Annotated in this window: 102 protein-coding genes and 1 pseudogene (1 of these 103 running past the window's edge); 45 read left to right on the forward strand and 58 right to left on the reverse strand. The window is 72.4% G+C overall.

Annotated elements, in window-relative coordinates:
- Positions 1-221: 221 nt before the first annotated feature.
- From ACFPOE_RS17505 to ACFPOE_RS17540, 8 genes and pseudogenes are all read right to left on the reverse strand, one after another.
- Positions 222-437 (reverse strand): hypothetical protein, encoded by a 216-nt coding sequence (locus tag ACFPOE_RS17505; RefSeq protein WP_376851572.1) that lies wholly within the window; start codon positions 435-437, stop codon positions 222-224.
- Positions 421-807, reverse strand: a complete 387-nt coding sequence (locus ACFPOE_RS17510) for a response regulator (RefSeq protein WP_376851573.1) — start codon at positions 805-807, stop codon at positions 421-423. The genes ACFPOE_RS17505 and ACFPOE_RS17510 overlap by 17 nt, the downstream gene beginning before the upstream one ends.
- Before the next feature lie 63 nt (positions 808-870).
- Positions 871-1,104 (reverse strand): hypothetical protein, encoded by a 234-nt coding sequence (locus tag ACFPOE_RS17515; RefSeq protein WP_376851574.1) that lies wholly within the window; start codon positions 1,102-1,104, stop codon positions 871-873.
- Positions 1,105-1,120: 16 nt separating this feature from the next.
- Positions 1,121-1,315 carry a KGG domain-containing protein gene (locus ACFPOE_RS17520; protein WP_376851575.1) on the reverse strand — a complete coding sequence of 65 codons (195 nt, stop codon included), beginning with the start codon at positions 1,313-1,315 and terminating at the stop codon, positions 1,121-1,123.
- A 211-nt stretch (positions 1,316-1,526) separates the two neighbouring features.
- Positions 1,527-2,699 (reverse strand): CMD domain-containing protein, encoded by a 1,173-nt coding sequence (locus tag ACFPOE_RS17525; protein ID WP_376851576.1) that lies wholly within the window; start codon positions 2,697-2,699, stop codon positions 1,527-1,529.
- Positions 2,700-2,722: 23 nt separating this feature from the next.
- Positions 2,723-4,195, reverse strand: coding sequence for a SidA/IucD/PvdA family monooxygenase (locus ACFPOE_RS17530; RefSeq protein WP_376851922.1), 1,473 nt, complete (start codon positions 4,193-4,195; stop codon positions 2,723-2,725).
- Positions 4,196-4,261: 66 nt separating this feature from the next.
- Positions 4,262-5,365: pseudogene (locus tag ACFPOE_RS17535) on the reverse strand (CoA transferase); the annotation flags it as partial.
- Positions 5,366-5,378: 13 nt separating this feature from the next.
- Positions 5,379-6,251 (reverse strand): HpcH/HpaI aldolase/citrate lyase family protein, encoded by an 873-nt coding sequence (locus ACFPOE_RS17540; protein WP_376851577.1) that lies wholly within the window; start codon positions 6,249-6,251, stop codon positions 5,379-5,381.
- A 334-nt stretch (positions 6,252-6,585) separates the two neighbouring features.
- On the opposite strand from ACFPOE_RS17540, the gene ACFPOE_RS17545 reads away from it, so the two are divergent.
- Together ACFPOE_RS17545 and ACFPOE_RS17550 are read left to right on the forward strand one after the other, a co-directional pair.
- Positions 6,586-8,121, forward strand: a complete 1,536-nt coding sequence (locus tag ACFPOE_RS17545; protein ID WP_376851578.1) for a sensor histidine kinase — start codon at positions 6,586-6,588, stop codon at positions 8,119-8,121.
- Between the two features lie 10 nt (positions 8,122-8,131).
- Positions 8,132-9,097, forward strand: a complete 966-nt coding sequence (locus ACFPOE_RS17550; RefSeq protein ID WP_376851579.1) for an acetyltransferase — start codon at positions 8,132-8,134, stop codon at positions 9,095-9,097.
- Between the two features lie 23 nt (positions 9,098-9,120).
- On the opposite strand, the gene ACFPOE_RS17555 is transcribed toward ACFPOE_RS17550, so the two are convergent.
- Positions 9,121-9,741: a nitroreductase family protein gene (locus ACFPOE_RS17555; protein WP_376851580.1), complete on the reverse strand. Its 621-nt coding sequence runs from the start codon at positions 9,739-9,741 to the stop codon at positions 9,121-9,123.
- A 184-nt stretch (positions 9,742-9,925) separates the two neighbouring features.
- Between ACFPOE_RS17555 and glgP the strand changes: the two genes are divergently transcribed.
- On the forward strand, positions 9,926-11,614 hold the full coding sequence (gene glgP / locus ACFPOE_RS17560) for an alpha-glucan family phosphorylase (protein WP_376851581.1): 1,689 nt from the start codon (positions 9,926-9,928) through the stop codon (positions 11,612-11,614).
- Here glgP and ACFPOE_RS17565 read toward each other — a convergent pair.
- The 3 genes from ACFPOE_RS17565 to ACFPOE_RS17575 all read right to left on the reverse strand — a co-directional run bounded on the left by ACFPOE_RS17565 (position 11,611) and on the right by ACFPOE_RS17575 (position 14,531).
- Complete coding sequence (locus ACFPOE_RS17565) at positions 11,611-13,740, reverse strand: xanthine dehydrogenase family protein molybdopterin-binding subunit (RefSeq protein WP_376851582.1); 2,130 nt, start codon at positions 13,738-13,740, stop codon at positions 11,611-11,613. The genes glgP and ACFPOE_RS17565 overlap by 4 nt on opposite strands.
- Complete coding sequence (locus ACFPOE_RS17570; RefSeq protein WP_376851583.1) at positions 13,737-14,213, reverse strand: (2Fe-2S)-binding protein; 477 nt, start codon at positions 14,211-14,213, stop codon at positions 13,737-13,739. Before ACFPOE_RS17570 ends, ACFPOE_RS17565 begins: the two co-directional genes overlap by 4 nt.
- 96 nt (positions 14,214-14,309) lie before the next feature.
- Entirely contained in the window at positions 14,310-14,531 is a 222-nt protein-coding gene (locus ACFPOE_RS17575) for a DUF2188 domain-containing protein (RefSeq protein WP_376851584.1), read from the reverse strand.
- 160 nt (positions 14,532-14,691) lie between these two features.
- Between ACFPOE_RS17575 and ACFPOE_RS17580 the strand changes: the two genes are divergently transcribed.
- Genes ACFPOE_RS17580 through ftsH form a run of 4 tightly spaced genes read left to right on the forward strand, consistent with a single transcriptional unit; the run spans position 14,692 to position 19,274 of the window.
- Complete coding sequence (locus tag ACFPOE_RS17580; RefSeq protein WP_376851585.1) at positions 14,692-15,360, forward strand: phosphoribosyltransferase; 669 nt, start codon at positions 14,692-14,694, stop codon at positions 15,358-15,360.
- A 24-nt stretch (positions 15,361-15,384) separates the two neighbouring features.
- The gene (locus ACFPOE_RS17585) at positions 15,385-15,771 is read left to right on the forward strand and encodes a chaperone modulator CbpM (RefSeq protein ID WP_376851586.1); all 387 of its coding nucleotides are present in this window, start codon (positions 15,385-15,387) and stop codon (positions 15,769-15,771) included.
- A gap of 25 nt (positions 15,772-15,796) precedes the next feature.
- Positions 15,797-17,425 carry a chaperonin GroEL gene (gene groL, locus ACFPOE_RS17590; protein ID WP_376851587.1) on the forward strand — a complete coding sequence of 543 codons (1,629 nt, stop codon included), beginning with the start codon at positions 15,797-15,799 and terminating at the stop codon, positions 17,423-17,425.
- Between the two features lie 10 nt (positions 17,426-17,435).
- Positions 17,436-19,274 (forward strand): ATP-dependent zinc metalloprotease FtsH, encoded by a 1,839-nt coding sequence (ftsH, locus tag ACFPOE_RS17595; RefSeq protein ID WP_376851588.1) that lies wholly within the window; start codon positions 17,436-17,438, stop codon positions 19,272-19,274.
- Between the two features lie 24 nt (positions 19,275-19,298).
- Here ftsH and ACFPOE_RS17600 read toward each other — a convergent pair whose 3' ends face one another.
- On the reverse strand, positions 19,299-20,240 hold the full coding sequence (locus ACFPOE_RS17600) for a 1-phosphofructokinase family hexose kinase (protein ID WP_376851589.1): 942 nt from the start codon (positions 20,238-20,240) through the stop codon (positions 19,299-19,301).
- A 145-nt stretch (positions 20,241-20,385) separates the two neighbouring features.
- Here ACFPOE_RS17600 and ACFPOE_RS17605 point away from each other — a divergent pair, with 145 nt between their 5' ends.
- Together ACFPOE_RS17605 and ppsA are read left to right on the forward strand one after the other, a co-directional pair.
- Positions 20,386-20,907: a flavodoxin gene (locus ACFPOE_RS17605; RefSeq protein WP_376851590.1), complete on the forward strand. Its 522-nt coding sequence runs from the start codon at positions 20,386-20,388 to the stop codon at positions 20,905-20,907.
- Between the two features lie 15 nt (positions 20,908-20,922).
- Positions 20,923-23,346 carry a phosphoenolpyruvate synthase gene (gene ppsA, locus ACFPOE_RS17610; protein ID WP_376851591.1) on the forward strand — a complete coding sequence of 808 codons (2,424 nt, stop codon included), beginning with the start codon at positions 20,923-20,925 and terminating at the stop codon, positions 23,344-23,346.
- 18 nt (positions 23,347-23,364) lie between these two features.
- On the opposite strand, the gene ACFPOE_RS17615 is transcribed toward ppsA, so the two are convergent.
- Together ACFPOE_RS17615 and ACFPOE_RS17620 are read right to left on the reverse strand one after the other, a co-directional pair.
- Positions 23,365-25,782, reverse strand: a complete 2,418-nt coding sequence (locus ACFPOE_RS17615; protein ID WP_376851592.1) for an EAL domain-containing protein — start codon at positions 25,780-25,782, stop codon at positions 23,365-23,367.
- A gap of 180 nt (positions 25,783-25,962) precedes the next feature.
- Entirely contained in the window at positions 25,963-26,454 is a 492-nt protein-coding gene (locus ACFPOE_RS17620; protein ID WP_376851593.1) for a DUF3761 domain-containing protein, read from the reverse strand.
- A gap of 295 nt (positions 26,455-26,749) precedes the next feature.
- Here ACFPOE_RS17620 and ACFPOE_RS17625 point away from each other — a divergent pair, with 295 nt between their 5' ends.
- A complete protein-coding gene (locus ACFPOE_RS17625) occupies positions 26,750-29,797 on the forward strand; it encodes a two-partner secretion domain-containing protein (RefSeq protein WP_376851594.1) in 3,048 nt (1,015 codons plus the stop codon).
- Positions 29,798-29,813: 16 nt separating this feature from the next.
- Here the strand turns inward: ACFPOE_RS17625 and ACFPOE_RS17630 are convergent, their stop codons facing one another.
- Positions 29,814-30,311 (reverse strand): hypothetical protein, encoded by a 498-nt coding sequence (locus ACFPOE_RS17630; RefSeq protein WP_376851595.1) that lies wholly within the window; start codon positions 30,309-30,311, stop codon positions 29,814-29,816.
- Between the two features lie 199 nt (positions 30,312-30,510).
- On the opposite strand from ACFPOE_RS17630, the gene ACFPOE_RS17635 reads away from it, so the two are divergent.
- From ACFPOE_RS17635 to ACFPOE_RS17645, 3 genes are all read left to right on the forward strand, one after another.
- Positions 30,511-31,482 carry an alpha/beta hydrolase family protein gene (locus ACFPOE_RS17635; protein ID WP_376851596.1) on the forward strand — a complete coding sequence of 324 codons (972 nt, stop codon included), beginning with the start codon at positions 30,511-30,513 and terminating at the stop codon, positions 31,480-31,482.
- 118 nt (positions 31,483-31,600) lie between these two features.
- Positions 31,601-32,725: a WD40/YVTN/BNR-like repeat-containing protein gene (locus ACFPOE_RS17640; RefSeq protein ID WP_376851597.1), complete on the forward strand. Its 1,125-nt coding sequence runs from the start codon at positions 31,601-31,603 to the stop codon at positions 32,723-32,725.
- A gap of 318 nt (positions 32,726-33,043) precedes the next feature.
- The gene (locus tag ACFPOE_RS17645; protein ID WP_376851923.1) at positions 33,044-33,871 is read left to right on the forward strand and encodes a class I SAM-dependent methyltransferase; all 828 of its coding nucleotides are present in this window, start codon (positions 33,044-33,046) and stop codon (positions 33,869-33,871) included.
- Positions 33,872-33,875: 4 nt separating this feature from the next.
- Here ACFPOE_RS17645 and ACFPOE_RS17650 read toward each other — a convergent pair whose 3' ends face one another.
- A complete protein-coding gene (locus tag ACFPOE_RS17650; RefSeq protein ID WP_376851598.1) occupies positions 33,876-34,175 on the reverse strand; it encodes an ElaB/YgaM/YqjD family protein in 300 nt (99 codons plus the stop codon).
- Between the two features lie 114 nt (positions 34,176-34,289).
- Between ACFPOE_RS17650 and ACFPOE_RS17655 the strand changes: the two genes are divergently transcribed.
- From ACFPOE_RS17655 to ACFPOE_RS17665, 3 genes are all read left to right on the forward strand, one after another.
- Positions 34,290-34,862, forward strand: a complete 573-nt coding sequence (locus ACFPOE_RS17655; RefSeq protein WP_376851599.1) for a hypothetical protein — start codon at positions 34,290-34,292, stop codon at positions 34,860-34,862.
- An 88-nt stretch (positions 34,863-34,950) separates the two neighbouring features.
- On the forward strand, positions 34,951-36,399 hold the full coding sequence (locus ACFPOE_RS17660) for a PAS domain-containing sensor histidine kinase (protein ID WP_376851600.1): 1,449 nt from the start codon (positions 34,951-34,953) through the stop codon (positions 36,397-36,399).
- Positions 36,396-37,046 (forward strand): response regulator, encoded by a 651-nt coding sequence (locus ACFPOE_RS17665; protein ID WP_376851601.1) that lies wholly within the window; start codon positions 36,396-36,398, stop codon positions 37,044-37,046. Before ACFPOE_RS17660 ends, ACFPOE_RS17665 begins: the two co-directional genes overlap by 4 nt.
- A 9-nt stretch (positions 37,047-37,055) precedes the next feature.
- On the opposite strand, the gene ACFPOE_RS17670 is transcribed toward ACFPOE_RS17665, so the two are convergent.
- Positions 37,056-37,499, reverse strand: a complete 444-nt coding sequence (locus ACFPOE_RS17670) for a universal stress protein (RefSeq protein ID WP_376851602.1) — start codon at positions 37,497-37,499, stop codon at positions 37,056-37,058.
- A 144-nt stretch (positions 37,500-37,643) separates the two neighbouring features.
- On the opposite strand from ACFPOE_RS17670, the gene ACFPOE_RS17675 reads away from it, so the two are divergent.
- Positions 37,644-38,507, forward strand: coding sequence for a universal stress protein (locus tag ACFPOE_RS17675; RefSeq protein WP_376851603.1), 864 nt, complete (start codon positions 37,644-37,646; stop codon positions 38,505-38,507).
- Entirely contained in the window at positions 38,504-41,053 is a 2,550-nt protein-coding gene (locus ACFPOE_RS17680; RefSeq protein WP_376851604.1) for a cation-translocating P-type ATPase, read from the forward strand. The genes ACFPOE_RS17675 and ACFPOE_RS17680 overlap by 4 nt, the downstream gene beginning before the upstream one ends.
- Here ACFPOE_RS17680 and ACFPOE_RS17685 read toward each other — a convergent pair.
- Positions 41,013-41,438 (reverse strand): universal stress protein, encoded by a 426-nt coding sequence (locus ACFPOE_RS17685; protein WP_376851605.1) that lies wholly within the window; start codon positions 41,436-41,438, stop codon positions 41,013-41,015. The genes ACFPOE_RS17680 and ACFPOE_RS17685 overlap by 41 nt on opposite strands.
- Before the next feature lie 104 nt (positions 41,439-41,542).
- Here ACFPOE_RS17685 and mgtA point away from each other — a divergent pair, with 104 nt between their 5' ends.
- The 5 genes from mgtA to ACFPOE_RS17710 all read left to right on the forward strand — a co-directional run bounded on the left by mgtA (position 41,543) and on the right by ACFPOE_RS17710 (position 47,290).
- Complete coding sequence (gene mgtA, locus ACFPOE_RS17690) at positions 41,543-44,152, forward strand: magnesium-translocating P-type ATPase (protein ID WP_376851606.1); 2,610 nt, start codon at positions 41,543-41,545, stop codon at positions 44,150-44,152.
- A gap of 73 nt (positions 44,153-44,225) precedes the next feature.
- The gene (locus ACFPOE_RS17695; protein WP_376851607.1) at positions 44,226-44,621 is read left to right on the forward strand and encodes a response regulator; all 396 of its coding nucleotides are present in this window, start codon (positions 44,226-44,228) and stop codon (positions 44,619-44,621) included.
- A gap of 10 nt (positions 44,622-44,631) precedes the next feature.
- Positions 44,632-45,420 (forward strand): fumarate/nitrate reduction transcriptional regulator Fnr, encoded by a 789-nt coding sequence (fnr, locus tag ACFPOE_RS17700; protein ID WP_376851608.1) that lies wholly within the window; start codon positions 44,632-44,634, stop codon positions 45,418-45,420.
- A 15-nt stretch (positions 45,421-45,435) separates the two neighbouring features.
- Complete coding sequence (locus ACFPOE_RS17705) at positions 45,436-45,906, forward strand: universal stress protein (RefSeq protein ID WP_376851609.1); 471 nt, start codon at positions 45,436-45,438, stop codon at positions 45,904-45,906.
- A 10-nt stretch (positions 45,907-45,916) separates the two neighbouring features.
- Positions 45,917-47,290, forward strand: coding sequence for an MBL fold metallo-hydrolase RNA specificity domain-containing protein (locus ACFPOE_RS17710; protein WP_376851610.1), 1,374 nt, complete (start codon positions 45,917-45,919; stop codon positions 47,288-47,290).
- A gap of 7 nt (positions 47,291-47,297) precedes the next feature.
- Here the strand turns inward: ACFPOE_RS17710 and ACFPOE_RS17715 are convergent, their stop codons facing one another.
- From ACFPOE_RS17715 to ACFPOE_RS17730, 4 genes are all read right to left on the reverse strand, one after another.
- A complete protein-coding gene (locus ACFPOE_RS17715) occupies positions 47,298-47,471 on the reverse strand; it encodes a YgaP family membrane protein (protein WP_376851611.1) in 174 nt (57 codons plus the stop codon).
- 17 nt (positions 47,472-47,488) lie between these two features.
- Entirely contained in the window at positions 47,489-48,055 is a 567-nt protein-coding gene (locus ACFPOE_RS17720) for a hypothetical protein (protein ID WP_376851612.1), read from the reverse strand.
- Positions 48,056-48,130: 75 nt separating this feature from the next.
- Entirely contained in the window at positions 48,131-49,033 is a 903-nt protein-coding gene (locus ACFPOE_RS17725; RefSeq protein WP_376851613.1) for a ribose-phosphate pyrophosphokinase, read from the reverse strand.
- Entirely contained in the window at positions 49,030-50,559 is a 1,530-nt protein-coding gene (locus ACFPOE_RS17730; RefSeq protein WP_376851614.1) for a thymidine phosphorylase family protein, read from the reverse strand. Before ACFPOE_RS17730 ends, ACFPOE_RS17725 begins: the two co-directional genes overlap by 4 nt.
- A gap of 168 nt (positions 50,560-50,727) precedes the next feature.
- On the opposite strand from ACFPOE_RS17730, the gene ACFPOE_RS17735 reads away from it, so the two are divergent.
- Genes ACFPOE_RS17735 through ACFPOE_RS17750 form a run of 4 tightly spaced genes read left to right on the forward strand, consistent with a single transcriptional unit; the run spans position 50,728 to position 54,088 of the window.
- Positions 50,728-51,051, forward strand: coding sequence for a cytochrome C (locus tag ACFPOE_RS17735; RefSeq protein WP_376851615.1), 324 nt, complete (start codon positions 50,728-50,730; stop codon positions 51,049-51,051).
- Positions 51,052-51,106: 55 nt separating this feature from the next.
- Positions 51,107-51,541 (forward strand): host attachment protein, encoded by a 435-nt coding sequence (locus ACFPOE_RS17740; protein WP_376851616.1) that lies wholly within the window; start codon positions 51,107-51,109, stop codon positions 51,539-51,541.
- An 8-nt stretch (positions 51,542-51,549) separates the two neighbouring features.
- Positions 51,550-52,773, forward strand: a complete 1,224-nt coding sequence (locus ACFPOE_RS17745) for a class I SAM-dependent methyltransferase (RefSeq protein WP_376851617.1) — start codon at positions 51,550-51,552, stop codon at positions 52,771-52,773.
- Positions 52,751-54,088 carry an FAD-binding protein gene (locus tag ACFPOE_RS17750; RefSeq protein WP_376851618.1) on the forward strand — a complete coding sequence of 446 codons (1,338 nt, stop codon included), beginning with the start codon at positions 52,751-52,753 and terminating at the stop codon, positions 54,086-54,088. Before ACFPOE_RS17745 ends, ACFPOE_RS17750 begins: the two co-directional genes overlap by 23 nt.
- A gap of 21 nt (positions 54,089-54,109) precedes the next feature.
- Here the strand turns inward: ACFPOE_RS17750 and ACFPOE_RS17755 are convergent, their stop codons facing one another.
- Entirely contained in the window at positions 54,110-54,424 is a 315-nt protein-coding gene (locus ACFPOE_RS17755; protein WP_376851619.1) for a PspC domain-containing protein, read from the reverse strand.
- Between the two features lie 10 nt (positions 54,425-54,434).
- Positions 54,435-55,436, reverse strand: coding sequence for a S1C family serine protease (locus ACFPOE_RS17760; protein WP_376851620.1), 1,002 nt, complete (start codon positions 55,434-55,436; stop codon positions 54,435-54,437).
- 111 nt (positions 55,437-55,547) lie between these two features.
- Between ACFPOE_RS17760 and ACFPOE_RS17765 the strand changes: the two genes are divergently transcribed.
- Positions 55,548-57,071, forward strand: a complete 1,524-nt coding sequence (locus ACFPOE_RS17765) for a phytoene desaturase family protein (RefSeq protein WP_376851621.1) — start codon at positions 55,548-55,550, stop codon at positions 57,069-57,071.
- A 22-nt stretch (positions 57,072-57,093) separates the two neighbouring features.
- Here ACFPOE_RS17765 and ACFPOE_RS17770 read toward each other — a convergent pair whose 3' ends face one another.
- The 4 genes from ACFPOE_RS17770 to ACFPOE_RS17785 are packed head-to-tail and all read right to left on the reverse strand — an operon-like array spanning position 57,094 to position 60,454.
- Positions 57,094-57,846 carry a sensor histidine kinase gene (locus ACFPOE_RS17770; protein ID WP_376851622.1) on the reverse strand — a complete coding sequence of 251 codons (753 nt, stop codon included), beginning with the start codon at positions 57,844-57,846 and terminating at the stop codon, positions 57,094-57,096.
- 31 nt (positions 57,847-57,877) lie between these two features.
- Positions 57,878-59,356, reverse strand: a complete 1,479-nt coding sequence (locus tag ACFPOE_RS17775; RefSeq protein ID WP_376851623.1) for a bifunctional aminoglycoside phosphotransferase/ATP-binding protein — start codon at positions 59,354-59,356, stop codon at positions 57,878-57,880.
- Positions 59,356-60,000: a DUF6629 family protein gene (locus tag ACFPOE_RS17780; RefSeq protein WP_376851624.1), complete on the reverse strand. Its 645-nt coding sequence runs from the start codon at positions 59,998-60,000 to the stop codon at positions 59,356-59,358. The genes ACFPOE_RS17775 and ACFPOE_RS17780 overlap by 1 nt, the downstream gene beginning before the upstream one ends.
- 13 nt (positions 60,001-60,013) lie before the next feature.
- Complete coding sequence (locus ACFPOE_RS17785; RefSeq protein ID WP_376851625.1) at positions 60,014-60,454, reverse strand: universal stress protein; 441 nt, start codon at positions 60,452-60,454, stop codon at positions 60,014-60,016.
- 105 nt (positions 60,455-60,559) lie between these two features.
- Here ACFPOE_RS17785 and ACFPOE_RS17790 point away from each other — a divergent pair, with 105 nt between their 5' ends.
- The 4 genes from ACFPOE_RS17790 to ACFPOE_RS17805 are packed head-to-tail and all read left to right on the forward strand — an operon-like array spanning position 60,560 to position 64,257.
- Positions 60,560-61,816, forward strand: a complete 1,257-nt coding sequence (locus ACFPOE_RS17790; RefSeq protein ID WP_376851626.1) for an efflux RND transporter periplasmic adaptor subunit — start codon at positions 60,560-60,562, stop codon at positions 61,814-61,816.
- Entirely contained in the window at positions 61,813-63,051 is a 1,239-nt protein-coding gene (locus tag ACFPOE_RS17795) for an ABC transporter permease (protein WP_376851627.1), read from the forward strand. The genes ACFPOE_RS17790 and ACFPOE_RS17795 overlap by 4 nt, the downstream gene beginning before the upstream one ends.
- Positions 63,044-63,739, forward strand: coding sequence for an ABC transporter ATP-binding protein (locus ACFPOE_RS17800; protein WP_376851628.1), 696 nt, complete (start codon positions 63,044-63,046; stop codon positions 63,737-63,739). Before ACFPOE_RS17795 ends, ACFPOE_RS17800 begins: the two co-directional genes overlap by 8 nt.
- Positions 63,736-64,257, forward strand: coding sequence for a DUF4124 domain-containing protein (locus ACFPOE_RS17805; RefSeq protein ID WP_376851629.1), 522 nt, complete (start codon positions 63,736-63,738; stop codon positions 64,255-64,257). Before ACFPOE_RS17800 ends, ACFPOE_RS17805 begins: the two co-directional genes overlap by 4 nt.
- A gap of 40 nt (positions 64,258-64,297) precedes the next feature.
- On the opposite strand, the gene ACFPOE_RS17810 is transcribed toward ACFPOE_RS17805, so the two are convergent.
- The 7 genes from ACFPOE_RS17810 to ACFPOE_RS17840 form a co-directional block, all read right to left on the reverse strand.
- Entirely contained in the window at positions 64,298-64,948 is a 651-nt protein-coding gene (locus ACFPOE_RS17810) for a SagB/ThcOx family dehydrogenase (RefSeq protein WP_376851630.1), read from the reverse strand.
- 109 nt (positions 64,949-65,057) lie between these two features.
- Positions 65,058-66,464: a phospholipase D-like domain-containing protein gene (locus ACFPOE_RS17815; RefSeq protein WP_376851631.1), complete on the reverse strand. Its 1,407-nt coding sequence runs from the start codon at positions 66,462-66,464 to the stop codon at positions 65,058-65,060.
- 60 nt (positions 66,465-66,524) lie between these two features.
- Positions 66,525-67,718, reverse strand: coding sequence for an efflux RND transporter periplasmic adaptor subunit (locus tag ACFPOE_RS17820; protein ID WP_376851632.1), 1,194 nt, complete (start codon positions 67,716-67,718; stop codon positions 66,525-66,527).
- A 3-nt stretch (positions 67,719-67,721) separates the two neighbouring features.
- Positions 67,722-70,088, reverse strand: coding sequence for an ABC transporter permease (locus tag ACFPOE_RS17825; protein WP_376851633.1), 2,367 nt, complete (start codon positions 70,086-70,088; stop codon positions 67,722-67,724).
- Between the two features lie 4 nt (positions 70,089-70,092).
- On the reverse strand, positions 70,093-70,824 hold the full coding sequence (locus tag ACFPOE_RS17830) for an ABC transporter ATP-binding protein (protein WP_376851634.1): 732 nt from the start codon (positions 70,822-70,824) through the stop codon (positions 70,093-70,095).
- Positions 70,825-70,833: 9 nt separating this feature from the next.
- On the reverse strand, positions 70,834-71,262 hold the full coding sequence (locus ACFPOE_RS17835; RefSeq protein WP_376851635.1) for an Hsp20/alpha crystallin family protein: 429 nt from the start codon (positions 71,260-71,262) through the stop codon (positions 70,834-70,836).
- Positions 71,263-71,309: 47 nt separating this feature from the next.
- Complete coding sequence (locus ACFPOE_RS17840) at positions 71,310-71,963, reverse strand: BON domain-containing protein (protein WP_376851636.1); 654 nt, start codon at positions 71,961-71,963, stop codon at positions 71,310-71,312.
- A gap of 150 nt (positions 71,964-72,113) precedes the next feature.
- Here ACFPOE_RS17840 and ACFPOE_RS17845 point away from each other — a divergent pair, with 150 nt between their 5' ends.
- The gene (locus ACFPOE_RS17845) at positions 72,114-72,938 is read left to right on the forward strand and encodes a L,D-transpeptidase (RefSeq protein WP_376851637.1); all 825 of its coding nucleotides are present in this window, start codon (positions 72,114-72,116) and stop codon (positions 72,936-72,938) included.
- A 3-nt stretch (positions 72,939-72,941) separates the two neighbouring features.
- Here the strand turns inward: ACFPOE_RS17845 and ACFPOE_RS17850 are convergent, their stop codons facing one another.
- Positions 72,942-73,943, reverse strand: coding sequence for a zinc-dependent alcohol dehydrogenase family protein (locus ACFPOE_RS17850; protein WP_376851924.1), 1,002 nt, complete (start codon positions 73,941-73,943; stop codon positions 72,942-72,944).
- Positions 73,944-74,048: 105 nt separating this feature from the next.
- Between ACFPOE_RS17850 and ACFPOE_RS17855 the strand changes: the two genes are divergently transcribed.
- A complete protein-coding gene (locus ACFPOE_RS17855) occupies positions 74,049-75,800 on the forward strand; it encodes a PHA/PHB synthase family protein (protein WP_376851638.1) in 1,752 nt (583 codons plus the stop codon).
- An 11-nt stretch (positions 75,801-75,811) separates the two neighbouring features.
- Here the strand turns inward: ACFPOE_RS17855 and ACFPOE_RS17860 are convergent, their stop codons facing one another.
- Positions 75,812-76,186 carry a TraR/DksA family transcriptional regulator gene (locus ACFPOE_RS17860; RefSeq protein WP_376851639.1) on the reverse strand — a complete coding sequence of 125 codons (375 nt, stop codon included), beginning with the start codon at positions 76,184-76,186 and terminating at the stop codon, positions 75,812-75,814.
- Positions 76,187-76,315: 129 nt separating this feature from the next.
- On the opposite strand from ACFPOE_RS17860, the gene ACFPOE_RS17865 reads away from it, so the two are divergent.
- Positions 76,316-78,985 (forward strand): bifunctional acetate--CoA ligase family protein/GNAT family N-acetyltransferase, encoded by a 2,670-nt coding sequence (locus ACFPOE_RS17865; RefSeq protein WP_376851640.1) that lies wholly within the window; start codon positions 76,316-76,318, stop codon positions 78,983-78,985.
- A gap of 4 nt (positions 78,986-78,989) precedes the next feature.
- Here ACFPOE_RS17865 and ACFPOE_RS17870 read toward each other — a convergent pair whose 3' ends face one another.
- Entirely contained in the window at positions 78,990-79,748 is a 759-nt protein-coding gene (locus ACFPOE_RS17870) for a helix-turn-helix domain-containing protein (RefSeq protein ID WP_376851641.1), read from the reverse strand.
- A gap of 124 nt (positions 79,749-79,872) precedes the next feature.
- On the opposite strand from ACFPOE_RS17870, the gene hemN reads away from it, so the two are divergent.
- Positions 79,873-81,255, forward strand: coding sequence for an oxygen-independent coproporphyrinogen III oxidase (gene hemN, locus ACFPOE_RS17875; protein ID WP_376851642.1), 1,383 nt, complete (start codon positions 79,873-79,875; stop codon positions 81,253-81,255).
- A gap of 7 nt (positions 81,256-81,262) precedes the next feature.
- Here the strand turns inward: hemN and ACFPOE_RS17880 are convergent, their stop codons facing one another.
- Both ACFPOE_RS17880 and ACFPOE_RS17885 read right to left on the reverse strand, forming a co-directional pair.
- On the reverse strand, positions 81,263-81,601 hold the full coding sequence (locus ACFPOE_RS17880) for a hypothetical protein (RefSeq protein ID WP_376851643.1): 339 nt from the start codon (positions 81,599-81,601) through the stop codon (positions 81,263-81,265).
- 36 nt (positions 81,602-81,637) lie between these two features.
- Positions 81,638-81,814, reverse strand: coding sequence for a CsbD family protein (locus ACFPOE_RS17885; protein WP_376851644.1), 177 nt, complete (start codon positions 81,812-81,814; stop codon positions 81,638-81,640).
- 156 nt (positions 81,815-81,970) lie between these two features.
- On the opposite strand from ACFPOE_RS17885, the gene ACFPOE_RS17890 reads away from it, so the two are divergent.
- On the forward strand, positions 81,971-83,557 hold the full coding sequence (locus tag ACFPOE_RS17890; protein WP_376851645.1) for a sulfatase-like hydrolase/transferase: 1,587 nt from the start codon (positions 81,971-81,973) through the stop codon (positions 83,555-83,557).
- A 27-nt stretch (positions 83,558-83,584) separates the two neighbouring features.
- Here the strand turns inward: ACFPOE_RS17890 and ACFPOE_RS17895 are convergent, their stop codons facing one another.
- The 3 genes from ACFPOE_RS17895 to ACFPOE_RS17905 form a co-directional block, all read right to left on the reverse strand.
- Positions 83,585-83,920, reverse strand: a complete 336-nt coding sequence (locus tag ACFPOE_RS17895; protein WP_376851646.1) for a hypothetical protein — start codon at positions 83,918-83,920, stop codon at positions 83,585-83,587.
- Positions 83,917-84,387, reverse strand: a complete 471-nt coding sequence (locus tag ACFPOE_RS17900; RefSeq protein WP_376851647.1) for a hypothetical protein — start codon at positions 84,385-84,387, stop codon at positions 83,917-83,919. Before ACFPOE_RS17900 ends, ACFPOE_RS17895 begins: the two co-directional genes overlap by 4 nt.
- A gap of 132 nt (positions 84,388-84,519) precedes the next feature.
- Complete coding sequence (locus ACFPOE_RS17905) at positions 84,520-86,595, reverse strand: sensor histidine kinase (RefSeq protein ID WP_376851648.1); 2,076 nt, start codon at positions 86,593-86,595, stop codon at positions 84,520-84,522.
- A 121-nt stretch (positions 86,596-86,716) separates the two neighbouring features.
- Here ACFPOE_RS17905 and ACFPOE_RS17910 point away from each other — a divergent pair, with 121 nt between their 5' ends.
- Positions 86,717-87,472, forward strand: a complete 756-nt coding sequence (locus ACFPOE_RS17910) for a response regulator (protein WP_376851649.1) — start codon at positions 86,717-86,719, stop codon at positions 87,470-87,472.
- A 30-nt stretch (positions 87,473-87,502) separates the two neighbouring features.
- On the opposite strand, the gene ACFPOE_RS17915 is transcribed toward ACFPOE_RS17910, so the two are convergent.
- The 4 genes from ACFPOE_RS17915 to ACFPOE_RS17930 form a co-directional block, all read right to left on the reverse strand.
- On the reverse strand, positions 87,503-88,759 hold the full coding sequence (locus ACFPOE_RS17915) for a DUF3443 family protein (protein WP_376851650.1): 1,257 nt from the start codon (positions 88,757-88,759) through the stop codon (positions 87,503-87,505).
- Positions 88,756-89,226, reverse strand: coding sequence for a DUF2844 domain-containing protein (locus ACFPOE_RS17920; protein WP_376851651.1), 471 nt, complete (start codon positions 89,224-89,226; stop codon positions 88,756-88,758). The genes ACFPOE_RS17915 and ACFPOE_RS17920 overlap by 4 nt, the downstream gene beginning before the upstream one ends.
- A gap of 83 nt (positions 89,227-89,309) precedes the next feature.
- Entirely contained in the window at positions 89,310-89,537 is a 228-nt protein-coding gene (locus ACFPOE_RS17925) for a hypothetical protein (RefSeq protein WP_376851652.1), read from the reverse strand.
- 320 nt (positions 89,538-89,857) lie between these two features.
- A complete protein-coding gene (locus ACFPOE_RS17930) occupies positions 89,858-90,169 on the reverse strand; it encodes a hypothetical protein (RefSeq protein ID WP_376851653.1) in 312 nt (103 codons plus the stop codon).
- A 183-nt stretch (positions 90,170-90,352) separates the two neighbouring features.
- Between ACFPOE_RS17930 and lepB the strand changes: the two genes are divergently transcribed.
- Positions 90,353-91,021: a signal peptidase I gene (lepB, locus tag ACFPOE_RS17935; RefSeq protein WP_376851654.1), complete on the forward strand. Its 669-nt coding sequence runs from the start codon at positions 90,353-90,355 to the stop codon at positions 91,019-91,021.
- Positions 91,022-91,046: 25 nt separating this feature from the next.
- Here the strand turns inward: lepB and ACFPOE_RS17940 are convergent, their stop codons facing one another.
- Together ACFPOE_RS17940 and ACFPOE_RS17945 are read right to left on the reverse strand one after the other, a co-directional pair.
- Positions 91,047-92,516 (reverse strand): MFS transporter, encoded by a 1,470-nt coding sequence (locus ACFPOE_RS17940; protein WP_376851655.1) that lies wholly within the window; start codon positions 92,514-92,516, stop codon positions 91,047-91,049.
- Positions 92,455-93,612 carry a patatin-like phospholipase family protein gene (locus tag ACFPOE_RS17945; protein ID WP_376851656.1) on the reverse strand — a complete coding sequence of 386 codons (1,158 nt, stop codon included), beginning with the start codon at positions 93,610-93,612 and terminating at the stop codon, positions 92,455-92,457. The genes ACFPOE_RS17940 and ACFPOE_RS17945 overlap by 62 nt, the downstream gene beginning before the upstream one ends.
- 96 nt (positions 93,613-93,708) lie before the next feature.
- On the opposite strand from ACFPOE_RS17945, the gene ACFPOE_RS17950 reads away from it, so the two are divergent.
- Complete coding sequence (locus ACFPOE_RS17950; RefSeq protein WP_376851657.1) at positions 93,709-94,203, forward strand: hypothetical protein; 495 nt, start codon at positions 93,709-93,711, stop codon at positions 94,201-94,203.
- On the opposite strand, the gene ACFPOE_RS17955 is transcribed toward ACFPOE_RS17950, so the two are convergent.
- From ACFPOE_RS17955 to ACFPOE_RS17965, 3 genes are all read right to left on the reverse strand, one after another.
- A complete protein-coding gene (locus ACFPOE_RS17955; RefSeq protein ID WP_376851658.1) occupies positions 94,152-97,502 on the reverse strand; it encodes an ATP-binding protein in 3,351 nt (1,116 codons plus the stop codon). The two genes, ACFPOE_RS17950 and ACFPOE_RS17955, sit on opposite strands and share 52 nt — an antisense overlap.
- A 147-nt stretch (positions 97,503-97,649) precedes the next feature.
- Positions 97,650-97,853: a hypothetical protein gene (locus tag ACFPOE_RS17960; protein ID WP_376851659.1), complete on the reverse strand. Its 204-nt coding sequence runs from the start codon at positions 97,851-97,853 to the stop codon at positions 97,650-97,652.
- A gap of 157 nt (positions 97,854-98,010) precedes the next feature.
- Positions 98,011-98,325, reverse strand: coding sequence for a hypothetical protein (locus ACFPOE_RS17965; RefSeq protein ID WP_376851660.1), 315 nt, complete (start codon positions 98,323-98,325; stop codon positions 98,011-98,013).
- A 320-nt stretch (positions 98,326-98,645) separates the two neighbouring features.
- Between ACFPOE_RS17965 and ACFPOE_RS17970 the strand changes: the two genes are divergently transcribed.
- From ACFPOE_RS17970 to ACFPOE_RS17980, 3 genes are read left to right on the forward strand one after another with little or no spacing between them, the layout of a single operon-like run.
- A complete protein-coding gene (locus ACFPOE_RS17970; protein WP_376851661.1) occupies positions 98,646-99,782 on the forward strand; it encodes an ABC transporter substrate-binding protein in 1,137 nt (378 codons plus the stop codon).
- Positions 99,783-99,792: 10 nt separating this feature from the next.
- Positions 99,793-100,671, forward strand: coding sequence for a TauD/TfdA dioxygenase family protein (locus ACFPOE_RS17975; RefSeq protein ID WP_376851662.1), 879 nt, complete (start codon positions 99,793-99,795; stop codon positions 100,669-100,671).
- Positions 100,668-101,669: a Bug family tripartite tricarboxylate transporter substrate binding protein gene (locus ACFPOE_RS17980; RefSeq protein WP_376851663.1), complete on the forward strand. Its 1,002-nt coding sequence runs from the start codon at positions 100,668-100,670 to the stop codon at positions 101,667-101,669. The genes ACFPOE_RS17975 and ACFPOE_RS17980 overlap by 4 nt, the downstream gene beginning before the upstream one ends.
- Before the next feature lie 51 nt (positions 101,670-101,720).
- Here the strand turns inward: ACFPOE_RS17980 and ACFPOE_RS17985 are convergent, their stop codons facing one another.
- Entirely contained in the window at positions 101,721-102,839 is a 1,119-nt protein-coding gene (locus ACFPOE_RS17985) for a YeeE/YedE family protein (RefSeq protein ID WP_376851664.1), read from the reverse strand.
- Between the two features lie 152 nt (positions 102,840-102,991).
- Between ACFPOE_RS17985 and ACFPOE_RS17990 the strand changes: the two genes are divergently transcribed.
- Together ACFPOE_RS17990 and ACFPOE_RS17995 are read left to right on the forward strand one after the other, a co-directional pair.
- Positions 102,992-103,819: a TSUP family transporter gene (locus tag ACFPOE_RS17990; protein ID WP_376851665.1), complete on the forward strand. Its 828-nt coding sequence runs from the start codon at positions 102,992-102,994 to the stop codon at positions 103,817-103,819.
- A gap of 72 nt (positions 103,820-103,891) precedes the next feature.
- Entirely contained in the window at positions 103,892-104,443 is a 552-nt protein-coding gene (locus ACFPOE_RS17995) for a hemerythrin domain-containing protein (RefSeq protein ID WP_376851666.1), read from the forward strand.
- On the opposite strand, the gene ACFPOE_RS18000 is transcribed toward ACFPOE_RS17995, so the two are convergent.
- The 4 genes from ACFPOE_RS18000 to frdD all read right to left on the reverse strand — a co-directional run.
- Positions 104,434-107,589: an efflux RND transporter permease subunit gene (locus ACFPOE_RS18000; protein ID WP_376851667.1), complete on the reverse strand. Its 3,156-nt coding sequence runs from the start codon at positions 107,587-107,589 to the stop codon at positions 104,434-104,436. The two genes, ACFPOE_RS17995 and ACFPOE_RS18000, sit on opposite strands and share 10 nt — an antisense overlap.
- A gap of 12 nt (positions 107,590-107,601) precedes the next feature.
- A complete protein-coding gene (locus ACFPOE_RS18005; RefSeq protein ID WP_376851668.1) occupies positions 107,602-109,149 on the reverse strand; it encodes an efflux RND transporter periplasmic adaptor subunit in 1,548 nt (515 codons plus the stop codon).
- Positions 109,146-110,447: a TolC family protein gene (locus ACFPOE_RS18010; RefSeq protein WP_376851669.1), complete on the reverse strand. Its 1,302-nt coding sequence runs from the start codon at positions 110,445-110,447 to the stop codon at positions 109,146-109,148. Before ACFPOE_RS18010 ends, ACFPOE_RS18005 begins: the two co-directional genes overlap by 4 nt.
- Positions 110,448-110,522: 75 nt before the next feature.
- On the reverse strand, positions 110,523-110,812 hold the 3' portion of the coding sequence (frdD, locus tag ACFPOE_RS18015; RefSeq protein WP_376851670.1) for a fumarate reductase subunit FrdD. 67 nt of this gene lie beyond the right edge of the window; the window shows 290 of its 357 coding nt (coding positions 68-357); the start codon falls outside the window, past its right edge — the gene reads right to left on this strand; its stop codon occupies positions 110,523-110,525.

The following is a 110,812-nucleotide window of genomic DNA, read 5'->3' on the forward strand; positions in this document are numbered from 1 at the left end:
GTTAGGGTTGAATGCCGCACCACGAGTTCTTACGAATCGCTGATTGGTCCGGGCCAATGCATTGAACCCACGCACAGGGGTGCAGGCATCATTCGGACGGGTGAACGGGCTGCTCCTTTGATGGGATCGACAGCGACAGCGGCCCGTGCTAATGGGCACGACGCGCGGCGCGCGCAGCTAGGCCGCAGGCGGCGCCCACGCCGCCCGGGCAGCCGGCGGATCTATTGCCGGGGCATCGCGGGACGTTCGATGACGCCCGGGCGCCGGGCCGGCGCCAGGTCGCGGGCCCGCTGCAGCACCTTGCGGGCGGCGGCGAGCCGGTCGTATGCGTCCTCCACCAGCCGGCGGCTTGCATGGGCGGCGCCGACGCCGCTCCGCGCCCCGGGCTGGTCGGGCGCGCCGGGATGGGGCAATGGCGCTTTAACGATTGGCTCCATCCACCTCTCCCGCTAGCTGCAAGCAATAGGCGAGCAGTGCATCCATCTCGTTGGTCTTGCTGAAGAAGGCGTCAGCGCCCGCCTTGCGCGCGTACTGGCGCGCGGTCTCGTCCGCGTAGGCCGAGAGCACCACCGCGCGCTGCAGCGGCGGGCGGCCGGCGCATTCGCGCAGCACCGTGAAGCCGTGCCCCTGGCCGAGGAACAGGTCCACCACCACCAGGTCCCAGCCGCCGGGGTTGGCGCGCAGCCAGTCGCATGCCTCCTGCGCCGAGGCCGCGGTCTGCACCACCTGCACGCCGCGCAGCGCCGCCAGCAACTGGCGGCATGGGAGGGCGAAGTCTCCGTTGTCTTCCACCAGCAGGACCCTCATGTCCTGCCCTCGCTGCGCTGCAACCGAAGCGGACGCAGCGAGCGCGATGCACGCGGCCGGCACTCAGGCGCCCTTGCCCGTCGTGCCGCCCGGTCCGTTCGCATCGGCCGCCCCGGGCTCGGCCGCATCGGCGGCGTCGCGGCGGACCTGGCGCTGGCGCTCGGGGTCGACCGATGCAAAGCCGCGGTTGTGCTGGCCGTCGGTGTTGCGCCGCTTGCCTTGCTGGCCCGGCTGCCTGGCAACGTCCTGGCCGCCGGCTGCGCCCGTGCCTTGCTGGCGCTGGCTGCTCGATGCCATGGGATGCCGCGCGGCCTCAAGCGCCGGGACTGCGGCGTTCGTGGCGCTTCCTGCCGGCGATGCGCGCTTCCTCGGACGTGAACTCGTGTGCATGGCCGCTCTGGTGCGCGGCGCGGCCGCCCAGGCTGGCGATCTCGCGTTGCCGTTCCGGCGCCATGGCGGCGAAGCCGCGCTTCGGGCGGGGCGTGGTGCCCACGTATTTCTCGGTCATGTTGGTTTCCCTGAAAGTGATTGACGTTGCCGAACCCTCAGTTTGCACGGCACGCAGTGGCCGCGGCGGGCCGCCCCCGCCATTGGCGCGCACGTCCTACACCCCGGCGGTAAGCCGTTCCGAGACGGCAAGAAATGCCGCAACTATTCCGCGCTGCGCGGGCACGGCACCGGCGCAGTTGCGACCGGTGTCATATGGCAGCCGTCCAGCGCTAGAGCGCCGGAACGACCGGCTCGCCCAGGTTGAGCATCAGGCGGTTGGCCCAGGCGAAGATCGCCACCGCATGCACCAGGTCCAGCAGCTCCAGCGGCGACAGGCCGGCGGCGCGCAGCGGCTGCAGTTGCGCCGCGCCGAACTGCGCGGGGTCCAGCGTGAGGTCGATCGAAGCCTGCACGATGGCGCGTTCGCGGGCGCTCGTTCCCGCGCCCCTGGGCTCGGCGAACAGCTGGCGGATCACGTCGTTGCGCCTGGCCAGCTGCTCGAAGCGCTGGGCATGCACCGAGGCGCAGTACACGCAGCCGTTGACCCGCGACACCACGGCGCTGGCCAGCTCGCGCTCGGCCCGCGACAGCCCGCCCGGCGCATACATGATCGCGTTGAAGACGATCGAGCGCTGCTCCAGGATGCGGGGCTGGTGCACCAGCAGCAGGTAGTAATCCGAGCTCCTGGCCTTCGGATGGCTGGCGTCGAGAACGGCCAGCTGCTGCGGCGTCGCCTGTTCCAGTTCCAGCACCGGCAGCCAGGCCTTCCAGTCCAGCGTCTCGCTGGTGTAGCCGTTGACGCGCACCGGCTCGCCGGGCCGGGCCAGGTGGGCCGGATGGACGAAGGCTTGCTGCGGCGCGTCGATCGCCGGCGCCGCCCCGCTGTCGTCGCCGAGTGCCGCGATCGCCTGCAGGCCCGCGATCATCCGCAGCTGGAAGGAGACGTAGGCGATCAGCTGCGCCAGCGCGATCACTTCCGGCGTCGACAGGCCGGCGGCCGGCAGCCGCTGCAGCGCCGCCTTGTCGCCTTCCACCGGACGCTCGGCCAGCGTGCGGGTGAAGCGCAGGATCGCCTGCAGCCGCGCGTCGGCGCCCGACAAGCGCGGCGCCGGGTCGTCCAGCGCCGCCGCCTGCGCCGCGCTGAGCCAGGGCAGGGCCAGCAGCCGGCCGCGGTAGTGCGCCTGCAGCGCCGTCGCGCCGGCCAGGCGCGCAACCAGCTGCGCCGCCAGCAGCCGCTCGGCCAGGCTCGGGCCGGCCAGCGCCGGATCGAAGATCGCGTCGTCGCTGCCCTGGGTGGCGGCCACCACCTTGTCGCGCCGGTGGCGCACCGCGTGGGTCGGGTCCCCGGCGGGCAGGGGCACGAGGGCGTCGACGATGTCGGCTGCGGGTGGGATCGAGGTCATGCGGGTTTTCGGCTCTGTCTTGCTCAAGATGCTTCGTCGTCGTAGGCGGGGAAGGCGGCGGGCGTCCATTCGTCGCCCTCGAGTTCGAGCTCCGAGTAGCCCTCCATCGCGGCGAAATGCAGCGCCGCGTCCTCGGCGAACAGTCTGCCGGCCAGGCCCTGCGCCAGCCGCCTGGCGCCGTCGCTGATCTGCGGGATGTCGCCGGCCACGGCGCCGTGGCTCAGCGCCGCCGGGTAGCAGAAGCAGTGCACGCGCTCCAGGCCGGGGCAGGCGCCGGGCACCTTCTCGCGGAACTCGAACAGCGGGCCCAGGTCGGGCGACTCGCGCAGTTCGGCATCGTCCTCGAACGCCTCGGCCTGCTCGCGGTCCTGCCACAGCCGCACCTGCGGCGCGAAGGCCGCGAACTCCGGCCGCTGGCTCCAGTCGAGGCGAAAGCCGGTGCAGAAGATGACGAAGTCGGCGGCCAGCGGCCCCTTCGCGGTGTCCAGCCGCAGCGCGCCGTCGCCGCGCAGGGACGCCGACGCCACCGGCGTGCCGAAGTGGAATTGCGCGTTGGCGTGGCGCGAGACGCGCAGCGTGCTGTTGTGCGGCGGCGGCACCTGCTGCACGTTGATGTAATGGCGGAAGCGCCATTTCCAGTGGTCCGGCAGCAGCCAGAAGCCATGGGCCGCGCCCGGGCTGCCGGCGCCCTTGCTCTTGTTGACGCGCGGCAGGTCGGCGCGACGCACCAGCAGGTCCACCCGCGCAGCGCCGGCTTCCAGCGCGGTGGCGGCGGCATCCATCGCCGAGGCGCCGCCGCCGATCACGGCGACGCGCCGGCCGGCCAGCGCCGCCGCGTCCCAGTCGTCGGCCGAATGGGCCCAGCGCTCGCGCGGCAGTGCGTGGGCCCAGTCAGGCACCCACGGACCGCCGAGCCCGTCGCGGCCGGTGGCCAGCACCACATGGCGCGCATGCACCAGGCAGGTGGCGCCGCCGCAGCTGTCGTCCGCCAGTTCCAGCTGCACCGGTCCGGTGGCCTGCGGCCGCACGGCCAGCACCCGCTGGCGATTGCGCACGTCCAGGTCCAGCACCCGGCGGTACCACCGCAGGTAGTCGGCCCATTGCAGGCGCGGGATCTTGTCCAGGGCCTGCCATTGCGCCAGGCCGAACTGCGCCTCGAACCAGGCGCGAAAGGTGAGGGCGGGCAGCCCGAGCGCCGGCCCGGACAGCTCCTTGGGCGAGCGCAGCGTCTCCATTCGCGCGGTGGTCGCCCACGGACCTTCGAAACCTTCCGGCGCACGGTCGAAGACGCGGGTGCGCACGCCCAGGTGCTTCAACGACGCCGCCAGCGCCAGGCCGGCCATGCCGCCGCCGACGATGGCGACGTCCAGCACCTCGTCGCCCGCTTCGGTGCGCGCCGGCACCCAGGGCGCCGGAGGCAGGCCCAGCCATTGCAGGTCCTGGCGCAGCCGCGCCTCCAGCGCCTGCAGGCCGATCGGCGCAGCGGGAAGCGGCAAGGACGGGCCCGGCCGTTCGCGCAGGGCGTCGGCCTCGGCGCGCAGTTCGCTGCCATGCTGGTCCAGCACCGGCGCCGCGAACGGAGCCGGGCCGGGCGTGCGGCCGAAGCTCCACGCGCGCGTGAACGCGCGGTAGCGCCCCACCACCGGATGATCCAGGGTGGTGACCAGCTCCTGCGCCAGCACCTGCGGGAAGTCGAACATGTCCTCCACGCTGCGGGCCGCGGCGCACGGCACCTCTTCGCCGAACAGTGCTTCCCATTCCAGCGCCGAGCGCTGCGCCAGCGCCGCGTGCAGCAGCGGCACGATTTCCCCGTGCTGCTGCGCGCGCGTGCGCACCGTGTCGTAGCGCTCGGTGAGGAGCTGGTCCAGCCCTGCCTTCTCGCACAGGGCCTGCCAGAAATGCGGCGTGTTGGCCGAGATGTAGATCCAGCCGTCGCGGGTGGGGTGGATGCCGGTGATGCCGCCCGAGCGCATGTCGCGAAAGACGTCGCGCGCTTCGCCGTCGGCCCAGACCATGCGCGCCGACTGCATCGCCAGCGCCGAGCGCAGCAGCGACACGCCGACGTACTGGCCCTGGCCGCTGCGCTCGCGCTCGTAGAGCGCGGAGGCGACGCCGCCGGCAACCAGCGCGGCGGCGTAGTAGTCCACCACCGAGCCGTACAGGATCTCCGGCGGCCCGCCGGGCTTGCCCTGCAGCGTGCACATGCCGGTCATGGTCTGCAGCACCTGGTCGTAGCCCGCCTTGTCCTTGAGCGGCCCGCTGTCTCCGTAGCCGGAAACGGCGCAGTAGACCAGGCGCGGGTTCAGCGCATGCAGCTGCTCGTAGCCGATGCCCAGGCGCGGCGGCACGCTCGGGCGGAAGTTGTGCACCAGCACGTCGGCCCCGCGCACCAGGGCCAGCAGGCGGTCCAGGTCCTGCGGCTCCTTCAGGTCCAGCACCACGCCGCGCTTGCTGCGGTTGACGCCGAGGAAGGCGCGGCTTTCGGATGCCAGCGTGGACGGGTACTTGCGCAGCGTGTCGCCGGCGGGCGGTTCGACCTTGATCACCTCGGCGCCCTGGTCGGCCAGCAGCGAACAGCCGTAGGGGCCGGCGATGTAGGCGCTCAGGTCCAGCACCCGGATGCCGTGCAGCGGGCCGCGGGGGCCGGTGGATGAAGTGGCTGTCATGTTCTTCCGGTGTTCAGTCGGTGCCCGCCAGGCCGAGGCGGCGGGCCAAAGCGACGATCGCGTGGGCGCGGCGGATGAAGGGCGGGTCGACCATCCGGCCGTCCACCATGAAGGCGCCCTGGCCGCCGGCCTGCGCCTGCGCCGCGGCAGCGACGATGCGCAGCGCCTGCGCGATCTCGGCGTCGCCGGGCCGGAAGGCCTGGTTCGCCAGCGCGACCTGGCTCGGATGGATGCAGCTCTTGCCGGCGAAGCCGAGCCGCCGCGCCAGCTGCGCCTCGGCCAGGTAGCCCTGCGTGTCGGCGACATCGGCAAAGGCGCCGTCGTAGGCGTCGATGCCGGCCTCGGCGGCCGCCATGCGCACCGCGAACAGCACCTGCTGCAGCGCGCCCGGCTCGCGGCGGTCGATGCCGGCCGGCTCGAACAGGTCGCCCAGGCCGACCTGCAGGCCCATCACGCGCGGGTCGGCGCCCGCGAGTTCGGCCGCCAGCCGCAGGGCGCGCGGCGTCTCGATGTTCAGCAACAGCCGCACCGGCGTCGCGACGCCGTTCTCCAGCTCCGCCCGTACGATGGCGGCGCAGGCGGCGCGCACCTGGTCCACGCTGTCTGGCTTGGGCAGGTTCAGCACCTGCAGCCCGGGCCGCACCACCGCGCGCACGTCGTCCTCGAAATGCGGCGTGTGCATCGCGTTGACGCGCACGATTAGGATCTTGCCGCGGCCGGCGGCGGGGTTGGCGCGCAGCCAGGCGCCGACGGCGCCGCGCGCCTCGGCCTTGCGGGCCTCGACCACCGCGTCTTCGAGGTCGATCGAGATGGCGTCGGCCTCGCCGGCCAGCGCCTTGTCGAACAGCTCCGGCCGCGAGCCGGGAACGAACAGTTTGCTTCTCATGGCGTCAGTGTCGGGCAGGAGCTCGGGTTCCGCCGGCTTCCTCAACAGGGATCGATGGTTTCAGGCCCGACAGTGTCTCGCATGTGGAGTTGCAGCAGCGGCGCGCTCCTACGGCCGCGGCGCCGCAACCCCCTAGCGCCGGCCCGCAGCGTCCAACTCCCCTCACTCATCGGTCGGAAAGGCGCGCCCGCTATCGAGCGGCCTCAGAACCTTGGCCGGGGGTGGTGGCAACTACATTCGTTTGCAGCTTGCAGCCCGCTGCTGACCCACAATGAGGCTGGGGGCTCGCTAGCGGTCACGACGTGTCAGCTGCTCGTGCCCGATGGGGAGCGACATGAAGAACAAAGAAGTTCGGACCGATTCCATGTACCGCCTGCTGTGCGACAACATGGCCGAGGGCTTTTGCGTCGTCGAGGTGCTGTTCGACGAGGCGGGAGCACCGCATGACTGCGTGTTGCGCGAGGTGAACGATGCCTTCGAACGGCAGTCCGGCCTGGTGGCCGTCGCCGGCCGGCGCATCAGCGAGATCGCGCCGGAGGCGGCCGCCCAATGGGTCGAGGCCTTCGCAGGCGTGGCACGCAGCGGCCAGGCGCTGCAGATCGAACAGCGCTCGCAGCGCCAGGGCCGCTGGTACGAGGTGCGCGCGTTCCGGTGGGGCGCCGCCAGTGCGAACTGCGTGGGCGTGCTCTTCTCCGACATCACGCAGCGCAAGCTCGACGACCTGATGGCGCAGAGCGTGGTCGAATACGCGATCATCCTGCTCGACCCCGAAGGCCGGGTCCGCACGTGGAACGCCGGGGCGCAGCGCATCAAGGGCTATGCGCCCCAGGACATCATCGGCCGGCACTTCTCGGTCTTCTACAGCGGCGCCGAAGACATCGCCAAGGACCAGCCGCGCAAGGTGCTCGCCCTGGCCGCCGAGGCCGGCCGCTTCGACGACGAGGGCTGGCGGGTGCGGCGCGACGGCTCGCGCTTCTGGGCCAGCGTCGCGCTGACGCCGCTGCGGGACGCGGACGGCCAGCTTCAGGGCTATGCCAAGGTCACGCGCGACCTGTCGGAGCGCAGGCTGGCCGAGGAGGCGCTGCGCGCCCAGGTGCAGGAGCGGATACGGGTGCAGCAGCAGCTGCGCGAGCTCAATGGCCGGCTGGAAGCGGAAGTCGCCGCCCGCACCCAGGAGCTGACCCGCGCGAACGCGCAACTGGTCGAGGCCAAGGAGCGGCTGCAGGAGCTGTCGGCGCGGCTGATCCAGGCCCAGGAAGACGAGCGCGGACGCATCGCCCGCGAGCTGCACGACGACCTCGGGCAACTGCTGACGCTCATGCGGATTCGGCTTGCCGACGCTGCAAAGGAGCATGCCAGCGCCGCGGTGGAGGGCTGCACGGAGCTGGTCAACGAGGCGATCGAGCACACGCGGCGGCTGGCGATGAACCTGCGGCCGTCGGTGCTGGACGACCTGGGGCTGGACGCCGCGCTGGAATGGATGCTGGGGCAGCAGGCCGCCGTCGCCGGCTGGTCGGCCGGCTACCACGGCAGCGTCGGCGAGCAGCGCTTCCCCGACGAGGTGGAAACGGCCTGCTTCCGGATCGCGCAGGAGGCGCTGACCAACGCGGCGCGCTATGCGCGGGCCAGCGAGATCTCGGTGGCGTTGGTGCTGGAGGGCGACCAGCTGTTGCTCTCGGTGGCCGACAACGGGCGCGGCTTCGACGTCGAGCGCTCCCGGGCGCCGGCCGAACGCGCCCGGCACTTCGGCCTGGTGTCGATGCAGGAGCGCGCCAGCCTGGTCGGCGCGACGCTGGCCATCGAGTCGGCGCCGGGACGCGGCACGCGGGTGACGGCGTCGTTCCCGTTGCGCGCCGGTTGGCTGTCCTGAAGCCCGGGCGATGGCCCACTACGACGTGTTCAACGGCGACGCCGACGGCATCTGCGCGCTGCAGCAGCTGCGGCTGGCCGATCCGCGGCCGGGCGTGCTGGTCACCGGCATCAAGCGCGACATCGCGCTGCTGGAGCGGGTGCCGGCGCAGGCGGGCGACTCGGCCACGGTGCTGGACGTCTCGCTGGAGCGCAACCGGACGGCGCTGCTGGAGCTGCTGGCGCGCGGCGTGCGGATCGAGTACTTCGACCACCACTTTGCCGGCGAACTGCCGGCCCATCCGCTGCTGCAACTGCACATCGACACGGCGCCGGGCATGTGCACCAGCGTGCTGGTGGACCGGCAGCTGGCGGGAGCGCACCGGCTGTGGGCGCTGGTCGGCGCCTGGGGCGACAACCTGCCCGCCACCGCGCAGGCGCTGGCACTGGCGGCCGGCCTGCAGCCGGCCGCGCTCGACTCCCTGCGGGTGCTCGGCGAGGCGATCAACTACAACGCCTACGGCGACTGCGAGGCCGACCTGCTGCTGCCGCCGGCGCAGCTGTACCAGCGGATCAGGCCCTACGCGAGCCCGTTGGCGTTCATCGCGCAGGACCCGCTGGCCGGCGCGCTGGCACTGCGCCAGCGCGACGACCTGGCGCACGCGGCGGAGATCGCGCCGCATGCCGTGCTGGCCGGCGGCAGCGTCTACCTGTTGCCCGATGCAGCGTGGAGCCGACGGGTGCAGGGCGCCTTCGCCAACGCGCTCAGCCTGCGCGCACCGCAGGCGGCGCACGCGGTGCTGCGCCCGGCCGGTCCCGGGCTGCTGCTGGCCAGCGTGCGCGCGCCGCTGCGCAGCCCGCAGGGCGCCGATAGCCTGTGCCGCGCCTTCCCCAGCGGCGGAGGCCGGGCCGCAGCGGCGGGCATCGACCGGCTGCCGGCGGCGCAGCTGCAGGAATTCATCGGCGCCTTCGAGCGCGCGTATCCGGCAGCGGCGTGACGCAAGCGTGCGCCGGGCGGCCGTCAGGCGGCCGGGATGCGCGGGCTGGCGTTGCCGATCGCCTGCACCAGCGCGATCCGCTGCCTGGGCGTCAGGCCCAGTGCGCGCACCAGCTGGGAGCGGTTGACCAGGCCGTGCACTTCCGAGGCGAGCCCGGCGTCGCCGCAGTGGCGCGACACGTTCTCCACGATCTGGCCGACGTCGGCGCAGGGGGCGATGCCATGCTCTTCGTCGTTGTCGGCGCAGACCGGGCAGAAGCCGACCGCGTATACCAGGTCGAGCGGCGCATAGCTGCCGGACTGCAGGTGGCCGGCGCAGTGGCGCAGGTCGTGCGGGCTCACCAGCAGCATCTGGTGCTCCTGTGGGTCGTAGCGGTAGGCGCCGTCGGGCAGCAGCACATAGGCCGTCACCTCCTGGCAGATGCCCATCGGCGGCGCGCTCCGGCCCCAGCTGCCGGGACGGCGGGTGCCCCACGCGGCCCACAGCATGTCCGAGACCTCGGCCAGGGGCAGCGGGTCGGTCTCGAAGGCGAGCTGCCCGGGCACGTGCGCCTCGCCCTCGCGCCGGGGGGTGGCTTGCTGACGCGGCGGCGGCAGCTGGATCACCTCGGTCGCGGGCTCGCAGGAATCGGGGGGCAGGGTCATGCGGTGTGGAAGCAACGATGCGAGCCAACTATGGGCGCCGGCGCGGCGTGGCAGGTTGATCTGGCTCAATCCCGCCCTTGCGATGCGGCCTGGGCTTCGCGGCCGGCATTGATGTGGGTCAAGCGCGCCGGCCCGTCCCGTTGCAACATCCGCCCATGCGTTGCTCGAGCGTGAGACCTTGCCGATGAACGACGCGGCCGACCGGCTGCCGCGGGTGGCCTACTTCTCGATGGAAATCGCGCTGGACCCGGCGGTGCCCACCTACAGCGGCGGCCTGGGCGTGCTGGCCGGCGACATGCTGCAGAGCGCCGCCGACCTGGCGGTGGCCCTGATCGGGGTGACGCTGGTCAGCCGGCAGGGCTATTTCCGCCAGGAGATCGCCGGCGGGATGCAGGTCGAGCGGCCCGAGCCGTGGGAACCCGCGCGCTTCGCCGAGCCGGTCGCCGCCAAGGTGCCGCTGGACATGGGCGGGCGCAGGGTGTGGGTCGGCGCCTGGCGCTACCTCGTCACCAGCCGCTCCGACGGCGCGCCGCCGGTGCCGGTGCTGCTGCTGGACACCGACCTGCCCGAGAACGCTCCCGAGGACCGCAGGCTGACGGACTTCCTCTACGGCGGCGACGAGCGCTACCGGCTGCGCCAGGAGATGGTGCTGGGCATCGCGGGCGTGCGCATGCTGGCGGCCCTGGGCGTGCAGGTCACCCGCTACCACCTGAACGAGGGCCATGCCGCCCTGCTGGCGCTGGAGCTGCTGCGCATGCGCTGTGCGGCGGCGCAGTCGCCCGCGGCGCCGGAGGCGCTGGCCGCCGTGCGGCGGCAGTGCGTCTTCACCACCCATACGCCGGTGCCGGCCGGCCATGACCAGTTCGCCTATCCGCTGGCGCTGGCCGAGCTCGGGTCGATGGTGCAGGAGCCGCTGCTGCGCACGCTGGCCGGTGACGAGCGGCTCAACATGACGCGGCTGGCCCTGAGCCTGAGCGGCTGGGTCAACGGCGTCGCCCAGCGGCATGCCGAGACCGCGAGCGGCATGTTTCCCGGCTACACCGTGCATGCCATCGGCAACGGCGTGCATCCGTGGACCTGGGCGTCGGACGCCCACCGGCTGCTGTACGCACGGCACGTGCCGCACTGGTGCCACGAGCCCGAGCGGCTGATGATGGCCAACAGGATCGCCTTGCCGGAGATCGCCGCCGCCCATGCCGCGGCCAAGCGCTTGCTGCTGGAGCGCGCCGCGGAATTTCCGGGCGGGGCGGCACTGCGGCCGGAGCGCTGCACCCTGGGCTTCGCCCGCCGCATGACGGCCTACAAGCGTCCGGAGCTGCTGTTCGCCGACCTGGAGCGGCTGCGCCGGATCGCCGGGCGCTATCCGCTGCAGGTGCTGCTGGCCGGCAAGGCGCACCCGCACGACCTGGAGGGCAAGCGCGAGATCGAGCGGCTGCTCGGCTTCGCGCAGCAACTCGGCGCCGAGCTGCCGGTGGTGTTCCTGCCCGGCTACGGCCTGGAGCTGGCCCGCCTGATGGTGGCCGGCGTGGACGTGTGGCTGAACACGCCGCAGCGGCCGCTGGAGGCCTCCGGCACCAGCGGCATGAAGGCCGCCCTCAATGGCGTGCCCAGCCTGAGCGTGCTGGACGGCTGGTGGATCGAGGGCTGCGCCGAAGGCGTCACCGGCTGGGCGGTCGGCGGGCAGGGTCCGGAGGACAGCGGCGCCGATGCGCTGTCGCTGTACTCAAAGCTGGAGGAGCAGGTGCTGCCGCTGTTCTACCAGCGGCCGGCGCAGTGGACCGAGCTCACGCGCAGCACCATCGCCCACAACGGCTCCTTCTTCAACAGCCACCGCATGGTGCGCAGGTACGTGCTGGAGGCCTACGCGCGCTAGGCCCGGCCGGCCTGCGCCAGCGCCTGCAGCACCCGCTGCGGCGTCAGCGGCAGGCGGGCCATGCGCACGCCGGTGGCGTCGAACAGCGCATTGGCCACCACCGCGCCGGCGGTCGTGATCGACGGCTCGCCGCCGCCTTGCGGGGCCAGCGCGTCGTTCTTCACCAGCACGGCCTCGATGCGCGGCGCGTCGGCGATGCGCGGGATCCGGTAGCTGTCGAAGTTGCGGTCCAGGATCCGGCCGCCCTCGAAGCGCAGTTCCTCGGCCAGCGCGTAGCCCATGCCCATCGCCAGGCCGCCCTCGATCTGCATCCGGGCGCCCGTGGGGTTGACCACGATGCCCATGTCCTGCGCGCACACCATCCGCAGCACCTTCACCGCCCCGCTGGCGCGGTCCACCTTCAGTTCGGCCATGGTGGCGACGCAGCTGCCGGCGTCGACGCTGCAGGCGACGCCGACGCCGCGCCCGCTCGGGCCGGCAGCCGGCTTCCAGCCGAAGGCGTCGGCCGCGGCCTGCAACGTGCTGCGCAGCCGCGGGTCGCTCAGATGGCGCAGCCGGAACGCCACCGGGTCGACGCCGGCGGCGGCGGCCATCGTGTCGATCTGCGACTCGACGGCGAACACGTTCATGTTGGCACCGGGCGCCCGCCAGGGACCGGTGGCGAACGGATGCATGCCGGCGCGGGCCGCTTCCTCGCCCACCGCCGTCCGCCCGACCAGCCGGGTGCGCAGGTTGGGCACGTCGTAGAACAGCGCCGAGCCGCGCTCGCCGGCCGCGTACACCACGCTGTCCCAGAAGGCGATCCGGCCGCCGGCGTCCAGGCCCGAGGCGATCTTCACCACCGCCGCCGGATCGAAGGTGTCGTAGAAGAATTCCTCCTCGCGGCTGAACGCCACCTGCACCGGCTTGCCGGCCAGCTGCGACAGCCGCGCCGCCTCCACCGCCTGCGGCCCGGCGCTCTTGCCGCCGAAGCCGCCGCCGACGTAGGGTGTGATCACCCGCACGTCCTGCGGTCGCAGGCCCAGCGCCTGGGCGACCAGGTCGCGGGTCGGGAAGGGCGTCTGGGTGGATGCCCACAGCGTCGCCTTGCCGCCCCGCACGTCGGCCAGCGCCGCATGCGGCTCGATCGGCGCGTGGGCGACGTAGCCCTTGCGATAGCTCGCCTCGAACACGCGCGCCGCCGCGCCGCGCCCGGCCGCGATGTCGCCCCGGTCGGTGGTGATCCGGCTGTCGGCCGGGGTCGCCAGGATGTGCTCGAAGATGGTGTCGGTGGTCGGCCCGGCAGCGGGCAGCTCCCACTCCGCCTGCAGCTTGCCGAGCGCGAGCGCGGCCAGTTCCGGGTCGGCGTGCAGCACCGCCACCAGGCCGCCGTCTCTCACCAGCCGCGTGCCCGCCACGGCCTCGGCAGCGGCGGTCTGCAGCCGCGCCAGCCTGGCGCCGTGCATGGGCGGGCGCAGCAGCCGCGCGTAGAGCATGCCGGGAAGCCGGATGTCGGCGGCGTAGCGGGCCGCGCCCGTGACCTTGTCCACGCCGTCCAGCCGCTTGGGCGAGCGGCCCATCACGCTGAAGTCGGAGGCCGCGCGCAGCACCGCCTTGTCGTCCACGACCTTGGCGATGCGCGCGCCCTGCGACAGCTGCGCGTAGCTGACCTTGCGGCCGGGATCGCCGGTCACGGAGACAACGCCGTCCTGCACCACCAGCCGGGACCGCGGCACGCCCAGCCGCTGCGCTGCCAGCGCCAGCAGCGTCAGCCGGGCCTGGGCGCCGGCGGCGCGCAGCGCCGGCCCGAACATGCGGGTGGTGAGCGAGCCGAAGGTGCCCATGTCCCACGGGCAGCGGTCGGTGTCGCCCAGCACCATGTCGATCGAGGACAGCGCCACGCCCAGTTCTTCCGCGATCATCTGCGCCTGCGAGGTCAGCACGCCCTGGCCCATCTCGATCTTGCCGGAGAACACCGTGACGCGGCCGTCCTTGCCGATCACCAGGTAGGCATTGAAGTCCTCGGGGTAGGCCGGCCAGCCGCGTTGCGCCGCGGCATGGCGCGGACCCAGCCCCACCAGCATCACGATGCTGCCGCCGGCCAGGGCCAAGAACTCGCGGCGGCGCCACAGCGGCGCGGCGCTCATGACCGGCCTCCGTCCTGGCGGCTGGCGCTCTCCACCGCATCGACGATGCGCTGGTGGGCGCCGCAGCGGCACAGGTTCTGGTCCAGGTGGGCGGCGATCTCGTCGCGCGAGGGCGCGGCATTGGCGTTCAGCAGCGATTGCGCCGCCAGCACCATGCCCGGGGTGCAGTAGCCGCACTGGAATGCGTCGTGCTCGATGAAGGCCTGCTGCAGCGGATGTAGCCTGCCGTCCTGGGCAAGCCCCTCGATCGTGACCACCTCCTTGCCGGCCACCCGGGCCAGCGGCGTGATGCAGGAGCGCACCGCCTTGCCGTCCACCAGCACCGTGCAGGCGCCGCACAGCCCGGCGCCGCAGCCGTGCTTGGCGCCGGTGAGCTGCAAGCTGGTGCGCAGGGCCCACAGCAGCACGGCGCCTTGCTCGGCGTCCAGCGCCGCGGGCCGCCCGTTGAGGCGAAACCGGATGGTGCTCGTCATGGCTCGTTCCTTCCGCGCGGACCGGTCGTCCGTACCGTGAAGCAGACTAGGATGCGGCGCCGGCCGCCGCCTTGACCTGCCGCAAGGGCCGGCCGCCTAGGTGTCGAAGGGATCGTCGCGCCAGGGGAGCGCTCCTCCGCCTTCCGGCGCCCCGACCTGCGCAGCCCATTGCCTGGCCTTGGCGATGCCGATGCGGATCGCCTTCCCCTCGTCGGCGCCTTCCGCCAGGATGGCATTGGCGATGGCGATCGCCTTCTGCCGCGCGAGGGGCGACAGGGCGCGCATCGCGGGTGGGTAGTGCTGGGCAGTCCACGGCATGCCGGTTGACTCTAGCCCCCGCGCTGCCGGCGCGGCTTGCGCCGGATCAAGGGCGACGGGCGAGCCTGGCGGACGCGCCGTGCGGTCCGGTCTTGATGCAACGCAAGGCCTCAGCGTCCGGGCCGGCATACGCTGGCATGCGAGTGCAGGAGCCTTCACCATGAACGAAATGGACCTTCCCTATCGCGACCGCCGCCACGCCGGCCGCGCGCTGGCGCAGCGGCTGGAGCAATACCGCGGGCGTTCCGGCCTGCTGGTGCTGGCGCTGCCGCGCGGTGGCGTGCCGGTGGGCTACGAGGTGGCGCGCGCGCTGGCGGCGCCGCTGGACGTGTGCGTGGTGCGCAAGCTCGGCCATCCCGGCCATGAGGAATACGCCATCGGCGCCATCGCCAGCGGCGGAGTGCGGGTGATGAACCCGCTGCCGGACGACGAGATCGAGCCGGCCGTGCTGGCTGCGCTGATCGCCCGCGAGCAGGACGAGCTGGTGCGGCGCGAACGGCTGTACCGGGGCAACCGCCCGGCGGCGCCGCTGCGCGGGCGCAGTGTGATCGTGGTGGACGACGGGCTGGCCACCGGCGCCAGCATGCGGGTGGCGCTGGAGGCGATCCGCCAGCAGCACCCGGCCCTGCTGGTCGCGGCCGCCCCGGTCGGTTCGCCCCAGAGCTGCGCGCAGCTGGCCGATGTCGCCGACGCGGTGGTCTGCCCGGCCACGCCCAGCCCGTTCCGGGCGGTGGGACTGTGGTACCGGGAATTTGCCCAGGTGGGCGACGACGAGGTCCGCGAGCTGCTGGAGCAGGCCCGGCTGCAGCACGCGCTGGAGATCCATTGAGCCGGCGCGCCCCGGAGAACGACCATGAACCCGTTCAACGACCGGACCTGGATCGATGCGCGAATGCCGCTGCCGCTGACCGAGCTGGCGCAGGCCAGCGGCATCGGCCTGGAAGACCTGGGCGAGCTGGTGGACTACGGCGCGCTGGTGCCGGTGCAACCGGTCCAGCCCGGCCAGCCGCTGTTCAGCGCCGCCTGCATCGGGCCGCTGCGGGAAGCCCGCAGCATGCGGCTGGACTACGACCTGGACCTGTTCACCATGGCGCTGCTGTACCGCCTGCTGGCGCGCATCGACACGCTGGAGCGGCAGGTGCGCTCGCTGCAGGCCCGCACGCCGGCGCACCTGCACGGCGACCACGAGGGTCCGCAGCCCTGGCACGAGCCCCACGCGGGGCGGCGGGACGCAGGCTGAGCGGCCACCACCAGGAGATCTCACCATGACAGCAAGGCAACTCATGTTCGGGCAGGATGCACGCGACCGCCTGCGGCGCGGCGTCGACACCCTGGCGGCGGCGGTGCGCGTGACGCTGGGCCCGCGCGGGCGCACCGTGATCCTGGACCGCGAGTTCGGGCCGCCGCAGATCGTCAATTCCGGCGTGGTGGTGGCGCGCGCGGTGGAGCTGGAGGACCGCTTCGAGAACATGGGCGCGCAGCTGCTGCGCGAGGTGGCGGCGCGCACCAGCGAGATGGCCGGCGACGGCACCACCACTGCCACGGTGCTGGCGCACGGCATGATCCAGGAGGGCCTGAAGTACCTGGCGGCCGGCATGAACCCGATGGACCTCAAGCGCGGCATCGACAGCGCGATCGAGGCGGTGGTGGCCGAGCTGGCCAGGATCGCGCAGCCCTGCAGCACCTCGCGCGAGATCGCGCACGTGGCCGCCATCTCGGCCAACAACGACCGCTCGATCGGCGAGCTGGTGGCCCGGGCGATGGAGAAGGTCGGGCGCGAGGGCGCGGTGTCGATCGAGGACGGCTCCGGCCTGGCCAGCGAGCTGGAGGTGGTGGAGGGCCTGAAGTTCGACCGCGGCTACCTGTCCGCCTATTTCGTCAACAACGCCGAGCGCCAGTCGGCGGTGCTGGAGGATGTCGCCATCCTGCTGTACGACCAGAAGCTCAGCGGCCTGCAGGAGCTGGTGCCGCTGCTGGAGTCGGTGGCCAAGGCCGGCACGCCGCTGCTGGTGATCGCCGAGGATGTGGAGGCCGACGCCCTGGCCACGCTGGTGGTCAACGGCATCCGCGGCGTCATCAAGACCTGCGCCGTGCGGGCGCCGGGCTTTGGCGACCGGCGCAAGGCCACGCTGCAGGACCTGGCGCTGCTCACCGGCGGCCAGGTGATCTCGGCCGAGGCCGGCCTGACGCTGGAGAAGGCCGCCTTCGAGCACCTGGGGCGGGCGCGCCGGGTGGAGGTCGACAAGGACAGCACCACGGTGGTCGGCGGCGCCGGCGATCCCGCGCGCATCAAGGAGCGGATCGCGGCGCTGAAGAAGGAGCGCGAGGGCCTGGCCAGCGAATACGACCGCAAGCAGCTCGACGAACGGATCGCCCGGCTGGCCGGCGGCGTGGCCGTGATCAAGGTCGGCGCCGCCACCGAGACCGAACTGAAGGAACGCAAGCTGCGGGTGGAAGACGCGCTGCATGCGACCCGCGCCGCGGTGGAGGAGGGCATCGTGCCCGGCGGCGGCGTCGCGCTGCTGCGCGCGCGCAGGGTGCTGGCCGGCATCGCGCTGCCCAACATGGACCAGGAGTGCGGCTCCAGGATCGTCGCCCGGGCGCTGGAGGAGCCGTTGCGCCGCATCGTCAGCAACGCCGCCGAGGAGCCGTCGATCGTGCTGGAGCGCGTGCAGGCGGCGGCCGATCCAGGCTACGGCTACAACGCCGCCACCCGCGAGTACGGCGCCATGCTGGAGATGGGCGTGATCGATCCGGCCAAGGTGACGCGGCTGGCGCTGCAAAACGCCGGCTCGATCGCCAGCCTGATCCTGACCGTCGACTGCATGATCGCCGACGCGCCGAAGAAGGAGGCTGCCGGCGCTGGGGCCGGCGAGCCGGCCGCTTCCTACTGACGCAGACCCCATGCCCGCCCCGGCACGCGTCGACGCCGATCCCAAGCTGCAGTGGAATGTCGGCTACTGGGTGGTGGCCGCGCTGCTGCTGCTGTGGCTGCAAGGGCTGTGGCAGGCCTCGCGCACGATCGCGCCGGTGCCGTACAGCGAATTCGAGCAGGCGCTGGCGCAGGGCCGGGTGGCCGAGGTCACGATCGGGGAAACCACCATCTCCGGGCGGCTGAAGGAGCCCGATGCCGGCGGCAAGACGCTGATCGTCGCCAACCGGGTGGAGCCGGCGCTGGCCGAGCGGCTGGCGAAGTACAACGTCCCCTACACCCGCGTGATCGAGAGCACCGTGCTGCGCGAGCTGCTGTCCTGGCTGGGGCCGGCGGCGGTGTTCTTCGGCCTCTGGTACTTCGTGTTCCGGCGGATGGTGGACAGGCAGGGCGGGCCGCTCGGCGGCTTCATGAACATCGGCAAGAGCCGGGCCAAGGTCTATGTCGAGAAGGACACCGGCGTCACCTTCGCCGACGTCGCCGGGGTCGACGAGGCGAAGGCGGAGCTGCAGGAGATCGTCTCCTTCCTGAAGAACCCGGCCGACTACGGCCGGCTCGGCGCCCACATGCCCAAGGGCGTGCTGCTGGTCGGACCGACCGGCACCGGCAAGACCCTGCTGGCCAAGGCCGTTGCCGGCGAGGCCGGCGTGCCCTTCTTCAGCATCTCGGGCAGCGAGTTCGTCGAGATGTTCGTCGGCGTCGGCGCGGCCCGCGTGCGCGACCTGTTCGAGCAGGCGCGGGCCAGGGCGCCGGCCATCATCTTCATCGACGAGCTCGACGCGCTGGGCCGCGTGCGCGGCGCCGGCGGCCTGGTCGGCGGCCACGACGAGCGCGAGCAGACGCTCAACCAGCTGCTGGTGGAACTCGATGGCTTCGACACGTCGGCGGGCGTGGTGCTGCTGGCCGCCACCAACCGTCCCGAGATCCTGGACCCGGCCCTGCTGCGGGCCGGCCGCTTCGACCGCCAGGTGCTGGTGGACCGGCCCGACAAGATCGGCCGGGTGCAGATCCTGCGGGTGCACGTGCGCAAGATCCGGCTGGCCGCCGGCCTGGACCTGGAGCAGGTGGCGGCGTTGACCACCGGCTTCTCGGGCGCCGACCTGGCCAATCTGTGCAACGAGGCGGCGCTGGCCGCCACCCGGCGCGGGGCGCCGGACGTGGCGCTGGTGGACTTCACCGATGCGATCGAGCGCATCGTCGCCGGCCTCGAGAAGAAGAACCGGGTGCTCAACCCGCGCGAGCGCGAGGTGGTGGCGTACCACGAGATGGGCCACGCGCTGGTGGCGCTGTCGCTGCCGGGGACCGACCAGGTGCACAAGGTCTCGATCATTCCGCGCGGTATCGGCGCGCTGGGCTACACCATCCAGCGGCCGACCGAGGACCGCTTCGTGATGACGCGCGAGGAGCTGGAGCGCAAGATCATGGTGCTGCTGGGCGGGCGCGCGGCGGAAAAACTGGTGTTCGGCCAGCTCACCACCGGCGCGGCGGACGACCTGGCCAAGGTCACCGACATCGCGCGCGACATGGTGGCGCGCTACGGAATGGACGAAGGCCTGGGCTACGTGGCCTACGAGGCGCCGCCGCCTCGCTTCCTGGAGCTGCCGGGCGAGCTGCAGCCGGGCGCCCGCATCAGCCCGGCGGTGCAGCAGCGCATCGACGAGGCGGTGCGGGCCATCGTGATGGATGCGTTCGAACGCTCCACCGCCTTGCTGGCGCAGCGGCGCGACGTGCTGGAGCGCTGCGCCAAGGCGCTGCTGGAGCATGAGACGCTGGACGAGGCGGCGCTCAAGGCACTGGTGGCGGCGGCGTGATGCCAAGCGCCGGCGCGCGATGCGTCATTCCAGCGCCCGCACGCGCACCTGCGGCAACAGCCGCGCCACATCGTCCGCCTGGCACAGGGCGGTGCCGCTGGTGAGCAGGGCGGCGGCGGCCGCGGCGCTGCCGCGCGCCAGCGCGTCGCGCAGGCCGGCGCCGCCGGCCAGGCTGGCCACCAGGCCGGCGACGAAGCTGTCGCCGGCGCCGATGGTGCTGGCCACCGGGACCTGCAGCGCCGCCGCCGTCCAGGCCTGCTGCGCACTGACGACCAGCGCGCCCTCGGCGCCCAGCGACAGCGCCACCACCTCGGCCTGTCCCAGCCGCACCAGGGCGCGGCAGGCGGCGAGCTGCTGCGCCGGCGTGTCCAGGGCGGTGCCGGTCAGTTCCCTCAGTTCGCGCAGGCTGGGCTTGACCAGGTAGACGCCGGCCTGCAGCGCCGCCGCCAGTGCCGGGCCCGAGGTGTCGAGCACGAGCCGCACGCCGACGTCGGCCAGCCGCCGCGCCAGCCGGGCGTAGAAATCGGTCGGCGCGCCCGGCGGCAGGCTGCCGCTGGCAACCGCCAGCGCGCCGTCCACGGACTGCGCCGCTGCCGCGTCCAGGCAGGCCTGCCATTCGCGTTCGGCCAGCTGCGGCCCCGGCAGCACGAAGCGGTAGTCCAGCCCGCTGGCCTGCTCGTGGGCCGAGAAGCTCTGGCGGGTCTCGCCGGCGATCGGGATGGCGTGGCTGCGCACCCCCTCGGCCTGCAGCAGCTCGGCCAGCAGGCGGCCGGTGGCTCCGCCGGCTGCATGCAGCGCCAGCGCGTCGATGCCCAGCCGGGTCAGCACGCGGGCCACGTTGATGCCGCCGCCGCCCGGATGCAGCAGCGCCGGCCCGCAGCGCAGCTTGTGCGTGGGTTCCACCCGCGGGGTGCTGGTGTACAGGTCCACCGCCGGGTTGAGCGTGACGGTCAGGATGGCGGGCATGCCGCCATTCTCTGGCGCGCCGCGGCGCCGGGCTTGCGCGAGGTCAAGCAGCCCGGCCGCGGCGGCTTCGCCGCCGTCATTGATCTGCCGCAAGGGCGCCGGCGCCGCTGCGCCCGACACTGAAGCCGCAACCTGAGGAGAGCCCATGGACAGCACCCTGGTCGTCTGCTACTCGTACACCGGCATATCGCGCCGCGCCGCCCGCCTGCTGTGCTCGCACCGCGGCTGGGCGCTGGGCGAGATCGCCGAGTCCGGCCCGCGCGGCACGCTGCGCTGCGTGCTGGACTCGCTGCTGCGGCGCCAGCCGGCAATCCACTACAACGGACCGGATCCCGGGTCCTTCCGCACGGTGGTGCTGATCGCGCCGATCTGGATGTACCGGCTGGCCGGCCCGATGCGCAGCTTCGTCGCCATCCACCGAGAACGGCTGCAGCGGGTCGCGGTGATCGCCACCATGAACGCGGCCGGCGCGTCCAACGCCTTCGCCGAGATCGCCCGCCTGCTGGGCCGCCCGCCGGTGCGCTGCATCGCGCTGCTGGCCCGCTCGATCGAGGACGGCAGCGGCACCGGCGAACTGCTGGACTTCGGCGCCGCTCTGGAGCCGGCGTCAATGCCGCCGCAGCCGGCCGGCGACGCGGCGCAAGCCCAACCGGCCCGCCAGGCCTGAGCCGCGGTGCTGCCCATGGCCGCGCCCGCCGCTGACCGCGCTGCGGTCGCCTGGTTCGACACCCTGGTCAACGCCGACGTGCCGCGGGTCGGCGGCAAGAACGCGTCGCTGGGCGAATTGATCCGCAACCTGGCCGCGCACGGCGTGCGGGTGCCGGACGGCTTCGCCACCACCGCCGACGCCTACCGCGCCTATGTCGAGGCCAACGGCATCGCCGCGCGGCTGCGGCCGCTGCTGGCCGCGCAGGCGCGCGGCCAGGCGACGCTGCAGGCCACCGGCGAAGCGGCGCGCCGGCTGTTCCTGGACGGCGAATTCCCGGCGCCGATCGCGGACGCCATCCGGCAGTCCTACCGCGAGCTGGCGCGGCGCTGCGGCGTGGAGCAAGTTGTCGTGGCGGTGCGCTCCAGCGCCACCGCCGAAGACCTGCCGGACGCCAGCTTTGCCGGCCAGCAGGAAAGCTTCCTGAACGTGCGCGGCGAGCGCGAGCTGCTGGACGCCTGCCGCCGCTGCTACGCCTCGCTGTTCACCGATCGCGCCATCGCCTACCGGCAGGCCCGCGGCTTCGACCACCTGGAAGTGGCGCTGTCGATCGGCGTGCAGCAGATGGTGCGCTCCGACCTGGCCGGCTCCGGCGTGATGTTCTCGATCGACACCGAGACCGGCTTCCCGCGGGTGGCCGTCATCAGCGCCGCCTGGGGCCTGGGCGAGACGGTGGTGCAGGGCACGGTCGATCCCGACAAGTACGTGGTGTTCAAGCCGCTGCTGGCCGACCCGCGGCTGGCGCCCATCATCGACAAGACGCTGGGCGGCAAGCAGGACAAGCTGGTGTACGCCAGCGGCGGCAGCGCCCGCACCGTGCTGATGCCGACCACGCGCGAGGAGCGGCAGGCCTTCGTGCTGTCGGATGCCGAGATCGTGCGGCTGGGGCGCTGGGCGGTGGCGGTGGAGTCGCACTACGGCCGGCCGATGGACATGGAGTGGGCCAAGGACGGCGAGACCGGCGAGCTGTACCTGGTGCAGGCGCGGCCCGAGACGGTGCAGTCGGCGCGCTCGGCCGGCGTGCTGACCAGCTTCCGGCTGAAGGCGCGCGGCCGGGCGCTGCTCACCGGCGCCGCCATCGGCGAGGCGATCGCCACCGGCACCGCCTGCGTGATCCGCAGCGCCGCCGACATCGCGCGCTTTCGCGACGGCGCCATCCTGGTCACGGCCACCACCGACCCGGACTGGGTGCCGGTGATGAAACGGGCCGCCGGCATCGTCACCGACCACGGCGGCACCACCAGCCATGCCGCGATCGTCAGCCGCGAGCTGGGCGTGCCGGCGGTGGTCGGCACCGGCCGCGCCACATCCACACTGCGCGATGGCGACGCCCTGACGCTGTCGTGCGCGCAGGGCGAGCAGGGCGTGGTCTACGAGGGCGTGCTGCCCTACGAGACGCAGCAGATCGACCTGGCGGCGATTCCGCAGACGCGCACCGACATCATGGTCAACATGGCCAGCCCCGGCGCGGCGCTGCGCTGGTGGCGGCTGCCGGCCAGGGGCGTCGGGCTGGCGCGGCTGGAGTTCATCGTCAGCAACGTGGTGCGGGCCCACCCGATGGCGCTGCTGCAGCCCGAGCGGGTGGCCGATCCGCAGCAGCGGCGCGAGCTGGAGCTGCTCTCGCGCGGCTACGCCGACGGCGCCGACTACTTCGTGCAGACAGTGGCGCGCGGGGTGGCCCGGCTGGCCGCGCCCTTCCATCCGCATCCTGTGATCGTGCGCCTGAGCGACTTCAAGACCAACGAATACGCCGGCCTGCTGGGCGGCGCGGCCTTCGAGCCGAAGGAAGAGAACCCGATGATCGGCTGGCGCGGCGCCTCGCGCTACTACGACCCGCGCTACCAGCCCGGCTTCGCGCTGGAGTGCCGGGCGCTGGCCCGGGTGCGCGAGCACATGGGCTTTGCCAACGTGGTGGTGATGATTCCGTTCTGCCGCACGCCGGACGAGGCCGACCGCGTGCTGGCGGTGATGGCGGTCAACGGCCTGCGCCGCGGCGAGAACGGCCTGCAGGTCTACATGATGTGCGAGATCCCGTCCAACGTGATCCTGGCCGAGCAGTTCGCGCGCCGCTTCGACGGCTTTTCCATCGGCTCCAACGACCTGACGCAGCTGGTGCTGGGCGTGGACCGCGACTCGGCCGACCTGGCGCGGCTGTTCGACGAGCGCAACGAGGCGGTCACCACCTTCATCGCGCTGGCGATCGAGCGGGCCCATGCGGCCGGCATCAAGATCGGCATCTGCGGCCAGGCGCCGAGCAACCACCCGGAGTTCGCGCGCTTCCTGGTGCGGCAGGGCATCGATTCGATCTCGCTCAATCCGGACAGCTTCATGGCGGCCGCGCGCGAGGTGGCGCGGGCCGAACAGGAAGCGGAAAGCGCGGGCCCGGCGCGAGCCGCGTGAGCGGGCCGGCGTGCTGCCCTAGCCGTCGATCAGGATGTCCATGGTCTGGACGTCGCCGGCCTGGATCCGCGTCAGCCATTCCAGCGCCATCCCGGGGACGGCACAGGCTTCCACCGGCCGCGAGATGAAATAACCCTGGGCCAGCTCGCAGCCGGTGCCGCGCACCAGGTCCCACTGGGCCTTGGTCTCGACGCCCTCGGCCACTGAGACCAGGTGCAGCACCTTGGCCACGCTGACGCTGGACTGCATGATCGCCATCGCCGAGGCGTTGGTCTGGGCCTCGGCGACGAAGGACTGGTCGATCTTCAGCTCGGTGAAGGCGATCCGCGCCAGCCGGTCCATCGACGAATAGCCGGTGCCGTAGTCGTCGATCGACAGGCCGAAGCCGTTGATCCGCAGCCTGGACAGGTTGGCCAGCACCGTCTTGAGCCCGGTCGCGTCGGTGGAGGATTCGGTCATCTCGATGGTCACCAGCGACGGGTCGACCCCGTGGTCCTTGACGATCCGCAGCACCCGCTGCGCGCAGTCGGGCTGCGACAGCGTCAGCACCGAGACGTTGATCGAGACGCCGTAGTCCAGCCCCAGGCTCTGCCACTGGCTGCAGGCCGCGACCGACTTGTCCAGCATCACGTAGGTGAGCTCGTCGATCAGGGCCGACTGTTCCATGACGCCGATGAAGGAGCCCGGCGAGATGATTCCCAGCCCCGGCCGGCGCCAGCGCGCCAGCGCCTCGTAGCCCTTGATGGTGCCGGTCTGCAGGCTGACCTTGGGCTGGAAGAAGGGCTCGAACTCGCGGTTGGCGAGCGCCTGTTGCAGTTCTTCCGCGGAGAACTGCTCGAAGGTGGCGACGCCCTTGCCGGGCGCCGGCTGCGGCGCGGCGGTGAAGGCGGCCAGCACCCGCGCCAGGTCGCGGCGCCGGACCGGCTTGGGCAGCACGCCCAGCAGCGCCAGGCCATGGGCCTGCGCCACCTTTTCCACGCCCTTCAGGACGGTGTTGTTGACCGCGCTCATCAGCACGATGGAGACGGCGGCGCGCGACTCCCCGAGCTGGCGGATGAACTCGATGCCGTCCATGCCCGGCATGTTCAGGTCGGTGATCACCACCTGCACCGGCCTGGCGGCGTTGGCCAGCTGCACCAGCGCGGAGTGGCCGTCATGGGCGAACAGCGGATGGCGGGCGCCCAGCTCCTGCAGCAGCACCAGCATCACCTCGCGCTGCAGGTCGTCGTCCTCCACCACCAGGATCGCCACGTCGCTCAGGTCCGGCGCCGGGGTGCTGGCCAGCAGGTTCAGCTGCGTGGTCTCCGCGTACGCGGGCGGCGTCACGTCGCCGTCGACCTGGGCGTTGAAGACCCGGCTCGCGTTGCGGCCCTGCTGCTTGCTGCGGTACATGGCGCGGTCGGCCTGGGTGATCGCCTCGTTGACCGAGATGCCGGGCGTGAGCCATGCCATGCCGGCCGAAAAGGTGATCGTCAGCGCGTCGGGCAGGCCGTCCACCCGCAGGCCGTTGACCTGCTCGCGCAGCCGCCGCAGCACCAGATCGGCGGCGGCCTCGTCGGTGGCCGGCAGCAGCAGCAGGAATTCCTCGCCGCCCCAGCGCGCGATCACGTCGCTGGTGCGCAGCGCGGCGGCGGCGCGGTCGGCGAAGGCCCGCAGCACCTGGTCGCCGACGTTGTGGCCGTAGCTGTCGTTGATGTTCTTGAAGAAGTCGATGTCGATCAGCACCAGGCACAGCGACTTGCCGACGCTCAGGTTGCGTTCCACCTCGTTGGCGATGATCTCCTTCATGTGGCGGCGGTTGGGCAGGTCCGTCAGTTCGTCCAGCGTCGCGATCAGGCTGATCTTGCCCAGAGCCAGCTGCATCTCCTCCTTCTGCTCGTGCAGCCGGGCACGCAGCTTCTGGAACTCGCCGGTGAGGAAGGCGGTGGCGGCCAGCATGCCGGCCAGGATGCCGAAGTGGAACAGCTCGTGGGCCGGAACGAAGACGGCCGGATTGCGCAGCGACAGCGCCAGCATGGCCAGCCCCAGGACCAGCGTCACGGCGACGGCCACCCGGGCCCCCTGCGGACGGGTCATCCCGAACGAGCAGAACATGACCGCCACGACCGGCAGGGGCAGCAGGGCGGCGCGTACCTCGGGAACGATCGCGTAGGCCGCGGCGACCGACAGGATCACCGGCCAGGCCTGCAGCCAGGCCAGCAGCCCGGGCTGCACGCCGCGGGCATAGCCGAAGCGCGCCAGCACGAAGGTGCCGGCCAGGCCGGCGGCCGACAGCGCGATCAGCACGGCCGCGGCCACTGCGTTTCCTTCGCCGCCGCGCACCACGGCGGCCAGGAGGCTCCACACCAGCAGGTGAAGCGCCGCGTTCACCAGCCAGTACTTCATCACCCGCCGCGGCTTTTCGCCCCGTCCGAACAGCCCCCTGGCATGCATCATCGATTCCTTGTTCTATGGCCGCAGACGCTGGGGCTACATTTGCTCACAATAGACACAAGTTGAATTGGCGACTGCGGGCCGTCACCGGTACTGGCTGTCGGACGTGGCCTACCTCAGCGGAGCGGACAAAAAAATGGCCAATCGCCTGCGCGACTGGCCAGTTCCCGGTCAAGCGGGATGTCAGGCGCCGCAGGTCTTCTTGTGGGACGCGCGGGCGCCATGGGCCTTGGCCTCCTGCTCGCTCATGTACTCGCCCTTCTTGGTGCGGCCGTAGTAGCGGTCGCCTTCGCAGTGGTAGACCTTGGAGGCTTCGTTCACCCAGACCTTGCCGGCCCCGCCGCCGGCGGCTGCCGGCAGGCTGGCGCGGTCGGGCGTGGCCTGCGCCCTGGGGGAGGCGGCCACGGCCGGCGGTGTTTCCTTGGTGCCGTTGGCAGCGGTCGGCTGCGGCTGGGCGCTGCCGGCCTTGGCCGCGGCGGTGCCGTACCAGTGCTTGACGCCCTTGTGCCCGCTGCACGAGCCGGACTTGCTTTGCGGGGCCGCGAAGCTGCCGTCCTTGCATTCGACGGTGGTGCCGGCGGGTGCGCCGGCCGGCACCGATTGCGCCATGGCCGTCGCCGAGAGCAGGGCCATGCCGGCAGCCAGCAGCAGTTGTTTGAACGAAAATGTCGTCATAAGTGGAATCCCGTGGGGTAGAAGAGGCAGTGCTGCGGCCGGATCGGCGCAGTGCCCGATCCTCGTCGCGATCCTGCGGTGGGCGCGTGGGCGGGCAGGAGCGGATGGCGTCAGGCAATGCGTGCAATGCACTGACCCGACCCTGACCCGGGCCAGGTCGCGGCGCTCCATGCCAACTTGTTCACGCTCCGCCGGCGCTGTAGGCCTTGTCCCACTGGGCTATAAGGAAGCGCCTGCACTAGGCTGTGACGAAACCCTGGACCATGAATCCAGATGTAAACAACGAGGCGGTGCCGTGGCCAATGACAGCAGAAACAGCAAGCAGCGCCGGCGCACCGCGCGGCAGGGGCAACCGCCGCTGCGTCCGCTGGCCATTGCGATGGCGTTGGCGCTGTGCTTTCCGCAGCAGGGCATGGCGCAGGCGGTCAACCCGCAGGCCATCCATGGTGCCGTCTCGGTGCTGCAGGACGGCACGCGCACGCTCATCACCACCCAGAACGGCCCCGGCACCAGCCACTCGGTGATCAACTGGCAGGCCTTCGGCGTGGCGCCCGGCACCAGCACCTGGTTCGCGCAGCCGGGCGCCGGCAGCACCTCGATCAACCGCGTCACCGGTCCCGACCCGTCGCTGATCCTGGGGCGGCTGGGGTCCAACGGAAAACTGGTGCTGGTGAATCCCGCGGGAATCGCCGTCGGCGCCGGTGCCGCAGTGGACACGGCCGGCTTCACGGCATCGACGCTGTCGATGTCGGCGGCGGATGCGACCGCCGGCCGCCTGCGCTTCGGCGGCGACGGCGCGGCCGCCGGCAAGCTGTCGGTACTGGGCAGCGTGGTGACCCGGCAGGGCGACGTGGTGCTGATCGCGCCGCAGATCGAGACCGGCGCCCGGGCGCTGGTGCAGGCGCAGGGCGGAGACACCATCCTGGCCGCCGGCCGTTCGGTGGAGCTGACCGGCCGCGGGCTGGAAGGCATCCACCTGCTGCTGCAGGCGCCGGCGGACAGCGCGGTCAACCTGGGCACGCTCAAGGGCGACTCGGTGGGCGTCTTCGCCGCCCAGCTGCGGCACAGCGGGCTGGTGCAGGCGCAGGGCGCCTCGGCCAGCGGCGGGCGGGTGGTGCTGCAGGCCGCCGGCGCGGCGCAGGTCGACGGCCGCATCCGCGCCAGCGCGCAGGCGCTGGGCGGCAGCGTCCACATCACCGCCGGCCAGCTGGCCCTGAAGGCGGCGGCCACGATCGACGCCAGCGGCCGGCGCGGCGGCGGCGAGATCCTGGTCGGCGGCGGTTTCCAGGGCAAGGACAGCCGCATCGCCAATGCGCAGGCGGTCGACGTCGAAGCCGGCGTGCGCCTGAAGGCGGACGCTACGCTGTCCGGTGCCGGCGGCACGGTGGTGGTCTGGAGCGACGGCAGCACCCGCTTTGCCGGCAGCCTGTCGGCCCGCGGCGCCGGCGGCGGCAACGGCGGCAACGCGGAGGTCTCCGGCAAGCAGCAGCTGCGCTTCCGCGGCCGCGCCGACCTGGGCTCCGATCTCGGCAAGACCGGCAACCTGCTGCTCGACCCGAGCGACATCACGATTGCAGGCGGATCTCCGCCGCCAGCGCCGTCACCGTCACCGTCACCGTCACCGTCACCGTCACCGTCGCCAGCACCTGCACCTGCACCTGCACCAGCAGCAGTCACGGTGTACCAGTCCGACCTCGAAGGCATGACGGCCAACGTCACGCTGCAGGCCACCAACTCGATCGGCGTCAGCGGTCCGTTCACCGGCAACCAGCTGACGATGCAGCCCAACAGCAACCTCAGGCTGGAACTGGTTGCCGGCACGGCCGGCGGCATCAACCTGGTCGGCATGCCGATCCGGGTGCAGGGCACGGGCCGGCTCGACGTTCTGACTGCCTCGGCGGGCCAGGACATCAGTGTCGATTCGATCCGCTCCGACGCCGGCGCGATCAACATCAACGCCGCGGCCGCCGCGGTCGCGCTCAACGGCGTGACGCTGCGCAGCGGCGGCGGGTCCATCACGGTCGCCGCGAACCCGTCCGGCGGCACCGGCATCAGCGCCACCGGCCTGACGGTGCAATCGGGCGGCAACGTCAGCCTGAGCTCCAGCCGCCCGGTGGTGATCAACGGCATCTCGGTGACCTCGTCCGGCGGAACGGTCAGCATCGGCTCCACCGCGGGCGCGCTGCAGCTGCAGGGCAACAGCTTGTTCGGCAGCAACGCCAGCGTGACGGGCACGTCGATCTCCAACAGCGGCGTGCTGGACGTGGCGTCCGGCACGACGCTCTCCACCGGCGGCGTGCCGATCACCAGCACCGGCACCGTCGCCGGCGCGGGCACGATCGACCTCGGCGGCGCCACGCTGAACAACTCGGGCGGCAGCATCAGCCCCGGCGGCGCCGGCGCGGTGGCGACGCTCACGCTGCTGGGCGACCTGAACCAGGGCGGCGGCGCCAGCATCGACATGGACGTGGCGAGCGCAACGAGCTACGACCGGCTGGTGGTCTCGGGCAACGCCAAGACCAACGACGGCCTGACGGTCACTGCGCTCGGCGGCTATGTGCCCGGCGCGACGGACAGCTACGCAATCATCCGGTCCGGCACGCGCAGCGGCACCTTCAACCGGGTGAGCGCGCCGGCCTTCCCCGGCTTCTCGCCGTACTACCTGGCCAACGGCGTCGATTTCGCGGCGGTGGCGCCGGCCGCTTCGCCTGCACCCACGCCGGCGCCGACCGCGGCGCCAACGCCGGCACCGACTCCGGCGCCCACTGCTGCCCCGACGCCGGCACCGACGGCAGCCCCAACGCCGGCTCCGACGCCGGCGCCGACCGCGGCCCCAACGCCTGCGCCGACGGCAGCCCCAACGCCCCCACCGACTCCGGCGCCCACTGCTGCGCCGACGCCGGCACCGACGCCGGCCCCGACTCCCGCACCGACGCCGGCACCCGCCGCCGCACCGACGCCGGCCCCGACTCCTGCACCAGCGCCTGCCCCCACGCCCGCCCCGGCGCCCGCGCCGACCGCGGCAGCGCCGCCGCCCGTCCCGCTGCCGGCCCCGACGCCAGCACCGGCTCCAGCACCGGCTCCAGCACCGGCACCCGCATCGGCGGGCCCGGCGCTGATCGACAGCCCGCTGGCGATCGCGGCGATCCAGGAACAGACCAGCGGCCTCGACTCATTCACCGCGCGGCCGCCGCTGCCATCGAGCCTGGCCGCTTCCCCGCGCGACAAGAAGGACGAGCCGGCGGCCGACGAGGGCGCCCAATGCGTCGCCGCGATCGGCGGCGGGGCCAGCACGCAGTTGCCGCTGGCGGTGATCCGGCCGCCGTTCGACTGGTGGCGCTGAAGCGCCGGCACAACGCTCAGAAGCGCATGTCGAACAGGCGGTCGCGCACCTCCATGCCCGGATGGGCGCGCCGCACGATGCCCTGCGGGTCGAGATAGACCCAATAGAACATGCTGGCGCCCTGCAGGTCGCGCCAGCGGTAGGTCATGATCGGGCCGTTCCAGCTGGCGACACCGTCGATGCTGGCCGGCGGGCCGAATTCGCGCTCCACGTCGGCGCGGCTCCACTGGCCCGGAACGATGCGGTTGAAATCGCCTTCGGTCAGGACCTGGCGCGCGCTCGTCACCCGGCCCGCGCCATCCAGGTCGACCATCCACGCGTACTGGCCGGCGGGCTGCAGCGAATACTGCAGCCGCTGGCCGCCGCCAGGCAATGGCAGCACGCGGCTCGGCTGGCCGGCGCGCGCCAGCACCTGCTCGCGCGGCGTTCCCGGCGCGATGGCGTCCACGGCGAAGCCCGACGCGCAGCCGGCGAGCGCGGCAGCGACCACCGCAATGCAAATGGATTTGAGCATCCCGTTTCGAGTGGCCGGACGGCGGCCGGTTCCCCGCGCCGCCGGTGCTTGTCGCGTCGAACGTGCCTGCATCTTCAACCGGCGACGTCTTCGTGCCGGCGCGCCTGCCGGGCGGCGCCGTCGCTTTTGCCGTCGATCACAATCGGGCGTTTCGATCTCAGCCGGCGGCGCGCCGGACAACCAACGAGGGAGTCGAGCGATGACCATGTCCAGGGCCTGCCTTGCAGGCGCCACCGTCGTGCTTGGGTGGATGCTGTGCGCCGGCACCGCGTTCGCGGCCGGCATCCAGTCGCTGGCGGTTCCCGCCGCCGGCGCTTCGCCTGCGCTGTCGGGCGCGGTCTGGTATCCCTGCGCGCTGGCGCCGACCGAACTCCAGCTGGGCCCGTTTCGCATCTCCGCGGTCAAGGACTGCCCGCTGGCAGGACGCCGCTTGCCGCTGATCGTCATCTCGCACGGCATGGCGGGCAGCTTCCTGGGCCACCGCGATACTGCCCAGGCGCTGGCGGACGCGGGCTTCATCGTCGCGGCGATCTCGCATCCGGGCGACAGCGCGCAGGACAGCAGTTCCACCGACGAACTCTCGGTGTTCGTGCGGCGGCCCGAGGACATCAGGCGGGTGGTGGACCACCTGCTCGGCGCGGCGCCCTTCGCGTCGGCCATCGACCCGGACCGCATCGGCTTGTTCGGATTTTCGCGCGGCGGCTACACCGGCCTGGTGCTGGCGGGTGCCGTCCCCGTGTTCGGGCGCCACGCCGCCATGTGCGAGGGACGCACCGACGACCTGTGCGCGGCGGTCCGCAGCGGACAGCTGGCCCCGCCGGTGCAGGACGGCCGCATCAGGGCAGCCGTCATCGCCGACCCGCTGGCGCTGTTCTTCGGCGCGGAGTCGTTTGGCGCGGTCGGCATTCCGATCCAGCTGTGGCGCTCCGAATTCGGCGGCCAGGGCGTGACGCCCGCCGGCGTCGGCGCGGTGGCCGCCGCGCTGCCGGCGCGGCCGGCCATCCACACCGTTGCCGGCGCCGGCCACTTCGCCTTCCTGCCGCCTTGCCCGCCGCAGTTCGCGCAGGCGCTCCCCGAGCTTTGCCAGGACCGGCCGGGCTTCGACCGCAAGGCGTTCCACGACGACTTCAACGCGCAGGTGGTCGACTTCTTTCGCCGCAGCATGCCTTGAGCGCACACGGGGCGCGCGCCGCCCGTTGAGAAAGATCAAGGCCGGCTCCAGCGGCGCTGCTCTACTTCGATTGGGTATCTGCCAGACGGCTGGCGGTCCTGTTCCAAAGGAGAAGAACATGAGTTGGAGTGCGCAAACGAGCGGAACCATCGTGGACCTCAACGGCGTCAGCTTCGTCGATGCCAAGCACGGCTGGGCCGTGGGCGACGGCGGCATGGTGCTGCGGACGGAAGATGGCGGCAAGGCCTGGGGCACGCAGCCCAGCGGCACAACGCAGGGCCTGCTCGGCGTCTGCTTTGCCGGCCCGGGCTTCGGCTGCGCGGTGGGCTACAACGGGACGATCCTCACCACCGGCACCGGCGGGCAGAGCTGGCGCGTCACCCAGCACATCCGCAACGGCAACCGGGAGAACCTGTTCGACGTGCATTTCGTCGATCCGGTCCACGGCTGGGCCGGCGGTGCGCATGGCACGCTGATCGCCACCGCCGACGGCGGCGCGACCTGGCAGGACCTGAGCTGCCCGATCGGCCAGCAGGTGGCGGCGATCCATTTCGTGGACGCCTCGCACGGCTGGGCGGCCGGCGCCGACGGAGCGATCTGCGCGACCACCGACGGCGGACTGACCTGGACGGCGCAGCAGAGCGGCACCATCCAGGCCATCACCGGCATCCGCTTCTCCGACCGGCAGCGCGGCTTCGCCTGCGACCTGGGCGGCGCGGTCTTGTCGACGGTCGACGGCGGCAAGAAGTGGCAGCGCTGCCATTCGCCCTCGGCGTCGCAGACGCTGCTGGCGCTGGACCTGTTCGGCGCCCAGGGCTGCTGCGCGGTCGGCTCGACCGGGCTGCTGCTGACCACCGCCGACAACGGCACCAGCTGGCGCACCGACAGCACCGGCTCGGCGGCGCGGCTGCAGGCGGTGGACTTTCTCAATGCCGCGCATGGCTGGGTGGTGGGTGCGGGCGGCACCATCATGTGTTTCGAGCAGCGCGCCTCGGTGGACGTGCCGTCCTGGACCCATGAAGTGGCGATCGATCCGGTCGCGCTGGTGCTGCCCAACGGCATCTACGTCAAGTGGGTGGAAGGCCACCATCCGCACACGCCCGAGCATCTGGAACGCTTCCTGCACGGACTGCGTCCGGCAGAACTGCGGGTCATCTCGGCGCGGGCGGCGGAACTGCGCCAGCTGTCGACGCAGGTCGAGCGCGTCGCCTCGCAGGCCGCCGGCAAGGGCCAGCCCGCATAGCGGCGCGCGTCGCCGCCGGCCGGGGAACGCCCCCGCGAGGCGGCGACAGCGGTGCGCCTCAGTGCGGCAGCACGGCACCGGCGAGCAGCACTCGCTGTGCGCGGCCGGCGCGTCGGTCTGGATCCTGGTGGCCCTGTCTTCCTCGATGATGGTGCGCAGCCGCGAGACCTGCTCGATGTCTCCATGGGCGACGCAACCAGGGTCTTGCGTTGCGTCAGACCCCGCCGCAGCCGGCCGCCCGGGGCATACTGGCGGCGCGCAATGACCAGGGTCGGCGCCGATGGCGCCTTGTGCGGCCTGCGGGCCATGGAGGAGCGGATGACACCACCAGCAGCGGCTTCCAGCGACGACAGCAGGTTCGCGGGCTCGATCCCGCAGCTCTACGAGCGCTACATGGTCCCCCTGATCTTCGAGCCGTATGCGGCGGACCTGGGCCGCCAGGTGGCCGCCTTGCGGCCCGGCTCGGTGCTGGAACTGGCCGCCGGCACCGGGGTGGTGACTCGACACCTCGCGCAGCAGCTCGCGCCCGAAGTCTCGATCGTCGCCACCGACCTGAACCAGCCGATGCTGGACGTCGCAGCGCAGGTCGGCACCGCCAGGCCGGTGCGGTGGCAGCAGGCGGACGCGATGCAGCTGCCGTTCCCCGACCGCTCCTTCGACGTGGTGGTCTGCCAGTTCGGCGTGATGTTCTTTCCGGACAAGGCGAAGGCCTTCGCGCAGGCCAGGCGCGTGCTGCGCCCGGGCGGCCAGCTGGTGTTCAACGTCTGGGACCGCATCGAGGAGAACGACATGATCCTGACCGTGTGCGAAGCGCTGGACCGGCTGTTCCCCGATGCGCCGCCGCGCTTCATGCACCGCGGCCCGCACGGCTACGCCGACCGCAACCAGATTGCGGACGACCTGGCGCGCGGCGGCCTGTCACGCCGCGACATCGCCGTGGTGGCGCACCGCAGCCGGGCACCTTCGCCGCGCGAGCCGGCGCTGGCGTATTGCCAGGGCTCGCCGCTGCGCGCCGAGATCGAGGCGCAGGGTCCGTCGGCGCTGGCCGATGCGACGGAGGCTGCCATCGCGGCGCTGGCCGGACGCTTCGGCCCCGGGCCGATCGAAGGCCGGATCCAGGCCCTGGTGGCGATCGCGCAGGCCTGAGCCGCTAGCGCCTGCTGGCCAGCCAGCCGGCCAGCAAGCCGACGCCCGCGGCGATGGCGATCGCCTGCCAGGCGTTGTCGTGCACATAGCGCGCGGCAGCCTGGCGCGCGTGCGACAGGCTGCCCAGTTCGGCGCGTGCCTGCCGCAGGCTTTTCTCGAGCCGCTCGCGCGCTTCCCGGTAGGCGTCGTCGGCGTCGCGCACGCCCTGGCGCAGCAGGGCCTCGGCGTCGTCGGCCACCGTCTGGAAATTGCGGGCCAGCCGGTCCTGGCCCTGGTAGACCTTGCGCATCACGCTGTCGTTCATGGTGTTCTCCTGCCCTGCCGACATCAGAAGGGATGGCCAAGTCTGGCGCTCACGGCGGCACGGTGCCTTGCGCTGGATCAACGCGCCCGCTCCCGAAAAGGCCAGACTGTCGCCATGCGTGTCGAGCTCCGCCTGCTGCTCCCTTTGTGCCTGGCCCTGTCCGGCTGCACCTCGCTGCTGCCGCGCGGCAGCAGCGAGGCGCCGTCCACCTTCGAGAGCTTCGCCCAGGCCCAGGCGGCGGCCGAACGGATCGTGCCGTTCCAGACCCGCAGCTCGCAGCTCAAGGAGCTCGGCTTCGACCCGCAGGAAGGGCGCAACGTCACGCTGATTCCGTACCCCGACATCGTCGGGCGGCTGGCGCCGCATCCCGGCGTTCCCTTCGATTCGCTCGACCCGGGCATCCGCAAGTGCATCGTGGCGCAGTCCGAGTGCAGGGCCTTCCTGTTCCACTTCGAGCGCCAGGACCGGCGCCGCGAGGACGGCTTCTGGCTGGACTTCTTCAACATCCGCCGGATCACCAACGTGCAGGGCTGGTGGTTCGAGGCGCTGGTGGTGGTGAGCAAGGATGAAGTGCTGTTCCGCAATTTTGCCGGACAGGCCCACACCGACAGGGTGGAGCGGCAGCTCAACCCGCTGGGCCCGCTGCAGCCGGCGGGCGAGTCGGCCGGCACGCTGCTGCTGCGCTGACGCGCAACCGCTTGTTGCAGCGCTTGCGGGCTGGGGGCTTGCGAATCGACCCCATGGATGACCTGATGCGTGTGCTGTAATTCGCGCAATGGCATCCCAGTCTTCATCGTTTCCGGACAACTCGGCCGCCCTGCTGGCGGGCCTGCTGGACTCGGCGATGGACGCCATCATCACGACCGACACGGAGCAGAACATCATCCTGTACAACCGCGCCGCCGAGAAGATCTTCGGCTGGCCCGCCTCCGAGGTGATGGGGCAGCCGATCACCAAGCTCATTCCCAAACGCTTCCACCGCAGCCACGCCGAGCACGTCAGGCGCTTCGGCGCCACCGGCGTCACCTCGCGGCGCATGGGCGGCAGCGCGGTGGTCTACGGCGTCCGCGCCAGCGGCGAGGAGTTCCGGGTGGACGCCTCGATTTCCCAGCTGGACACGCCGCAGGGCAAGCTGTACACGGTGATCCTGCGCGACGTCACCGAGCGGGTCAATTCGGAGGAGCAACAGGCCCGCATGGCCGCGCGCCTGTCGGGGCTGCTCGACTCGGCCATGGACGGCATCATCACCGTCGACGCGGCCCAGCACATCGTGCTGTACAACCGGGCGGCCGAGAAGATCTTCGGCTGGCCGGCCGCCGCCGTGCTGGGGCAGCCGATGTCGCGGCTGCTGCCGGAACGTTTCCGGACCAGCCATGCCGAGCACGTCAGGCAGTTCGGCGCCACCGGCGTCACCTCGCGCCGCATGGGCGACGGCACCGTGATCTACGGCCGCCGCGCCGGCGGCGAGGAGTTCCCGCTGGACGCCTCGATCTCCCAGCTGGACACGCCCGAAGGCAAGCTGTACACCGTGATCCTGCGCGACGTCACCGAGCGGGTGCGCGCGCAGGAGGACCTGGCCGCCTTCGCCGCCGAGGCCAGCGCCATCCGCGAGCAGGAAAAGAGCCGCATCGCGCGCGAGCTGCATGACGAGCTGGCGCAGTCGCTCACCGCGCTGAAGATGGAGACCTCGTGGGTGCGCGACAACTTCGCGCGGGCGCCGGAGGTGGCGAGCAGCAAGCTGGCCGAGATGCTGGGACTGCTGGACGGCACCGTGGCGGCCACCCGGCGCATCGCCGCCGACCTGCGGCCGCTGCTGCTGGACGACCTGGGGCTGGTGCCGGCGATCGAATGGCTGGCGCAGAACTTCGCGGTGCGCACCGGCATCTCCTGCGGCCTGAGCCTGCAGGACGGGCTGGAGCTGGACGAGCCGTACGCGACGGCGGTGTTCCGCATCGTCCAGGAATCGCTGGCCAACGTCGCCAAGCACGCCGGCGCGACCCAGGTGGAGGTGTCCGTCGCGCGCCATGCGGGCGAGGTGGTGCTGGCGGTGCAGGACAACGGCGACGGCTTCGAGCCGGGGGCGCCGCGCAAGCCCAATTCGCTGGGCCTGGTCGGCCTGCGCGAGCGGGCCCAGCTGCTCAAGGGCATCCTGCAGGTTGCCAGCGCGCCGGGCCAGGGCACGCGGGTGGAAGCGCGCATCCCGGTGCTGGAGCAGGCAGCATGATCCGCATCGTGATCGCCGACGACCACGCGATCGTGCGCGAGGGCCTCAAGCGGATCGTCGCCGAGGCCGGCGAATTCACGGTGGTGGGCGAGGCGGCGGACGGCAACGAGGTGCTGCGGCTGGCGCGCGAGCGCGAGTTCGAGGTGCTGGTGCTGGACCTGTCGATGCCCGGGCGCAGCGGCATGGAGCTGATCAAGCTGGTGCGCGCGGAGAAGAACGCGCCGCGCATCCTGGTGCTGAGCATGCACCAGGAGCTGCAGTACGCGGTGCGCGCCATCAAGTCGGGCGCGAGCGGCTACCTCACCAAGGAAAGCGCGCCGTCGCAGCTGGTGCAGGCGATCCGCAAGATCGCCGGCGGCGGCGCCTTCATCAGCGCCGAGGTCGCCGAGCAGCTGGCGCTGGGCGCGATGCCCGGCGGCGACCGCGCCGGCGCCCCGCACGAGTCGCTGTCGGACCGCGAGTTCGAGGTGTTCCGGCTGATCGCGGCCGGCGTCTCGGTCACCGACATCGCCGCCCAGCTGCACCTGTCGGTCAAGACGGTCAGCACCCACAAGGCCAACCTGATGCAGAAGATGGGCCTGTCCAACCAGAGCGAGCTGATCCGCTACGCGCTGCAGCACGGACTGACGGACCCGCTGTCCTCCTGAGCGCGGCGCTCAGCGCAGCACCAGCACCGGCACCTCGCCGTGGGTGAGGACATGCTGGGTCTCGCTGCCCAGCAGCACCCGGGCGACGCCCTTGCGTCCGTGCGAGGCCATCACCACCAGGTCGCATTCGTTCTTCTTGGCCGCTGCCAGGATGGAGTCGGCCACCAGGTCCGACTGCATGACGACCGCGCGGGCCTGCACGCCGGCCACGCGCGCCGCCGCTGCCACCGCATCCACTGCGGCCTGGCCCTTGTCGGCCCATTCCTTCTCGGTGCGCGCCACCTCCTCGCGCGGCAGCCCGATATCGCCGTCGAAGAAGCTCACCGGATAGCGCGGCGCCACATACAGCGCCACCAGTTCGCTGCCCAGCCGGGCCGCCAGCGTGATCGCGGTGCGCACGGCCTTGCCGGACAGCTCCGAGCCGTCGGTGGGAACGAGGATGCGTTGGTACATGGTGGTCTCCTTGGATGGGCCAGCTTAGGCGGCCGGTCGCCGGCGCGGCTTGACGCACGTCAACCGCGCCGCTTGATCCGCATCAAGCCGGCGGCCGGGTGCGGTGGCTAAGGTAGCTGCATCCCAACGCCCGAAGGTGCTGCCATGAACGCCTCCCTCACCCAGCTGCTGGTCCACGTCGATGCGTCGGAGCGCTGCGAGCAGCGGCTGGACCTGGCCCGCCAGCTGTCGATCCGCCATGGCGCCGCGCTGGCCGCGCTCTATGCAGTCACGCCCAGCTACATCGCGCTGCCGACCACGCCGGAGGTCGGCCCCGAGCTGGCCGCCGCCATGCTGGCCATCGACGACCGCAAGCGCCAGCTGGCCCGGCAGCGCTTCGAGGCGGCGATGGCGGGATCGCAGGAGTCGCGCCCGGCCGCGACCTGGAGCGAGATCACCGAACCGCCGGTGATCGGCGCGTTCGCCCAGCAGGCCCTGTATGCCGACCTGCTGGTGCTGGGGCAGCACGACCCGGACGATCCGGCGGCGTCGGACCTGCCGTCCGATTTCGCCGAAGCCGTGGTCGCGGTCAGCGGCAAGCCGGCGCTGGTCGTGCCCTACGCCGGACGCTTCGCATCGGCCGGCGAGCGGGTGGTGATCGCCTGGAAGGAAACGCGCGAAGCCGCCCGCGCCGTCGCCGCGGCGATCCCGCTGCTGCAGAAGGCCGCGCGGGTGCACGTGGTCAGCTGGCAGGAGGCCGACCAGGAGTCGGGCGAGCCTTGCGTGCGCGGTCCCCGGCTGGACCTGGAGCGCTACCTGCAGCGGCACGGGGTGCGGGCGAATTGGCACAACTACGGCGAAGAACCTGAACGGCTGGGCGACCAGTTGCTGTCGCGGGTGTGCGACCTGGAGGCCGACCTGCTGGTGATGGGCTGCTATGGCCACAGCCGCGCGCGCGAGTGGGTGCTGGGCGGCTCCACGCGGACCGTGCTGCGCAGCATGACGCTGCCGGTGCTGATGGTGCATTGACCGCCGGGGCCGACACCAGCGCGGCGCCGGCCGGACTGAGCGCCGCCCAAGCCGCGCTTCGCCTGGCGCAGGACGGCCCGAACAGCCTGCCGGGCAGCGAGCCGCGGCCGCTGTGGCGCATCGCGTTGGGCGTGCTGCTCGAACCGATGTTCCTGATGCTGCTGGTGGCTGGCGGCCTGTACCTGGCGCTGGGCAGCGCGGCCGAGGCCACCTTCCTGCTGGTGTCGGTGTTCGCCGTGATCGCGCTGGCGCTGGCGCAGGAGCGCAAGACCCAGCGCGCCCTCGAAGCCCTGCGCGACCTGTCGGCCCCGCGCGCGCTGGTGCTGCGCGACGGCCAGGAGCTGCGCATCGCCAGCCGCGAAGTGGTGCGCGGCGACCTGCTGGTGCTGCATGAAGGCGACCGCATCGCCGCCGACGCAGTGCTGCTGGAAGGCGAACTGAGCGCCGACGAATCGCTGCTCACCGGCGAGGCGGCCACGCAAGACAAGCTGCCGGGCCAGCCGGCGCAGGAGGCGGCGCGGCCGGGGGCGGACGCCCATTCGGCGCTGTTCGCCAGCACCGTGGTCACCGCCGGCCGCGGCCTGGCGCTGGTGCAGGCCACCGGCGAGCGGACCGCGGTCGGACGGATCGGGCTGGCGCTGGCGGCGACCGTGCAGCCGGCGTCGCAGCTGCAGCGGTCCTCGCGCCGGGTGGTGCGGGTGATGGCCGGCGGCGGGCTGGCGCTGGCGGCGCTGCTGGTGCTGACGGCCTGGCTGTGGGACGGCCGCCCGGCGCTGGACAGCCTGCTGCTGGGGATCGCGCTGGCGATGGCCATCCTGCCCGAGGAGATCCCGGTGGTGCTGACGGTGTTCCTGGCGCTGGGCGCCTGGCGGCTGTCGCGCCAGCACGTGCTGACCCGGCGGGTGCAGGCGGTCGAGGCGCTCGGCGCGATCACCGTGCTGGCGGTGGACAAGACCGGCACGCTGACGCTCAACCGGATGCAGGTGGCCGAACTGCGCGCCGGCCCGCATGCCTTCCGCGAACAGGACGGCGGCGAGCTGCCGGAACCACTGCATGAACTGGCGGAGCTGGCGGCGCTGGCCACCCCGGCCGATCCCTTCGACCCGATGGAAAAAGCGATCCACGCGTTCGCGCAGCGCCGGCTGCCGGGAACCGGCCGGCTGCATGCGGACTGGACCGCGCAGCAGCTCTATCCGCTGTCGCGCGAGCTGCTGGCCATGACGCACGTGTTCGCGCCGCCCGGTGCGGCGCGGGTGGTCGCCACCAAGGGCGCGCCCGAGGCCATCGCCGCCCTGTGCCGGCTCGAGGGCGCGCAGCTGGAGGCGGTGCGGGCCCAGGTGCAGGAGATGGCGCAGCACGGCCTGCGGGTGCTGGGCGTGGCACGCGGCGAGTGGGACGGCCCCGAGCTGCCGGCCGGCCAGCACGAATTCCACCTGCGCTTCCTCGGGCTGGTGGCGCTGGCCGATCCGCCGCGGCCGGAGGTGCCGGCCGCCATCGCCGCCTGCCGCCGCGCCGGCATCCGGGTGCTGATGATGACCGGCGACCATCCGGCCACCGCGCGGGCCATCGCGCAGCGGGTCGGGCTGGGCGAGGGCGCCGGCCTGCTGACCGGCCAGGAGATCGACGCGCTGGACGATGCCGCCCTGGCGCAGCGGCTGGTTGGCGTGGCGATCTGCGCGCGGCTGGCGCCCGAGCACAAGCTGCGGCTGGTGCGGGCGCTGCAGGCGGCCGGGGAGACGGTGGGCATGACCGGCGACGGCGTCAACGACGCCCCGGCGCTCAAGGCCGCCGACGTCGGCGTCGCCATGGGCCAGCGCGGCACCGACGTCGCCCGCGAGGCGGCCGACCTGGTGCTGCTGGACGACAGCTTCGCCAGCATCGTGGTGGCGGTGCGCCAGGGCCGCCACATCGACGACAACATCGCGGCGGCGCTGCGCTTCATCTTCGCGGTCCACGTGCCGGTGATCGCGCTGGCGCTGCTGCCGGTGCTGCTGCACTGGCCGGCGCTGCTGCTGCCGGCGCAGATCGTGCTGCTGGAGCTGGTGATCGACCCGGCCTGCGCGCTGCTGTTCGAGGCCGAGCCGCCGGCGCCCGACCTGATGGAGCGGCCGCCGCGCGCCGGCGACCAGTCGCCCTTCGCCGGCGCCAACCTGGCCTGGGGCCTGCTCGAAGGCGTGGGACTGGCGGCAGTGCTGGCGGCCGGCTGCGCCTGGCTGGTGGCGCAGCACTGGGCCGACGCGCAGGTGCGCAGCACCGCGTTCGTCGCGCTGGTGGGCGGCCTGTTCCTGCTGATGCTGGCGCGCCGGCCGGGCGCCTCGCAGGCCCGCAACACCTGGTTCGCGCCGCTGCTGGCGGCGGTCGTCGCGGTGCTGGTGCTGGTGCTGGGCGTGCCGCTGCTGCGCGAGCTGCTGGGATTCGCGCCGCCGTCATGGCCTTCGGCCGCGGCGGCGGGTGCGATGCTGGCTGCGATCGGGCTCTGGCTGCTGGCGCTGCGGCGCCTGGACTTCAGCGGACCACCAGCACGGGCACCGGCGCGGCCCGGATGATCTGGCCGGCGCCGCTGCCCAGCGGCGTGTCGCCGGCGCCCTGGCGGCCGTGGCTGCCCACCACCACCAGGTCGGCGCCCCAGCTGCGCGCCGCATTGGCGACGATGTCGCCCAGCCGTTCGCCGAAGCTGTGGAACAGCATCTTGTCGGCGTCGATGCCGGCCGCCGCCGCGGTGGCCATGGCGCGGCCGACCACGCGGGCCGCCGCTTCCTGCCCGATTCCCAGCACTTCGTCGGAGTCGCTGCCGCCGACGTGCAGCATCTCGGCGGCCACGTGCAGCACGCGCACGCGCCCGCCATGCTCGCGGGCGACCGCAAGGGCGGCGTCCAGCGCCTTGTCCGAAGGCGCGCTGCCGTCGACCGCGACCAGGATCCGCTTGAACATCTCCCGCCTTCCGCTCCGTTGAACGTGCAGTGTGGCGGCGGCCGCGGCCGCCGGTGTTGATCCCGGTCAAGCGATGCCGACGGGGCGGCGCTTAAGGTGCCCGGATGAAAGCTCCGTCGCTGCGGCACGACCATGCGGCCAACGATGCGGCGCCGGCGCCGTGGTGGTGCGAGGGCGTGCCCGCGCTGCTGGCGCAGCTGCACGCCACCGAAGCCGGCCTGGCGCAGGCGGACGCCGCCGAGCGCCTGCGCAGCGGCGGCGACAACCGGCTGGCGCCGCCGCCGCGGGCGCGCCTGTTCGTCGAGATCGGCCGGCGCCTGCGCAATCCGCTGGTGCTGGTGCTGCTGGCAGCCGGCGCGGTCTCGGCGCTCACCGGCGAGGGCACCAGCGCCTGGATCATCGGCGCCGTGATCCTCCTGAGCCTGTTGCTGGACCAGGCGCAGCAGCAGCGCGCGCTGGCCGCCGCCGGCCGGCTGGTGGACACGGTGTCGCTGCGCACCACGGCGCTGCGCGACGGCGCGGCGCGCGAGGTGGAGATCGCGGCGCTGGTGCCGGGCGACGTGGTGCGGCTGGCCGCCGGTTCGCTGGTGCCGGCCGACGGCGTGCTGCTGCGGGCCGAGGACCTGTTCGTGCAGCAGTCGGCGCTGACCGGCGAATCATTCCCGGTGGAAAAGAAGGCCGGCGCGCCGGCGGCGGGGCCGGCGCTGGACCAGGCCGGCGGGGCGCTGTTCCGCGGCACCAGCGTGATCTCGGGCACCGCCAGCCTGCTGGTGTGCCGCACCGGAGCGCACACCCAGATCGGCGCCATCTCCGGGCTGCTGGACGCCCGGCGGCCGGACCTGGCGTTCGAGAACGACCTGCGGCAGTTCGGCAATTTCATCCTGCGGCTCACCTTCGCGCTGGTGCTGCTGGTGCTGCTGGCCAGCGGGCTGGCGCACCGCGCCTGGCTGGAGTCCTTCATGTTCGCGGTGGCGCTGGCGGTGGGCCTGACGCCGGAGCTGCTGCCGATGGTGGTGACGGTCAGCCTGTCGCGCGGGGCGCTGCGGCTGGCGCGCGCGCAGGTGATCGTCAAGCGGCTGTCGGCCATCCACAACCTGGGCTCGATGGACGTGCTGTGCACCGACAAGACCGGCACCCTGACCGAGGCGAAGATCGAATTAGTGCGCCACGTCGACATCGCCGGCGTCGACAGTCCGGCCGCCCTGGAGGCGGTGTACCTGAACAGCCACTTCGAGTCCGGCATCCGCACGCCGCTGGAGGACGCGGTGCTGGCCCACGGCGGCGTCGACGTCGCGCCCTGGCGCAAGATCGACGAGGTGCCGTTCGACTTCGAGCGGCGGCGGCTGTCGGTGCTGCTGGAGCGCGGCGGCGAGCGGCGGCTGATCGTCAAGGGCGCGCCGGCCGACGTGCTGGCCCATTGCGACCGCTTCCAGCAGGGCGAGGGCTTCGCCGCCTGGACCGCTGAGGCCCGGGACCAGGCCCAGGCGACACTGGTGGCGCTGGAGTCCGACGGCTTCCGGGTGCTGGGCGTGGCCTGGAAGGCGGTGCCGTCCACGCTGGAGGACGCGCAGCTGCAGGACGAGAACGAGCTGGTGTTCGCCGGCTTTGCCGCCTTCCTCGATCCGCCCAAGGCCGACGCCCGCGCCGCGCTCGAGGCGCTGCGGGCGCAGGGGGTGCACGTGAAGGTGCTCACCGGCGACAGCGAGCTGGTCACCCGCCACGTCTGCGAGGCGCTCGGCCTGCCGGTGGCCGGCGTGCTGCTGGGCGCCGAGATCGCGACGCTGGACGACCGCGCGCTGGCGCAGCGCGCGCGCCGGGCCAACCTGTTCTGCCGGGTCGACCCGATCCAGAAGAACCGCGTCATCCGGGCCCTGCGCGCCCGCGGCCACGTGGTGGGCTACCTGGGCGACGGCATCAACGACGCGCCGGCGCTGCACAGCGCCGACATCGGCATCTCGGTGGACACCGGCGCCGACAGCGCCCGCGCCGCCGCCGACGTGATCCTGCTGCGGCACAGCCTGGACGTGCTGTCGCAGGCGGTGGCCGAGGGCCGGCGCACTTTCGCCAACACCCGCAAGTACATCCTGCTGGGCACCAGCTCGAACTTCGGCAACATGGCCAGCATGGCGGCGGCGGCCGTCTTCCTGCCGTTCCTGCCGATGCTGCCGGTGCAGATCCTGCTGAACAACCTGCTGTACGACACCGCCTCGGTGGCGCTGCCGCTGGACCGGGTGGAGCCGGCCGACGTCGCCGCCCCGCAGCACTGGGACATGCCGCAGCTGCGCCGCTTCATGTTCGTGATCGGGCCGGTCAGCTCGCTGTTCGACCTGGGCACCTTCTACCTGCTGCTGGTGGTGCTGGGGGCGTCGGCGGCGCAGTTCCAGTCCGGCTGGTTCGTCGAGTCATTGGCCACCCAGGTGCTGGCGATCTTCGTGATCCGCACCCGCGGGCCGGCGCTGGCCGGCCGCCCGCACCGGGCCCTGGTGCTGGCCGCCGCGGCGGTGCTCGCCGTGGCCGCGGCGCTGCCGTTCACCCCGCTGGGCGGGCTGTTCGGGCTGGTGGCGCTGCCGCTGCCGTTCTACGGCGCGCTGCTGGGGATGACCCTGTGCTACCTGCTGCTGCTGGAGGCGGTCAAGCGGCTGTTCTACCGCGCCCGCCGCGCCGGCGCCGCTCGGAAAATTCCGAGGCACCCCCGGCGTCCGCGAAGGGCCTGAACCGGAGTTGTCCGAAGCCGCGATTCAGCCGGCGCCGATGCCCGCGCCGGCGGTTTGCAGCCAAAGTCGCTGCATGCCCCACGACCATCCGATCAAGGTGTTCCTGGCCGACGACTCGGCCATGATCCGCGCCCAGGTTGCCCAGCTGCTTGCGGCGCAGCCGGTCGCCATCGTCGGCGAGGCCGGCACCCCGCAGGAGTGCATCGACGCCATCCTGGCCAGCCGGCCGGACGTCGTGGTGCTGGACGTGCAGCTGGAGGGCGGGGTCGGGCTGGACGTGCTGCGCGGCGTGCGCGCCGCGGCGCCGGAGATCGCCTTCGTGGTCTTCAGCAACCACTCCGCGCCGGCCTACCGGCGCCGCTATCTGGCCGCAGGCGCCAGCCGCTTCATCGACAAGAGCACCGAATTCGACCAGCTTCCGGGGGCCGTGGCGACGACCGCCCGAATGTTTGCCACCGTACGCAACTGAGGAGTTCCCTATGTCCGCTGCCACCATCGAAGCCGCCGCCCGCGTCCTGCGGACCATCCCGATCGCCGCGGCCTACCAGCCGCGCGCGGCCGCCCAGCAGGCTGCCAACTGCACCACCTGCCACCTGCGCGACCTGTGCCTGCCCTGCGGCATGAACGAGATCGACACCGGGCGGCTCGATGCGCTGATGTTCGCGCGCCGCCGGATCAAGGCCGGCCAGATCCTGTACCACGAGGGCGACCGCTTCGCCTTCCTCTACGCCGTGCGCAGCGGCACCTTCAAGTCCAACCTGACGCTGCCCGACGGCCGCGAGCAGGTCACGGGCTTCCACATCGCCGGCGAGCTGATGGGCCTGGATGGCGTCGCCCAGGGCAACCACGCCAGCACCGCGACCGCGCTGGAGGACACCGAGATCTGCGCCATCCCCTACGCCCAGCTGTGCGAGCTGGCGCAGGGCAGCGCCGGCATGCAGCAGCTGGTCACCCGGCTGATGAGCCGCGAGCTGGTGCGCGAGCACAGCCTGATGCTGCTGCTGGGAAGCATGAACTCGGAAGAGCGGCTGGCCGCCTTCCTGCTGAACCTGTCGCGCCGCTACAAGGCGCGCGGCTATTCGGCCAGCGAGTTCCACCTGCGGATGTCGCGCGCCGAGATCGGCAGCTACCTGGGGCTGACGCTGGAGACGGTCAGCCGCACGTTTTCGTCGTTCCAGCAGCAGGGCCTGCTGGAAGTGGACAAGCGCCATATCCGCATCCTCGACCTGGTGGCCTTCACCGCCAGCTTCGAGATCCGCCTGCACTGAGGAGCGCCGATGTCCATGTTCCGCAGGATCCTGGTCGCCATCGACGGCAGCCCCACCTCGGACCGGGCGCTGGAGGAGGCGATCCGGCTGGCGCAGACCGTCACGGCGCGGCTGCGGCTGGTCCACGTGATGGACGAACTGGCGTGGGTCAACGGCTTCGAATCCTCGCATGCCTACTTCGACGACGTGCTGCCGCGCATGCGCGAGGCCGGCGAGAAGCTGCTGGCCGCCGGCCTGGCCAAGGCGCTGGCCGCCGGGGTGGCGGTGGAGTCGGAACTGGTGCTCGGCGGGGCCGGCCGGGTCTGCGAGCAGATCGCCGAGGAGGCGCGGCGCTGGCCGGCCGACCTGATCGTGGCCGGCACCCACGGCCGGCGCGGCGTCGACCGCGCGCTGCTGGGCAGCGACGCCGAGCAGATCGCGCGCTATGCGCCGGTGCCGGTGCTGCTGGTGCGCGCGCCGAACGGGACCGCGTCGCGCACCCAATGAGCGCGGGCGCATGAAACTCTCCTTCCTGGGTGGCGCCGGCACGGTCACCGGGTCCCGCACGCTCGTGACCTGCGAAGGCCGGCAGCTGCTGGTCGACTGCGGCCTGTTCCAGGGCTACAAGAACCTGCGTTCGATGAACTGGGAAGACTTCCCGTTCGACCCGAAACAGCTCGACGCGGTGGTGCTCACGCATGCCCACCTGGACCACTCGGGCGCCTTGCCGCTGCTGGTCAAGCGGGGCTTCCGCGGCCCGGTGTTCGCGACCCCGGCGACCATCGAGGTCTGCGGGGTGCTGCTGCCCGACAGCGGCCGGCTGCAGGAGGAAGAGGCAGGCTATGCCAACCGCCACCACAGCTCGCGCCACGACCCGGCGCTGCCGTTGTACACCGAACAGGACGCGCAGCGCGCGCTGCAGCGGCTGGAGCCGCTGCCCTTCGACCAGCAGTCCACCGTCGCCGGCATGCGGCTGCGGCTGCGGCCGGCCGGCCACATCCTGGGCGCCAGCTCGGTGGAGCTGGGCGCGGGCGCGTCCACCGTGCTGTTTTCCGGCGACCTCGGCCGGCCCGACGACGCCGTCATGCGGCCGCCGGTGCCGATCGAGCGGGCCGATTGCATCGTCGTCGAATCGACCTACGGCGACCGCCTGCACGAGCCGGCCGGCGGGCAGGCGCTGCTGGGCCAGGTGATCCAGCGCACGGCGGCGCGCGGCGGCATCGTGCTGGTGCCGGCGTTCGCCGTCGGCCGGGCGCAGTCGTTGCTGTACGCGATCTACCTGCTCAAGCAGCGCGGCGAGATCCCCGACCTGCCGGTATTCCTCAACAGCCCGATGGCGATCGACGCCACCGAGATCTACCGGCGCCATCGCAGCGAGCACCGGCTGACGCCCGAGCAGTGCGCCGGCATGTGCCGGGTCGCGACCATGGTCCGCTCGGTGGACGAATCGCGCGCCCTGGTGGCGCGCCACGGCCCCTGCATCATCGTCTCGGCCAGCGGCATGGCCACCGGCGGGCGGGTGCTGCACCATCTGAAGTCGCTGGCGCCGGACCGCCGCAACACCATCGTGTTCGCCGGCTACCAGGCCGGCGGCACCCGCGGTGCGCGCATCGTGGCCGGCGAATCCAGCATCCGCATCCACGGCGAAGCGGTGCCGATCCGGGCCGAGGTGGTTTCGCTGCCCGGCATGTCGGCCCATGCCGACGCGGCGCAACTGGTGCAATGGCTCAAGACCGCGCCGCAGCGGCCGCAGGCGCTGTACCTCAACCACGGCGAACCGGCCGCCGCCGATGCGCTGCGCCAGCGCATCGAGCAGGAGCTGGGCTGGATCGCCGCGGTGCCGCGGCTGGGCCAGTCGGTGGAATTTCCGCAGTCGCCGGCCGCGGCGTGAACCGGGCCTAGCGGCTGGGCGTCGGGCAGCTGCTCACGCCCAGCAGCCTGTACAGCGGGCAGAAGCCGACCGCGCCGGTCAGCAGCGGGATGACGCCGATGTAGCCCCAGGGCCCGATCACGCCGGGCAGGGCCATGCCGATCAGCAGCACGCCGACGGCGACGCGGACGCTGCGGTCCAAGATGCTCTCATTGACTTTCATGGCTTTGCTTTCATGGGTTGGGTGGCCACCGCCGGCTGGGTCACGGCGGCGCGGGCGGCGGCGGCTGCCGCGCGGGTCGCGTCACGGGCTTCCTTCAGGGCGTCGCGGGTGGCCTGCGCCGCCTTGCGGATGTCGTCCTTGCCGGCCTGCGCGTGCTGCCTGGCCGCGGCATCGGCCTGCTCCAGCGCGCGCTCGGTGGCGGCGGTCGCCGTGCCGGAGGCATCCTCCGCCTTCTGCGCCAGCGCCCGGGCGTCGCCGGCGGCGGCCTGGGTCGACTCGCGCAGCTTGCGCTGCGCCTCGCGCACCACCCTGGCGGCCTTGGCGACGGCGCGCGCGATCGCGTCCGTGACCGTGGCCGAGGCGTCGCCGGTGGCCCGCTCGGCCTGCTGCACGCCGGCCGCGATCGCTTCGTCGGCGGCGCGGGCGGCCTCGGCGGCCTCACGGGCGGCGCGGCGGGCGGCGGCCGGCTGCACGCCGACGGTGGCGTCGGCGGCCGGCTGCGCGCCGGCCAGCGGCGGCATGGCTGCCCACATGAGCAGGACCAGGATGGCGATCGATTTCATGGCGTCTCCGCTGCGCGTGGATCTGCCACAAGCATCGGCCTTTGGCCGCCGCCCGCGTTGATCTGGCGCAAGGATTCAGGCCGAGGCCGCTGCAGAGGCCAGCGCGAGCACCGCCTGCGCCAGCGGCGCGCCGACGTGGATCGCGTTGGTCGGGTGCGCGATGGTGTCGCAGGTCACCACCCGCGACACGCCGGCGGCCAGCAGCCGCGCCAGCGCGCTGTCGTCGAACAGCGCATGCACGCCGATGCACAGCGGCGCCGCCAGACCGGCCTCGCGCAGCGCGGCCGCCGCCGCCGCCAGGGTTTCGCCGGTGGAGATGATGTCGTCCACCAGCACCGGCGTGGCGGGCGGCCAGGGGCCGGGCATCGGCATCCGAACGCGCACCTCGCGGTCGCCGTGCCGGGTCTTGGCCAGCACCGTCCAGGGCGCGCCGGCCAGCCGCGCCACCTCGGCCACCCATTGCCCGCTCTCGGCGTCGGGGCCGACGATCAGCGGGTCGGCCACGTTGGCGCGCAGCCACTGCGCGATCAGCGGCGCGGCCGCCACGACCTGGGTGCGGATCGGGTAGACCTCGTCCAGGCTGTGCCATCTGTGCAGGTGCGGATCGACCGTCACCAGGAAGTCCAGCGAGGAGGACAGCAGGCGGGCATAGCTGAGCGAGGTGATCGCCTCGCCCGCATGGAAGCGCCGGTCCTGCCGCAGGTAGGCCAGGTACGGCGCCGCCAGGCCGACCTGCGAGGCGCCGAGGTCGCGCGCGGTGTCGGCGCCGAACAGCATCGGCAGCGTGTTCTCGTTGGGATGGTGCAGGCTGCCGGCCAGCACCACGCAGCGGCCGCGCACCGGCGCGTCGATGCGCACCAGCGTCTCGCCGTCGGGAAAGCGGTGCAGCGCCAGCTCGCTCCAGTCGCACTGCAGCTGCCCGGCCAGGGTGGCGGCCAGTGCGCCGTTGCCGGGCAGCGCCAGGACCAGCAGCTTCACCGCGCTTCCTCCATCACGTGCACCGCGTCCGCCTGCAGCGCGTAGTCCAGCGCATAGCCCAGTTCGCCCGGCGTCTCGGCCTGCAGCGTGAACAGCGGCTGGCCGCGTTCGACCAGCTCGCCGGGCCGCACGTGCAGGTCCAGCCCGGCGCAGGCGTCGATCGGCGCGCCGGCCAGCTTGGCGATGCGGGCCAGCCGGCGGTTGTCGATGGCGATCACGGTGCCGGCGTGCCCGGCCAGCACCGGCTGCTGGCAGGGCGCCACCGGCGGCACCCGCATGCCGCCCTGGGCCTCGCAGATGTCCTGGAACTTGCGCCAGGCCCGGCCGTCGGCCAGCACCTGCGCCGCCAGCGCCGCGCCCTGGCCGGCGGCCGTGGCGCCGCCGAACTCCAGCAGCCGGCCGGCCAGCAGCAGGGCGCGCTGCGCCAGGTCGGCGGGCGCGCCGGCCTCGTTGCGCAGCACCGCCAGCACGTCGCGCGCCTCCAGCGCCGGCCCGATGCCGCGCCCGACCGGCGCCTGGCCCTCGGTCTGCACCACCAGCACCTTCACGCCCAGCGCCTTGCCCACCAGTTCGAGCTGGCGCGCGAGCACTGCCGCCGCATGGCTGGAGCGCACCTTGGCCGTCAGGCCCACCGGCATGTCGATCAGCACGTGGGTGGAGCCGGCGGCGATCTTCTTGGACAGCACCGAGGCCACCAGCTGGCCGGGGCTGTCCAGGTCCAGCGGCCGCTCCACCCGGATCAGGATGTCGTCGGCCGGGCTCAGGCGCACCGCGCCGCCCCAGACGATGCAGCCGCCGGTGCGTTCGACCACGCGCCGGATCTGCGCCACCTCCAGGTCGACCGGCGCCAGCGTCTCCATCGTGTCGGCGGTGCCGGCCGGCGAGGTGATGGCGCGCGACGAGGTCTTGGGCATCACCAGCCCGCAGGCCGCCACGATCGGCACGATCACCATGGTGGTGCGGTTGCCCGGCAGGCCGCCGACCGAATGCTTGTCCATCACCGGGCTGGTGCTCCAGGCCATGCGCTCGCCGGCCGACACCATCGCGCGGGTGAGCGCGGTGGTTTCCTCGATGTCGAGGCGGTCGCCGGCGCAGGCGGTGATGAAGGCGGCCAGCTCCAGGTCCGAATAGCGGCCGGCGGCGATGTCCTGGACCACCGCGTCCAGCTGCGCCGCGCCCAGCCGCTTGCCGTAGACCTTGGAGCGCATGTGGCCCAGCGACTCGATCGGCGCCGGGTGGCGCAGCGTGGCCTGGTCGCCGTCGCGCGCCTGCAGCAGCCGCCAGGCCGCCTCCGACAGGCCGGCCTCGTCGACCGAGACGATGTCGCCGCTGACCACGTTCAGCGTGGCGACGATGGTGCGCCCGCCCAGCGACAGCTCGACCCGCGATTGCGCCTCGAAGCCCTCCGAGCGGCAGACGTGGCAGTCGCGGTGCATGTACAGCACCGGCTCCTGGTAGGTGTCGATCCCGAGCCGGCGCAGCCGCAGCTGGTTCGGCGGCAGGGCTGGGCGCTCTTGTTCTGGCATGGGGTCAGGCCGCGCCGGCGGCGGCAATGCGCTGGGACATGGAAAGCTCGGGAATGCCGCGAAGGGACGGGATCCCAGTGTTGACGCCGGCCCGCGCACCGGCCTTGATGCACGTCAAGCGCAAGGCCCGGCCGGCGGCGCACGATGGACAGTGCACCGGAGCCAGCCATGACCCATCCCACCATCCGCATCCTGCTGCCGGCCGTGCTGGCGCTGGCCGCTGCCGCCGCGACGGCGCAGCCGGCGGCCGTCCCCGACCGCGGCCAGCTGCTCTACGCCACCCACTGCATCGAGTGCCACAGCACGCAGGTGCACTGGCGCGACCAGCGCCAGGCCCGCGACTGGGAGACGCTCAAGCAGCAGGTCCGGCGCTGGCAGGCCAATGCCTCGCTGGGCTGGGACGAAGCCGACGTGGTGCAGGTCGCGCGCTACCTGAACGACACCATCTACCGCTATCCGCAGACCTCGGACCGGGTCGGCCTGGCGCGCTGACGCCGCCGCCAGGCTCGAAGCATCGTCAATCGTCACTCGCATGAATGGAACTGCCATGAAACCAGACTGGATCCTGATCGCCAACGCCGGCCACGCCCGGCTGCTGCAGCACGAGAGCGGCACGCCGCTGGTGGAGCTCAAGAGCTTCGAGCATCCCGCCAGCCGCCTGCACACCAGCGAACTGGGCGACGACAAGGCCGGCCGGCAGAAATCCGACAGCGCCTTCGGCGGCGCCGCCTTTCCGCCGCGGATGGACCCGCACCACAAGGAGCAGCTGCACTTCGCCAGCGAGCTGGCCGCGGCCCTGGAACAGGCGGCCGGCGAAGGCCGCTTCCAGCGGCTGACGGTCTATGCGTCGAGCCCGTTCCTGGGCGAGCTCAAGGCGGCGCTGGGCGCGTCCACCATGCGGCTGCTGGCCGGCACCCACGACCTGGACCTGACCAGCTTCGCGCTGGCGGAGATCGAGTCGCGCATCGCCGCCGCGCACTGAGCCGGTCCGTGGACCTGTCCCTGCAGCCGCTGGTCGACGGCCTGTCGTTATCGGCCGGTACCGCCTTCGAAGTGGTGCTGCCCGGCGGCCGCAGCTACCGGGCCGGGCCGGGGACGCCGCGGTTCACCGTGCTGTTTCGCAGCGAGTCGGCGCTGGCCGCGACCTTGTTGCGCGGGCACATGGGCCTGCTGGAGGCCTATTTCGACCAGCAGGTGGACATCGCGGGCGACCTGGGCGCCGCCATGGCCGCGGGCATGCGCTCGGGCTTCGACGTGCGCTTCGACGCGGTCAACGGGGTGGAGAACAACCTGCTGGAGTGGCACGCGGCCAACCGCTCGCCGGAGCAGGCCAAGGCCAACGCCCGGGCCCACTACGGCCTGGGCGAGCCGTTCTACCGGCTGTGGCTGGACGACCCGCTCAAGATGTACACCTGCGCCTACTGGCGCGACGGCACCGCGACGCTGGAGCAGGCCCAGCGCGACAAGATCGACCATGTCAGCCGCAAGCTGCGGCTGGCCGCCGGCGAGCGCTTCGTCGACATCGGCTGCGGCTTCGGCGGCTTCATGTTTCGCGCCGCCGAGACCACCGGCGCGTGCGGCGTCGGCATCAACACCACCACCGAGCAGGTGGACTGGCTGCGCCAGGAGATCGGCCGGCGCGGCATGCAGGACCGGCTGCAGGTGCGCGAGGCCGACTTCCGCACGGCCGACGCGCAGTACGACAAGGTGGTGTCCATCGGCGTGCTGGAGCATGCCGGGCGCGACCAGCTGGCCGACGTGGTGCGCGCCCATGCGGCCTTCCTGCGGCCGGGCGGCCTGGGCCTGCTGCACTTCATCGGCCATGTCGGGCGCCGCGACACCGAGCTGTTCATCCGCAAGCATGTCTTTCCCGGCGGCTGGATCCCGAGCCTGGCCGACGCGCTGGTGGAGATGGAGCGCTGCGGCCTGGAGGTGCTGGACGTGGAAAACCTCAGGCGCCACTACGCGCCGACGCTGGACGCCTGGGCCGGGCGCTTCGCGGCCAGCTGGCCGCAGATCCAGGCGCTCGACCCGCTGCGCTTCGACGAGCGCTTCCGCCGCATCTGGATGTGCTACCTGGTCGGCTGCGCGGAGATGTTCCGCAGCGACCACGGCCAGACCCACCTGTTCCAGGTGGTCGTCAGCAAGGGCAACGTCGGCAGCGGCTATCCGATGACGCGCGAGCACGTCTATGACGCCCGCCAGCACCCATGACGCGCTGGTGGCGCGGGCCGCGGCGCAACTGGGCGCAGGCACGGCGCCGGCGCTGCGCAAGGACAGCTCCAACCTGTTTCGCGACCGCGACCGCCAGCGGCGCCCGCGGCTGGACCTGCGCGAGCTGCACCACGTGCTGGCCTGCGACACGCAGGCCGGCTGGGTGGACGTCGAGGGGCTGGCCAGCTACGAGCAGCTGGTGGACTGGTGCCTGCCGCGCGGCTTCATGCCGGCGGTGGTGCCGCAGCTCAAGACCATCACGGCCGGCGGCGCGGCGGCCGGCGTCGGCATCGAGGCGACCTCGTTCCGGCACGGGCTGGTGCACGACACCCTGCTGGAGATCGAGGTGCTGCTGCCGGCCGGCGAGGTCGTGCTCTGCACGCCGGACAACGCCCACAGCGACCTGTTCTTCGGGTTCGCCAATTCCTACGGCACGCTGGGCTACGCCCTGCGGCTGCGCCTGGCGACCATCCCGGTGCAGCCGATGGTGCACGTCACGCACCGCCGCACGGCCGATGCCGGCGAGTTCTTCCGGCTGCTGCACGACGCCACCCGCGGCAGCGCCGACTTCGTCGACGGCGTGGCCTTCGGCCCCGGCGATTACGTGGTGAGCTCGGCCGCGTTCTGCGCGCGGGCGCCCTGGCACAGCGACTACACGTACATGGACATCTATTACCGCTCGCTGCGCGAACGTGCCGAGGACTACCTGTCCACCCGCGACTACCTGTGGCGCTGGGACACCGACTGGTTCTGGTGCTCGCGCAACTTCGGCGCCCAGCATCCGCTGGTGCGGCGCCTGCTGGGGCGGCGCCGCCTCAATTCGCGGACCTACACCCGCTGGATGCGGATCAACGCGCGCTGGCAGCTCACGCGGCGGCTGGCGCGCCTGCGCGGCCGCTACCCGGAAAGCGTGGTGCAGGACGTCGACATCCCGCTGGACCGCGCGCCGCAGTTCCTGGAGTTCCTGCAGCGCGAGATCGGCATCGCGCCGGTCTGGGCCTGCCCGCTGCGCGGCGAGCTGGCGGGGGGGGAATTTCCGCTTTACCGGCTGCCGGCCGCGCCGCTGTACGTCAACTTCGGCTTCTGGGACACGATCGAGTCGCCGGTGCAGCTGGAGCCTGGCCACTACAACCGGCTGGTGGAGCGCGAGGTGCTGCGGCTGGGCGGCATCAAGTCGCTGTACTCGGACAGCTTCTTCACGCGCGAGGAATTCGCCGCGGCCTACGGGCAGGCGCAGTACGAGCGGCTCAAGCGCCGCTACGACCCGCAGGGCCGGGCTGCGCACCTGTACGACAAGTGCGTGCGGCGCGCCTGACGGTGGCGCGCGCGGCCTTCCTCAGTCCTGCGGCACGAAGATCCACAGCAGCAGGTAGGCGATCACGCCGGCGCCGCCGCACAGCGCCAGCAGCGCGAACAGCAGCCGCCAGACCCAGGCCTCGGCGCCGGTGGCCGCCGCCAGGCCCCCGCACACGCCCGCGATCCAGCGGTCGGTGCGGCTGCGCCGCAGCGCGTTCAGCGCCGCCAGCGGCGCCGGCCGCAGCGGCGGCGCGCCGTCCAGCACCTGCGCCTTCGCGCGTTCGAATTCGGCGTCCGACAGCACGCCCCGGCCGCGCAGCTCGTCCAGCCGGTTCAGTTCGTCGCTCAATGCCATGGTCGCTCCTTCAGGGCAGCACCAGCTGCCGGTATGCCTTGTCGCGCACCACCACCAGCCGCGTCCCGGCCGCCTCGCGCCAGGCGAGCAGGGCGCGTGCCAGGTCGGCGCCGCTGGCGATCGGCCGGCCGTTCATGGCCACCACGATGTCGTCGGGCCTCAGGCCGATGCGGTCGGCCAGGCTGCCGCGCTCGACCTGGCTGACCAGCGCGCCGCGCGCATCCGGGCGGCCGGCGTCCAGCGCTTCCGGCGCCGTGAGGTCGTTGAACTGCGCGCCCAGCCGCGGCCGGCGGATCGGGCCGCGCTGCAGTTCGGCGGCGATCTGCTGGACCACCTCGATCGGCGCCGACAGGCTGACCCCGGGCGTGCCGTACGGGCCCAGGATGCTGCGCTGGTTCATGCCGACGATCGCGCCGCGGGCGTCCAGCAGCGGGCCGCCCGAGTTGCCCGGGTTGAAGGCGATGTCGCTCTGGATCGCGATCACCTCGCTGTCGTCGACGAAGTGGCGGTCCTTGCCGCTGACGATGCCGGCCGCCACCGAGCGGTTCAGGCCGAAGGGCTCGCCGATCGCCAGCACCCAGTCGCCCGGCTGCAGCGTGGTGCTGCGGCCGAACACCGGCGCCTGGGGCAGGCTGGCCGCGACGTGCAGCACGGCGATGTCGGTGGCCGGGTCCTCGCCCACCACCTCCGCCGGCAGCACGCGGCCGTCGGCCAGCCGCACCACCACCCGGGTGGCCGCCTCCAGCACGTGGGCGGCGGTCGCCACCGTGCCGCTGGCGTCGAGCATGAAGCCGGAGCCGACCTGCACCGCCTGCAGCGTCTCGTCCTCGCCCTCCACGCCCAGCTTGGCGCGCTGGCGGTCGCCGATGGCATAGACGCCCACCGCCAGCGGAAAGGCGCGCGCCAGCGCCGGCGCGAAGCTGGCCGGCGGCCCCGGCCGCAGCGCCAGGGGCGTGTCGGCGCAGCCGCACAGCAGCAGGGCGCAGGCCAGGACAAGGATCATCTTGCGCATGAGGCGAGCATCGGACCGGACGGCCGCCGCACCCTTGTCATGGATCAAGGGCGGGCGCCGGCGCCAGGGCTATCTTGTCGAGGTGCCGGCCCATCGGCGGTGGAGGCAAGCATGTGGGACGCGATCGTGATCGGCTCGGGGATCGGTGGGCTGTCGGCCGCGGCGGCGCTGGCGCGGCGGGGCCGCCGGGTGCTGGTGCTGGAGCAGCACGCGGTGGCGGGCGGCCTGACCCAGACCTTCCGCCGGCAGCAGTGGAGCTTCGCCACCGGCGTTCACTACATCGGCGGTGTCGCCCCGCAACCGGGTCCGAAAGCGCAGTTCGGCCGGCTGCTGGCCTGGCTGACCGGCGGTGCGCTGCAGTTCGCGCCCTGCGCCAACCCGTACGACATCGTGCAGTGGCCCGGCTTCAGCTTCGGCATCGAACACCCGGAGAGCGCCTACCGGCTGGCGCTGCTGGCGCGCTTTGCGCGCCAGCACGCCGCCATCGCCCGCTGGTTCGAGGCCTGCGAGGCGGCCCGGCGCAACGCCTTCACGCTGTTCGCGCTGCACGGCGCGCCGGCGCTGCTGGCGTGGGGCCTGCGCCAGTGGCGCGGCGCCGAGGCGGCCGAATGGGCCGGCCGCACGCTGGCCGGGGAGCTGGCCAGGATCGACGACCCGGCGCTGCGCGCGGTGCTGGGCGCGCGCTGGGCCAACCACGGCGCGCCGCCGCCGCAGGCGCCGTTCGTGGAGCACGCCCTGGTCACCGGCTCGTACAACGCCGGCGCCTATTACCCGGTGGGCGGGCCGGCCCGCTTTGCGCAGACGCTGGCGCCGGCGATTGCCGCCGGCGGCGGCGAGCTGCGGGTGGGCTGCGACGCCAAGCGCATCCTCACCACCGAAGGCCACGTGTGCGGCGTCGAATTCGAGCAGCGCGGCAAGCGCTGGCGCGAGGCCTCGCGCCTGGTGATCTCGGCGATGGGCGTGGCCAACACCGTCGCCTGCCTGGACGACGAGGACGCGGCCGGCTGGCAGCAGACGGTCCGCGGCCTGGCGCCGGGCCTGTCGTACGTGTCGCTGTACGTCGGGCTGGAAGGCGACATCGCCGCGGCCGGCGCCAGCAGCGCCAACCACTGGATCTACGCCAGCCAGGACATCGGCGCCGTCTGGCGGGACCCCGCGCAGACCGAAGCGCCCGCACTGTTCGTCTCCTTCCCCTCGCTGAAGGACCCGGCCAGCCACGGCGCGCCGACCGCGGAGGTGGTCTCCGTGGTGGACGCGGCGGCCTTCGCGCCCTGGTTGGCAATGCCCGCTGCGCGCCGCCCGCCCGAGTACCAGGCGCTCAAGGAGCAGGTGCAGCAGCGGCTGCTGGCGCAATTCCTGCGGCACTTTCCGGCGCTGCGCCCGATGCTGCGCTTCCACGAGCTGTCCACGCCGGTCACGCAGCAGCGTTACGTGCGCTCGCCGCAGGGCGCGATGTACGGCATCGAGATGTCGGCCGAGCGCCTGACCAGCCCGGCGCTGCACGTGCGCACGCCGCTGCCCGGACTGCTGCTGGCCGGCCAGGACGTGACCAGTCCCGGCGTCGAAGGCGCCTGCATGGGTGGCATGCTGGCGGCGGCCTCGGTTGAGCCCGCCCTGTGGCCGATGCTGCGCTGAGCGGGCGGCGCGACTGCGGCGCTCAGTGCGCCGTGGCGCCGGGTCCGGGGACCTTGGGCAGGCTGGCGCTGACACGCGTGCCGCGTCCGCGCGCCGAATCCACCGTGAACTGGCCGCCGACGCTCTCGACCCGGTGGCGCATCCCCTCCAGCCCGTGGCCGCCCGGCCGGGCCTGCCCCGCCTCGAAGCCCTGGCCGTCGTCGGACACCACCACGGTGATGGTGTTGCCGCGGTTGCGCAGCATGATCTCGGCGGCGCGGGCATCCGCGTACTTGGCGATGTTGGTCAGCGACTCCTGCACCAGCCGGTAGATCGCCAGCTGGGTCGCCTCGTCGGCGACGACGTTGTCCAGGTAGGTGCTGACGCGGATGCCCGAGGCCTCGACGAATTCGCGCACCATCGCCTCCAGCGACGCCGTCAGCCCGACGCCGTGCAGCGAGGCCGGCGCCAGGCCGTCGACGATGCGGCGCTTCAGGGCGAAGGCGGCGCGCAGCGTGTCGTTCAGGTGCGCCAGCCGCCGGTCCACCTCCGCATCGTGGCCGCCCAGCCGCGCCTGCAGGCTGGCGATGTCGAGCCGGGCGGCGGTCAGCAGCCCGCCCAGGACGTCGTGGAACTCGCGCGCCAGGTGTTCGCGCTCCTGCGCGCGGGCCTGCTCGCGCGCCCCCTGCAGCTGGCTGGCGAGCTGCCCCGGCGTGGTGTCGGGGCTCGGCGGCGCGGCCGTCATCTGGGACGACCTTGCCGCGGCCGGGCAGGCCGCGATGGTGGACGTTTGCATGGCTTCCCCTCTGCGCTCAGGCATTTGCATTTCATGCTGCGCCCCGGCCCGGCGGCGCGCCTTGACCTGGGTCAACCCCGGGCTCCGTCCGCAGCACGCCGGGCAGCTCGTCGGCCTGCAGCGGCTCGGCGACGGCGAGCAGCTTCTCCAGCACCGCCATGTCCGCTTCCGAGGCATCACCCCGGCGTGCCGCCAGCCGCTCGCGCAGCACCGGCGGCGGCGCTTCACAGTGGAGGATCGAAAACGGCAGGGCGAGTTCCCGCGCCAGCGCGCGGGCGCCGTCGCGTTCGGCGCGCCGCAGGAAGGCGGCGTCCAGGATCACCGGATAGCCGGCCGCCAGCGCCACCCGGGCCAGCGCGAGCAGTCGCGCATAGGTCCTGGCGCTGGCATCGGCGCCGTACAGGTCCAGCCCGCGCGCCTGCGAGTCCTCCAGCATGGCCAGCCCGGCCAGTCGCTTGCGCTCGACGTCCGAGCGCAGCCGGATCGCGCCTTGCTGCTCCAGCAGCCGCTGCGACGCGAAGGTCTTGCCCGAGCCCGGCAGGCCGTGGGTGATGGTCAGCTGCGCCGCGCCCGGCGTGCACCAGCGCAGGGCCGCTTCCAGATAGCGGCGGGCGTCGGCGGCGGCCGGCGGTCCTCGCAGGCAGGCCACCTGCGCCCGCACCAGCGCCCGGTACACCAGCGCGAAGCGCAGCGCCGGGAGGCCGGCGTGCTCGCCGCCGGCATCAAGCCAGCGATTCAGGAAGCGGAAGGCCAGGCCGGGGAAGCCCAGCGCCTCGAAATCCATCACCGCGAACGCCGCGTCGTCGAGCACGTCGATCCAGCGCAGCGCCGGGTCGAACTCGATGCAGTCGAAGGCGGCGACGCCATCGTCCAGGCGCACCGCGTTGGCCAGGTGCAGGTCGCCGTGGCACTCGCGCACCGAACCGTCGACGGCGCGCGCTGCCCACAACGGCGCCAGCGCCACTGCCTGCGCCTCCAGCCAGCCGTGCAGCGTCGCCTGCTCGCCGCCGCCGGCCGCCGCCTTCGCGCCTTCCAGCGCCGCCAGCGCCGCCGCCCGGCGCCGCGCAGGCGAGCCGTAGCCATCGGCGGGCGCGGCGCGCGGCGCCGCGCGGTGGCTGGCCGCCAGCAGGTCGGCCAGTGCATCGACGTCGGCGGGGCGCAGCGTGCCGGCGGCCAGCTGCTCGCTGAACAGCGCGCCATCGGCGAAGCGCCGCATGTGCACCGCGTGGTCCTGCGCCGGCCCGGCGCCGCCCAGCGCCGGCTGCTGCGGCGAGCCGGTGACGGGCACCACGCCCAGGTACAGCGCCGGCGCCAGCCGGCGGTTCAGGCGAAGCTCCTCCCGGCAGAAGTGCAGCCGCGCCCCGGCGCTGCCGTAGTCGACGAAGGACAGGCGCAGCGGCTTCTTCACCTTGTAGGCATCGGCGCCGGCCAGCAGCACCCAGGAGATGTGGGTCTCGATGACCTGCGCCCCCAGGCTGCGCGCCAGCGCCGCGATCGAGGCGCCGTCCATCAGGCCGGCCGCGGCAGCATCACGTGCGGCCGCAGGTGCAGGCAGACGATCGCGCTGAGCAGCGCGGCGAAGAAGCACCAGACGGAGACGAACCACGTGGTGTAGATGCCGTAGGCCAGCGCGAACGACAACAGCGCCGCGGCCCCGAACCAGCGGACCTTGTCGTGGCTCGAGAGCATCAGGCTGGCCGTGGTGGAGACAAGATAGAACGTCGATAGCGTCTTCAGGTAGTGCGGCGGCGAGATGTACTCGACGTGGCCGCCGCTCAACTGCGACAGCACCGGGTCGTCGACCATCTCGCCAAGCAGGAAGGCTCCCACGGCCAGCCCCAGGGCCAGCAGCGCGGCCAGCGTCCGGCGCCGGCGCCCGGGCGGTTCGATCAGCAGCACCGCGGCCGGGATGAACACCGGCCACAGCACGTGCGAGAAGAACGAGTAGACGTGGGTCATGGCTGCGTTCAGCCCCGGGGCGTCACGCCCGAAGGTGAGCCAGATGACCCCCTCCACCAGCTGCTGGATGCCGAACAGCAGCGGGATCGCGGCGAACGGCAGTTCCTGTGGCCCGCGCGCGCCGCGCAGCGACAGCGCACCCAGGACCAGCAGCACCGAGGCGGCGCCGAAGCTGGCGGTGGCGGAAAAGCACACGGCGCGACCGCTGCTAGCGGCTGATCAGCACCGGCAGCGGCGACAGCGTGGCCAGCTTGGCGGCGACGCTGCCCAGCATCAGCTTCTCGATGCCGGTGCGGCCGTGCGAGCCGGCCACGATCAGGTCCGCGCCTTCGTCCTGGGCGGTCTTGAGGATGCCGACGACCGCGCCGGCGTCCTCGATCAGGCGCAGCTGCAGGTCGACCGGCTTGTCCTTGTCGTTGCACAGCGCCATCACCTTGGCGTGGGCCGCGGCGGCGTGGTCGCGCGCCGCCGACAGGTAGGCGTTCAGGCCCATCGGGTTGGCCTCGCCGATGCCCAGGTATGGATACGGGTCCACGACGTAGACCGCGGTGAGCCGGGCGTGCTGCTCGCGCGCCAGCGTGACGGCCAGCCTGGCCGCGTGGTCGGAGGCGGCGGAGCCGTCGGTGGCCAGCAGGATGTGCTTGAACATGGTGGACCTCGGGTGATGCGATCTCCCGATGCTGCGTCCCGCTGCGCCGGGGCGGCTTGACCTACGTCAAGCGGGCGCCCGGCACGCTCACGGATACTTTTTTTCATGGACCGGTTCAGGCGCCTGTGGAGCGCGGCAAAACCCTATCGCACGCCTGCGCTCGTGCTGCTGCTGCTGGTGGCCGCGGCGGCGTGGTTCGGCCCCGGCCTGCTGCTGGGGCCGCAGGTGCCCGTGCGCACGGTGACGCAGCGCGATTTCGTGCAGTCGGTGGTGGCCAGCGGCCATGTGGAGGCGCCGCACCGCGTCAGCATCGGCACCCAGATCACCGGCACCGTCAGGCGCGTGCCGGTGGCCGAGGGCCAGGTGGTGGCTGCGGGCCAGGTGCTGATCGAGCTGGAGAGCGCGGAGCTGCGGGCCGCCGCGGCGCAGGCCGACGTGGCGGTGGCGCAGGCGCAGGCGCGGCTGCGGCAGGTGGCGGAAGTGCAGGCGCCGGTGGCCGAGCAGGCGCTGCGGCAGGCGCAGGTGAACCTGGACAACGCCCGCGCGCAACTGCGCCGCAATGCCGACCTGTTCCGGCAGGGCTTCATCGGCCAGGCGGCGCTGGACGATCTGCAGAAGGCGGTGGACCTGGCGCAGGCGCAGCTGCACTCGGCGCAGAAGCAGGTGGAGACGGCGCGCAGCGGCGGCAGCGACCACGCGATCGCGGTGACCGCGCTGCAGCAGGCGCGTGCCAGCGCCGACGCCGCGCATTCGCGGCTGCGCTACGCCACCATCGAGGCGCCGGTGGCCGGCACGCTGATCGACCGCTCGGTGGAGGCGGGCGACGTGGTGCAGCCGGGCAAGGCGCTGATGGTGCTTTCGCCGGCCGGCGAGACCGAGCTGGTGGTGCAGATCGACGAGAAGAACATCCACCTGCTGGCGCTCGGCCAGCAGGCCCGGGCCTCGGCCGACGCCTATCCGGAAAGCCGTTTCGACGCCCGGCTGGTGTACATCAATCCCGGCGTCGACGCCCAGCGCGGCTCGGTCGAGGTCAAGCTGGCGGTGGCCGAGCCGCCGGCCTACCTGCGCCAGGACATGACGGTGTCGGTCGACATCCAGGTGGCGGCGCGCCCCGCGGCAGTGCTGGTGCCCACCGATGCGGTCCACGACGTCGACGCCGCGGCGCCGTGGGTGCTGCGGGTGGAGGAAGGCCGCGCGCGCCGCCGCCCGGTGCGCCTGGGCCTGCGCAGCGGCGGCCTGAGCGAGGTGCTGGACGGACTGCGGGCGGGCGACCTGGTCGTTCCCGCCGCCGAGGCCCGCATCCGCGACGGTTCGCGGCTGCGGCCGCTGGCGGCCGGCCGGGCCGGCGGAATGTCGCCATGACCGCGTGGCTGCCCTTCGAGTGGATCGTCGCCCTGCGCTTCCTGCGCGAGGGCCGGATGCAGACCCTGTTCATCGTCAGCGGCATCGCCGTCGGCGTGGCGGTGATCGTGTTCATGTCGGCGCTGCTGGTCGGGCTGCAGGCCAACTTCATCCGCCGCGTGCTGACCGCGCAGGCCCACATCCAGCTGCTGCCGCCCAAGGAGGTGGCGCGGGCGCTGGGCCCGCCGCCGGGCCTGGGCGCGGACGCGGTGGAGGGCGCGATCGTGCAGGCGCCGCTGCAGCGGCTCAAGTCGATCGACCAGTGGCAGGCGGTGATGGCGCAGATCCGCGCCATGCCGGGCGTGCGGGTGGTGTCGCCGGCGGCCACCGGCTCGGCGCTGGTGGTGCGCGGCGACGCCAGCCGCGCGGTGTCGGTGGTCGGCGTCGACCCCGACCTGTATTTCCGGATCGTCAACCTGCCCGAGAAGGTGGTGGACGGCAGCCCGCGGCTGACCGGCAGCGACATCATGATCGGCACCGAGCTGGCCAGCGACCTGGGCCTGACGGTGGGCGACAAGCTGCGCGTGTCCGCCGCCAATGGCGCCGCCAACACGCTGTCCATCACCGGCATCTTCGACCTGGGCAGCAAGGGCGCCAACCAGCGCACCACCTACGTCGCCCTGCACACGGCCCAGAGCCTGCTGGGCCTGACCGGCGGCGTCTCCAGCATCGACGTCACGGTGGAAGACGTCTACTCGGCCGAAACGATCGCCCAGCGCATCCGGGCGGCCACCGGGGTGGAAGCGGACAGCTGGATCGCCACCAACGCGCAGTTCTTCACCGCGGTGCAGGCGCAGAAGACCTCCAACACCACCATCCGCTTCTTCGTCGGGCTGTCGGTCGCCTTCGGCATCGCCAGCGTGCTGGTGGTGTCGGTGGTGCAGAAGTCGCGCGAGATCGGCATCCTGCGGGCGATGGGCATCTCGCGCGGGCAGGTGCTGCGGGTGTTCCTGCTGCAGGGCGGCGTGCTGGGGCTGTTGGGGTCGATCGCCGGCTCGGTGCTCGCCGCCATCGCGCTGCTGCTGTGGCAGCGCTATGCGCGCAATCCCGACGGCACGCCGTTTTTCCCGTTGGAGATCGAGCCGGGACTGTTCGGCGTCTCCCTGTTGCTGGCCACCATGACCGGGCTGGCGGCGGCGTTCGCGCCGGCGCTGCGCGCGGCGCGGCTCGACCCCGTGGTGGCCATCCGTGGCTGATCCCGTCGTGCGCATGCGCGCCGTCCACAAGGCCTTCAACGTCGGCCTGCCCAACGAGACCGAGGTGCTGCACGGCATCGACCTCGACCTGCAGCCCGGCCAGTTCTGCGCCGTGATGGGGCCGTCAGGCTCCGGCAAGAGCACCCTGCTGAATATCGTCGGACTGCTGGACCGGCCGACCAGCGGTACGCTGGCCATCGCCGGCGAGGAGACCACCGCGCTGGACGACCGGGCGCTGACGCGGCTGCGCGGCCACGCCATCGGCTTCGTCTTTCAGTACCACTATCTGCTGTCCGCCTTTACCGCACTGGAGAACGTCATGATGCCCATGCTCGGCGACGCCGGCTTCCCGAACGAGGCGATGCGCGTGCGCGCCGCCGAACTGCTCGACAGCGTCGGCCTGAAGAAATGGCAGGACAACCTGACCGGCCACCTCAGCGGCGGCCAGCAGCAGCGGGTGGCGGTGGCGCGGGCGCTGGCGATGAACCCGGCGCTGCTGCTGGCCGACGAGCCGACCGGCAACCTGGACACCAAGTCGGCGGATGCCGTGTTCGAGCTGCTGCGCAGCGTCAACCGCGCGCACGGCATGGCGATCCTGTTCGTCACCCACAACGCGGCGCTGTCGCAGCGCTGCGACAGCATCATCCAGGTGGTCGACGGCATGGTCCTCGACAGGGAGGCAGCATGAACACGCTCCGCTTCACACCCCGCGCCGTGCGCGGCCTGCTGTGCGTGGTCGCGGCCGGCGCCGTCCTTTGCCTGCTGCCCGCCGCCGCCCGGGCGCAGGTGCAGACCCTGTACGAATGGCGCGATGCGCGCGGCACCGTCGTGTACTCGCAGCTGCCGCCGGAACACGCCGCCAGCGGCGCGGTGCGGGTGCTGCGGCTGCCGCAACTGCCGGCGCCGGAGCGGGCGACGGCGGCCCGCGTGCTGGTGCAGAGCGGCCCGCCGGCGCAGCCGGCGCGCCGCGCGCTGGAGGAGGCGGATGCCCGGGTGATGCGGGCCATCGATGCGCTGCAGCAGGCGGAGCGGGCGCTGCGGGAGCGCCAGGAGCCCGAGGCCGGCGAGCGCCAGGGCCTGGCCAACGGCCACAGCCGGCTGACCGGCGCCTATTTCGAGCGGCTGGCGCAGCTGCAGGCGCAGGTGGACCGCCAGCGGGTTGAACTGCGTGAGGCCTACGCCGCGCGCGACGCACTGGTGCGCTGAGCCGCGCCGCGCGCGCGAATCAAGAATGGCGGGCCGTTCGCTATCCCGGTGCCTTCGGGTAACCCACCGTCTGCGACAGCATCACCTGCTGGTCGTGGCCCAGGCCCAGCGCATCGCCGATCGCGTCGCGGTCGATCCAGGCCCGGATCACGGTGGCCAGGCCGTTGCCGGCGGCGAACAGGTACACGTTCTGCGCGATGGCGCCGGCGGCCACATGGGCGTAGGCCACGCGCTGCGCCACCGGCACCGCGCTCAGGCGGGCGTGGTGGGCGACGTAGACCAGGTCGAGCGGCGCCTCGTCGACGAAGTCCTGGTAGCCGGTGACGCGGCGCAGGTCGGCGGCGGCCACCAGCTGCAGCCGGTGGGCCGGGGCGTCGTAGCGGTAGGCGCCGGCCGGAAGCGCCACGTACACGTCCACCTCCTGCGCGTTCAGCGCCGAGGGCGCGGTGCGCCCGCCGTCGGGCCGGTTCACGCCGCAGGCCGCCCACAGCAGGTCGGACATCAGCGGCAGCGGCAACGGCTGGGGCGAGAACTCCCGCTGCGAGCGGCGCCCGGCCAGCACCTGCATCAGGGCGGCGCCGCCGGACGTGCGCGGCGCCGGCAGCGCCATCACATTGGCCGCGGTGCCGCTGGCCGGCTTCGGGCGCAGCTTGCCCATCGTGCCCAGGACCAGTTTGCTGACGGTGCTCATGGCGTTCCCCTGCGTCGGTTGATGCAGCAGCGTAGGCGGGGCCGGGCGGGCCTGCCTTGATGCGGCGCAAGCGCAGCGGCCGCCAGCGCGGGGGGCGACGCGCCGGGGTTCAGAGCTGGAACACCAGCAGCCGCAGGATGCCTTCGGCCAGCTCGCGCGCCAGCGGCACCGGCGCCGCCTGCACCCGGGTGCTGGTGGCGCGCACGGCGCCGACCCATTCGGCGAAGCCGCGGACCGCCTGCGGGTCGTAGAAGGCGACCATCATCTCGTAGTTGAGGAACAGGCTGCGCTCGTCGAGGTTGGCCGATCCCGCCAGCGCCAGCACCTCGTCCACCACCACCGCCTTGGCATGGACCATGCCCGGCGCCAGCCAGACATGGGCGCCGGCGGCCACCAGCTCGCGGATGGCGGGCGGCCGCGCCAGGTCGGCCAGCCGGTGGTTGGAGTGCCGCGGCAGCACCAGGTCCACCTGCACGCCGCGGCGCGCGGCCAGCGTGAAGGCCATCAGCAGGCCCGGGTCCGGCACGAAGTACGGCGTGACGGCCAGGATCCGCCGCTGCGCCGTGAAGCAGGCTTCGATGATCAGCGAGTAGAGCGTGTCCTCGGCCTGGTCCGGCCCGCTGGGCACCAGTTGCGCGGTCGCGCGGCCGGCGGGCGCCGGGGCCGTGGGCCGCACCGGATGCGCGCCGGCGCGGCCGCGGCTGGCCAACTCCCAGTCCGACTGGAACTGCGCCAGCGCATCGGCGGCGATCGGCCCGCGCACGTCGAAGCTCAGGTCGATCCAGGGCGCCGCCACGTGCCCGAGCGGCAGCGACTTGCCAGTGAAGTATTCGGCCGCCAGATTGCGCCCGCCGCTCCACAGCCACTGGCCGTCGGCCACCACCAGCTTGCGGTGGTTGCGCAGGTTGATCCGGCCCGGCAGGAAGGAGGCCCAGGGCGGCACGAACAGCGCCACCTGCGCGCCGGCGCGCTGCAGCGCACCGAGGGCCGGCCGCCCGCCCAGGTACAGGCCGACGCCGTCGATCAGCAGGCGGACCTTCAGGCCCTCGCGGGCGCGGCGCGCCAGCAGCTGCGACAGCTCGCGGCCGACGTGGTCGCGCCCGAGCAGGAAGGTGCCGACGTCCAGGCTTTCACGCGCGCCCAGCACGATCTCGCGCAGGCGCGCCAGCGCATCGGCGCCGTCGGCGTGCAGCCGCAGGTCGTGGCAGCAGACCGGCGGCCCGAGGCCGAGGTTGACCGCCAGCGCCTGCAGCCGTCCGGCCGGCGACAGCGCCGGCAGCGGCTTGGCGTGCGCCAGCGGCGCCGGCCTGAGGCGGTTCTTGCGCGAGCCGAACACGAAGTACGCCGGCAGCGCGAGGTAGGGCACCAGCAGCAGCGAGATCACCCAGGCGACCGAGGCCGAGGGATGGCGGCGCTGCCGGTTGGCGCGCGAGGCGGTGACGTAGACCGCCAGGCCCAGCAGCACGATGGCACCGTGCAGCGTCAGCCAGTGGCCGATCTCGAATCGTTCAAGCATCGGTGTGCCCTGGTCTGTTCGGTGGCCGCCATTGTGCCGCCGGACGGGCGCGGCGGCGCTTCAGGCCTTGCGCAGTTCGATCCGCTTGCCGTCGGCCACCGCCGGCGGCGGATAGACGATCACCCGCTGGCCGGCCTGCAGCCCGGAGCGGATCCAGGCCTCGCTGCCGTTGCGGCCCGCCACCTCCACCGGCTGCAGCCGGGCGCGGCCGCCGTCCACCCGGTACACCGCCGCGCCGCCGTCGGCATAGGGAAACAGCGCGCCGACCGGCACCATCACCGCCTGGTCCACGCTCTGGGTGATGACCCGCAGCGTGACTCGGTAGCCGTCGCCGATCACGCGCCAGGCCGGTGGCGGCGAGTCCAGGTCCACCACCACCTTCACCCGCTGCTCCTCGATGCCCAGCGCCGAGACCTTGGTGAAGGCGCCGGGGTCGACCCGCCGCACGTGGCCCTCCACCGGCGGCCCGCCCCAGCGTTCGACCACCGCGCGGCGGCCCGGCTGGGCCTGCACCGCGTCGGTGGTCAGCAGGTCGGCCACCACTTCCAGCTGCCGCAGGTCGCCGATGTCCAGCAGCGCGCTGCCGGCCGGCAGCGTGGCCTCGCTGGGCTGCGTGACGCGCAGCACCACGCCGTCCACCGGCGCGCGCACGGTGAAGGGGCGGCCGGCCTGCAGGTTGCCGCTGGCCGGCTGCAATGCGGCGGCCGCCTGCGCCTGCTCGTGCACCGCCGCCTCGCGCTCGGCCCGGGCGATCTCCAGGTCGCGCTGCGCGCCCGCCAGCGCCAGCCGGGCGCTGTCCAGGCGCGAGGCCGACAGGAAGCCCTCGCGCGCCAGCTTCTCGGTGCGATGCAATTCAAGCTGCGCCTCCTCCCGGGTCACCGCCGTCCGCTCGACGCGGGCGTTGGTGCGCGTGACGTTGGCGCTGGCCGCCTTGTAGCGCGCCGCCGCCTCCTGCGAGCTGCGCTCGTCCACCAGCGAGGACATCGCCGGCACCAGCACGGCCACCGCATCGCCGGCGGCCACCCGGTCGCCCTCGCGCAGGCTGATGCGCGCCAGCCGGGCGGCCACCGGGGTGGACACGGTGTAGCGGTCCTTCAGCCGGGTCTGGCCGTCCTCCTCGATGCCCTGCTCGAAGTGGCCCACCGTGACCGCCGCGCTTTCCACCTGCACCGGCCGCGGCGCGAAGGCCCAGGCCAGCAGGCCGATGGTGGCGGCGCCGCCGGCCGCCCAGATCAGGTAACTCTTCTTGAACATCGATCACTCCCTCGTCTTGAGCGCCCCCACCATGTCGAGCCGGTCGATGCGGCGCCGCACGACCATCGCGCTGGCCACGCCGGCCGCCACCACGCACAGTGCGGCGAAGGCGTCGGTGCGGGGCTGGATCTCCACCGGGAACTTGAACTGGTCGCTGGCCATCAGCCCCACCACCGCGTGGGTCAGCCCCCATCCGAGCAGCATGCCCAGCGGCAGCGCCACCGCGATGCCCAGCGCCAGTTCGCCCAGCAGCAGCAGCGAGACCTCGCCGCGGGTGAAGCCCAGCACCCGCAGGCTGGCCAGCTCCCAGCCGCGCTCGGCCAGCGCGATGCGCGCGTTGTTGTAGACCACGCCGACCGCGATCACCACGGCGAAGGCGGTGAGGATCGAGCTCATGATCCGCACGTTGCGCGCGCTGATCTCCTGCATGTTGCGCACCATGGTCGACTTGCTGAAGGCGCCGGCCACCTTCGGCAGCGCCTGGGTCGCCTCCAGCACCGCGGGCAGCGCGCCGGTGCCCACCCGCAGCCCGAAGAAGTTGGCCAGGTCGCTGTCGCCCAGCATCGCGTTGAGCGTGTCGCGCCGGATGAAGGCGTTCAGGCCCATCATGTCGCTCACCGTGCCCTGCAGCACCATCGGCAGCACCTCGCGCCGGCCCTCGCGCAGCTCCACGATCACGGTGTCGCCGGGCTTGAGCCCGAGCTTGTCGGCCAGCCGGTCGGTCATCAGCAGGCCGTCGGCCGGCGCCGGCACCTCGCGCCGGTCCATGGCGATGGCGCGCTGCAGCAGCGCCGGTGCCGCCTGGCCGTCCAGCAGCCCCTTCTCGGTGCGGTGGCCGTGGCGGAAGCGCACCGCCAGCCGGCGCCCCGGCTCCACCTGCAGCACGCCCGGCAGCCGGGCCAGCTCGCGGGCCGCGGCGGCCCGCACCGGGTCCGTCATCCAGACGATCACGTCGCTGCGCATCGACAGGTTGAACTGGGTGTCCACGATCGCGTCCATGGCGTCGCGAAAGAAGTTGCCCAGGATGACGATCGCGACGGCGGCGGCGATGCCGCCGGTGGTGAGCGCGGCGCGCAGCGGCCGCCGCTCCATGTTGCGCAGGATCATGCGCAGCGCCGGCGCCAGCCGCAGCCGCGGCACCCGCTCCAGCAGCGAGCGCCGGTAGCTGCCCGGGGCCGGCGGCCGCATCGCCTCGGCCGGCGACAGCCGCACGGTGGCGGCGATGGCGGTCAGCGTGCCGGCCACCGCGGTGACGGCGACGATCCCCAGGCCGATCCACGCCAGCGAGGGCGGGACCCGGTGCTCGAAGCGCGGGAAGCGGAAGAACTCGGCATACAGCCCGGTGAGCATCGTGCCCATCCAGTCGCCCAGCAGCAGCCCCAGCAGGTAGCCGCCCAGCACCATCGGCGCCACCAGCTTGAGGTAGTGCAGCGCGATGGTGGCGTTGCCGTAGCCCAGCGCCTTCAGGGCCGCCACCTGCTCGCGCTGGGTGGCGACCAGGCGCGCGGTGACGACGTGCAGCAGGAAGCCGGCCACCGCCAGGAAGATCGCCGGCAGCACGGTGCCCAGCACCCGCTGCTCGCGGATCTCGTTATCCAGCATCGCGTTGGACTGCTGCTCGTCGCGGCCGTGGGCCGGCGCGCCGCCCAGCGGCGCCAGCTTGCGCGTCACCTCGTCCAGCACCTGGGGTTCGGAGGCGGAGGGCGCCAGCTTGAGCGCCACCCGGTTGAAGGCGCCGCGCATGTCCATGGCGGCGGCCAGTTCGTCCTTGTCGGTCCAGAACACGCCGAACGCGCGCATGTCGGGCATGCCCATGATGCCGCCGAAGATGTACTCGGGCGACAGCGCGGTGCCGGTGATGCGCAGCGTGCGGCGCTTGCCGTTGACCAGCGCCGAGACGCTGTCGCCCGGCCGCAGCCGATGCGCTTCGGCGAACGAGAGCGTCGCCACCGCCTCGATCTCGCCGGCCGCGTGGGTGCCCGGCTCCGGCCAGCGCCCGCTGTGCAGCTGCACCCGGTTCAGGCGCTGCGGGTGGCGCGCGTCCAGCCCGATCAGCTGGCCCATCACCGGGTCGATGCTGCCGGGCACGGTGACGCGCGCCATCGCCTCCACCGTGGTCTGGACGTCGATCACGCCCGGCACCTGGGCCAGCCGCTGCTCCATCGCGGCCGGCGCGCGCCGGACCTCGGCGAACACGTCGGCGAAACGGCCGGCGGCATAGAAGTCGTCGCGTGCCTGCGCCAGCGATTCCACCGCCGACAGGGTGGCGACGAAGCCGCCGATGCCGCTGGCCACCACCAGCGCGATGGTCAGCGCCTGGCTCCAGAGCAGGCGCAGGTCGCGCAGCACCTTGCGGTCCAGGGCCTTCATCGCGTCACCACGAGAGTTCGGCCGGCGACAGCCGCCGCGGCGGCACCTCGACGCTGGCGATGCGGCCGTCGGCCAGGCGCACCACCCGGTCGGCCATGCCGGCGATGGCGGCGTTGTGGGTGATCACCAGCGCGGTGGTGCCCAATTCGGTGTTGATGCGCGCGATCACCTCCAGCACCAGCTTGCCGGTGGCGTAGTCCAGCGCGCCGGTGGGCTCGTCGCACAGCAGCAGCTGCGGCCGCTTGGCGATGGCGCGGGCAATCGCCACCCGCTGCTGCTCGCCGCCGGACAGCTGCGAGGGGAAGTGGTTGCGGCGCGGCGTCAGCGCCACCAGCGCCAGCGCCTCGTCCACCGGCATGGGGTCCGTCGCGATGTCGGTGACCAGTGCCACGTTCTCGGCCACCGTCAGGCTGGGGATCAGGTTGTAGAACTGGAACACGAAGCCCACGTGCTCGCGCCGGTAGCGCGTCAGCTCGGTGTCCGAGGCGCCGTCCAGCCGTTGGCCGCGGAAGCTGACCTCGCCGCTGGTGGGCCCGTCCAGCCCGCCCAGGATGTTCAGCAGGGTGGACTTGCCGCTGCCCGAGGGGCCGAGCAGCACGATGAACTCGCCTTGCGCCACGTCCAGGTCGACGGCCCGCAGGGCGTGCACGGCGGCCTCGCCGCTGCCATAGGTGCGTGCCAGCGACCGGATGCGCAGCAGCGGCTCGGCGTCTTGCTGCACAGCGGCCGCCGGCATCGGTGGCCTTTACTGGATCGCCAGCTTCTTGGCCGCCGTGCTGGCCTTCTTGGGCAGCTCCAGGTTCAGCACGCCGTCGGTGTAGCGGGCCTTGGCCTTCTCGTTGTCGACGTCCTGGCCCAGGCTGAAGGTGCGCGAGATGGTGCCGTAGTAGCGCTCGCTGCGCAGCACCTTGCCGCCGTTGCCGCGGGTTTCCTTTTCCTCGCGGGCCTCGGCGTCGATCTGCACCACGTTGCCGTCGATGCGCACGTTGATGTCCTCCTTCTTCACGCCCGGGATGTCGGCCTTGACCAGGTAGGCGTCGTCCTTTTCCGAAACGTCGATGCGCATCTGCAGCGCGCGGTCACCGTTCTCGAACACGGTGGGGGAGAAAAAGCGGCGCATCGTCGATTCGAAGGGATCGGCGAACACCGGGTCGAGTAGCCTGAGATTGCTCATGATGGACTCCTTGGTCGTTGATGGACGGTTGAAAGGAAAGCGTGCGCTCAGGCGTCGATCTCGAGCTTGTCGACGACGCGCGAAACGCCCTTGGCTGCAAATGCCGCGCCCAGCGCAGCGTCGTGCTCGGACATGGAACTGACGGTGCCGCGCAGGGTGACGACGCCGCCCTCGACCTCGACGCCGATGCGGTGCGCCTCGCGTTCCGCATGGCGCCGCAGCGCCGCGGTGATCTGCTCGGCGACGTCCTTGTTGTTGACCCGCGCCTTGATGGTGATGGCGTTGGTCAGGCCGCGCACGCCCACCAGCGGGCGGATGCCCTGTTCGGCGCTGGCGGACTGGTAGCCCCAGTCGACCTCGCCGCTGAGCGTGACCCAGCCATCCTCGACCTCCACCTTGATGCGGTCGGCCGGCACCAGCGCATGCCAGCGCAGGGCGTTGGTGGCGGCCTGGGCGATTTCGGAATCGCTGCGCTTGTGGGAGGGTGCCAGCTTGACGTCGAGTTCGACGGCTATCCCGCGCACGCCGGCGACGCGGCGCACCGCACGCTCCACTGCATGCTTCTCGGCGAAGGTGTCCAGATGGCCGGTCAGCGTGACCACGCCGTTGTTGACGATCACGCCGATGTTGGTGGCATTGACCGCCGGGTCCCAGGCCAGTTCGTCAGTGACGTCGAGCTTGAGCTGGTTGTCGGATTTCATGTCGGGCTCTCCTTGCAGGAAATGGATGGAGGCCGCGCTTGTGCGGCCTGAAGACACTGTAGGCAGCCGCGCGCGGGCGGGGTTTGACAAACCGCAACCGGACGCCGGCGCCGGCGCCGGATCATTCGCGCCAGCAATCAAGGAGTCCGCATGCCGTTGCCCGTTCGCCTGTCCGGCGCCATTGCACTTGCACTTGCGCTGGCGGCATCGCTGTGCGGCCCGTCGCACGCCCAGACCGCAGCCGAGCTGGCCGTGCTGTACCGCACGCAGGTGCGACAGCGGCTGGACGTTCCGCCCGAGGAGGCGCGGCGCTATGCGGCGCTGGCCGAGCAGGCCTTGCAGCGGGCCGGGCTCGTGCTGGACCGTCCGCAATACCTGCTGGTGGTGGACCGCGATCCCCGCGTGCAGGCGCTGCTGCTGTTCTGGCGGCCGCTGCAGGGCGAGTACCAGTGGCTGGGCGCGTCGCCGGTGTCCACCGGCAAGCCGGGCAGCTTCGACCACTTCGAGACGCCGGTCGGCGTGTTCGACCACACGCCGCTCAACCCCGACTTCCGCGCCGAGGGCACGCTCAACGACAGGGGCATCCGCGGCTATGGCGAGAAGGGCATGCGGGTCTACGACTTCGGCTGGCAGCGGGTCGCCAAGGGCTGGGGCGACCACGCCGTCTCGGACATGCGGCTGCAGATGCACGCCACCGATCCGGACCTGCTGGAGCAGCGGCTGGGCGGCGCGCAGTCCAAGGGCTGCATCCGCATTCCGGCCACGCTGAACACGCTGCTCGATCATTACGGTGTGCTCGACGCCGCTTACGACAGCGCGCTGCAGGACGGCCGCAAGCTGTGGGTGCTGGCGCAGCGCGAGCCGGTGGAGCATGCCGGCCGCTACCTGGTGGTGGTGGACACGCAGCGCCGGCAGCGTCCCGACTGGAGCCCGTCCTCCTTGGCGCCGCGCCGGCCGGCGGCGCCGAAGCGCTGACCGTCAGGGCACCAGCACCGCCGCGCCGTTGACGCGGCCCTCGCGCAGCGCCTCCACGGCGGCGTTGGCGTCGCGCAGCGCGAACACTTCCACGTGGGTGTGCAGCGCGAGGTCCTGCAGCAGCCCGAAGAAGTCCTCGCCGTCGGCGCGCGTGAGGTTGGCGACCGAGCGCAGCGTGCGTTCGCCCCACAGCAGGCTGTAGGGAAAGCCCGGGATCGCGCTCATGTGGATGCCGGCGCACACCACGGTGCCGCCCTTGCGGGTGGCGGCCAGCGCCGCCGGCACCAGCTCGCCGGCCGGCGCGAAGATCAGGGCCGCGTCCAGGGAACCGGCAGCGGCCTGGCTGGCGTCGCCGGCCCAGCTTGCGCCCAGGCTGCGCGCGAATTCCTGGCCGGCCTGGTCGCCGGGCCGGGTGAAGGCATGCACCTGCTGGCCGCGGGCGACCGCGAGCTGGCAGACGATGTGGGCGGCGGCGCCGAAGCCGTACAACCCCAGCCGGCGCGGCACGGCCTCGCCGGCCAGCCGCCAGGCCCGAAAGCCGATCAGCCCGGCGCACAGCAGCGGCGCCGCATGGACGTCGTCGTAGCGCAGGGGCAGGGCGAAGCAGTAGCGCTCGTCGGCCGCTGCGTACTGCGCGAAGCCGCCGTCGCGGTCGTAGCCGGTGAAGACCGGCCGGTCGCACAGGTTCTCCCGCGCCATCGCGCAGAACGGGCAGGCGCCGCAGCTGCCGCCCAGCCAGGGGACGCCGATGCGCCGGCCGGGCGCGAAGCGGTGCGCGCCGGCGCCGGCGGCCACCACCTCGCCGACGATCTCGTGGCCGGGCGTGACCTGGGGCGCGCGCGGCGGCAGGTCGCCGTCGATCAGGTGCAGGTCGGTGCGGCAGACGCCGCAGGCCAGCACGCGCAGCAGCACTTCGCCCGGGCCCGGCTGCGGCACCGGCTTGTCGCGCGCCAGCAGGCGGTGCGCCTGCGCATCGGGGGTCATCGCCAGCATGGAGGTCGGCAACATCGGGCAATGGTAGGAGCAAGGCCGCGCCCACGATGCGGTCTTTTCGCAGGCGCATTGACCTGGCGCAAACGGCCAGGCGCGCCGGGCTGGAACGATCAGGCGATGAGGACACGCCCTGCCCATCCCGACGCTGCGCACCGGCCCGCAGCGCTGGACCTGCCGCTGAAGCTGGCGCTGGCGCGGCTGGCGCACGGCGTCTCGCCGGCCGCCGTCAGCCTGGCGCTGGCGGACTGGTGGATCCACCTGCTGGTCTCGCCCTCGCGCCACGCCGAGCTGGCGTCCAGCGCGATGCGCAAGTCCCTGCAATGGAGCCATTACGCCCAGCACGGCTGGCACGGCGAGTGCCCGCGCTGCGTGGAGCCGCTGCCGCAGGACCGGCGCTTCGCGCCGCCCGAATGGCAGGCGCCCGGTCCGAGCGCGCTGGCGCAGGCCTTCCTGCTGCAGCAGCAGTGGTGGGACGAGGCGATGACCGGCGTGCGCGGCGTCTCGCAGCACCACGAGGAGGTGGCCGCCTTCGTGGTGCGCCAGTGGCTGGACATGGCCTCGCCGTCCAATTTCGTCGCCACCAATCCCCAGGTGCTGCGCGAGACCGCGGCCACCGGCGGGCTGAACCTGGCCAACGGCCTGGCCAACTGGTGGCGCGACGCGGTGGCGGTGCTGACGGATGGCACGGCGCGCGGCGTGGAGGACTTCGTGCCCGGCAAGCAGGTGGCGCTCACGCCCGGCAAGGTGGTGTTCCGCAACCGCCTGATCGAGCTGATCCAGTACCTGCCGCAGACGCCCAAGGTGCACGCCGAGCCGCTGCTGATCGTGCCGTCGTGGATCATGAAGTACTACATCCTGGACCTGACGCCCGAGGATTCGCTGGTGCGCTACCTGGTCGGCCAGGGCCACACCGTGTTCATGGTGTCGTGGCGCAACCCCGGCACCGAGGACCGCGCCCTGGGCATGGACGACTACCTGCACCTGGGCGTGCTGGACGCCATCGCGGCGGTGCGCTCGGCCTGCCCCGGCCCGCTGCACGCGGCCGGCTACTGCCTGGGCGGCACGCTGCTGTCCATCGCCGCCGCGGCCCTGCGCCGCAGCGGCGACAGCTCGCTCAAGTCGGTCACGCTGCTGGCGGCGGAGACCGACTTCGAGCAGCCGGGCGAGCTGGGCCTGTTCATCGACGAGAGCCAGATCTCCTTCCTGGAAGACCTGATGGCCGAACACGGCTACCTGGACGGCCGGCAGATGGCCGGCGCCTTCCAGCTGATCAACTCCAAGGACCTGGTGTGGTCCAAGCTGGTCCACGAGTACCTGATGGGCGCGCAGACGCCGATGACGGCGCTGCGGGCCTGGAACGCCGACGCGACGCGGCTGCCGGCGCGCATGCACAGCGAGTACCTGCGCCGCCTGTACCTGCACAACGACCTGGCCGAGGGCCGCTACCCGGTGGACGGCGAGCCGGTGACGCTGGCGGACATCGACCTGCCGATGTTCGTGGTCGCCACCGAGCGCGACCACGTCTCGCCCTGGAAGTCGGTCTACGAGGTGCAGCGGCTGGTGCGCGCGCCGATCGCCTTCGCGCTCAGCACCGGCGGCCACAACGTCGGCATCGTCAATCCGCCGGACGGCGCCGCCGCGCATGGACAGACCGGCTACCGCTTCGCCGTCCACGCCGCCGGCAAGGCGCCGGCCGATCCGCAGGCCTGGTTCGATGCGGCCGATGTGCATGCGGGAAGCTGGTGGCCCTGCTGGGAGCAATGGCTGGCCGGCCAGTCCTCGGGCCGGGTGGCGCCGCCGCCGGTGCGCGCGCTGCGCTCGCAGGGCCACGAGCTCGATGCGCCCGGGACCTACGTGCTGCAGGATTAGCCGGCCGCGGCTCAGCGCCGCGGCGCGGCGGTGCGGCGGTGCTCCTGCAGCGTCTGGCAGGCGATGCACAGGGGCGTGGCGGGCAGGGCGCTGAGCCGCTGCAGGTCGATCGGCTCGCCGCATTGCTGGCACACCCCGTAGGTGTGGCCGGCGATCCGGGCCAGCGCAGCCATCACCTGCTGCAGTTCGCGCCGGGCGTTCTCCAGCTGCACGTCGTCGATGGCGGCCTGCGATTCCTGCGTCGCCAGGTCCTTGAAGTCCGCCACCTCGTGGCCGGCCGGTTCGGCCGGTTCGCCCGGGTTGCCCAGCAGCGCACGCAGTTGCTGCTCGCGCTGCTCCAGCTGCTGGCGAAAGCGCGCGGCCATGCTGTCGTCGTAGGTGTCCATCGCAGCTCCTTGTGTCGTCCCATTCTTGTCGGCCACTTTGCGCCCGGCCTTGATCTGGCGCAAGCGCCGGGCCGGCGGCGCGGCCAATGATCGGCGCAGGGCGGCGCGTCCGCCGCCCGGGAGCGATCGATGAGCGTGCGCAACCTCGAGGCCATGTTCCGGCCGGCCAGCATCGCTGTGATCGGCGCGTCCGATCGCGAAGGCAGCGTCGGCGCGGTGGTGCTGCGCAACCTGCGCGGCGGCGGCTTCCAGGGTGCCCTGTGGCCGGTCAACCGGCGCCACGACAGCGTCGCCGGCGGCCCGGCCTGGCGCGACGTGCAGTCGCTGCCGGCCGCGCCCGAGCTGGCGGTGATCTGCACGCCGGCCGAGGGCGTGCCGGCCCTGGTCGCCGAGCTGGGGCGCAAGGGCACGCGCGCCGCCATCGTGCTGTCGTCGGGGCTGCAGCAGCCGGTGGCGGCCGGCGGCCCGTCGCTGGAGCAGGCGATGCTGGAGGCGGCGCGTCCTTTCCTGCTGCGCATCCTGGGGCCCAACTGCATCGGCGCGCTGGTGCCGGGCGCCGGCCTGAACGCCAGCTTCGCGCCCGGCCAGGCGACGGCCGGCACGCTGGCCTTCGTCACGCAGTCGGGCGCGCTGGCCACCGCCATGCTGGACTGGGCCAACGAGCGCGGCATCGGCTTTTCCCATTTCGTCTCGCTGGGCAACAGCGCCGACGTCGATTTCGGCGACATGCTCGACTACCTGGGCAGCGATCCGGGCACCCGCGCCATCCTGCTGTACGTGGAGTCGATCCGCGCGGCCCGCAAGTTCATGTCGGCGGCGCGCGCCGCCGCCCGCAACAAGCCGGTGATCCTGGTGAAGGCGGGGCGCACCGCGGCGGCGGCCCAGGCCGCCAGCACGCACACCGGCGCGCTGGCCGGCTCGGACACCGTGTTCGACGCCGCCGTCCACCGCAGCGGCATGCTGCGGGTGGACACGCTGGAGGCGCTGTTCGACGCCGCCCAGACGCTGGCCTGGCCCCACCCCTGGCGCGGCGAACGGCTGGCGCTGCTGACCAACGGCGGCGGCGCCGGGGTGCTGGCGGCCGATGCGCTGGCCTGCGGCGGCGGCCGGCTGGCGGTGCTGTCCGATGCCACGCGCGAGAAGCTCGACGCGGTGCTGCCGCCGTCCTGGTCGCATGCCAATCCGGTGGACATCGGCGGCGACGCGCCGGTGGCCCGCTACACCCAGGCCCTGGAAGTGTTGATGGCGGCCGCCGAGGTCGACGGCGTGCTGTTCATGCATGCGCCGACGGCGATCGTGCCGGCCGCCGACATCGCGGCCGCCGTGCTGCCGCTGATGCGCAAGGCCGCCAAGCCGGTGCTCAGCTGCTGGCTGGGCGGCAAGTCGGTGACGGCGGCCCGCAGCAGCTTCGCCTACGAAGGCCTGCCCTGGTACAGCACGCCCGAGCGCGGCGCGCAGGCCTGGCTGCAGCTGGCCGCCTATTACCGCAACCAGGCGGCGCTGCAGCAGCTGCCCGGCATCGAGCCGGAGGACTTCGTCCCGCGGCGCGACGAGGCGCTGTCGGTGCTGGCCGACGCCGCCGCCGTCTCCCGCGAGTGGCTGGACCCGGCGCAGGCGCAGGCGGTGATGGCGGCCTACGGCATCCCCACGGTGGCCACGGCGATGGCGCTGGACGCGGACGAGGCGGCGGCGCTGGCAGCCCACATCGGCTACCCGGTGGCGCTGAAGATCGTCTCGCCGCAGGTCGTGCACAAGTCGGACGTCGGCGGCGTGGCGCTGAACCTGGCCAGCGCCGCCGAAGTGCGGGCGGCGGCGGTGCGGATGCGCCAGCAGGTGGCCTGCGCCAAGCCCGAAGCGGTGGTGCTGGGCTTCGCGGTGCAGGCGATGGCCCGGCGCCCGCATGGCACCGAACTGATCGCCGGGCTGGCGACCGATCCGCTGTTCGGACCGGTGGTGCTGTTCGGGCAGGGCGGCACCGGCGTGGAGCTGTCGCGCGCGCATGCGGTGGCGCTGGCGCCGCTGAACGCGCCGCTGGCGCGCGACCTGATCGAGCGCAGCGGCCTGGGCCGGCTGCTGGCCGGCTACCGCGGGCAGCCGGGCGTGGACCAGCGGGCGCTGGTGGACACGCTGCTGAAGCTGTCGCAGCTGGCCTGCGACCTGCAGCAGGTGGCGGAACTGGACATCAACCCGCTGCTGGCCGACGCCAACGGCGTGCTGGCGGTGGACACGCGCATCCGGCTGCGGCTGCGCGGCGCAGCGGTGCCGCCGTCGATCCGGCCCTATCCGCGCAGCCTCGAGCAGACCCTGACGGTGGCCGGCGCCCAGCTGCTGCTGCGGCCGATCCGGCCCGACGACGCGGCGCGGCTGCACGCCTTCTACGAGAACTCGTCGCCCGAGGACATGCGGCTGCGCTTCTTCATGGCGCGGCGCGAGGTGCCGCATTCCGAGCTGGCGCGCTACAGCCAGATCGACTACGACCGCGAGATGACCTTCATCGCGCTGCCTGCCGCGGGCACGGGGCCGCAGCCGATGGTGGCCGAGGTGCGGGCGGTCTGCGATCCGGACAACCTGCGCGCCGAGTTCGCCATCCAGGTCGGCGCGGCCTGGCAGGGCAAGGGCCTGGGGCGCGCGCTGCTCAAGCGGATGGTGGCCTACCTGCGCGAACACGGCACCGCCGAAGTGGTCGGCCAGTGCCTGCCGGAGAACGCCGCGATGGCGGCGCTGGCGCGCCAGGCCGGCTTCGAGGTGCGGCCGGCGCCGCTGCAGGGCACCGTCGACATGCGGCTGGCGCTGAGGTGAGGGGCTAGCCGCAGGCCGGCGCGTTCACCAGCCGGCGCAGGCCGGCCTCGTCGAGGATGCGCACGTGGCGCTGGTGCACCTCGATCAGGCCGTCCTCGGCCAGCCGGCTGAAGGTGCGGCTGATGGTTTCCAGCTGCAGGCCGAGGTAGCTGCCGATGTCCTCGCGCGTCATCCGCAGCAGCAGCTCCGAGCCGGAAAAGCCGCGCGCCTGCAGCCGCTGGGCCAGGTTCAGCAGGAAGGCGGCCAGCCGCTCGTCCGAGCGCATGCTTCCCAGCAGCAGCATGACGCCGCGCTCGCGCACGATCTCGCGGCTCATGATGCGGTGCAGGTGCTGCTGCAGGGCGACGATCTCGCGCGACAGCTCGCTGATGCGCTCGAACGGCAGCACGCAGACCTGCGCGTCCTCCAGCGCCACCGCGTCGCAGCCGTGGCGGTTGTTGACGATGCCGTCCAGCCCCAGCACCTCGCCCGCCATCTGGAAGCCGGTGACCTGCTCGCGGCCGTCCTCGGCGCTGACGCAGGTCTTGAAGAAGCCGGCGCGGATCGCGTACAGCGCGCCGAACGGCTGGCCGCAGCGAAACAGCGGCTTGCCCTTGGCGACCTTCTGGCGCGAACCCACCAGCTGCTCGATGCGCGCCAGCTCGTGGTCATCGAGTCCGGCCGGCATGCACAGCTCGCGCAGGTTGCAGCTGGAACACGCGACCTGGATGCCGCGCACGGCGCCTTCGGCGGCGGGAATCAGGTGGACCGACCGGTGCGGCATGGCTCTTTTGCTGACTTTCTGACGTGGGTCAAATTGTCGGGGCCGCGCCGTCCCGAGGCTTGACGAAGATCAACCACCCGCCTCCTGCCCAGCCCCACAGTGGCACACCGACGAGGCTCGCACGATGACTTTCCTTCCGCCTGCGCTGCTGCATCGCCTGGACGTGCCAGGGCCGCGCTACGCGTGCTATCCGACGGCCGACCGCTTCGTGGAGGCCTTCGGCGCCGACGACTACGCCCTGGCGCTGTCGCAGCGGCGCGGCGGGCCGGCGGCGCGGGCCCTGCCGCTGTCGCTGTACGTGCACATCCCGTTCTGCGAATCGAGCTGCCACTACTGCGGCTGCACCAAGCTGGTCACACGGCACCACGAGCGCGGCACTGCCTACCTGCACGACCTGGCGCGCGAGATCGGGCTGCAGGCGGCGCAGCTGCAGCGGCGCGAGCCGGTGGCGCAGCTGCACCTGGGCGGCGGCACGCCCACCTTCCTGAGCGACACCGAGCTGGGCGCCCTGATGGCGCTGCTGCGGCACCACTTCACGCTGCTGCCCGGGGGCGACTATTCGATCGGCGTCGACCCGCGCACGGTGGACCGGCGCCGGCTCGCGTTCCTGGCCGGCGCCGGATTCAACCGCCTCGGCTTCGGCGTGCAGGATGCCGATCCGCGGGTGCAGCAGGCCATCCACCGGCCGCAGCCGCAGGCGCAGGTGGCCGCGCTGGTGGAACAGGCGCGGGCCGCCGGCTTCGCCGTGGTCGACGTCGACTTGCTGTACGGGTTGCCGCTGCAGTCGCCGGCCAGCTTCGAGCGCACCCTGGCGCAGCTGCTGGCGCTGCGGCCGGACCGCATCTCGCTGCACGCCTACGGGCACCGGCCGGAACGCGTCAAGTCCCAGCGGCGCATCGCGGCCGCGGAACTGCCCCCCGTCGAAGCCCGGCTGGAGATGCTGACCCACGCGCTGGCCGCCCTGGCCGGCGCCGGCTACGAGCACATCGGCCTGGACCAGTTCGCGCTGGCCGGCGACCCGCTGGCCCTGGCCCGCCGGCAGGGCCGGCTGCACCGCAATTTCCAGGGCTACAGCACGCAGCCCGAGGGCGACCTGATCGGCCTGGGCCTGTCGGCGATCGGCCGCATCGGCGCCGTCTACGGGCAGAACGCGCGCTCGCTGGAGGAGTACCACGACCACCTGGAGCGCGGCCGGCTGCCGGTGACGCGCGGGCTGGCGCTGGGACGCGACGACCTGGCGCGGCGCGGCGTCATCATGGCCCTGATGTGCCACGGCCAGCTGCTGTTCGAGTCGATCGAGCTGGCCTGGCTGCTGGACTTCCGCAGCCATTTCGCGGCGGAGCTGCGCCAGCTGGAGTTGCTGGCGGCCGAAGGCCTGGTGCGGCTGGACGATGCCGGCATCGAGGTGACGGCCATCGGGCGCCACCTGATCCGCTCGGTGGTGCGGGTGTTCGACCGCTACCTGCAGGCCGACCTGGCGCGCGAGCGCTTCTCCGGGATCATCTGACGCGCCCTCAGTGGGCGCAGGCGGCAACGGTGTCCTGCCGCAGCAGCGGCCCGTCCCGCAGCGAGCTCTCCACCTCCACCCGCGCGCAGCCCTGCGCGTCGCTGCCGGTGCGGCGCGCCGTGATGCGCAACCCCTTCGGATCGATGCCGCTGGATTCGCCGTAGAGGCGGGCCAGCTCGGCGACCCGGCCGCGGAATTGCTGCGCCGGTGCCGTCGCCAGCCAGGCCAGCGCCTCACCGTTCTCCACCGCAGGCTGTTCCGGCAGCGCGCCGGCGCGCGCTGCTGCATGGCAGGCAAGCAGCGCGAGCAGGGGCAGCAGCCCGGCGCTGCGAAGAAGACAAGGCATGCGCCATCCTACGGCCGGATGGCGCGCCGGTCCGGCTTACTTGGGCGTGCGGCTGGCTTCCTTGGCGTCGCCAAGGGCCTTCTGCGCCTTGCCTTCGCCCTGCTTGGCCAGGCCCTTGGCCTGCTGCCCGAGGCTGCCGACCGCCTCGCCGGTCTTGCGTTGCACCTTGCCCGCCACGTCCTTGGCGGCGCCCTTGACCTGGTCCTTGTTCATGACAGTTCTCCTGGAATGGTTGATGGCATGTGGCCGCCCGGCATAGGCTGCCACGCATCCACGATGCGCCGGGCCGGCGTCCATCGGTGCCAGCCTGCGGCGGAGCGCCGCGTGCGCCGCTTCCTACGCCGGCGGCGGCACTCAGCTGGCCGTCAGATGCAACGCGTCCAGCCCGGCCGCATTTACCTGGCGTTTGCATTGATCGAGCACAGTGCGTGCATCGTGAATCCGGCCGGACCGACACCGAGCGAACTGCGCCGCCAGGGCAGGGCGGCCCTTGCCCTGGCGCTCAGGGCGCTCGCGGTGTTCCTGGTCATGGCGCAGATCTGCATCGCGCTGTGGTTCCGCCAGAAGTTCGGCAAGGTGGAACTGGACCAGATCCTGTTCCACCTGCAGCAGGGATCGAGCAACGTGCTGTACGCCGACCAGCTGCTGGTGTGGAGCGGCATCAAGAACTGCCTGCTGGGGCCCTTGCTGTACACCGGTGTGCTGATGGCGCTGGCCGCGCGCACCGGCGCCACGCGGCGCCGCCTCGGCGGCCTGCTGCTGGGGGCGCCGGTGCTGGCGCTGGCGGTGGCGGGCTCGGCGGCGTTCGCGGTGTCGCTGACCGTCACCTTCCCGCCCAGCGGGATCGGCGGCCAGGACTGGATCGCGCTGCTGTACCGCGCGCCGCCCGCGCTGCAGGCCCCCAGGCGCAAGCGCAACCTGGTCCTGATCTACGGCGAGTCGCTGGAGTTCTCCTACGAGGCCAAGCCCTTCGGCGGCGGACTGCTCGACCCGCTGGAGCATGGCGAGCTGGCGCAGGCCCGGTCGTTCGCGCACTTCCGCCAGCTGGCCGGCACCGGCTGGACCATCGCCGGCATGGTGGCGTCGCAATGCGGCCTGCCGCTCAAGCCGCTGGGCATCTTCGGCGGCAACCGCTTCGGCGACGACGCCACGCAGTTCCTGCCGAACGCGCGCTGCCTCGGCGACGTGCTGCACGCCAGCGGCTACCGCAACGTGTTCCTGGGCGGCGCGTCCACCAGCTTCGCCGGCAAGGGCATGTTCCTGCGCAGCCACGGCTACCAGGAGGTGGTGGGACGGGAGGAGTGGCTGCGCCGCAACCCGGGCTTGGCGCTGAACGAATGGGGCATCTACGACGACGACCTGTTCGCCCAGGCGCTGCGCAAGCTGGGCGAACTGGCGCGCGCGGGCGGCCCCTTCAACCTCACCATCCTCACGGTCGGCATGCATCCGCCGGACGGCTTCCTGGCGCCGTCATGCCCCGTCCGATTCGGCGACCTGCGCGATTCGGTGGCCTGCACCGCGCACCTGATCGACAGCTTCCTGGCCGCCGCGCGTAAGGGCGGCTACCTGCGCGACACCGACGTCGTGGTGCTGGGCGACCACCTGTCGCAGCAAAACAGCCAGACCGGGCGGCTCGAGCAATCGGGCGAGCGTTCGGTGTTCAACAAGCTGCTGACCGCTTCGCCGCTGCCGGCCAACCGCAGCGACATCGACCACTTCGACCTGGCGCCGACCATCCTGTCCGCGCTGGGGTACCGGCTGCCGGGCGGCCGCTTCGGCCTGGGCTGTTCGGCACTCGGTCCGGTGAGCTGCCGGACGCTGGCGGACGATCCGCTGGCCGACGCCAAGCTGGACCACTCCTCGGTGTTCTACAACGCGCTCTGGCTGCCGGCCGGACCCGCCGCGGCGCCGACCAGCCTCGCCTTCAGCAGCCACGCCGCGCCGCCGTCCCGGTGATGCGGCGCGCGCCGTGGCGCTGCCCGATCAGGCGCCGGACTCGAGCGACAGGTGCAGGTCCACCGACGATCCCCGTTCCAGCGTCAGCGTGTAGCCGCGGCGCAACCTGCCCTTGCGAGCGGTGACCTGATAGGTGCCGGGCGGCAGCGGCACGTCGACCAGCGGGCCGGCGTCGTCGACCACCAGCACCGTGCGGCCCTGGCGGTCCTCGATGCTCAGGCACAGCGGCTCGCGCGGCGCCGCCGCGTCGCGCCGGCGCATCTGCCTGAGCGAGAACGCCAGCCGCGAACGCGACGACCGCGTCGCCGCATGGCTGTGGATGAACAGCCGTGCGCCCATGTCGTGCTCGGCCGGCGCGGTCACGGCCGGTCGCGCGGCGCGACCGGCGCCGGGTCCTCGTCGTCCTGCATCGCCGTGTGGGCCTGGCGCGCGCGGCGGCGCTTGACCAGCATCGCCACCAGCAGCGCCGTGGCGGCCGAGGCCGCCAGCGAAGGCGACGCCGAGAGCAGCTGGGCCAGGTTGTCGACCGCCTCCACGCTGACCTGCTGCACGTGCTGCGCCAGCGCCACGACGTCGCTGGCCTGGACGCGGGTGACTTCGTCCAGCCGGATGTGGAAGTCGCGGGCGCCGCTGCGCAGGCGGATGCCCGCGAAGATGCCGTGGGCGATGGCGACCAGCGACAGCACGCCCAGCGGCTGCAGCAGCTGCTCCAGCATCCGGCCGCGCTCGGCCGGCGGCGCGCATTCGTACACCTGCCCGATCAGGGCGGGAATCGCCTGCTCCGCCGCCTGGCGGTCGATCGGGTCGGGGCTGTCGATCATTGCGTTCATGTCGGGTCCTCTTGGTCGCGATGGGGCTGGCAGGGATGCATGCAGGCATGCTGCAGGCCCGGCCGCGCCTGCGTGTGTCGGCCCGGCCGGGCCGCATTGCATCTGACACACGGGCCGGCGCCGGCCGCGGCCTCAGCGCCGGCGCAGCAGTTCGTCCAGCGCGTGGCCCAGCTCGGCCCGCTGCAGCGGCTTGGCCAGCAGCCGGGTGACGCCGGCCTGGGCCGCGCGCAGCGCCAGCGCGGCGCCGCCATAGCCGGAGACCAGCAGCACCGGCAGCTCCGGGTGGACGAGGCGCACCAGCCGGGTCAGCTGGGTCCCGGTCATCTGCGGCATCACTTCGTCCGTGATCAGGGCGGCGTAGCGCTCGCCGCCCTCGCGCAGGGCCTGCAGCGCAGCGGCGGGCTCGGTGCAACCGGTGGGCCGGTAGCCCAGGGCGCCGAGCATCGCGCTGGTCAGCGCCACCAGCGCCGGGTCGTCGTCCACCACCAGCAGCCGCTGGCCTGCGCCCGCGGCCGCGGCATCCGGCGCGGCCGGCGTCCGCGCCAGCGGGTCGCGGCTTTCCGGAAAGTACAAGGCGAAGCAGGCACCCTGGCCGGGCGCGCTCTGCACGTCGATCGCGCCGCCCGCTTCGGCGATCACGCCATGCACTACCGCCAGGCCCAGCCCGGTGCCGGCCTGCGCCTCGCGCGTGGTGAAGAACGGTTCGAACAGCCGCTCCATGACGCCGGCGGTCATGCCCGTGCCCTGGTCCTGCACCGCCAGCCGCAGGTAGTGGCCCGGCTCCAGCCGGCTGTGCGACAGCACCCGCGGCCGGTCGACGACGGCGCGCTCCAGCCGCACGCTCAGCCGGCCGCCGCGCGGCATGGCCTGCATCGCGTTGGTGCACAGGTTCATCACCGCTTCGAACACCTGGGTCGGATCGCCGCGCAGGCGCGCGCCGTCGGTGTCCAGCGCGCGCTCCAGCACGATGCCCGGGCGCAGCGACGCCGCCAGCAGGGCCAGCACTTCCTGCACGATCGGCTCCAGCTCGAACACTGTGGAAGTGCGCGCGCCGCCGCGGCTGAAGGCCAGGATGCGCTCGACCAGCGACTTGCCGCGCAGCGCGGCCTGCAGCACCCGGTCGATCTGCCGCCATTGCTCGCTGCCGGGGGCGGCCGCATCGTGCGCCATCTCGCCGAAGCCGACGATGGCGGCCAGCACGTTGTTGAAGTCGTGGGCGACGCCGCCGGCCAGCGTGCCGAGCGCTTCCAGCTTGCTGGCGCGCGAACGCTGCTGCTGCAGCGCGCGTTGCGCCTCGTCGCGGTGGCGGTCGGCGCGGCGGACGCGCCGCACGGCCACCGCCACCACCAGCAGCAGCAGCGCGATGCCGGCGCCGGTCAGCTGCGCGGTCTGGCGCCAGCCGGCCAGCGCCGCGTCGATGCTGCGGGTCAGCACCACCTGCAGGCCGAAGCGCGGCAGGTCGTGCACGGCCACCAGCCGCTCGCTGCCGTCGCCGAAGCGCAGCGCGTTCACCCCCTGGCGGCCGGCCAGCCGCTGCGCCAGCGCCGCCGGCGGCAGCCGCGGCGGCTGCACGATCGCACCGGTCAGGCGGATGCCGTCGTCGCGGAACACCGCCATCCGCGCGTCCAGGGCCGGCGAGGCGACCGAGAACGCGCCCAGCAGCGCCCTGGCAGGAATGGCCGCCAGGATCCAGCCGGCGACGCCCTGCGGGGTCTGGCGGAAGCCGGTGGCGATGGCGATCATCGGCTCGTGCGTCACCGGGTCGGCGAACGGGCTGCCGACGGCGATCGAATCGGCGCGCAGGCCGTCCAGCGCCGGCCGGAAGGTGGCCGGGCCCGGCGCCGGCCCCGCCTGCGAGGCCGACAGCACGCGGCCCTGCGTGTCGACCAGCCAGAGCTGGGCCACCAGCGGCATCAGGGCGGCGCGGGTCTGCAGCGCGCGGGCGGCGCCGGCCAGCGGCAGCCGGCCGTCCTGCAGTTCGGCCCGCAGCGCCTGCAATCCCTGCTGCGCGCCCTGCAGGCCGCGATCGGCTTCGTCGGCCAGCGCCAGCGACAGCAGCGTCAGTTCGCGCGCCTGTGCCTGCAGGGCGTTGGCCCGCAGGTGCCACAGCACGGCCGCCGACAGCAGCGCCACGCCCAGCGTGAACGCGATCGCCAGCAGCCAGCGGCGCGGGATCTGCTGCAACCTTGTTCGGAGTCGGGATTCCATGGCCTCACGCACGATAGCAGCGACCCAACCGTGGCGCTTGTGGGGCCGGCCGGCGGGCGCTAGGATGGCCGCCGGCGCCCGGGCGGCCGCTCGCGGCATACTGGGCGAACCGCGCCATTCCATGACCATCTCCCCCGCAACAGCAGTTCCCGCCGGGGCCGCGCCCCACATCCTGGTGATCGACGACGACCCGGAGATCCGCGCCCTGATCGAGGAGTACATGGGCCGCAACGACATGCGCGTGAGCAGCGGCGCCAGCGGCCGGGACCTGTTCGACCTGCTGGACCGCGAGGCGATCGACCTGGTGCTGCTGGACCTGAAGCTGCCCGGCGAGGACGGCATGCAGCTGGCCCGCATGCTGCGCGAGCGCGGCAGCGTGCCCATCGTCCTGCTGACCGGACGCAGCGAGGAAGCCGACCGCGTGATGGGCCTGGAGCTGGGCGCCGACGACTACGTCACCAAGCCCTTCAGCCCGCGCGAACTGCTGGCCCGCATGCGCGCCGTGCTGCGCCGCTACCAGGTGCAGGCCACCTTGCCGGAACGCGACAGCGCGCGCCGCGCCTTCCGCTTTTCCGGCTGGGAGCTGAACCTGCGCACCCGGCGCCTGACCTCGCCGCAGGGCGCGCCGGTGGACCTGTCCAACGGCGAGTTCAGCCTGCTGGCGGCGCTGTGCCGCTCGCCGCGCCGCATCCTGACGCGCGAACAGCTGCTGTCGATGTCGCGCCTGCACGAAGCCGAGGTGTATGACCGCAGCGTCGACGTGCAGGTGCGGCGGCTGCGGCTGAAGATCGAGGCGGACTCGGCCCGGCCGGCGCTGATCCTGACCGAGCGAGGCGCCGGCTATCAGCTGGCCAGCGAGGTCGAGACGCTCTATTGACGCAGCGCCCGGTCGCACCGCGGTCCGGGCTCAGGGCAAGGGCTGGTAGGCGACATAAGGTCCCGCGGTGCCGCCGGCGGAACGCTGTTCGAACGCCACGTACACGCTGCGGCCGAAGAAGAACGGCAGGCCGAAATCGAAGGCGCCCGGCAGGGCGGCGCCGGCCGGTCCCCCGAGGTCGTTGAAGGCCACCGGGGCGGGGGACTGCGCCAGCAGGAACAGGGCGTTGGCCACTGTGAGCGGGACCGCGGCGGAGGTGGCGTTGCCCATGACGATGGTCGGAGTGACGGGGGTGGCGGACAGGGCCGCGCTGGTGCCCGGGCAATACAGGCGGGCCACGTCGCCGGTGGCGCCGCTGCGCGCGCAGGTGGGAAGGCTCGCGTCGTCGAAGAACAGCGCGCTGGATCCGCTGTCGAAGAAGCTGTTGGGCAGGACGGTGCCGCGATAGAGCGCGGTGAACGAGCCGGCGTTCGAGCCGCTGGTGCCGACGGGGATCGGCGCCGCGGCCAGGCCGTTGTTCGGCTGCGTCCCGATGCCGAACAGCATCGACCCGGTGACCGGCGCCGATCCGCTGGTGCCGACGGCCGGCAATTGCACGATCAAGCCGTTGTTGTCCTGCGTGAAGAAGGCCGCCGGATTGGCGACTTGCGCCGCCGTCGCGATGGCGGCGCCGGTGCAGGCACCCCCGGCCGGACAGGTGAAATACACGGCGCTGGCATTGCCCGCGCAGAAGGCGCCGCAGTCCTGCAGGAAGTTGCCGACCCCGAGGATGCCGTTGCCCCCCAGCAGTGCCATGGTGTTTTCGGCCATGCCCTGGGCCGTGCAGGCAGCCGGTGGCGCCGGGCCGGCCGCGTTGTCCTGGATCACCTGGATCGACAGGGAGGAAGCGGTTTCCGATGCCAGCTTCACGTCGGCCCTGGCCAGCGCGCCCCAGACGACGCCGTCGGCGAAGCCCGCACATTCGCTGTAGCGGCTGCCGTCGGCCGGCGAGGTCACCGGCGGCAGCGCCAGCGTGATCGCCGACGCCAGCAGCCGCAGGCCGGAGGAGCCGGTGTCCACCTGGACGTTCGGGATCGTCTGGCAGTTGCCGGTTCCCGGCACGCAGATGGTGACCGAGGTGGAGAGCGTGTTGGGAAAGTTGCCGCCGGAGCCGGCCGTGACGGCAACCGGCTGCGCGTTGGCCGCAGCCGTCACCGCCGGCGTCGAGGAGTCGCCGCCGCCGCCGCCGCACCCGTGCAGGACGAACGACGCCAGCAGCGCACAGGCGATCCGGCGCAGCGCCCTCACTGGATCTCTCCGGCAGTCACGCCGGCCGGCAGTTGGTCCGGCAGGTAGGCGCGCCCGGAGAACGCGCGCATCCGGCCGCCGGACTCGATCACCAGGTCGGGCTCCTGCACGCGCAGCGCGCGGTGGCCGCCGTGCGGGCGCTGGCCGGCGGCGGCCAGGCGGTCGAAGTGCACCCCGAGCAGCTGGGACAGGTCGGGCTTGACCGGCCCCTGCCAGGCGACGCCGAACACCACGCCCGAGGGCGACGCGAACTCGCGCACCACGGTTCCGCTGGCCAGCACCATCTCGTGCACCGCATAGCCGGTGCGGTTGGCGACGCGGCGCGTGGCGCGCATGCTTGCCTGGTCCGCCTGCACCGTGTCGCTGGTTCCACCCAGGCTGGCCCGGCTCGATAGCGGCGCAAGGACCAGCAGTGCCAGCAGCAACGGCAGCACGCGGCGGCGGCCGGCCGGCGCAGGATTTTTCATGAGCGATTATTGGGGCGCCGGCGGGCGCGCCGTGTTGCCAAAGCGCCGGGCCGAATGACAGATGTCATCTGGCCGCGCGCGAACTACCAGAGCGCCGAGTCGCGGATCTGGTCGAGGCGCTGGCGCTGGCGCCGGCTGCAGCGGACGCGGTTCCACGCCGCCAGCACGCACAGCCCGAGCGCCAGCAGGACCAGCTCCAGCGCCGAGGCGTCACGGCCGATCAGCTTGGGCGCCAGCAGCCTGGCCGCCACCAGGGTGAAGACGAGGGTCGCCAGGAAGGTCAGGACGACGGGCAGGTAGGGGCGGCGCATGGATGAGTTGTTCCTGGAACCAATATTAGCCGGGGCGCCGGCCGGCGCGGGCGATTTCCGTGGTGTTACACCGGCATGCCGCATCGATGCAACACCGCCTGCCCGGACCGCGATCACGCCGATGGACCGCGACGGCGCTGCGCGGCGATGGCCCGGTGCGGCAAAAAAGCGGCCACAAACTTGGAGTGGCCGCAAATCCCTGGAGTTCGCGCCGGAACAAGGCCGGCGCGGGCTCATGCTGCCACAAGTCGGCCGGTCGTGCCGCACTGCCGCGCTGCCGGCGTCCAATCCATCACGCCGGGGGCCGTTGCGTCCCGCTTTCAGGCCGCGGCAGCCGGCCCGGCGCGAAATAGCCGTTCACCCTTGCGCCGGGGTGGGCACTCGACGGCATCGAGCGAGCCGAAATCGGCCAGCGCAAGGAACACGAGCGATCCGCTGCAGCGCCCGCCGTCCACCATGCGCAGGGCCAGGCTGTACGCAGCCTGCGCCTGTTCATCTTGCTCCACCGCCGAGACCACGACGACGCCGATCTCGGTATTGACCCAGGCCTGGCTGGCCGGCCCGCTCCCGTCCTCGATCTCCTCCCACCCGGCCGCGCCCGGACGCCGGGGGATGGCACTGCTGTTGCTCAAACTGTCCGCCTTGCTTGCTGCTCGCCTGCTCCCTGTTTCGGATGATTGTCGGCAAGCCGCCGGCAGGAAGGCGGACGATTTCGGTGATCTCTGTCACAGGAATGCGCGCCGCCACGCCGGCAAACGACGCCCGCTGCGAAGTGATAGATTGCGGCCATTGCAACCAACGATGGCGAGGCACGCATGGCATCCTGGCTCAGACGCAACCGCGGTTTCCTGCTGTTCCTGCTGGGACTGGCGTTGTTTCGCACCGCGATCGCGGACTGGAACCCGATCCCCTCCGGTTCGATGCGCCCCACGCTGCTGGAGGGCGACGTGGTGCTGGTCAACCGCACCGCGTACGACATCAAGCTGCCGCTGACCGACATCGCGCTGCTGCGGCTGGGCGAACCGGCGCGCGGCGACGTCGTGACCTTCACCTCGCCGCGCGACGGCGAGCGCCTGATCAAGCGCCTGGTCGCCTTGCCGGGCGACGTGGTGGAAATGCGCGACGAGGCGCTCTACATCAATGGCAGCCGCGCCGGGTACACGCAGCGGGGCGCCGGCAGCGAACCGATGGAAGACGGCTCCATCACCAGCGTGGTCCGCGCGACCGAGCGGCTGGCGCAGCGGGACCACGCCGTGCAGTTCCTGCCGCAGTTGCGCGCGCTGCGCAGCTTCGGACCGGTGGTCGTTCCGCCAGGCCAGTATTTCATGCTCGGCGACAACCGCGACGACAGCAACGATTCGCGCTACATCGGCTTCGTGCCCCGGCGGCTGCTGATCGGCCGGGCCCACCACATCCTGGCCTCGGCCGACATCAAGGGCTCCTGGGCGCCGCGGCCCGCGCGCTTCGGCCGGGCGATCGACTGAGCGCGCCGCTGCGGGCCGCGCCCGTTCAGTGGCGCACGCGCAATGCGCTGAACACCGCCGCCACCGCGGCGAAGCCGGCCGCCAGCGCCAGCGCGATGGCCGGGCCGCGGCCGTCATGCACCGAGCTGAAGCTGAAGATGCCTGCCAGCAGCACGGCGCCGGCCGATTGCCCGGTCAGGCGCGCGGTGCCGAGCATGCCGCTGGCGGCCCCCGAGCGCGCCACCGGCGCGCTGGTGATGATGGTGTGGTTGTTGGGCGACTGGAACAAGCCGAAGCCGAAGCCGCACACGGCCATGCGCCAGGCGACGTCGAACGCCGCCGGATGGGCCGGCGCCGCCGCCAGCAGCGCCAGTCCGGCCGCCAGCACCGCCAGCCCGACGCCGCCGAGCAGTCCGCCGGGATAGCGGCCGATCAGGCGTCCGGCGATCGGCGCCGAGGCGACGATCGCCAGCGGCCAGCAGGTCAGCAGCAGGCCGGCGCGCAGCGGCCCCAGTCCCCAGGCGTCCAGCATCAGGAACGGCAGCGCGATATAGGCCAGCGTCTGCGCCGTGAAGGCGCCGACCGAGGTGCACATCGACAGCGCGAACACCGGGATCCGCAGCAGGTCCACCGGCAGCAGCGGGAACTGCCGGCCGCGCTGCCGGCGCACGTACAGCACGCCGACGCCGATGGCCAGCGCCAGCATCGCCAGCCCGGTCATCGCGGTGGAGCGATCCGCGGTGGTTCCGCTGCGCGCGCCCAGGATGTCGGCCGCCAGGAACAGCAGGACGAACATCGACGCGTTCAGCACCACGTCGACCGGCGACAGGCGGGCGCCCCCGGCCGGCGGCGCGGCATTGTGCGGCAGGGCACGGAAGCCCAGCGCCAACAGCAACACCCCGAGCGGGACGTTGATCGCGAACAGCCAGGGCCAGGACGCGACCGAGAGCACGCCGGCGGCCACGGTCGGCCCGGCGACCGACGCGACCGCGACCACCACCGAGTTGAGCGCGATGCCGCGCCCGAGCTGCGGGCTCGGGTAGGTCAGGCGCACCAGGGCGGCGTTCACCGCCATGATGCCCGCCGCCCCCACGCCCTGGACCGCCCGCGCCGTTGCCAGCGCCGGCAGCGACCGCGCCAGCATGCAGCCGATCGACGCGGCGGTGAAGATCGACACCCCGGCCAGGTACACGCGCCGGTAGCCGACGCGGTCGCCCAGCGTCGCCAGCGGCAGCAGCAGCGCCAGGGTGGCCAGCTGGTAGGCGTTGATCACCCAGACCGCGTGCGAGGGCGTGGAGTGCAGGTCGCGCACGATGCCGGGCAGCGCCAGGTTGACGACGGTGCCGTCCAGCACCGACAGCGCAATGCCCATGATGATCACGCCCATCGCGTGGTAGCGCTGGGGCAGCGGCAGTCCCGGGTAATGCGCAGGCTCGGCCGCTGCCGCAGGGAAACTAGGCGATGGTGGATTGGCGGAGTTGATGGTCTGATGCCAGCAGTTGATTGACGGCAGCATAGCCTTCATCGAATCCCTGCATCAGGTTCGAGTGCTTCCACTCGAAGCTGACCTTGGTGCGCGGCCGGATCGGAACCTCGACCACGCGCGGCCCCATGCGCGACTGGTTCAGCAGGTGCTGGCGGAACAGCTTGATGTCGTTCTCGCCGACTTCGGCGGCGAACTGCATCGGCAGGTTGGCCAGCGCGCCGGCCAGGTCGCGCGGCGTCCTGACCTGGCTCTCGTCGACGATCCGGTTGACCCAGACCTCGTCCAGGTCCGGGTGGTCGCGCAGCACGTTCCTGAAATTGACGGTATCCACCAGCGCGCCCTCGGTGTATTCGTCCTTGCCGATGCGAACGCTCTGCTCGATGTAGGGCAGCGCCGAGCATGCGCACAGCGACTTGGGCGAGATCTTCAGGTACCTGCGGCCCTGGTGGTCCTGGGGCCGGTTGTGGAAGATCTGCATGCTGCCGGCCTCGCCTTCCGTGCGCGCCATGCGCCAGGCGTTGTGGTAGATCTCCGGCTTGTCGTCGCCGTAGAGCGCGCGCTCCCGGAACACTTCCTTCAGCACGTGGCTCTGCTTGTAGTAGATCCGGGACAGGCCGTTGATGTCGGACTTGTAGACCAGCGACGTGAGGTAGCGCGTCACCGGATTGACGGCCAGCACGTCGTTCAGCATCCAGTAGTTGAACTCCTGGTTGGTGACGCCGCCCGGCTGGGTGAACAGCTTGATCGACCTGACGAAGCTGTCCTGGATCTGCTGCGGCAGCACCAGGCTGGCCCAGTTGAGGTCCGGCGAGTCGGGAAAGTCCTGCCAGGCCTTGCGCAGCGCCTGCAGGTCGGTCGCGAATCCCAGGTTGACCGGAAACCAGTCGTAGGACTGGTCGTCGCGGAAGCAGTAGGTGGCGAAGAAGTCCAGCGTCTGCTGGGCGCGGTCCGGGCCGGGGCGGGTGTTGTACACGATGCCGACCCAGGCGCCGATGCACGACAGCGCGAACACGTCGAAGCCGATGCCGGCCTTTTCCAGCGCCGCCAGCGCGCCGATGTGCAGACCGGCGGCCGGGCCGCCGCCGGCCAGCGCGATGGCACGCTTCTTCCTGTGCTTGCTGCTCATGGGCGTCCTCCTGCGTTGTCGGGAGCCTGCCTGGGTTCGGCCTGTTGGCGCCCGGTCCTTGTGGACTTATTGTGTGGCAGGCGAGAGGAGGCTGTCATGGGCAAGATCGACGAGTGGAACCCGGTATACCCAAATGAGGGAGTCCCCGCGCAGCGGCCGGCCGGCGCGCATGCGCCGGCCCTGGCCACCACCGCCGCGCTGGTGGATTCCATCTATCGGACCGTGATGAAGCTGCAGCCGCGGGCGGTGCACTTCTACCTGGGCGAGGGCCTGCGCTGGATCCGGGTGGGCTTCAATGGCCAGGGGCCGCTCGCGCCGCAGGCGGTCGCTGAGGTGGGCGGGGCCATCGCGTCCTGCCTGCCGCGGTCGCAGCCGTTGTTCTTCCATGCCTTGCGGCCGCACGACCTGCTGTTCTTCCTGGAAGGCGGCGAGTCGGAATCGATCGGCATGCCCGCCGAGTATTTCGGCACGCCGCTGCAGGACGTGCTCGCTGCGTGGAAGCTGGCGCCGGCACCGCCAAAGCGGGCGCAGCGTTCCGCTCACAGCATGGCGGCGGCGCCGAACTCGCAGCGCGCCAGGTCCAGCCGCTGAACCCGCGCCAGCGCCTGCGCCGCGCGGGCCGACTGCTGCGCGCGGTCGGCGTGGCCGGACAGCTGCAGCGCATGCGACCAGGCCAGCGTGGCGAACGCTTCCTCGGCGCGCGCGCCGCCTTGCCGGAACAGGGCGACGGCCTGGTCGAACATGGCCTGGGCCTGCTGCGGATCGCCGCCGGTCATGACGGCGCCGACCGCCCTGGCGCGCCAGGCGATGGCCTCGGCGAAATGGCCGCCCAGCGCCCGGGCCACGGCGATCGCCTCGTCGGCCGCGGCGATGCCCCGGGCGTAATCGCCGCGGCCGCAGGCGATCTCGGCCTCGATCGCCGGCAGGTAATCCAGCAGCGACCACTGGCCTTGCGCCACCCGTGCCAGCAGCGCGCGCGCCTCGGCCAGCGCAGCGCCGGCCTGGTCGAAGCGGCCCGAGCGGCACAGGCACAGCGCCAGGAACACCAGGCCATGCCAGTCCAGGTACGGGACCGAATGGATGCGGCTGAGCTCGACGCAGCGGCGTGCGTCGGCCACCGCTTCGTCCAGCCGCCGCACCGCCATCAGGGCATGGCTGCGCCAGATGCGGGCGCCGCCCAGGTAGATCGGCGACTGCACCAGCTCCGCCTCGCGCACCGACAGGTCGGCAAAGCGCAGGCCGTCGTCGCCCGGCCCCATCTGGCAGGCGGCGTAGGCGATCCAGCCCAGGCCCGAGATGTAGTCGATGAAGCTGCCCGCCACCTTGTAGTGGCCGACGTTGGACTCGTTGATGAAGTCCAGCATCTCGTTGAACAGGCCCTGGCAGCACAGGTCCATCGCCAGCGCCGACGCCGGCTTCATCTCGATCAGCGCCGCGCCGGTGTCGCGGCCGAGCTTCCTGATCTCGCCGAACAGCCGCCGTGCCTCGGCGTAGCGGCTGGAATACAGATGGGCCCGCGCTTCCTGGAACAGGATGGCCGACAGCGTCGCCGCGTCGCAGCTCACGCCCTCGATGCGCGACAGCTGGCGGGCCAGCGCGCCCAGTTCCATCAGCCGGCTGGGCAGGATGGCGAAGCGGCCCACTTCCATCAGCCCCAGGATGATGTCGATGTGGCGGCCGACGTTGCGCGGCGTCGGCTCCAGGCCGGCGATCAGCTCCTGCGCGCGCGAGAAATACGACAGCGCCTCGGCGATGGCCACCATCCGGGTCGAGGCCAGCCCCGCCGCGTACAGGTATTCCACTTCCCGCTCGGGCAGGGCGGCTTCGTGGCAATGGTGGGCCATCAGGCCCGGCTCGCGGCTGGCGACCTCGGGCTGGTGCGCCTCGATCGCCTGCACGATGCGCGCATGCAGCGCCTGCCGGTCGCTGCGCAGCTGGCCTTCGTAGGCCGCCTGCTGGATCAGCGCGTGCTTGAAGACGTACTCGGCGGCGTGCTGCGGGCCGCGGCGAAACAGCAGCTGCGCCTTGACCAGCCGCTCCAGCGCCGCCGCCAGCACGCCCGGCGGCTGCCCGGTGACGCGCAGCAGCAGCGGGAAGCTGAATTCGCGCCCGAGCGCGCTGGCCATCCGCGCCACCTCCTTGGCGTCGTCCAGCCGGTCCAGCCGGGCCATCAGGCTGTCGCGCAGCGTGGAGGGAATGTCCAGCGCCGGCAGCGGGGCATCTGCGGCGGGCGCATCGGCGCCGCCGGAGGCTGCGCGCGACTCGAGCACCGTCGCGGTCAGCTCCTCGATGAACAGCGGAATGCCGTCGGTCTTGGCCAGGATCTGGCTGACCACCGCCGGCGGCAGGCTGTGGCCGTGGCAGACGTTGTGGACCAGCCGTTGCGCATCGGCCTGCTGCAGCGGTTCCAGCCGGATCTCGCGCACGCCCGTCTCGCCCCAGTCGCGCCGGCCGGGCGGGCGCGAGGTGACCAGTGCCATGAAGGGCTTGTGGCGCATCCGCCCGAACAGCGCCGCCAGGAAGTCCGCCGTCGCGCCGTCCATCCAGTGCGCGTCTTCCAGCATGAACAGCACCGGGGCGGCTTCGCAGTGGCGCTCCAGATGGCGCAGCAGCACCTCGCGCGTGAGGTTGCGCTGCCGGTCCGGCGGCATCGGCGGCAGCGCGCGCGCAGCGGGCATCCGCAAGCCGAGCAGGTCGGCGACCAGCGCCAGGTCCAGCTCCGTCGCCGCGGTGCCCAGCCAGGCTCCCAGCTGCTCCAGGTTGTCCGGGCCGTCGCCGGCACCGACGCGCGCCTCCTGCCGGATCCAGGCGATCAGCGGATGCAGCGGCGTGCTGGCCTGGTTGGGCGAGCATTGCAGCAGGGCGGCCAGCCCCGACGACCGCGCGAAGCGCTCGGACGCGGTGCGCAGCAGCCGCGACTTGCCGATGCCGGCCTCGCCGACCAGGGTGACGATGCTGCACTGGCCGCCGCGGGCGCGCTCCCAGCCGGCCTGCAGCGCCGCCAGTTCGGCGTCGCGTCCCAGGCATTCGAAGATCTCGGTGCGCCGGGCATCGAAGCGCACGCCCGACAGCGACTCGCCGACCACCTTCCAGGCGCGCACCGGCTTGTCCAGCCCCTTGAGCTGGTGCCAGCCCAGGTCGGCATACATGAACAGGCCGCCGGCCAGCCGCCGCGTCTCGTCGGCGATCACCACGCTGCCGGCCGTGGCCAGCGCCTGGATCCGGGCCGCCAGGTTCGGCGTCAGGCCGGTGGCGGCGTGGCGCTCGGCGAAGCCGCTGCCCACCATGTCGCTGATCACGGACATGCCGGTGGCAAGGCCGATGTGGACGTCGAGCTGGCTGCCGCCGTCGCGCCGGCCGCTGGCCAGCGCCTCCACGATGCGCAGGCTGGCGCGGATCGCGCACTCGGCGGCGTCCTCGCGCGCCACCGGATAGCCGAAGTACGCCAGGATGCCGTCACCGACAAGCCGCGCAGTGAAGCCGCCCGCCTCCTCGATGATGGTGCAGCAGGAAGAGTAGTAGGAGTGGATCAGGCTGCGCAGGTCGTCCAGGTCCAGCCGGCCCGACAGCTCGGTGGAGCCGACCAGGTCGCAGAACATGACAGTGATCTGGCGCCGCTCGCCTTGCTCGCTCTTCGGCGGGGCGGCCTGCGACCGGCGCGGCGGGCGCTGGTCCTGCCCATCCTGCAGATCGCGCAGGGCGGCCAGCAGCATCCGGCGGTGGCCCAGCGACAGGCCCAGCTCCTTCAGGTCGGCGTCCGACAGGGTCGGCAATAGCTCGAGGTCGACATCATTGCGGTGGAATGTTTCGGCATGCGCCGCCAGGCCCAGCGTGTCCAGCCAGCGGGCGAGCTTGTCCTTGTCCTTGTCCTTGTCCCCAGGCGCCACCATCGGACTTCCCCGGCAACCGCGGCGGCCCCGGACCCGCGGCGCAACGGCATCTTGTTGTCGCGGGGGCCTCGGTCAATGTAGCGCATCCACGCTGGCAGGAGGCGGGGGCTCGCCCGTTTGGGGGATATCCCTGGAGCAGGGCGGCGGTCAGTGCAGCCCGCTCGGCCGCAGTGCCGGAACGGACAGTTCGCGGCCGACCATGGCGCGCGCATAGAGGTAGTTGTTGCGCGCCTGCTCGCTGAGCGCGTCGAGGTCCACGTGCCCGTGCGGATCGCATGGGAAGGAGTAACCGCGGCCGCTGTCAAACAGGGAGCAGAAGCGCAATTCGTAACGGAGGGTCGCATCGATCATTTCGGTTCCCCATGGCGCGCAACGTTCTGCGCACTTTCACTATGGGCGAAGGCGCGCTGCGCCGCGATCGGCGCACGCCGGGTTTGCGCCTCAGCGCAAACCGATGGCGCGTAACCGAACGGGCTGACGCGGCGTAGGCGCCGTCCGACCGGCCGCTTCAGGATCCGGCGTGCGCGCGCTCCAGCCGCACTTCGAAATGCGCGCCGGGCAACTCGCCGATGTCGCGCATGGCGGCCTGCCGCGCGGCGTCGAAGGCGCGCGGCCATTGCACCGCCAGCGCCGCGGTGTCGCGATCGAGATGGCTGGCGTCCGACTCGCTGGCATTGACCCAGGCGCGGTAGGTGCTGGCGACGGCATCGGCGCCGCCGAGCGCGCGCTCGATGCTGGCGGCAAAGCGGGTCTCGGCGGTGATGCGGTTGGACGACGGCAGGTCCTGCGCGTCTTCCAGCGCGACGGTGTACGGATGGCTCATGGCGGCGCCTTGCGATACTGTGTAAACGTACAGTATGCGCCATCACCGCGCGGCCCGTCCAGAGGCCGCTGATTTGCAACAGAGACCCCTGTCAAGCTTGCCAGTGAGGGTCCGTGACAGGCGGAGGGTCCTGCAGGATGAACCGCGCAGAGCCGCATTTTCATTGATCTTAATGCTCTCTTTTCAATAGCGAAAATTTGACGCGCCGACGCGCAACAGTCGGTAAGAAAGGTAAGGCGGTCGAGTTTTCATTAGGGCCGCCGCGTGCCTGCACCCAATACTGCCCCAGCCACTTCTGGCCGCAAAAGATGGAGTCCATGATGAAACGCCGATCCTTCCTTCGCCGCGGCGGCAGCATCGCGCTGGCGGCCGCGACCGCCGCGCCGTGGCTCTCGACGTCGTACGCCGCGAACGCAGGCGCGATCGTGGTCGGACAGACCGCGGCCATCACCGGCACGCAGGCCGGCTTCGGCACCGCGATGCGCGACGGCATCAAGGCGGCGCTGCAACAAGCCAACCGCGGCGGCGGCATCGGCGGCCGGGCTGTCAGCCTGCTCACCCTCGACGACCAGGGCGACAAGGGCAAGACCGAAGCCAACGTCAAGGAGCTGGTCGCCAACCACCAGGTGATCGGCCTGACCGGCTGCACCACGCGGCCGTGTTCGGAGGCGGCGGCGCTGCTGGCCGCCGGCGAAGGCATCGCGCTGGTCGGGGCCTTCTCGGGCACGCCGCTGCTGTATGGCGACAAGGCGGCCACCACCTTCACTACCCGCGCCAGCTACGAGCGCGAGCTGCAGGCCATCGTCCACCATTACCGGCAGCTGGGCGCCGAGCGATTCGGCTTCGTCCACCTGGAAGACGCCAAGTCCACCAACGTGCCGCTGCTCGAATCGATCCTGGCGCGCGAAGGCGGCAAGCTGACCGTCACCGCCGGCGTCGACCGCAAGGGGCCCGGGCAGAACGCCGCCGCGATCCGGACGCTGGATGGCAACAAGCCCGAGGTGCTGATCATCCTGGCCAACAACGCGCCGCTGACCGGCTTCCTGCGCGAATACGCGCCGCGCACGCTGGTGCTGCCCAAGATGGTGATCTCCTTCGTCGACCGCGAGAAGCTGCTGGCCGACCTGGGCAAGGACGCGCCCGGCGTCGGCTTCAGCGTGGTGGTGCCCGAGTACACCAAGGAGAAGTACACCGTGGTGCGCAACTTCCTGCCGGAGGCGCGGGCCATGAACATCCCGGTGTCGCCGGTCTCGCTGGAGGGCTACGTCACCGGCCTGGCGCTGCTCGAAGGGCTGCGCCAGGCGCGCACCGAAAGCCGTGCCGGCCTGATCGAAGGCATGGGCCGCGTCAGCGGGCTGGACCTGGGCTACACCAATTTCCGCTACACCAGGAGCGAGCGCACCGGCTCGCATTTCGTGGACCTGTCGCTGGCGTCGCGCAACGCGGGCCTGGTCTGAGGAGGCAAGGATGGCGATCGATTTCACACCCGTCACTCCGGTGCTCGGCGCCCGGGTCAGCGGCGTCTCGCTGGCCACGATCACCCCGGCGCAGTTCGACCGGCTGTACGGCATCTGGCAGCAACATCACGTGCTGGTGCTGCGCGGCCAGCAGCTGACCAACGCGCAGTTCGAGCGCTTCTCGGCGATGCTGGGTGAGCTGGACCCGCCGCCCAACCAGGGCGCCGGCCGCAAGAGCGTGCCGGACCATCCCAACCTGTATGTGGTGTCCAACCGCAAGAACGGCGCCGGCGAACCGATCGGTGCGCTGGGCGACGGCGAGGCGCAGTGGCACACCGACATGTCCTACCTGCAGCAGCCTCCCTTCGCCTCCATGCTGTGGTCGATCGAGCTGCCGGACAGCGGCGGCGACACCTGCTTCGCCAGCATGCCGGCGGCACTGCGCTCGATGCCGGCGGAGCTGGTGCGGCGGCTGGAGCGGCTGTCGATCAAGCACGACGGCACCTACGACAGCGGCGGCTTCGTGCGCAAGGGCATCACGCCCAACGACGATCCGACCCAGTCGGTGGGCACGCTGCACCCGGTCGTGATCGAGCAGCCCGAGAGCGGCGAGCGCACGCTCTACCTGGGCCGCCGCCGCAACGCCTACATCCCGGGGCTGCCGCTGCAGGAGTCGGACGCGCTGCTCAACACCATCTGGGGCTACGCCACCGATCCCCAGGTGACCATGCGCCACCAGTGGCGGCTGGGCGACGTGGTGCTCTGGAACAACTTCACCACCATGCACCGGCGCGACGGCTTCCCGCCCGAGCAGTTCCGCACCCTGCACCGCTCCCAGATCAAGGGCAAGTACGTCCCGTCGGCCGCGGCGGTCAAGGAGGCAGCATGATTTCCCGCCGCCATTTCACCCGGGCGCTGGCAGCGGCGCCGCTGGCCGGCTATGCGGCGGCCTCGCTGGCCGACACCGACTATCCGCACAAGCCGATCCGGCTGCTGGTGGGACTGGCCCCCGGCGGCATCGCCGACATCACGGCGCGCTTCATCGCGCCGCGGCTCGGCGAGATCCTGGGCCGGCAGGTGTTCGTGGAAAACCGCACCGGCGCCGGCGGCGCCATCGCCACCCGCGCGGTGGCCACCAGCGCGCCCGACGGCTACACGCTGCTGATGGCCTTCGACGGCACCCACGTGACGCTGCCGGCGGCCAATCCCGGCATCGGCTTCGAACCGGTGGGCGACTTCGCCATGATCGGCAAGGTGGTGGACGCGCCGGTGATGATCACGTCGCATCCGAGTTTTCCGGCGAAGGACTTCGGCCAGTTCATCGCGCTGTCGCGCCGGATGATCGGCGCCAGCACGGTCTATGACTACGGCACCGCCGGCGTCGCCAGCACCGGCCACCTGACGATGGAACTGCTCAAGCAGCGGCTGGGCTTCTTTGCGGTGCACATTCCCTACCGCGGCGGCGGCGACGCCCGCGCCCAGGTGCTGGGCAAGCAGATCCCGTTGATGCTGGCGGCCGTTCCGGCCACCTCCGGCGACGTGCGTTCCGGCGCCCTCAAGGGCCTGGCGGTGACCAGCGCACAGCGTTCACCGGTGCTGCCCGGCGTGCCGACGCTGGCGGAGCTGGGCTACAAGGAGACGGCGGGCCTGGACATCAATTCCTGGGTGGGGCTGATGGCGCCCTCGCGCACGCCGCCGGCGATCATCGCCCGGCTCGATGCGGCGCTGCGCGAGACCCTGGCCACCGACGACGTGCACGCGCGGCTGCTCAATTCCGGCGCGACGCCGGTCAAGAGTTCGCCCGAGCTGTTCCGGGCCCAGGTCAGCAGCGACCTGGCCCGCTGGAAGGGCGTGATCCGCGACTCGCACCTGCAGCTGCAAGCCTAGTGCGTCGTCCCGGGCTCGACCCGGGACCGGGACGCAGCCGCGCGCGGACCCTCAGAGCGAGCGTTCCACCCGCCACATCTGGTACTTCAGGCCGGCCACTGCGCCGGCGATCATGGCGGCGACGGCGACGAAGCTGGTGGCGCTCAGCGTCGAAATGCCGGTGATGCCCTGGCCGATGCTGCAGCCCATCGCAGTCACGCCGCCCACGCCCATCAGCGACGCGCCGACCAGGTGGTGGCCCAGGTCGCGGGTGTCGCCGAAGCCCTCCCAGCGGAAGCTGCGCTGCGCCAGCGCGACGACCGCCGACCCCGCGATCACGCCCGCCACCGTAACGATGCCGACGCTGAGCAGCTTGCTGCGGTCGCTGAAGAACATCAGCCAGTCCAGCGAATAGGCGATCGGCGAGACGAAGCTCAGGCCCTCGGCCCGGGTCGAATTGGTCGCCAGGAAGGTCTCCTCCAGCGTCTGCGGATGTTCCGCGATGTGGCCCAGGTGGCCCGTCACCCACCACATCGCCAGCACCGCGGCGCCGACGCCGAAGCCGGCCAGCAGGTTGTTGCGCTGGCCGAGGAACTCGCGGTCGGCCAGGGCGAACGCCAGCAGCGCCAGCCCCAGCACCAGCCCGATGGCGAGCGCCGCCACCGGCACGCTCACCGGCAGCAGCTGCGCGGCCCAGGCCGGCAGGCTGGCCTGGGTGGCGCTTTCGACGGCGACGCGGTCCACCGTCGCCGTGCGCAGCACCGCGGTGATGCCCTTGAGGGTGGCGAAGCCCGCGACCCCCAGCACGATCATCACCACCAGCGACTTCAGGCTGCCGCCGCCCACGCGCACCAGCGTCTTGCTGGCGCAGCCCGACGCCAGCACCATGCCGAAGCCGAAGATCGCCCCGCCGGACAGCGCCGACAGCCAGAGCCAGCGGGTCGAGGCGTACAGCGTCTTGGCCGGATCGACGGTGCCGGTCCACGCCAGCGCCGCGAAGCCCAGCATCGTGACGCCGGCGGCCAGCGCCCACTGGCGCATCCGGGTCCAGTCGCCCATGGCGACGATGTCGCTGACCGCACCCATGGTGCAGAAGCCCGTGCGCTGGGTGACGGCGCCGAACAGCAGGCCGACCGCGAAGGCGGACCAGAGCACGAGGTGGGTGAGGGAGGCGAGGGCAGCGTCGGTCATAAGCGGCCGATTCTAGGGGTCCGTGGCGCCGGGGCCGCCGGTTTTATAATCTATCGATTCATATATTGTTCCGGAGCCTCGCCATGAACCCCCACCTGATCGTCCCGCCGGCGCTGCCGCAGCGGCTTGCCCGCCCGGCGCGCGGCTGAGCGATGGGCAGCCTGCTCGCTCCTTTCATGGGCCTGGCGGTCGGCTTCGTGCTGGCGCTCACCGGCGCCGGTGGCGCCATCGTGGCGGTGCCGCTGCTGGTGTTCGGCCTGCAGCTGACGCTGGCGCAGGCGGCTCCGGTGGGCCTGCTGGCGGTGGCGGTGGCGGCGGCGCTGGGGGCGTTCCTCGGGCTGCGTGCCCGGGTGCTGCGGTACCGCGCCGCCGGCGTGATGGCGGTGGCGGGGCTGGTGACCAGCCCGGCCGGCCTGTGGCTGGGACAGCGGCTGCCCAACGGGCCACTGACGGCGCTGTTCGCCGTGGTGCTGGCGGTGGTTGCCGTGCGCACGCTGCGCAACGCCAACCGCGAACTGCGCGGCGAGGCGGTGAGCCGGCCGGCGGCGCCGCCCTGCCGGCTCGATCCGAACGAGGGCCGGCTGCACTGGAACGCCGCCTGCGCCCGCGCCTTGCTGCTGGCCGGCGCGGTGGCCGGCTTCCTCTCCGGCCTGCTGGGCGTGGGCGGCGGCTTCGTGCTGGTGCCGACGCTGCTGGCCTTCACCGACCTGCCGATGAAGGCTGTGGTGGCCACCACCATGGGCGTGCTGGCGCTGGTGTCCGCCGGCGGCGTGTTCAACGCCAGCCTGGCCGGCCAGGTGCAGTGGGCGGTGGCCTTGCCCTTCGCGGCCGGCGCCGTCGCCGGCCTGCTGGCGGGGCGCGTGTTCGCCGGCCGGCTGTCGGGCCCGCGCCTGCAGCAGGGCTTCGCCATCCTGTCGCTGCTGATCGCGGCCGGCATGCTGGCACAGGCAGGCTGGAAGGCCGGTCTAGTCCCGCTCTAGCTTGACCTGGGTCAAGGCTGGCAGCCGGCAACGGCCTACAGTGGGAAGCGTTGTCAATCGAAGGCGAAGAGCATGAACGCCCATTCCGTTCCCCCGGCCGACGGCCAGCTCGACACACCGCTGGACGGGTTTTCGCGCTGCCACCTCGGCATCCTGTCGCAGCTGACGGCGACCGCGGAACTGCCGCAGCTGCTGGCCGCCGCCGAGCGCGCCCGCCACATCGCGGCCGACACGGTGGAACTGTTCGACTCCTCGGTGCCGCGGCACCACGCCGACGAGGAAAACGACCTGTTCCCGGCCGTGCAGCGCAGCGCCGCCCTGGGCGCCGAGTGCGCGCAGGTGGCCGAGATGATCCGGCGCCTGACCGCGGAACACCGCGCCATCGAGGCGCTGTGGGCGCTGGTGAGGCCGGCGCTGAAGATGGCCGCGCATGGCGCGCCGGCGGAACTGGATGAAGAGGCGCTGGAGCGGCTGGGCCGCACCTACCTGGCGCACGCGCGCGAGGAGGAGCAGCACTTCCTGCCGCTGGCGCAGCGGATCCTCGGGCGCGACAGCAGGCACCTGGCGGCGCTGGGCATCGCGCTGCACATGCGCCACGTGCCGCAGCCCCTGGGCTACATCTGAAGCGCGGCGGCGGCCAGCCGCCGCACGCGCCGGATCTCGCGTTCCTTGACCAGCGCGTACAGCGCCGGGATCACGACCAGCGTCAGCACCGTCGATGACACCATCCCGCCCACCATCGGCGCGGCGATGCGGCTCATCACCTCGGAGCCGGTGCCGGTGCCCCAGAGGATCGGCAGCAGGCCGGCCATGATCGCGACCACCGTCATCATCTTGGGCCGCACCCGCTCCACCGCGCCCTCCATCACCGCGGCATGCAGGTCGCCGGCCTCGGGCTGGCGCCCCTGCGTCAGGCAGCGCACCTTGGCGGCCTGCCAGGCGTGGTCCAGGTAGATCAGCATCACCACCCCGGTTTCGGCCGCCACGCCGGCCAGCGCGATGAAGCCCACCGCCACCGCCACCGACAGGTTGTAGCCCAGCGCCGCCATCAGCCAGACGCCGCCGATCAGCGCGAACGGCACCGACAGCATCACGATCAGCGTCTCGGCCAGCCGGCGGAAGTTCAGGTACAGCAGCAGGAAGATCGCCAGCAGCGTGACCGGAACCACCAGCTTCATGCGGGCGGCGGCGCGCTCCATCGATTCGAACTGGCCGCTCCAGGCGATGTAGGTGCCGGGCGGCAGCGTCACGCCGCTGGCGACCGCCTGGCGCGCGTCGGCCACATACGAGCCGATGTCGCGGCCGCGGATGTCCACGTAGATGTAGGCCGACAGCAGCGCATTCTCGGTGCGGATGCCCGGCGGCCCCTGCACCACGCCGACCCGCGCCACCTGGCCCAGCGGGATGGTGGCGCCGTCCATCGCGGTCAGCAGCACCTCGCGCTCGATCTGCTGCGGGCTGCCGCGCAGCTCGCGCGGATAGCGCACCGTGACGCCGAAGCGCTCGCGGCCTTCGACGGTGGTGGTCACCATCTCGCCGCCCAGCGCGGTGGCGATCGTGTCCTGCAGGTCGCCGACCGACAGGCCGTAGCGGGCCAGCTGGGCCCGGTCCGGCTCGATGTCCAGGTAGCTGCCGCCGGTGAGCCGCTCGGCGAAGGCCGACGCCGTGCCCGGCACCTTGCGCACCACCGCCTCGATCTCCCGGGCCACCCGCTCCATCTGCTGCAGGTCCTGGCCGAACACCTTGATGCCGACCGGCGTGCGGATGCCGGTGGAGAGCATGTCGATGCGGGCCTTGATCGGCATGGTCCAGGCGTTGGAGATGCCGGGGAACTGCAGCGCCCGGTCCATCTCGGCCACCAGCTGCTCCTGCGTCAGGCCGGCGCGCCACTGGCTGGCCGGCTTGAGGTTGATGACGGTCTCGAACATCTCGACCGGCGCCGGATCGGTGGCGGTGTTGGCGCGGCCGGCCTTGCCGTAGACCGAGGCCACCTCGGGAAAGCTCTTGATGATCTTGTCCTGGGTCTGCAGCACCTCGGCCGCCTTGGTGATCGACATGCCGGGCAGCGACGCCGGCATGTACAGCAGCGTGCCCTCGTCGAGCGTGGGCATGAACTCGCTGCCCAGGCGGGCCGCCGGATACAGCGAGACCGCCAATGCGACGGCGGCAGCCAGGATGGTGAGCTTCTTCCAGCGCATGACGGCGGCGATCACCGGCCGGTAGGTCCGCACCAGGACGCGGTTGACCGGGTTCTTCGCCTCCGGCGGGATGCGGCCGCGGATGAACAGCAGCATCAGCACCGGCACCAGCGTCACCGACAGCAGCGCGGCGCCGGCCATGGAGAAGGTCTTGGTGAAGGCCAGCGGCGAGAACAGCCGGCCCTCCTGCGATTCCAGCGAGAACACGGGCAGGAACGACACCGTGATGACCAGCAGCGAGAAGAACAGCGCCGGGCCGACCTCGCGGCAGGCGGCAAGCATCGCGTCGGTGCGCTGCGCCGGTGTGTGGCCCGGCGGCAGCCGCTCCAGGTGCTTGTGCGCGTTCTCGATCATCACGATGGCCGCATCCACCATCGCGCCGATCGCGATCGCGATGCCGCCCAGGCTCATGATGTTGGAGTTCATGCCCAGCAGGCGCATGGCGATGAACGCGACCAGCACGCCCACCGGCAGCATCACGATCGCCACCAGCGCCGAGCGCACGTGCAGCAGGAACAGCACGCACACCGCGGCCACGATCAGGCTTTCCTCGACCAGCGTGCGGGTCAGGGTGGCGATGGCGCGGTGGATCAGGTCGGAGCGGTCGTACACCGGCTCGATGGTCACGCCGGCCGGCAGCCCGGCGGAGATCTCCTGCACCTTGGCCTTGATGTTCCCGATCACCTCCAGCGCGTTCTGGCCGTAGCGGGCCATGGCGATGCCGGAGACCACCTCGCCTTCGCCGTTGAGTTCCGCCAGGCCGCGGCGCTCGTCCGGCACCAGTTCGACGCGGGCCACGTCGCGCACCAGCACCGGGGTGCCGCGCTCGCTCTTGAGCACCAGCAGCTCGAGGTCGTCCTTGCCGCGCAGGTAGCCGCGGCCGCGCACCATGTACTCGGTCTCCGCCATCTCCACCACCCGGCCGCCGACGTCGCGGTTGGAGTCGCGGATCGCCTGCGACACCTTGGCCAGCGGGATGCCGTAGCTGCGCAGCTTGTTGGGGTCCACCGTCACCTGGTAGGTCTGCACGAAGCCGCCGATCGACGCCACTTCCGCCACGCCATGCGCCTTGGTCAGCTGGTAGCGCACGTACCAGTCCTGGATGGTGCGCAGTTCGGCCAGCGTCCGGTCCTTGGCCAGCAGCACGTACTGGTAGACCCAGCCGACGCCGGTGGCGTCCGGGCCCAGCGTCGGCGTCACGCCGCGGGGCAGCCGGGCCGAGGCGAAGTTCAGGTATTCCAGCACCCGGCTGCGGGCCCAGTAGATGTCGGTGCGGTCCTCGAAGATCACGTAGACGAAGGAGGCGCCGAAGAACGAGAAGCCGCGCACCACCTTCGACTGCGGCACCGCCAGCATCGCGGTGGTCAGCGGGTAGGTGACCTGGTCCTCCACCACCTGCGGCGCCTGGCCCGGGTACTCGGTGTAGACGATCACCTGCACGTCCGACAGGTCGGGCAGGGCGTCCAGCGGCGTCTTCAGCACGGCCAGCACGCCGGCGATCACGATGAACAGCGTCGCGAGCAGGACCAGGAACGGATTGTTCCCCGACCACTGGATGATGCGCGCCAGCATGGGTCCTGCGCGTCAGCGCCCCCCTGGGCTGTCGGGTGCGGCCGGCGCGATCGCCGTCACCAGCCATTCGCCGGGCTTGCGCTCGACGAATTCGAATGCCACCGGCATGCCGGGCTTCAGGCCCTGCAGCAGCGCCCGGTTGGCGACCTCGAACTCCATCGTCATCGGCGGCCACTTGAGCGACGCGATGGCGCCGTGGTTCAGGCTCACCGTGCCCGCCTTCGGGTCGACGCTGTCGACGGTGCCCCGGCCCCGGTGGCCCACCGGGGCCGGCGCGGCGGCGCTGCCCAGTCCGCCGATGGCGGCCTTGAGGTTGCTCTCGGCGTCGATCAGGAAATTGGCGGCCACCACCACCTGCTCGCCTTCGCGCACGCCGGACCGCACCTCCACCCGGTTGTCGTCGCCGGCGGCGCCCAGCGCCACCTCGCGCGGCTCGAACCGGCCCTCCTGCAGCTGCACCAGCACCACGCGCCGGCGGCCGGTGTCGATCACCGCCGAATCGGGAATGGTGAGCACCGGCCGGCCGGCGCCGGTCTGCAGTTCCACCTGCGCGAACATCGCCGGCTTGAGCAGCTGGCCCGGGTTGGCCAGCTCGATGCGGACCGGCACGGTGCGGGTCTCCGGCTTGAGGGTGGGATAGATGTAGGTGATGCGGCCGCTGAAGGTTCGCTCCGGATAGGCGTTGAGCGTGACCCGGGCGGTGGCGCCGGGCTTCACCCGGCCGATGTCCTGCTCGAACACGTCGGCCAGCACCCAGACCGACGCCAGGTCGGTGACCTGGTACAGCGCCTCGCCCGGCATGAAGCGCATGCCCTGCATGGCCTTCTTCTCGGTGACGACGCCCGCCACCGGCGAGCGGAAGGTGACGGTGCGCTGCGGCTGGCCGGTGCGCACCAGTGCGGCAAGCTGCTCGGGCGACAGGTCCCAGTTGCGCAGCCGCGCCAGGCTGGACTCGGCCAGCTGCTTCATGCCGGCCTGCGCTTCGCCGCCCGCGCTCCCCATGGCCTGCACGCCCTGCGCCGCGATTGCGTATTCGCGCTGCGCCCCCACCAGGTCGGGGCTGTAGGCCTCGAACAGCGGCTGGCCGCGCGCCACCGGCTGGCCGGTGACGTTGACGTGCAGCCGCTCCACATAGCCCTCGAACTTCGGCGCGATGGTGTAGACGCGGCGCTCGTCGGGTTCCACCCGGCCCGACACACGCACCGTGCGGCCCAGCGTGCGCATGGCGGCGGCTTCGGTGCGCACGCCCAGCTTCTGGATCTTGTCGGTGCTGATGCGCACCTGGCCGGCGGCGGCCGTTTCCTCCTCGCCCTGGTAGACCGGGATGTAGTCCATCCCCATCGGATCCTTCTTGGGCGTCGGCGAGGTGTCCGCCAGCCCCATCGGGTTGCGGTAGTAGAGGATCTTGCGTTGCGCGGGAACGGCCGCCACGCCGTTGGCGTTTTGCGCGCCGGCGGCCGTGGCCGCGGCCGTCCGCTGCGGCCGCTCGCCCAGCCAGTAGCCGGCCGCGCCGGCCGCGCCCAGCAGCAGCATCGCGACGATCACATGCGAGGCCTTCACAGATCCTCCCCCAGCAGCCGCTCGATCTCGGCCAGCCGCAGCCGGGCCTCGACCTGGGCCTTGAGCCGGTCCTGCCGGGCCTTGCGGATCTGCCGCTGCGCCTCCAGCAGGCTGCTGAAGTCCAGCTTTCCGTTCTCGTAGGCGGCCAGCGCCGAGCGCAGGCCCAGCTCCGACTGCGGCAGCGAGCGGGTGGTCACCAGCTCCTCGCTGCGCCGTGCCGCGTCCAGCGCGGCCAGCTGTTCGCCCAGGTCGCCCAGCAGCTGGTGCGCCAGCGCCTCGGAGCGCTGCTGCGCCGCGTCGACCATGGCCAGCGCCTCGGCTTCCTGGGCGCGGCGCACATCCTGCTGCAGCGGAATGGCCACTTCCAGCATCAGGCCCCAGCTGGAGATGCGCGAGCCCATCTGGCTGGGCGCGATGCCGAGCGTGAGGTCCGGATAGCGGTTGCGCAGCGCCAGCTCGCGGGTGCTGCCGGCGCCGCGCAGCTTGGCCTGTTCGGCGCGCAGCAGCGGATTGCCTTCGCGCAGCCGCTGCGCCAGCGCAGCCGGGTCCATGCGCTGCGCGGCCGGCAGCGGCGGCAGCGCCAGCGGTTCCGCCAGCGGCGCGGCGGCGTCGCGCGCCAGCAGCGCGTTCAGGCGCGCGCGCGCCTGGCGCTTCTCGCTTTCCAGCATCAGCAGCTCCGAGCGCATGCCGGTCTGCTCCAGCTGGGCGCGGATCGCGTCCTGCTGGCCGGTCAGCCCGCCGGCGTAACGGGCCTGCGCCACCTGTTCCACGCTGGCCGCCAGCTGCAGGATCTCGCCGGTCAGCCGTTCGTTGGCGCTGGCCAGGTAGTAGCGCGCGTAGCCGGCCTTGATGCGGGCCGCCAGTTCGGTCCAGGCCGCGTCGGCGCGGGCCGTGGCCGCCTGCACCTCCGCCGCCGCCGCGGCGCGGCGCAGCCCGCGCTTGCCCCAGGCCGGCAGTGTCTGCATCAGCGTGTACTTGGTCTCGCCGACGCGGCTGGGCAGCAGGTTGAAGCTGCCGTCGGTGGCCTTGTTGGTGACGTCCATCAGCTCGACCCGCAGCACCGGGTCGGGCAGGGCACCGGCCGGATCCACCCGCTGCGCCGCCGCCTGCGCCTCGCTGCGCATCGCGGCCAGCTCCGGGCTCTGCGCGCGGGCCTGCGCCAGCAGTCCCTGCAGGTCCTGGCCGAGTTCGGCAGCGGCGGCGCCGGTGACCAGCAGGGCGGCCAGCAGCAGCAGCGCTGCGACGCGCAGCGCCCGCGGGGCGGCGACGGCAGGTGGTGCGGGGACACGCCGGGACATGCTGCGAGGGTAGGCTGCGGGCGCACCGCCGCCGTTGATGTGCATCAAGCGGGCGAGCGGCCCGCCCGCGGACCGTTAGAAGCCGATGGCGAGCAGCGCGGCGGCCGAGATCAGCGTGATCACCAGCGCCGTGCCGTAGCAGGCCAGCTTGGCCGGGGCGCCGGTGCGGAGGCCCAGGTCGTGCAGGCTGTGGTAGATGCGGTGCACCGCGTGCCAGGCAAACAGCATGACCGCCGCGAACAGGAAGCCCTTGGCGAACCACTGCTGCGAGAAGGCCAGCATGCGCGGATAGTCCATGAAGCCGGCACCCATCCAGCCCAGCGGCGCCGCGATGCCGCTGACGAACACCATTGCGCCGCCGAACA

It is taken from the genome of Caenimonas terrae (assembly GCF_042655405.1).
Classification (GTDB): domain Bacteria; phylum Pseudomonadota; class Gammaproteobacteria; order Burkholderiales; family Burkholderiaceae_C; genus Ramlibacter; species Ramlibacter terrae_A.

Coding starts and splice junctions, on each gene's coding strand:
- ACFPOE_RS17505 (WP_376851572.1), bottom strand. CDS start 437: ATGGAGCCAATCGTTAAAGCGCCATTGCCCCATCCCGGCGCGCCCGAC.
- ACFPOE_RS17510 (WP_376851573.1), bottom strand. CDS start 807: ATGAGGGTCCTGCTGGTGGAAGACAACGGAGACTTCGCCCTCCCATGC.
- ACFPOE_RS17515 (WP_376851574.1), bottom strand. CDS start 1,104: ATGGCATCGAGCAGCCAGCGCCAGCAAGGCACGGGCGCAGCCGGCGGC.
- ACFPOE_RS17520 (WP_376851575.1), bottom strand. CDS start 1,315: ATGACCGAGAAATACGTGGGCACCACGCCCCGCCCGAAGCGCGGCTTC.
- ACFPOE_RS17525 (WP_376851576.1), bottom strand. CDS start 2,699: ATGACCTCGATCCCACCCGCAGCCGACATCGTCGACGCCCTCGTGCCC.
- ACFPOE_RS17540 (WP_376851577.1), bottom strand. CDS start 6,251: ATGAGAAGCAAACTGTTCGTTCCCGGCTCGCGGCCGGAGCTGTTCGAC.
- ACFPOE_RS17545 (WP_376851578.1), top strand. CDS start 6,586: ATGAAGAACAAAGAAGTTCGGACCGATTCCATGTACCGCCTGCTGTGC.
- ACFPOE_RS17550 (WP_376851579.1), top strand. CDS start 8,132: ATGGCCCACTACGACGTGTTCAACGGCGACGCCGACGGCATCTGCGCG.
- ACFPOE_RS17555 (WP_376851580.1), bottom strand. CDS start 9,741: ATGACCCTGCCCCCCGATTCCTGCGAGCCCGCGACCGAGGTGATCCAG.
- glgP (WP_376851581.1), top strand. CDS start 9,926: ATGAACGACGCGGCCGACCGGCTGCCGCGGGTGGCCTACTTCTCGATG.
- ACFPOE_RS17565 (WP_376851582.1), bottom strand. CDS start 13,740: ATGAGCGCCGCGCCGCTGTGGCGCCGCCGCGAGTTCTTGGCCCTGGCC.
- ACFPOE_RS17570 (WP_376851583.1), bottom strand. CDS start 14,213: ATGACGAGCACCATCCGGTTTCGCCTCAACGGGCGGCCCGCGGCGCTG.
- ACFPOE_RS17575 (WP_376851584.1), bottom strand. CDS start 14,531: ATGCCGTGGACTGCCCAGCACTACCCACCCGCGATGCGCGCCCTGTCG.
- ACFPOE_RS17580 (WP_376851585.1), top strand. CDS start 14,692: ATGAACGAAATGGACCTTCCCTATCGCGACCGCCGCCACGCCGGCCGC.
- ACFPOE_RS17585 (WP_376851586.1), top strand. CDS start 15,385: ATGAACCCGTTCAACGACCGGACCTGGATCGATGCGCGAATGCCGCTG.
- groL (WP_376851587.1), top strand. CDS start 15,797: ATGACAGCAAGGCAACTCATGTTCGGGCAGGATGCACGCGACCGCCTG.
- ftsH (WP_376851588.1), top strand. CDS start 17,436: ATGCCCGCCCCGGCACGCGTCGACGCCGATCCCAAGCTGCAGTGGAAT.
- ACFPOE_RS17600 (WP_376851589.1), bottom strand. CDS start 20,240: ATGCCCGCCATCCTGACCGTCACGCTCAACCCGGCGGTGGACCTGTAC.
- ACFPOE_RS17605 (WP_376851590.1), top strand. CDS start 20,386: ATGGACAGCACCCTGGTCGTCTGCTACTCGTACACCGGCATATCGCGC.
- ppsA (WP_376851591.1), top strand. CDS start 20,923: ATGGCCGCGCCCGCCGCTGACCGCGCTGCGGTCGCCTGGTTCGACACC.
- ACFPOE_RS17615 (WP_376851592.1), bottom strand. CDS start 25,782: ATGATGCATGCCAGGGGGCTGTTCGGACGGGGCGAAAAGCCGCGGCGG.
- ACFPOE_RS17620 (WP_376851593.1), bottom strand. CDS start 26,454: ATGACGACATTTTCGTTCAAACAACTGCTGCTGGCTGCCGGCATGGCC.
- ACFPOE_RS17630 (WP_376851595.1), bottom strand. CDS start 30,311: ATGCTCAAATCCATTTGCATTGCGGTGGTCGCTGCCGCGCTCGCCGGC.
- ACFPOE_RS17635 (WP_376851596.1), top strand. CDS start 30,511: ATGACCATGTCCAGGGCCTGCCTTGCAGGCGCCACCGTCGTGCTTGGG.
- ACFPOE_RS17640 (WP_376851597.1), top strand. CDS start 31,601: ATGAGTTGGAGTGCGCAAACGAGCGGAACCATCGTGGACCTCAACGGC.
- ACFPOE_RS17645 (WP_376851923.1), top strand. CDS start 33,044: ATGACACCACCAGCAGCGGCTTCCAGCGACGACAGCAGGTTCGCGGGC.
- ACFPOE_RS17650 (WP_376851598.1), bottom strand. CDS start 34,175: ATGAACGACAGCGTGATGCGCAAGGTCTACCAGGGCCAGGACCGGCTG.
- ACFPOE_RS17655 (WP_376851599.1), top strand. CDS start 34,290: ATGCGTGTCGAGCTCCGCCTGCTGCTCCCTTTGTGCCTGGCCCTGTCC.
- ACFPOE_RS17660 (WP_376851600.1), top strand. CDS start 34,951: ATGGCATCCCAGTCTTCATCGTTTCCGGACAACTCGGCCGCCCTGCTG.
- ACFPOE_RS17665 (WP_376851601.1), top strand. CDS start 36,396: ATGATCCGCATCGTGATCGCCGACGACCACGCGATCGTGCGCGAGGGC.
- ACFPOE_RS17670 (WP_376851602.1), bottom strand. CDS start 37,499: ATGTACCAACGCATCCTCGTTCCCACCGACGGCTCGGAGCTGTCCGGC.
- ACFPOE_RS17675 (WP_376851603.1), top strand. CDS start 37,644: ATGAACGCCTCCCTCACCCAGCTGCTGGTCCACGTCGATGCGTCGGAG.
- ACFPOE_RS17685 (WP_376851605.1), bottom strand. CDS start 41,438: ATGTTCAAGCGGATCCTGGTCGCGGTCGACGGCAGCGCGCCTTCGGAC.
- mgtA (WP_376851606.1), top strand. CDS start 41,543: ATGAAAGCTCCGTCGCTGCGGCACGACCATGCGGCCAACGATGCGGCG.
- ACFPOE_RS17695 (WP_376851607.1), top strand. CDS start 44,226: ATGCCCCACGACCATCCGATCAAGGTGTTCCTGGCCGACGACTCGGCC.
- fnr (WP_376851608.1), top strand. CDS start 44,632: ATGTCCGCTGCCACCATCGAAGCCGCCGCCCGCGTCCTGCGGACCATC.
- ACFPOE_RS17705 (WP_376851609.1), top strand. CDS start 45,436: ATGTTCCGCAGGATCCTGGTCGCCATCGACGGCAGCCCCACCTCGGAC.
- ACFPOE_RS17710 (WP_376851610.1), top strand. CDS start 45,917: ATGAAACTCTCCTTCCTGGGTGGCGCCGGCACGGTCACCGGGTCCCGC.
- ACFPOE_RS17720 (WP_376851612.1), bottom strand. CDS start 48,055: ATGAAATCGATCGCCATCCTGGTCCTGCTCATGTGGGCAGCCATGCCG.
- ACFPOE_RS17730 (WP_376851614.1), bottom strand. CDS start 50,559: ATGCCAGAACAAGAGCGCCCAGCCCTGCCGCCGAACCAGCTGCGGCTG.
- ACFPOE_RS17735 (WP_376851615.1), top strand. CDS start 50,728: ATGACCCATCCCACCATCCGCATCCTGCTGCCGGCCGTGCTGGCGCTG.
- ACFPOE_RS17740 (WP_376851616.1), top strand. CDS start 51,107: ATGAAACCAGACTGGATCCTGATCGCCAACGCCGGCCACGCCCGGCTG.
- ACFPOE_RS17750 (WP_376851618.1), top strand. CDS start 52,751: ATGACGCCCGCCAGCACCCATGACGCGCTGGTGGCGCGGGCCGCGGCG.
- ACFPOE_RS17755 (WP_376851619.1), bottom strand. CDS start 54,424: ATGGCATTGAGCGACGAACTGAACCGGCTGGACGAGCTGCGCGGCCGG.
- ACFPOE_RS17760 (WP_376851620.1), bottom strand. CDS start 55,436: ATGCGCAAGATGATCCTTGTCCTGGCCTGCGCCCTGCTGCTGTGCGGC.
- ACFPOE_RS17765 (WP_376851621.1), top strand. CDS start 55,548: ATGTGGGACGCGATCGTGATCGGCTCGGGGATCGGTGGGCTGTCGGCC.
- ACFPOE_RS17770 (WP_376851622.1), bottom strand. CDS start 57,846: ATGCAAACGTCCACCATCGCGGCCTGCCCGGCCGCGGCAAGGTCGTCC.
- ACFPOE_RS17775 (WP_376851623.1), bottom strand. CDS start 59,356: ATGGACGGCGCCTCGATCGCGGCGCTGGCGCGCAGCCTGGGGGCGCAG.
- ACFPOE_RS17785 (WP_376851625.1), bottom strand. CDS start 60,454: ATGTTCAAGCACATCCTGCTGGCCACCGACGGCTCCGCCGCCTCCGAC.
- ACFPOE_RS17790 (WP_376851626.1), top strand. CDS start 60,560: ATGGACCGGTTCAGGCGCCTGTGGAGCGCGGCAAAACCCTATCGCACG.
- ACFPOE_RS17795 (WP_376851627.1), top strand. CDS start 61,813: ATGACCGCGTGGCTGCCCTTCGAGTGGATCGTCGCCCTGCGCTTCCTG.
- ACFPOE_RS17805 (WP_376851629.1), top strand. CDS start 63,736: ATGAACACGCTCCGCTTCACACCCCGCGCCGTGCGCGGCCTGCTGTGC.
- ACFPOE_RS17810 (WP_376851630.1), bottom strand. CDS start 64,948: ATGAGCACCGTCAGCAAACTGGTCCTGGGCACGATGGGCAAGCTGCGC.
- ACFPOE_RS17815 (WP_376851631.1), bottom strand. CDS start 66,464: ATGCTTGAACGATTCGAGATCGGCCACTGGCTGACGCTGCACGGTGCC.
- ACFPOE_RS17820 (WP_376851632.1), bottom strand. CDS start 67,718: ATGTTCAAGAAGAGTTACCTGATCTGGGCGGCCGGCGGCGCCGCCACC.
- ACFPOE_RS17825 (WP_376851633.1), bottom strand. CDS start 70,088: ATGAAGGCCCTGGACCGCAAGGTGCTGCGCGACCTGCGCCTGCTCTGG.
- ACFPOE_RS17830 (WP_376851634.1), bottom strand. CDS start 70,824: ATGCCGGCGGCCGCTGTGCAGCAAGACGCCGAGCCGCTGCTGCGCATC.
- ACFPOE_RS17835 (WP_376851635.1), bottom strand. CDS start 71,262: ATGAGCAATCTCAGGCTACTCGACCCGGTGTTCGCCGATCCCTTCGAA.
- ACFPOE_RS17840 (WP_376851636.1), bottom strand. CDS start 71,963: ATGAAATCCGACAACCAGCTCAAGCTCGACGTCACTGACGAACTGGCC.
- ACFPOE_RS17845 (WP_376851637.1), top strand. CDS start 72,114: ATGCCGTTGCCCGTTCGCCTGTCCGGCGCCATTGCACTTGCACTTGCG.
- ACFPOE_RS17855 (WP_376851638.1), top strand. CDS start 74,049: ATGAGGACACGCCCTGCCCATCCCGACGCTGCGCACCGGCCCGCAGCG.
- ACFPOE_RS17860 (WP_376851639.1), bottom strand. CDS start 76,186: ATGGACACCTACGACGACAGCATGGCCGCGCGCTTTCGCCAGCAGCTG.
- ACFPOE_RS17865 (WP_376851640.1), top strand. CDS start 76,316: ATGAGCGTGCGCAACCTCGAGGCCATGTTCCGGCCGGCCAGCATCGCT.
- ACFPOE_RS17870 (WP_376851641.1), bottom strand. CDS start 79,748: ATGCCGCACCGGTCGGTCCACCTGATTCCCGCCGCCGAAGGCGCCGTG.
- hemN (WP_376851642.1), top strand. CDS start 79,873: ATGACTTTCCTTCCGCCTGCGCTGCTGCATCGCCTGGACGTGCCAGGG.
- ACFPOE_RS17880 (WP_376851643.1), bottom strand. CDS start 81,601: ATGCCTTGTCTTCTTCGCAGCGCCGGGCTGCTGCCCCTGCTCGCGCTG.
- ACFPOE_RS17885 (WP_376851644.1), bottom strand. CDS start 81,814: ATGAACAAGGACCAGGTCAAGGGCGCCGCCAAGGACGTGGCGGGCAAG.
- ACFPOE_RS17890 (WP_376851645.1), top strand. CDS start 81,971: ATGCAACGCGTCCAGCCCGGCCGCATTTACCTGGCGTTTGCATTGATC.
- ACFPOE_RS17900 (WP_376851647.1), bottom strand. CDS start 84,387: ATGAACGCAATGATCGACAGCCCCGACCCGATCGACCGCCAGGCGGCG.
- ACFPOE_RS17905 (WP_376851648.1), bottom strand. CDS start 86,595: ATGGAATCCCGACTCCGAACAAGGTTGCAGCAGATCCCGCGCCGCTGG.
- ACFPOE_RS17910 (WP_376851649.1), top strand. CDS start 86,717: ATGACCATCTCCCCCGCAACAGCAGTTCCCGCCGGGGCCGCGCCCCAC.
- ACFPOE_RS17920 (WP_376851651.1), bottom strand. CDS start 89,226: ATGAAAAATCCTGCGCCGGCCGGCCGCCGCCGCGTGCTGCCGTTGCTG.
- ACFPOE_RS17925 (WP_376851652.1), bottom strand. CDS start 89,537: ATGCGCCGCCCCTACCTGCCCGTCGTCCTGACCTTCCTGGCGACCCTC.
- lepB (WP_376851654.1), top strand. CDS start 90,353: ATGGCATCCTGGCTCAGACGCAACCGCGGTTTCCTGCTGTTCCTGCTG.
- ACFPOE_RS17940 (WP_376851655.1), bottom strand. CDS start 92,516: ATGCTGCCGTCAATCAACTGCTGGCATCAGACCATCAACTCCGCCAAT.
- ACFPOE_RS17945 (WP_376851656.1), bottom strand. CDS start 93,612: ATGAGCAGCAAGCACAGGAAGAAGCGTGCCATCGCGCTGGCCGGCGGC.
- ACFPOE_RS17950 (WP_376851657.1), top strand. CDS start 93,709: ATGGGCAAGATCGACGAGTGGAACCCGGTATACCCAAATGAGGGAGTC.
- ACFPOE_RS17955 (WP_376851658.1), bottom strand. CDS start 97,502: ATGGTGGCGCCTGGGGACAAGGACAAGGACAAGGACAAGCTCGCCCGC.
- ACFPOE_RS17960 (WP_376851659.1), bottom strand. CDS start 97,853: ATGATCGATGCGACCCTCCGTTACGAATTGCGCTTCTGCTCCCTGTTT.
- ACFPOE_RS17965 (WP_376851660.1), bottom strand. CDS start 98,325: ATGAGCCATCCGTACACCGTCGCGCTGGAAGACGCGCAGGACCTGCCG.
- ACFPOE_RS17970 (WP_376851661.1), top strand. CDS start 98,646: ATGAAACGCCGATCCTTCCTTCGCCGCGGCGGCAGCATCGCGCTGGCG.
- ACFPOE_RS17975 (WP_376851662.1), top strand. CDS start 99,793: ATGGCGATCGATTTCACACCCGTCACTCCGGTGCTCGGCGCCCGGGTC.
- ACFPOE_RS17980 (WP_376851663.1), top strand. CDS start 100,668: ATGATTTCCCGCCGCCATTTCACCCGGGCGCTGGCAGCGGCGCCGCTG.
- ACFPOE_RS17985 (WP_376851664.1), bottom strand. CDS start 102,839: ATGACCGACGCTGCCCTCGCCTCCCTCACCCACCTCGTGCTCTGGTCC.
- ACFPOE_RS17990 (WP_376851665.1), top strand. CDS start 102,992: ATGGGCAGCCTGCTCGCTCCTTTCATGGGCCTGGCGGTCGGCTTCGTG.
- ACFPOE_RS17995 (WP_376851666.1), top strand. CDS start 103,892: ATGAACGCCCATTCCGTTCCCCCGGCCGACGGCCAGCTCGACACACCG.
- ACFPOE_RS18000 (WP_376851667.1), bottom strand. CDS start 107,589: ATGCTGGCGCGCATCATCCAGTGGTCGGGGAACAATCCGTTCCTGGTC.
- ACFPOE_RS18010 (WP_376851669.1), bottom strand. CDS start 110,447: ATGTCCCGGCGTGTCCCCGCACCACCTGCCGTCGCCGCCCCGCGGGCG.